This window comes from Streptomyces europaeiscabiei, assembly GCF_036346855.1.
GTDB lineage: Bacteria > Actinomycetota > Actinomycetes > Streptomycetales > Streptomycetaceae > Streptomyces > Streptomyces europaeiscabiei.
Window position 1 is genome coordinate 57672 of sequence record NZ_CP107841.1, and the last position, 115343, is coordinate 173014.

At 72.2% G+C, this 115343-nt stretch carries 92 protein-coding genes and 8 pseudogenes; 66 read left to right on the plus strand and 34 right to left on the minus strand.

Translation table 11 applies throughout. The annotated features are described in order from the left end of the window. Positions 1–18 precede the first annotated feature (18 nt). The 3 genes and pseudogenes from OG858_RS00280 to OG858_RS00290 form a co-directional block, all read right to left on the minus strand. The gene (locus tag OG858_RS00280; protein WP_327747628.1) at positions 19–588 is read right to left on the minus strand and encodes a TetR/AcrR family transcriptional regulator; all 570 of its coding nucleotides are present in this window, start codon (positions 586–588) and stop codon (positions 19–21) included. A gap of 233 nt (positions 589–821) precedes the next feature. Next, positions 822–1205, minus strand: a pseudogene (locus OG858_RS00285) (DUF3533 domain-containing protein); the annotation flags it as partial. 922 nt (positions 1206–2127) lie between these two features. Further along, entirely contained in the window at positions 2128–3888 is a 1761-nt protein-coding gene (locus OG858_RS00290) for a S8 family peptidase (protein ID WP_319067597.1), read from the minus strand. 288 nt (positions 3889–4176) lie between these two features. Here OG858_RS00290 and OG858_RS00295 point away from each other — a divergent pair, with 288 nt between their 5' ends. Next, the gene (locus tag OG858_RS00295; protein WP_328543742.1) at positions 4177–4329 is read left to right on the plus strand and encodes a hypothetical protein; all 153 of its coding nucleotides are present in this window, start codon (positions 4177–4179) and stop codon (positions 4327–4329) included. Between the two features lie 77 nt (positions 4330–4406). On the opposite strand, the gene OG858_RS00300 is transcribed toward OG858_RS00295, so the two are convergent. Beyond that, complete coding sequence (locus OG858_RS00300; RefSeq protein ID WP_086750760.1) at positions 4407–4856, minus strand: DUF2690 domain-containing protein; 450 nt, start codon at positions 4854–4856, stop codon at positions 4407–4409. A 266-nt stretch (positions 4857–5122) separates the two neighbouring features. Here OG858_RS00300 and OG858_RS00305 point away from each other — a divergent pair, with 266 nt between their 5' ends. From OG858_RS00305 to OG858_RS00320, 4 genes are all read left to right on the plus strand, one after another. Next, positions 5123–8251, plus strand: a complete 3129-nt coding sequence (locus tag OG858_RS00305) for an AfsR/SARP family transcriptional regulator (RefSeq protein WP_328543743.1) — start codon at positions 5123–5125, stop codon at positions 8249–8251. 751 nt (positions 8252–9002) lie between these two features. After that, complete coding sequence (locus tag OG858_RS00310) at positions 9003–10514, plus strand: FAD-binding oxidoreductase (RefSeq protein WP_086750765.1); 1512 nt, start codon at positions 9003–9005, stop codon at positions 10512–10514. A 104-nt stretch (positions 10515–10618) separates the two neighbouring features. Continuing rightward, a complete protein-coding gene (locus tag OG858_RS00315) occupies positions 10619–11860 on the plus strand; it encodes an acyl-CoA dehydrogenase family protein (protein WP_328543744.1) in 1242 nt (413 codons plus the stop codon). 300 nt (positions 11861–12160) lie between these two features. Further along, positions 12161–12832, plus strand: coding sequence for a ScbR family autoregulator-binding transcription factor (locus OG858_RS00320; RefSeq protein WP_086750762.1), 672 nt, complete (start codon positions 12161–12163; stop codon positions 12830–12832). Between the two features lie 36 nt (positions 12833–12868). On the opposite strand, the gene OG858_RS00325 is transcribed toward OG858_RS00320, so the two are convergent. Beyond that, the gene (locus tag OG858_RS00325; RefSeq protein WP_328543745.1) at positions 12869–14089 is read right to left on the minus strand and encodes an RNA-guided endonuclease InsQ/TnpB family protein; all 1221 of its coding nucleotides are present in this window, start codon (positions 14087–14089) and stop codon (positions 12869–12871) included. A 379-nt stretch (positions 14090–14468) separates the two neighbouring features. Continuing rightward, on the minus strand, positions 14469–15284 hold the full coding sequence (locus OG858_RS00330; RefSeq protein ID WP_328543746.1) for a shikimate kinase: 816 nt from the start codon (positions 15282–15284) through the stop codon (positions 14469–14471). A gap of 208 nt (positions 15285–15492) precedes the next feature. Here OG858_RS00330 and OG858_RS00335 point away from each other — a divergent pair, with 208 nt between their 5' ends. From OG858_RS00335 to OG858_RS00495, 33 genes are all read left to right on the plus strand, one after another. Then, positions 15493–17106, plus strand: a complete 1614-nt coding sequence (locus OG858_RS00335) for a class I adenylate-forming enzyme family protein (protein WP_327723087.1) — start codon at positions 15493–15495, stop codon at positions 17104–17106. After that, positions 17103–17483 (plus strand): AMP-binding enzyme, encoded by a 381-nt coding sequence (locus OG858_RS00340; RefSeq protein WP_327723088.1) that lies wholly within the window; start codon positions 17103–17105, stop codon positions 17481–17483. Before OG858_RS00335 ends, OG858_RS00340 begins: the two co-directional genes overlap by 4 nt. A 105-nt stretch (positions 17484–17588) precedes the next feature. Continuing rightward, positions 17589–17897 (plus strand): LysR family transcriptional regulator, encoded by a 309-nt coding sequence (locus OG858_RS00345; protein ID WP_327723089.1) that lies wholly within the window; start codon positions 17589–17591, stop codon positions 17895–17897. Positions 17898–18252: 355 nt separating this feature from the next. Continuing rightward, positions 18253–19791, plus strand: a complete 1539-nt coding sequence (locus OG858_RS00350; RefSeq protein ID WP_086753151.1) for an FAD/NAD(P)-binding protein — start codon at positions 18253–18255, stop codon at positions 19789–19791. A gap of 54 nt (positions 19792–19845) precedes the next feature. Beyond that, positions 19846–20697 carry a class II aldolase/adducin family protein gene (locus OG858_RS00355; RefSeq protein ID WP_086753149.1) on the plus strand — a complete coding sequence of 284 codons (852 nt, stop codon included), beginning with the start codon at positions 19846–19848 and terminating at the stop codon, positions 20695–20697. Then, on the plus strand, positions 20697–21863 hold the full coding sequence (locus OG858_RS00360) for a prephenate dehydrogenase (protein WP_086753159.1): 1167 nt from the start codon (positions 20697–20699) through the stop codon (positions 21861–21863). Before OG858_RS00355 ends, OG858_RS00360 begins: the two co-directional genes overlap by 1 nt. Before the next feature lie 232 nt (positions 21864–22095). Next, complete coding sequence (gene aroC, locus OG858_RS00365; RefSeq protein WP_319269941.1) at positions 22096–23280, plus strand: chorismate synthase; 1185 nt, start codon at positions 22096–22098, stop codon at positions 23278–23280. A gap of 8 nt (positions 23281–23288) precedes the next feature. Beyond that, positions 23289–24389 (plus strand): 3-dehydroquinate synthase family protein, encoded by a 1101-nt coding sequence (locus tag OG858_RS00370; RefSeq protein ID WP_319320678.1) that lies wholly within the window; start codon positions 23289–23291, stop codon positions 24387–24389. Beyond that, positions 24386–25726, plus strand: coding sequence for an IS701 family transposase (locus OG858_RS00375; RefSeq protein WP_328543747.1), 1341 nt, complete (start codon positions 24386–24388; stop codon positions 25724–25726). The genes OG858_RS00370 and OG858_RS00375 overlap by 4 nt, the downstream gene beginning before the upstream one ends. Continuing rightward, complete coding sequence (locus tag OG858_RS00380; RefSeq protein WP_328543748.1) at positions 25723–26013, plus strand: hypothetical protein; 291 nt, start codon at positions 25723–25725, stop codon at positions 26011–26013. Before OG858_RS00375 ends, OG858_RS00380 begins: the two co-directional genes overlap by 4 nt. Next, on the plus strand, positions 26010–27089 hold the full coding sequence (locus OG858_RS00385) for a transaldolase family protein (RefSeq protein ID WP_328543749.1): 1080 nt from the start codon (positions 26010–26012) through the stop codon (positions 27087–27089). The genes OG858_RS00380 and OG858_RS00385 overlap by 4 nt, the downstream gene beginning before the upstream one ends. Positions 27090–27369: 280 nt before the next feature. Beyond that, positions 27370–28236: a helix-turn-helix domain-containing protein gene (locus OG858_RS00390; protein ID WP_179201191.1), complete on the plus strand. Its 867-nt coding sequence runs from the start codon at positions 27370–27372 to the stop codon at positions 28234–28236. Then, positions 28233–29984, plus strand: a complete 1752-nt coding sequence (locus OG858_RS00395) for an AMP-binding protein (protein ID WP_328543750.1) — start codon at positions 28233–28235, stop codon at positions 29982–29984. Before OG858_RS00390 ends, OG858_RS00395 begins: the two co-directional genes overlap by 4 nt. After that, positions 29981–31975, plus strand: coding sequence for an AfsR/SARP family transcriptional regulator (locus OG858_RS00400; RefSeq protein WP_328543751.1), 1995 nt, complete (start codon positions 29981–29983; stop codon positions 31973–31975). The genes OG858_RS00395 and OG858_RS00400 overlap by 4 nt, the downstream gene beginning before the upstream one ends. Positions 31976–32139: 164 nt before the next feature. Further along, complete coding sequence (locus OG858_RS00405) at positions 32140–32358, plus strand: hypothetical protein (protein WP_086750110.1); 219 nt, start codon at positions 32140–32142, stop codon at positions 32356–32358. A gap of 594 nt (positions 32359–32952) precedes the next feature. Then, positions 32953–34191, plus strand: coding sequence for an IS701 family transposase (locus OG858_RS00410; protein ID WP_319067574.1), 1239 nt, complete (start codon positions 32953–32955; stop codon positions 34189–34191). A gap of 229 nt (positions 34192–34420) precedes the next feature. Next, the gene (locus OG858_RS00415; RefSeq protein WP_328543752.1) at positions 34421–36061 is read left to right on the plus strand and encodes a carboxylesterase/lipase family protein; all 1641 of its coding nucleotides are present in this window, start codon (positions 34421–34423) and stop codon (positions 36059–36061) included. A gap of 122 nt (positions 36062–36183) precedes the next feature. Further along, positions 36184–37353: a 3-deoxy-7-phosphoheptulonate synthase gene (locus tag OG858_RS00420; RefSeq protein WP_086750890.1), complete on the plus strand. Its 1170-nt coding sequence runs from the start codon at positions 36184–36186 to the stop codon at positions 37351–37353. Positions 37354–37406: 53 nt separating this feature from the next. Then, positions 37407–38177, plus strand: a complete 771-nt coding sequence (locus OG858_RS00425; RefSeq protein WP_086750892.1) for a 2,3-dihydro-2,3-dihydroxybenzoate dehydrogenase — start codon at positions 37407–37409, stop codon at positions 38175–38177. Between the two features lie 91 nt (positions 38178–38268). Further along, positions 38269–38892: an isochorismatase family protein gene (locus OG858_RS00430; protein WP_319268851.1), complete on the plus strand. Its 624-nt coding sequence runs from the start codon at positions 38269–38271 to the stop codon at positions 38890–38892. Continuing rightward, positions 38889–40805: an anthranilate synthase family protein gene (locus tag OG858_RS00435; protein WP_319268848.1), complete on the plus strand. Its 1917-nt coding sequence runs from the start codon at positions 38889–38891 to the stop codon at positions 40803–40805. Before OG858_RS00430 ends, OG858_RS00435 begins: the two co-directional genes overlap by 4 nt. A gap of 161 nt (positions 40806–40966) precedes the next feature. Continuing rightward, entirely contained in the window at positions 40967–42022 is a 1056-nt protein-coding gene (locus tag OG858_RS00440) for a 3-oxoacyl-ACP synthase III family protein (protein ID WP_319268846.1), read from the plus strand. A gap of 10 nt (positions 42023–42032) precedes the next feature. Then, on the plus strand, positions 42033–42833 hold the full coding sequence (locus OG858_RS00445) for an arylamine N-acetyltransferase family protein (protein ID WP_319268844.1): 801 nt from the start codon (positions 42033–42035) through the stop codon (positions 42831–42833). A 6-nt stretch (positions 42834–42839) separates the two neighbouring features. Next, on the plus strand, positions 42840–44441 hold the full coding sequence (locus tag OG858_RS00450; RefSeq protein ID WP_319268841.1) for an FAD-dependent oxidoreductase: 1602 nt from the start codon (positions 42840–42842) through the stop codon (positions 44439–44441). A gap of 56 nt (positions 44442–44497) precedes the next feature. Next, a complete protein-coding gene (locus OG858_RS00455; RefSeq protein ID WP_218779655.1) occupies positions 44498–44962 on the plus strand; it encodes an RrF2 family transcriptional regulator in 465 nt (154 codons plus the stop codon). Positions 44963–45054: 92 nt separating this feature from the next. Next, entirely contained in the window at positions 45055–46542 is a 1488-nt protein-coding gene (locus OG858_RS00460; RefSeq protein ID WP_086750884.1) for an MFS transporter, read from the plus strand. Between the two features lie 247 nt (positions 46543–46789). Beyond that, positions 46790–47914 carry an MFS transporter gene (locus OG858_RS00465; protein WP_179201270.1) on the plus strand — a complete coding sequence of 375 codons (1125 nt, stop codon included), beginning with the start codon at positions 46790–46792 and terminating at the stop codon, positions 47912–47914. A gap of 106 nt (positions 47915–48020) precedes the next feature. Next, positions 48021–48635, plus strand: a complete 615-nt coding sequence (locus tag OG858_RS00470) for an NAD(P)H-dependent oxidoreductase (RefSeq protein ID WP_319268833.1) — start codon at positions 48021–48023, stop codon at positions 48633–48635. A 34-nt stretch (positions 48636–48669) separates the two neighbouring features. After that, a complete protein-coding gene (locus OG858_RS00475; protein ID WP_037697753.1) occupies positions 48670–49053 on the plus strand; it encodes a YybH family protein in 384 nt (127 codons plus the stop codon). A 170-nt stretch (positions 49054–49223) separates the two neighbouring features. Next, positions 49224–49862: an NAD(P)H-dependent oxidoreductase gene (locus OG858_RS00480; RefSeq protein ID WP_086750881.1), complete on the plus strand. Its 639-nt coding sequence runs from the start codon at positions 49224–49226 to the stop codon at positions 49860–49862. A 227-nt stretch (positions 49863–50089) separates the two neighbouring features. Then, positions 50090–51763 (plus strand): class I adenylate-forming enzyme family protein, encoded by a 1674-nt coding sequence (locus tag OG858_RS00485; RefSeq protein ID WP_319268829.1) that lies wholly within the window; start codon positions 50090–50092, stop codon positions 51761–51763. Positions 51764–51805: 42 nt separating this feature from the next. Then, positions 51806–51970 carry a hypothetical protein gene (locus OG858_RS00490; protein WP_179201269.1) on the plus strand — a complete coding sequence of 55 codons (165 nt, stop codon included), beginning with the start codon at positions 51806–51808 and terminating at the stop codon, positions 51968–51970. Between the two features lie 154 nt (positions 51971–52124). Beyond that, complete coding sequence (locus OG858_RS00495) at positions 52125–52709, plus strand: NADPH-dependent FMN reductase (RefSeq protein ID WP_037697755.1); 585 nt, start codon at positions 52125–52127, stop codon at positions 52707–52709. A gap of 302 nt (positions 52710–53011) precedes the next feature. Here OG858_RS00495 and OG858_RS00500 read toward each other — a convergent pair whose 3' ends face one another. From OG858_RS00500 to OG858_RS00540, 9 genes are all read right to left on the minus strand, one after another. Further along, on the minus strand, positions 53012–54232 hold the full coding sequence (locus tag OG858_RS00500) for an FAD-dependent oxidoreductase (protein WP_319067565.1): 1221 nt from the start codon (positions 54230–54232) through the stop codon (positions 53012–53014). Continuing rightward, positions 54229–55659 carry an FAD-dependent oxidoreductase gene (locus OG858_RS00505; RefSeq protein WP_328543753.1) on the minus strand — a complete coding sequence of 477 codons (1431 nt, stop codon included), beginning with the start codon at positions 55657–55659 and terminating at the stop codon, positions 54229–54231. The genes OG858_RS00500 and OG858_RS00505 overlap by 4 nt, the downstream gene beginning before the upstream one ends. Beyond that, complete coding sequence (locus tag OG858_RS00510) at positions 55656–57791, minus strand: molybdopterin oxidoreductase family protein (RefSeq protein WP_327745708.1); 2136 nt, start codon at positions 57789–57791, stop codon at positions 55656–55658. The genes OG858_RS00505 and OG858_RS00510 overlap by 4 nt, the downstream gene beginning before the upstream one ends. Then, entirely contained in the window at positions 57781–59160 is a 1380-nt protein-coding gene (locus OG858_RS00515) for a nitrate/nitrite transporter (RefSeq protein ID WP_319067559.1), read from the minus strand. Before OG858_RS00515 ends, OG858_RS00510 begins: the two co-directional genes overlap by 11 nt. Before the next feature lie 79 nt (positions 59161–59239). Further along, complete coding sequence (gene pcaB / locus OG858_RS00520) at positions 59240–60637, minus strand: 3-carboxy-cis,cis-muconate cycloisomerase (protein ID WP_328543754.1); 1398 nt, start codon at positions 60635–60637, stop codon at positions 59240–59242. After that, entirely contained in the window at positions 60634–62610 is a 1977-nt protein-coding gene (locus OG858_RS00525; protein WP_319268819.1) for an FAD/NAD(P)-binding protein, read from the minus strand. Before OG858_RS00525 ends, pcaB begins: the two co-directional genes overlap by 4 nt. 143 nt (positions 62611–62753) lie before the next feature. After that, positions 62754–64322, minus strand: coding sequence for a class I adenylate-forming enzyme family protein (locus OG858_RS00530; RefSeq protein WP_319067556.1), 1569 nt, complete (start codon positions 64320–64322; stop codon positions 62754–62756). Positions 64323–64430: 108 nt separating this feature from the next. After that, positions 64431–64985: an SRPBCC family protein gene (locus tag OG858_RS00535; protein WP_086754350.1), complete on the minus strand. Its 555-nt coding sequence runs from the start codon at positions 64983–64985 to the stop codon at positions 64431–64433. A 372-nt stretch (positions 64986–65357) separates the two neighbouring features. After that, positions 65358–66335 carry an NADPH:quinone reductase gene (locus OG858_RS00540; RefSeq protein WP_319067555.1) on the minus strand — a complete coding sequence of 326 codons (978 nt, stop codon included), beginning with the start codon at positions 66333–66335 and terminating at the stop codon, positions 65358–65360. A gap of 486 nt (positions 66336–66821) precedes the next feature. Between OG858_RS00540 and OG858_RS00545 the strand changes: the two genes are divergently transcribed. Further along, positions 66822–66983: a hypothetical protein gene (locus OG858_RS00545; protein ID WP_327747636.1), complete on the plus strand. Its 162-nt coding sequence runs from the start codon at positions 66822–66824 to the stop codon at positions 66981–66983. 533 nt (positions 66984–67516) lie between these two features. Here OG858_RS00545 and OG858_RS00550 read toward each other — a convergent pair. Further along, positions 67517–68529 (minus strand): annotated as a pseudogene (locus tag OG858_RS00550) (IS110 family RNA-guided transposase); the annotation flags it as partial. A 54-nt stretch (positions 68530–68583) separates the two neighbouring features. Here OG858_RS00550 and OG858_RS00555 point away from each other — a divergent pair. The 3 genes from OG858_RS00555 to OG858_RS00565 are packed head-to-tail and all read left to right on the plus strand — an operon-like array spanning position 68584 to position 69831. Further along, the gene (locus OG858_RS00555) at positions 68584–68991 is read left to right on the plus strand and encodes a Mu transposase C-terminal domain-containing protein (RefSeq protein WP_328543755.1); all 408 of its coding nucleotides are present in this window, start codon (positions 68584–68586) and stop codon (positions 68989–68991) included. Further along, entirely contained in the window at positions 68988–69200 is a 213-nt protein-coding gene (locus OG858_RS00560; protein ID WP_328543756.1) for a hypothetical protein, read from the plus strand. The genes OG858_RS00555 and OG858_RS00560 overlap by 4 nt, the downstream gene beginning before the upstream one ends. Continuing rightward, a complete protein-coding gene (locus OG858_RS00565; RefSeq protein ID WP_328543757.1) occupies positions 69193–69831 on the plus strand; it encodes an ExeA family protein in 639 nt (212 codons plus the stop codon). Before OG858_RS00560 ends, OG858_RS00565 begins: the two co-directional genes overlap by 8 nt. Positions 69832–69894: 63 nt before the next feature. Here OG858_RS00565 and OG858_RS00570 read toward each other — a convergent pair whose 3' ends face one another. Further along, positions 69895–71025, minus strand: a complete 1131-nt coding sequence (locus OG858_RS00570) for an RNA-guided endonuclease InsQ/TnpB family protein (protein ID WP_328545254.1) — start codon at positions 71023–71025, stop codon at positions 69895–69897. 50 nt (positions 71026–71075) lie between these two features. On the opposite strand from OG858_RS00570, the gene tnpA reads away from it, so the two are divergent. The 3 genes from tnpA (at position 71076) to OG858_RS00585 (ending at position 72410) form a co-directional block, all read left to right on the plus strand. Next, complete coding sequence (tnpA, locus tag OG858_RS00575) at positions 71076–71504, plus strand: IS200/IS605 family transposase (RefSeq protein ID WP_086747703.1); 429 nt, start codon at positions 71076–71078, stop codon at positions 71502–71504. A gap of 94 nt (positions 71505–71598) precedes the next feature. Then, positions 71599–71796, plus strand: coding sequence for a hypothetical protein (locus tag OG858_RS00580; RefSeq protein WP_319270040.1), 198 nt, complete (start codon positions 71599–71601; stop codon positions 71794–71796). A gap of 98 nt (positions 71797–71894) precedes the next feature. Next, complete coding sequence (locus tag OG858_RS00585) at positions 71895–72410, plus strand: putative immunity protein (RefSeq protein WP_319270038.1); 516 nt, start codon at positions 71895–71897, stop codon at positions 72408–72410. A 143-nt stretch (positions 72411–72553) separates the two neighbouring features. Here OG858_RS00585 and OG858_RS00590 read toward each other — a convergent pair. The 5 genes and pseudogenes from OG858_RS00590 to OG858_RS00610 form a co-directional block, all read right to left on the minus strand. Then, a pseudogene (locus tag OG858_RS00590) lies at positions 72554–72730 on the minus strand (IS110 family transposase); the annotation flags it as partial. A gap of 407 nt (positions 72731–73137) precedes the next feature. Then, on the minus strand, positions 73138–74364 hold the full coding sequence (locus tag OG858_RS00595; protein WP_319067553.1) for an MFS transporter: 1227 nt from the start codon (positions 74362–74364) through the stop codon (positions 73138–73140). Continuing rightward, positions 74357–75652 carry an ATP-grasp domain-containing protein gene (locus OG858_RS00600; RefSeq protein WP_179201257.1) on the minus strand — a complete coding sequence of 432 codons (1296 nt, stop codon included), beginning with the start codon at positions 75650–75652 and terminating at the stop codon, positions 74357–74359. Before OG858_RS00600 ends, OG858_RS00595 begins: the two co-directional genes overlap by 8 nt. 14 nt (positions 75653–75666) lie before the next feature. Continuing rightward, entirely contained in the window at positions 75667–76245 is a 579-nt protein-coding gene (locus OG858_RS00605; protein WP_086750768.1) for an NADPH-dependent FMN reductase, read from the minus strand. Beyond that, positions 76209–80108, minus strand: coding sequence for an ATP-grasp domain-containing protein (locus tag OG858_RS00610; protein ID WP_328543758.1), 3900 nt, complete (start codon positions 80106–80108; stop codon positions 76209–76211). Before OG858_RS00610 ends, OG858_RS00605 begins: the two co-directional genes overlap by 37 nt. Before the next feature lie 488 nt (positions 80109–80596). Between OG858_RS00610 and OG858_RS00615 the strand changes: the two genes are divergently transcribed. The 7 genes from OG858_RS00615 to epsC all read left to right on the plus strand — a co-directional run bounded on the left by OG858_RS00615 (position 80597) and on the right by epsC (position 87702). Beyond that, positions 80597–82492 (plus strand): WD40 repeat domain-containing protein, encoded by a 1896-nt coding sequence (locus OG858_RS00615; protein ID WP_328543759.1) that lies wholly within the window; start codon positions 80597–80599, stop codon positions 82490–82492. Beyond that, positions 82489–83121, plus strand: a complete 633-nt coding sequence (gene ribA, locus OG858_RS00620; RefSeq protein WP_086751981.1) for a GTP cyclohydrolase II RibA — start codon at positions 82489–82491, stop codon at positions 83119–83121. Before OG858_RS00615 ends, ribA begins: the two co-directional genes overlap by 4 nt. After that, entirely contained in the window at positions 83118–84083 is a 966-nt protein-coding gene (locus tag OG858_RS00625; protein WP_319268869.1) for a formylglycine-generating enzyme family protein, read from the plus strand. Before ribA ends, OG858_RS00625 begins: the two co-directional genes overlap by 4 nt. A 203-nt stretch (positions 84084–84286) precedes the next feature. Next, positions 84287–85426: a pyridoxal-phosphate dependent enzyme gene (locus OG858_RS00630; protein ID WP_327742891.1), complete on the plus strand. Its 1140-nt coding sequence runs from the start codon at positions 84287–84289 to the stop codon at positions 85424–85426. After that, complete coding sequence (locus OG858_RS00635) at positions 85410–86108, plus strand: class I SAM-dependent methyltransferase (RefSeq protein WP_327723099.1); 699 nt, start codon at positions 85410–85412, stop codon at positions 86106–86108. The genes OG858_RS00630 and OG858_RS00635 overlap by 17 nt, the downstream gene beginning before the upstream one ends. Next, positions 86105–87049, plus strand: a complete 945-nt coding sequence (locus tag OG858_RS00640; protein WP_319268873.1) for an isopenicillin N synthase family dioxygenase — start codon at positions 86105–86107, stop codon at positions 87047–87049. Before OG858_RS00635 ends, OG858_RS00640 begins: the two co-directional genes overlap by 4 nt. Continuing rightward, entirely contained in the window at positions 87046–87702 is a 657-nt protein-coding gene (gene epsC, locus OG858_RS00645) for a serine O-acetyltransferase EpsC (RefSeq protein ID WP_319268876.1), read from the plus strand. The genes OG858_RS00640 and epsC overlap by 4 nt, the downstream gene beginning before the upstream one ends. An 802-nt stretch (positions 87703–88504) precedes the next feature. Here the strand turns inward: epsC and OG858_RS00650 are convergent. After that, complete coding sequence (locus OG858_RS00650; RefSeq protein WP_319068623.1) at positions 88505–89140, minus strand: ScbR family autoregulator-binding transcription factor; 636 nt, start codon at positions 89138–89140, stop codon at positions 88505–88507. Positions 89141–90150: 1010 nt separating this feature from the next. Between OG858_RS00650 and OG858_RS00655 the strand changes: the two genes are divergently transcribed. From OG858_RS00655 to OG858_RS00680, 6 genes and pseudogenes are all read left to right on the plus strand, one after another. Next, positions 90151–91158, plus strand: coding sequence for a ScbA/BarX family gamma-butyrolactone biosynthesis protein (locus tag OG858_RS00655; RefSeq protein WP_328543760.1), 1008 nt, complete (start codon positions 90151–90153; stop codon positions 91156–91158). A gap of 252 nt (positions 91159–91410) precedes the next feature. Continuing rightward, positions 91411–92094 (plus strand): ScbR family autoregulator-binding transcription factor, encoded by a 684-nt coding sequence (locus OG858_RS00660; protein ID WP_086754258.1) that lies wholly within the window; start codon positions 91411–91413, stop codon positions 92092–92094. A 381-nt stretch (positions 92095–92475) separates the two neighbouring features. Next, positions 92476–93240 (plus strand): SDR family oxidoreductase, encoded by a 765-nt coding sequence (locus OG858_RS00665; RefSeq protein ID WP_319068620.1) that lies wholly within the window; start codon positions 92476–92478, stop codon positions 93238–93240. Between the two features lie 560 nt (positions 93241–93800). Next, complete coding sequence (locus OG858_RS00670) at positions 93801–94895, plus strand: NAD-dependent epimerase/dehydratase family protein (protein WP_328545252.1); 1095 nt, start codon at positions 93801–93803, stop codon at positions 94893–94895. Between the two features lie 126 nt (positions 94896–95021). After that, the gene (locus OG858_RS00675; RefSeq protein WP_328545251.1) at positions 95022–96029 is read left to right on the plus strand and encodes a hypothetical protein; all 1008 of its coding nucleotides are present in this window, start codon (positions 95022–95024) and stop codon (positions 96027–96029) included. Between the two features lie 396 nt (positions 96030–96425). Next, a pseudogene (locus OG858_RS00680) lies at positions 96426–96663 on the plus strand (transposase); the annotation flags it as partial. 119 nt (positions 96664–96782) lie between these two features. Here the strand turns inward: OG858_RS00680 and OG858_RS00685 are convergent. Continuing rightward, entirely contained in the window at positions 96783–97670 is an 888-nt protein-coding gene (locus tag OG858_RS00685) for an SCO6745 family protein (protein ID WP_086746527.1), read from the minus strand. A 588-nt stretch (positions 97671–98258) separates the two neighbouring features. Between OG858_RS00685 and OG858_RS00690 the strand changes: the two genes are divergently transcribed. Next, complete coding sequence (locus OG858_RS00690; protein ID WP_179200783.1) at positions 98259–98474, plus strand: DUF6243 family protein; 216 nt, start codon at positions 98259–98261, stop codon at positions 98472–98474. Between the two features lie 486 nt (positions 98475–98960). Here the strand turns inward: OG858_RS00690 and OG858_RS00695 are convergent, their stop codons facing one another. After that, on the minus strand, positions 98961–99617 hold the full coding sequence (locus OG858_RS00695) for a replication-relaxation family protein (RefSeq protein ID WP_086746525.1): 657 nt from the start codon (positions 99615–99617) through the stop codon (positions 98961–98963). Between the two features lie 294 nt (positions 99618–99911). Between OG858_RS00695 and OG858_RS00700 the strand changes: the two genes are divergently transcribed. Further along, positions 99912–101429, plus strand: a complete 1518-nt coding sequence (locus tag OG858_RS00700) for a catalase (protein WP_086746524.1) — start codon at positions 99912–99914, stop codon at positions 101427–101429. Between the two features lie 255 nt (positions 101430–101684). Here OG858_RS00700 and OG858_RS00705 read toward each other — a convergent pair. The 4 genes and pseudogenes from OG858_RS00705 to OG858_RS00720 all read right to left on the minus strand — a co-directional run. Then, positions 101685–102020 (minus strand): annotated as a pseudogene (locus OG858_RS00705) (cation transporter); the annotation flags it as partial. Between the two features lie 5 nt (positions 102021–102025). After that, positions 102026–102207, minus strand: a pseudogene (locus tag OG858_RS00710) (GNAT family N-acetyltransferase); the annotation flags it as partial. A 54-nt stretch (positions 102208–102261) separates the two neighbouring features. Next, positions 102262–102789, minus strand: a complete 528-nt coding sequence (locus tag OG858_RS00715; RefSeq protein ID WP_319268897.1) for an aspartate carbamoyltransferase — start codon at positions 102787–102789, stop codon at positions 102262–102264. 112 nt (positions 102790–102901) lie between these two features. After that, positions 102902–104299, minus strand: a complete 1398-nt coding sequence (locus tag OG858_RS00720; protein ID WP_328545250.1) for an MFS transporter — start codon at positions 104297–104299, stop codon at positions 102902–102904. A 104-nt stretch (positions 104300–104403) separates the two neighbouring features. On the opposite strand from OG858_RS00720, the gene OG858_RS00725 reads away from it, so the two are divergent. Next, positions 104404–105021: a TetR/AcrR family transcriptional regulator gene (locus OG858_RS00725; protein ID WP_319268900.1), complete on the plus strand. Its 618-nt coding sequence runs from the start codon at positions 104404–104406 to the stop codon at positions 105019–105021. A 38-nt stretch (positions 105022–105059) separates the two neighbouring features. On the opposite strand, the gene OG858_RS00730 is transcribed toward OG858_RS00725, so the two are convergent. Beyond that, positions 105060–105191 carry a hypothetical protein gene (locus OG858_RS00730; RefSeq protein ID WP_328545249.1) on the minus strand — a complete coding sequence of 44 codons (132 nt, stop codon included), beginning with the start codon at positions 105189–105191 and terminating at the stop codon, positions 105060–105062. Between the two features lie 22 nt (positions 105192–105213). After that, complete coding sequence (locus OG858_RS00735; protein ID WP_086749537.1) at positions 105214–106467, minus strand: IS110 family RNA-guided transposase; 1254 nt, start codon at positions 106465–106467, stop codon at positions 105214–105216. Positions 106468–107007: 540 nt separating this feature from the next. Here OG858_RS00735 and OG858_RS00740 point away from each other — a divergent pair. Continuing rightward, positions 107008–107541: a hypothetical protein gene (locus OG858_RS00740; RefSeq protein ID WP_319318149.1), complete on the plus strand. Its 534-nt coding sequence runs from the start codon at positions 107008–107010 to the stop codon at positions 107539–107541. 56 nt (positions 107542–107597) lie between these two features. Here the strand turns inward: OG858_RS00740 and OG858_RS00745 are convergent, their stop codons facing one another. Both OG858_RS00745 and OG858_RS00750 read right to left on the minus strand, forming a co-directional pair. Beyond that, positions 107598–109241 (minus strand): ISL3 family transposase, encoded by a 1644-nt coding sequence (locus OG858_RS00745; RefSeq protein ID WP_328545248.1) that lies wholly within the window; start codon positions 109239–109241, stop codon positions 107598–107600. 162 nt (positions 109242–109403) lie between these two features. Further along, the gene (locus OG858_RS00750) at positions 109404–109670 is read right to left on the minus strand and encodes a hypothetical protein (RefSeq protein ID WP_143677086.1); all 267 of its coding nucleotides are present in this window, start codon (positions 109668–109670) and stop codon (positions 109404–109406) included. Between the two features lie 294 nt (positions 109671–109964). On the opposite strand from OG858_RS00750, the pseudogene OG858_RS00755 reads away from it, so the two are divergent. Then, positions 109965–110252 (plus strand): annotated as a pseudogene (locus OG858_RS00755) (LysR family transcriptional regulator); the annotation flags it as partial. A 114-nt stretch (positions 110253–110366) separates the two neighbouring features. On the opposite strand, the pseudogene OG858_RS48490 reads toward OG858_RS00755, so the two are convergent. Beyond that, positions 110367–112060, minus strand: a pseudogene (locus OG858_RS48490) (IS1634 family transposase). Between the two features lie 163 nt (positions 112061–112223). Here OG858_RS48490 and OG858_RS00770 point away from each other — a divergent pair. From OG858_RS00770 to OG858_RS00780, 3 genes are all read left to right on the plus strand, one after another. Beyond that, entirely contained in the window at positions 112224–112886 is a 663-nt protein-coding gene (locus OG858_RS00770) for a LysR substrate-binding domain-containing protein (protein WP_328545368.1), read from the plus strand. 449 nt (positions 112887–113335) lie between these two features. After that, on the plus strand, positions 113336–114442 hold the full coding sequence (locus OG858_RS00775) for an FAD-dependent monooxygenase (RefSeq protein WP_328545247.1): 1107 nt from the start codon (positions 113336–113338) through the stop codon (positions 114440–114442). Between the two features lie 167 nt (positions 114443–114609). After that, positions 114610–115242: a DedA family protein gene (locus OG858_RS00780; RefSeq protein WP_086754189.1), complete on the plus strand. Its 633-nt coding sequence runs from the start codon at positions 114610–114612 to the stop codon at positions 115240–115242. The last annotated feature ends 101 nt before the right edge of the window (positions 115243–115343 follow it).

Here is a 115343-nt window from a genome sequence, read left to right on the forward strand (position 1 = left end):
CGCGGGAAGGACGAGGCGTCAGCGCACGCCTGCCGTGTCGAGCAGGGTGACCACGGTGGGGGCGATGAGTCCCGTGATGGTGTCGGCTCCGATCCCCGCGCGGGCGCTGGCGCCGTCGAAGACCAGGATGAGCTGCCGGGCCAGCAGGTCGGGGTCGCTCGCGCCGCCCTGTTCTGCCTCGGCACGGAAGAAGGCCGTCAGTTTCGCCTTGATCTGGTGTGCCACCCGGCTCGCGGGGTGGGTCTGATCCTTGAGCTCGATCTGCACAGCCAGGTACCGGCAGCCCTGGAAGTCGGGCGCGCCCGACTGCGACTCCAGTTGCTCGAAGACGTGCAGGATCCGTTCGCGGGGGGTGCGGCCGTCGTCCGCCGGGGGCAGGAGAGCGGCCACGAAGGAGGCAGTGTGCTCCTTCAGACTTGCCGCCAGCAGGTCGTCCTTGCTCTCGAACAGCTGGTACATGGAGCGCTTCGACACTCCCGCCGCCTTGCACAGGGCCTCGACGCCGACGTTGACACCGTCTCGGTAGGTGAGCGTGGCCGCTGCCTCCAGCAGCCGCTCTCTGGAACTTGGCTTCACTTCGGTGGTCATATCGCGAGGGTAACTCGAATCGGACGAAATAAAAACCGATCAGTTTCCATGGGTGCCGGGAGCCGCCCCGCGCCGTGCGGGCACCTCGCGTCCACCCAGAGGCTCGGCGACGGCCCCGGGAGAAAGACCCTCGCCGAGCCCTGACGGTGCGCCCGCCCTCCGTCCCCACGGGCCACGCACACGGGGCCACTCCGCACCACAGCCCCGCCCCAAGTGATGCGGGAGCGGATGCGCTACACCGGGGCGGCGCTCTTCCCGGGCTCCGTCTCGACCGGGATGCGGTGCAGTCCCTTGCGGTCGTACCAGCCCAGCACGCCGAAGCCGAACAGTACGGCCGCCAGGAGGCCGGCGGCCATCATCACCCAGCCCCGGGTCGGGCCCGCGTCGCCCTGCGCGTCGAAGCAGAGGATCGAGCGGATGCCGCCGGTGATCTGCCGCAGTGGCTCGAACTCCGCGAGGAAGCGGAAGAAGCCGGGCAGCGCCTCGATCGGGGTGGTGGCCCCGGCCGTCGGCACCGCCATCCCGATGAAGACCAGCGTGACCACCAGCATGCCGGGCGTGCCGAACACGGCGAGGAGGGTGAGCGCGCCGATCCCGCAGACCGCGATGGCGCACAGACCAGCCCGGGCTCGGGGCGCGCATGCCTCGCACACCACCCCACCGTCGCGGCAAGGCCGCATGGGCATGCTCGCGCAACCACCCCGGCCGACGACGGCCGACGACGACGGCCGACGACGACGGTTGCCGCCGGCCGGGAGGTGCACGGCCTGCCGCCGACCGGAGCCGGAGGAGACTGCCATCGTGGCTCGCAGCACGGCGCCTTCCTGTTGTTCCGGCCGAGGGGCCCTGAGCACCGGCCCCATGAGGGCGGACACCTTCATCGGTTGACGGCCGACGAACGCGGAGCCGGTCCTGGGAGGCGCCGGGACCCCGGCAGACGTCCGCAGCCATGCCTGGCCGGGCAGGGCGAGCTGCTCCTCGTCGGCGAACCTCGCGAGCGCGGTCTCCAGGAGCCGCCGATCATGCGTCGCCTCCGGCAGCAGACACAGAGTCAGGTCACCCGGCACCGGTCTCGGCAGCAGGCTTTCGTACGGTCGGTCCTCTCCTCGATGCGCCCCATGGGCCGGATCGCAAGCAGCCCCAGGTGGCGAACGCCACGGGGCCTGGTCACAACGCCACGGGGCCAGGCCACCACGGCGATCGTCTCGATCTCCGGCCAGGCGTACGCGGTCTCCCGTGCGCCCCGGGTCAGGGTCGGCCCGGCCGGTCAGCGCGGACACCGCCCTGCAGCTCCTCAGGGACGCGCACGGTGAGCCGGACACCGTCCCCAGGCCGTCCGCGGCCTTCCCGGGAACGGTGTCCGGCATGGTGGGGCCCCGACCGCGGCGTGCACCGCCGCCGAGGCCCCCATGCCCTCTGCCGCCCAGCAGTTCGCAGCTCTGGCCGAACAGACCGCAGCCCGCCTTGTCCGCGGCCGCGGGCGGGGAGCTGTCGCCGGCGCAGTGCGTGCTGTACGCGGGCGTTGCCGGGCCCTGCGCGCTAGAAGGTCAGGTTCCAGGCGTCGATCTTGCCCGTGTCGGAGGCGGCGTTGTCGTTGACGCGCAGCTTCCAGGTGCCGTTCGCGACCTCCGAGGAGGCGTTCACGGTGTAGGTCTGGGCGATGTTGTCGGCGCCGGCGCCGGCGCGGTTGTGCAGCGTGTAGACGGTGCCGTCCGGCGCCACCAGGTCGACCTTCAGGTCACCGATGTAGGTGTGCTTGATGTCGACACCCACCTTGAGGGTGGCCGGTGCGTTGCCGGTCACGCCGGTGACGGCGATCGGGCTCTCGACGGTCGCGTTGTCGTTGACGGCGAAGTCCGCGAGGTTCTCGAAGTACTTGCCGGGCGGCGGGGTGGCCCCGACGGCCTTGAGGGCGTCGGTCTGTCCCTCGCCGAAGAACGCGTTGTCGGCCGTCGTGCCCGTGCAGCGGCTGTCCGAGGGGCAGGCGATGTCGTTGGCCTGGGCGGCCAGCTTGGCGCGGATCTGCGCCGGGGTGATGCCCGGGTCGGCGCTGGCGATGAGTGCCGCCACGCCGGCCACGTGCGGGGCGGCCATCGAGGTGCCGCTCTTGCTGCCGTAGCCGCCGCCGGGGACGGTGGAGTACACGCTGCTGCCCGGCGCCGCGATGTCGATGACGCCCTGCCCGTAGTTGGAGAACGAGGCCTTGGTGACGCCCGTGCCGTTGGCCGCGACCGTGACCACGCCCGGCAGCTCGGTCGGGATGTCGAGGCAGGCGTTGGTGATGGTGCGGGTGACCGGCGTCGAGTCGTTCGGGCTCGCGGAGTCGGTCGTCTTGTGGGCGAGGTCGTAGTTCTCGTTGCCCGCGGCGGCGACCTGGAGGGAGCCCTTGCTTTCGGCGTACTCCTGGGCGCGCTTGACGCCCTCGATGATGGCGGCCTGGTCGATGTTGTCCGGGCAGTTGAACTGCCACGGGTCCGTGTAGTAGCTGTTGTTGGTGACCTTGAAGCCGTGGTCACCGGCCCAGACGAAGCCGCAGATGGTGTTCTCGGCGAAGAAGAAGGCGTTGCCCGGCTCGGCGACCCGGACCGCGGCGATCGTCACCCCGGGGGCCACGCCGACGACGCCCTTGCCGTTCTTGGCCGCGGCGACGGTGCCCGCCACGTGGGTGCCGTGCGTGTCGACGTCCCGCCAGGCGCCGGCACGGGTGTCGGGCTTGCCGTAGGCGCAGGAGACCGAGTCGGCCGCGTTGAAGTTGGGCGCCAGGTCCTGGTGCCGGTCGTCCACACCGGTGTCCAGGATGCCGACCTTGACCGAGGCGGAGCCCGGGTTCACGGCCCAGGCCTGGTCGGCCTTGATCTGGCTCATGTCGGCCCGGACCGGTTCTCCGGCCGGGGTCGAGGCCTGAGCCGGATTGGCCGGGAGCGCCGGGTTGTAGGCGTCGGCCGGGACGTCCGAGGTGCGCGTGGCGCCGACCTGCTGCACGCCGGCGACGGCGCGCATGGTGGCGGCGAATCCGCTGGACGCCGAGTGGGCGACGATCACGCCGATGGCGTCGAAGTTCGAGAAGACGGTGCCGCCGCCTGCCGCGATCGCGGAGCGGACCGCCGAACTGTCACCGGGGGCGGTGATCACGAGGTAGGCACGCGTGCCGGCCACCCAGGTCGCGCTCTGGGAAGCCGGCACGGCGGCCGGAGCGTGGGCCTTGGCGGCCGGCGCGGTGGAGGGGGCGACGGGGAGCGTGCCCGCGAGGGCGCCCGGGGCGCCGAACGCGAGGGCGGTGCCGAGCGTGGCCGCCAGCACCAGCGTGCGTCTGGATCGGCTGGATATGTGGGGTATCAAGGCGTCCTCCGGAGACGGCCCGGCCGTGCTGAGGGCACCGGCCGGGCCGTACGAAACGAGTGGTGGATGCAAGATGTCAGACGGGTCCTCCTGTACGGAAGTACCTTTCCGTGCCGCGACGTTACGACGGTGCAGCGCGGTGCTGCGGGGAACGGGTGCGGCCGACGGCGGACGAGACGTGCGGCCCTTGGCCGCTCACCTCCGCGCCACCTGGGATGTCTGCCGGGCAAGCCGCACCGTGCGGCGACGATGGCGCTCCGGCAGTCCGGACATATGGGTGGCAGCCGCTGCGACATCGACGACCTTGCAAGCCGCTTCTTCGAGCCCGCCGACGCGCTGCTCCACGCCGACACTGTGGAACTGCCGCAATGCCAGCGGGACTTGTTCACCCTCGGCTCGTGACGGTCAGTCAGTACGACGGGGCAGGGCCCGCCGCGTGCGTCGCGGCGGGCCCTGCCCGGTACCGGGGTCGGTGCGTGTCAGTAGCTCGACGTGCGCCCCGTGTAGGTCCGCGCGCCGCTGTCCCACTCGCCCTTGGCGTACGAGGTCACGTTGACGTCGTTGACCATCCGGGTGTAGCAGCCCGTGGCGCCGCGCTGCACGGCGCAGGTGTACTCGCGCCCGTCGGAGTTGCGGTGGACGGTCACGAACGGGGTGAACTGGCCGTTCCCGTAGCTCGCGTCAGAGATGCGCGCCCACGCCGCCCGGCAGCTCGGGCTGTAGCGCAGCTCCACGTACGCCTGGCCTATCCGCACCCCGCCCACGGGGGACCTCGCGTCGTCCGCGCAGTAGACGTCGGGGTCCTTGCCCTCGCAGGACGCGCCGTAGCAGCCCGCGGCCGGGGCCGCATGAGCGGGGGCGGCGACGGCGGTGCCCGCCCCGGCCATCATCAGGACGGACGCGGCCGCGGCCCAGCGCCGAAGGTTCATGTTCTGTCTCCTCTTGGGGTGTTTCTGGGTCCAGGCCGACCCGGGCCCCTGCCGAACCCCGCACGACAGGGGACCCGGCGGCGGTGATGCGACGCCCCGTCAGGATGCTTTCCTGTGGGGCTGGTTCGTGCGGTGGAACGCCCGACGACCTGCGCCGTGAGGATCTACGGTGGACCTTGCGAAAACCTTGTGACGTCCGGCGCTGTGCCGACCGGTCACGGAGGTGGCGGATCGATCGGAGGACCAGTGGAAGCGCGGCGTCAACGGTGAGACTGCACTTGCTCGGCCCCCTGGAGCTGCGGGTCGGGGGGCGGGTGCGCGAGGTGGGGCAGCCGCGCCGGCGGGCTGTCCTCGCGGCGCTGGCGACCGACGCCGGGCGTCCCGTCCCCGTGGACACCCTGATCGACCGCGTGTGGGACGCCGATCCGCCGGACGGGGCCAGGTCGGTCCTGTACGCGCACATCAGCCGACTGCGACGGCTCCTGGAGGACGCCGCGGCGGCCGAGTCGGAGGGTGCCCCGCGGGACGGGGAGGGCGGAGCGCTCCGTATCGTCAGGGCCTCCGGTGGCTACGTCCTGGAAGCGGACGAGAACGCCGTCGACCTGCTGCTTTTCCGTGCGCTCGTCGCCCGGGGCCGGGTGTGCCCCACCGAGGCCGAGCGGGTGCGTGTGCTGGAGGAGGCGCTGCGGCTGTGGCGGGGTGCGCCGCTGCCGGAGCAGGCCGGGGCCTGGATCGAGCGCATGCGGACCGTGTGGACCGGCGAGCGGATCGAGGCGGCGCTCGCCTGGGCCGGGGCCCTCCTGCGCGAGGGGAGGCCGCAGGAGGTGCCCGCCCTGCTCCGCCCCCTGGCGGCCGAGCACCCCCTGTCGGAACCCTTGGCCGTCATGCTCGTCCGCGCCCTGGGCGAGGCCGGGCGGACGGCGGAGGCGGTGCACGCCTACACCGGGATCCGGCGGCAGCTGGCCGACGAACTCGGTGTACCTCCGGGACGTGAACTGCGGGCCATGTACGCGGAGTTGCTGAGCGAGAGCGACACCGGGCAGCCGTCCGCCGAACCGCGCCCCGCGCCCGCCCCGGCCGTCGCCGCCCCCGCGCCGATCCCGACCCAACTCCCCATGGACGTGCGTCCCTTCACCGGCCGTGACGAGCAACTCGCCGAACTGACAGAGCATCTGCTCGCCGGGGAGGACGTCCGCCGAACGGCGGCGGTGGCCGTCTCCGCCGTCTCCGGCACCGCGGGCGTCGGCAAGACCGCGCTGGCCGTCCACTGGGCGCACCGGATGCGGGACGCCTTTCCCGACGGGCAGCTCTACGTCGATCTGCGGGGCTACGACCCGGAGGAGCCGGTGTCCGCGGCCCAGGCGCTCGCCGGGTTCCTCACCGCGCTCGGGGTTTCCGGGCCGGAGATCCCGCTGCGGCTCGACGACCGGGCGGCGCGCTACCGGACGGCCGTCGACGGACGGCGGCTGCTCGTCCTCCTCGACAACGCGGCCTCCGCCGCCCAGGTCAGACCGCTGCTGCCGGGCGGCCCGGACTGCCGGGTGCTGATCACGAGCCGGGATGCGCTGGCGTCGCTGGTGTCGTTGCACGGAGCGCACCGGGTGGCCCTCGACGCGCTGTCCCCCGACGACGCGACGGCGCTGCTGCGCGCGCTGATCGGACCGCGCGTGGACGCCGAGCCGGCCGAGGCCGAGGCCATGGCAGAGCAGTGCGGGCGGCTGCCGCTGGCCCTGCGGGTGGCGGCCGAGCTGGTGCTGTCGCGTCCCGCCGAGCCCCTGGCCGGCCTGGTCGCCGAACTGCGGGACCGCCGACGACGGCTCGACCTGCTGGACGGCGACGGAGATCCGCGGGCCGCGGTGCGCACCGTGTTCTCCTGGTCCTACGACCGTCTCCCCGAGCTGCCCGCCAGACTGTTCCGGTTGCTGGGCCTGCATCCCGGTGCCGAGGTCGACGTCCACTCCGCCGCCGCCCTGGTCGGCGAGTCCGCAGACCGCGCCCGGCGTGCGCTCGACGTGCTGGCCGGCGCGCACCTGGTGCAGCGGACCGGTCCCGGCCGGCACGGCATGCACGACCTGCTGCGGGCCTACGCCGGGGAGCTGGCCGCCCGGCACGACCCGGCGCGGGACCGGGACGCCGCCGTGGCCCGGCTGCTGGACCATTGCCTGGCGGCGTCCGCGACGGCCATGGACCTGCTCTACCCGGCCGAACGGCATCTGCGCCCCGCCGTCGAGCTGCCGGCCGCCGGACTGCCGCCGCTGCGGACGGCCGAGGAGTGCCGCGCCTGGCTGGCCGCCGCCCAGCCGGCCCTGGTGGCGCTGTGCTCGCGGACCGAGGAGCCCGGCCCGTCCGGGCACACCGTGCGCCTTGCCACCACCCTCCACCGGCACTACGAGCGGTCCGGGCACTACGCCGACGCCCTGGCCGTCCACACCCACGCGCTGCGGGCGGCCCGCTCGGCCGGTGACGCCCGCGGCGAGGCCGACGTGCTGGTCTGTCTGGGGGCGGTACACCGGCGGCTCGGCGACTACGACAGCGCGCACCGGCACCACGACACCGCGCTCGCGCTGTGCCGGCGCGTCGGGTACCGGACCGGCGAGGCCCGGCATCTGACCAACGTCGGCGTGCTGCACGAACTGCGCGGGCAGTACCGGGAGGCCGCCGAGCACCACGAGCGGGCGGTCGGGCTGTTCCGCGCGGAGGGCGACGCGCACGGCGAGGCGGACGTGCTGAACAACCTGGGCATCGTGCACGAGTTGCTGGAGGACTACCAGGCGTCGATCGAGAAGTACCGCCGGGCACTGGAGCTCTACCGCTCGACGGGCCACCCGCTGGGCGAGGCCAGCGCGCTCGGCAACCTGGGCATCGTCGTGGCCCGGCTGGGCGACCACGCGGCCGCGGCCGGGTACTTCGAGCGCGCGCTGACCCTGTTCCGACGGCTCGGCAACACCGGCGGGGAAGGGCACGCGCTGTCCAACCTGGGCAACGCGCTGCACGGTCTCGGCCGGTACGACGAGGCGGCCGCGCACCAGCGCCGGGCCCTGGACCTCTTCCGCCGGACCGGGGAGCGCTACGGCGAGGCCGGCGCCCTCAACGGCCTGGGCGAGGCGCTGCACGGAACCGGACAGCACACCGAGGCCCTCGACGCGCACGCCTCGGCGCTGGAGGCGGCGTCGGGGATCGAGGAGCGGGAGGAACAGGCACGCGCCCACCTCGGCACGGCCCTGGTCCGGCAGGCGCTGCGGGACCCGGAGCGGGCCGCGCACCACCTCCGGGCGGCGCTGGCGCTGTACACGGCGCTCGACTCGCCCCGCGTCGACGAGGTGCGCACGGCGCTCCTGCTACTGGACACACCGGCCCGGACGGCCGAGGAGACCGGGGCGGAGGAGGAGGGCTGACGAAGGACCCCTGCCCAAGGGGCCAGAGAGGGCAACCAGCCGAACCCACCCACCCCAAACTGCCTTGCCGGCCCAGGGCATGACGTTCGGCCCGCGCATGGCTCACCCCGCCAGCACCCTGCAGCCGCCACATGGACCGCAACGGACCGCAACGGACCGCAACGGACCAGCCTCCCCTACTACAGGGAAGTCGCCGCGCCTGCGGAGACATACGACGCCCCGCCGCCCACGGGTGGGTACTACGGCCCCTCGGGCGGCCAAGGCGGGTACATCGGTCAGTCCTCCTACGGCGGGTACGGTGGTCAGTCCTCGGCCGATCCCGGCTACAGCGTGGTCGACGTGGTGCCCTGGTCCCGTTCCTGTGGACTGAGCGGGGGGGTGAGTCAGTTCGGCCGCGTGCCCTGAACGGTCCTGGGCGAGCTGGTCCCCGGTGTACTCGACCCCGGGTGGCGACACGCATCCTGTACGTGGCCCGGGCCCGGGAGGCCGGTTCCCTGCGCGACCTCCGGCGTGGTGCCCCTCCATGGCTCCGGCACGGAGGGTGAACCAGAACCGGGATTCAACCGCCGCCGGCATGACCGCCCACCCGGACGGCGCGGTCCCGAACGCGTGCGCGAAATCGTCAGAGCCCGTGCGCGATCGGGGGGAAGCCGTGGTGGGGCGGTTTCTAGCGTGGCGGTGGGTGCCTGTCGTGTTTGCGGAGCCGCCGTAGACCTCACCGCTTCATCCGCGAAGGAACCGAGGTGTGTCCATGACCGTTCGTTCCGTGACCGACCTTCAGCACGAGGTGTCCGCCGGTGTGGGCGTCGAGGCTGTGCTGGACAGGGCCGTACGAGTCGTGGGCGCCGACCGGGTCACGCGTCCCCGGGGCGTCAGCGGCGCGGAACCGGACTCCGTGCTGGGGCCGAACGCCGGGTTGTACCGGGCGCGGGACGTCTGCGGTGTGGTGCGTCCGCGTACGGCCGAGGAGGTGCGGCGGGTCGTCGAGCTGTTCGCGGACGGCAGGGCCCGCGCCCCTCTGCACGCTTTCAGCACCGGAGGCAACTGGGGCCTGGGCTCGCGTGAGCCCGCCGGGGACGGTGCGGTCGTGCTCGACCTGTCCGGCCTCGACCGGATCCGTGACATCGACGTGGCCGGGGGCTGGGCCGTTGTGGAGCCCGGGGTGAGCCAGGCCCGGCTCGCCGAACTCCTGCAGGGCACCGAGCGCATGGTGAACGTGACCGCCTCCTCCGCGCACACCAGTGTCGTCGGCAATGCCCTGGACCGTGGTGTGGGCCTGCGCCACCAGCGCACGGAGGATCTGACGGGCGTCGAGGTCGTTCTGCCGAGCGGTGAACTGATCCGGGTCGGCTGGTGGCCCGAACCCGGCCGCGCGACCCCGGTCCACGCCCACGGCCTCGGTCCCTCGCTGGTGCAGCTGTTCGTCCAGTCCGGTCTCGGGGTGGTCACCGCGGCCACGGTGCGGCTGCTGGCGAGGCCCGAGGCGCTGCGGGTGGTCCGGCTCAACTTCAGCCCCGACAAGGTGCGCTCCGCGACCGCCGAGGTGCGCCGCTGGGTGAGCCAGGGCCTGACCCGTGGCGTGGTGAAGATGTACAACGAGACCGCGGCCAGGGCCTACGCCGGCCCGGCCGGACAGTACCTGGTGCATGTGTGCGTCGACGGGACCCCGGAGGCGGTGGACGCGCTCACCGAAATCATCGTCACCGAGGCCGTCCGGTCCGCTCTGTTCAGCGCGGTGTCGGACACCGACGCCACCGACCCGGCCGCCGCGGGCCATGACGGCGCCGTACGGGTGGAGCGGGCCTACGCCGGTGACCCCGATCCGACGGACACCCTGTTCGAGGCCAAGACGGGCCGGCCCGCCGGCCGGCTCGACGAGGAGGGCGGCTTCCTGCTCTTCCTGCCACTGGTTCCCTTCACCGGCCCGGCACTTGAACGGGCGCACGAGCTGGTCGAGTGCGTGGGCAGGGAGAGCGGGATCCGCTGCGGCGTCACGCTCAACGCCCTCAACGCGGACGTCGTCGACTGTGTCGTGACGATGAGGTTCGCCCGTGACACCGAGCAGGCCGCACGCGCCCACCGGGCCCTGGACCGGCTCTATGAGCTCTTCACGGCCGAAGGGTTCCTCCCCTACCGCCTCGACATCGAGCACAGCGACTGGGCCGGCCGGCTGACCCCGGGCGTGGGGGCGCGGGCGTTCGCCCGGCGGCTGAAGGACGCCGTCGACCCCCACCGCGTCATCGCCGCCGGGCGCTACGCGTGATGAACACCGCGCACCGCCCGGGCGGCCCGTCGTACGGGCCGGGCCGGACCACAGGGGAGACACCCGAACCGCATGAGACCCGACGGACGCTGGGAGAGCAGCGCATGAGCCTGATGGACCTGCTGGACTCCGGCTGCGCAGCGCCGCAGGAAACTCCTGTCACCGCGGAGGACGTCCTGGCCCGGGCGCGGGCCCTCGCGCCGAGGCTGCGGGAGCGCTCCGAGGAGATGGAGAACATCCGGCGGTTGCCGTCCGATGTCGTCGAACTGCTGCGCGGGACCGGGGTCTTCCGTATGGCCGTGCCCAGGGCGTGGGGCGGTCCCGGACTTGATGCCGTCGAGCAGACGGAGGTCATCGAGGCCCTCGCCACGGGTGACGCCTCCGCCGCGTGGTGCGCGATGATCGGTATGGACACCCCGATCTACGCGGGCTTCCTCGGCGAGGACGTCGCGCGCCGGCTGCTGGCCGATCCCGATGCCGCCACCGCCGGTGCGATCATGCCGATGGGCCGTGCCGAGCGGGTGCCGGGCGGCTACCAGGTCACCGGGCAGTGGCATTTCGGCAGCGGCATCACCCACAGCACCTGGGTCGTCGGGGGTGTTCTCATCACGCGGAACGGCGAGTTGGAGCCCGGTCCGCCGGGCGCGCCGGGCAACTGGCGGATCATCGTGGCACCCGTGGAGGACTTCCTGGTCCAGGACACCTGGTACAGCACGGGTCTGGCAGCCTCCGGCAGCAGGGACTACCGCGCGGACGGCCTGTATGTGCCGCAGGAGTACACCTTCAGTTTCGCGGAGCCCCGCATCACCGGTGCGGCGGCCACCGCGGACGCGGTGCTGCGCAACATGCCCGGTGTGCCGCTGGGTGTGGCTCGCGCGGCGATCGACCACATCCGGCAGATGGCCGCCACCAGGATCGACCGTGCCACCGGGCTGCCGTGGTCGGACACCTACCGTGTCCAGACGGTCGTCGCCCGGGCCGAGATGGACCTGTCGGCCGCGCGGTACGCCGTCTACGGCAGCCTGCGCGAGCAGTGGGAGATCCTGGAGGCCGGTGATGTGCCGACCCGTGACGAGCAGGTCGCCACGGTGCTGGCCCGGTTGAACGCCTTCCGTACCGCCCGTTCGGTGGTGTCCGATCTGTTCGACCTGGCGGCCACCGCCGCTGTCTACCGGCCCTCCGTGCTGGACCGCTGGCTGCGCGACCTCAACACGATGTGCCAGCACGTGATCGCCCAGGAGCAGGTTCTGCAGTCCGCCGGTGCCCTGCTGCTGGGCGGCATCCCGCACAACGCCTACAGCGTGGGCGTCGTCCATGGGGGCACCGGCCGCCACCACGAAGGGTGAGCGCCCTGCTGGTGCTGTCCTGCCGCGGCGGGCAGTCGGCCGGCGGGGCGGGTTTCCGCTCCCGTCCCGGTGTCCTCGAGGTCCTGGCGCAGCCCGTCCGGCGTGGCGGGGCGGGAGTGTGTCCGGCCTGTTCCTGGGCGGGCGGGGAGTGCATGGCCGTAAGGAGGCTCTGGATGATCCCTCTTGCGGCGGATAAGGTACAGGCATGCGGGTTTGTTTTTGTGGTAGTGGGAGCGGGCTCGCCGTACGTCACAGGAAGGCCGTCCCGCCCCGGACGGCCGAGCACAGAGGGGAGGCCGCGTGGCACGGCAGGAGCGGGCGCTCAGGACACGACGAGCAATCTTGGATGCGGCCGGGGAGGTCTTCGCGGAACACGGCTACGCAGGGGCCACGATCCAGGATGTCTACAACCGGTGCGGGGTGACGAAGGGCGCCTTCTACTTCCACTTCACGTCCAAGGTGGAACTCGCCCAGGCCGTGCTGGACGAGCAGGTGAGCGGCCAGATCCAGTATCTGGTCGTACCGCCCCGCGAGCGCACGGTGCAGCTGCAGGAGGCCATGGACATCGGCCTGCTGGTGGCTCACCGGCTGACCTTCGACCGGATGCTGCAGGGCAGCATCCGGCTCGCGGTGGACCAGGTGCACGAGATCAACCGCCGGGTCCCATACCAGGCGTGGATCGAGGAGCACCTGAGGATCCTCACCGAGGCCGAGCGGCTGGGCGAACTGCTGCCGGACGTCGAGGTGAACGACGCCGCGCAGATGATCGTCGGCGCGTTCGGCGGGGTCCAGCTGATGTCGGAGGTGATGAACGACCGCAGTGATCTGGAGGAACGGATCGCGGTGCTCTACAGCGCCGTCGCCCGCTCGATCGCGACGCCTGAGACGCTGGCGCGGCTCGACACCTCCTGCGGCCGCGGCAAGCGGCTGATGGAACGCGTCCTGGAGCTGGAGGCGCAGGCCGCCGGTTGAATCCTCCCCTCCCTTCCAGGGGAGGGGATTCCTGGCTCAGGCTGCCTCCTGGAGCAGCGCTCCAGGAGGTCTTCCGCCATCGGCACCAGCCGGGTTGAGACCAGCCCGGACGAGCATGACGCGTGCGGAGTTCTTGTCCCGTGGGGACACATTTCCGCACGCGGTGCAGGTGTAGGTGCGCTCACCCAGCGGCAGACGACGCTTGGCTCTCGCATCGCAGTGCGCGCAGTCCATCGTGGTGTGCGCGGGGTGGACGAGGCGGATGTCCCGCCCGTGCTTGCGGCCCATCTCGATCAGGGCGGCCTTGGTGGCGCCGATCGCGGCGTCGGCGGCCTTGCGAGCCATGGTGGTCCTGGCCAGGAACTTCGGGCGGAAGTCCTCGACCGCGATGGCGTCGTGGTCGCGGACCACCTTCTTGGCCCACTTACGGCCGGTGTCCGCACGCTGCCTGGCGACCTTCTTGTGCGCCTTCGCCCGCAGTTTCTTCGCCTCGCGGTAGCCCTTCGATCCGGGCTTGCCCTTCTCCGGCCTGCGGCGGGCCATCATCCGGTCGTACCGGGTCAGCTGCGCCTTCGCCTTCCTGCCGCGCCCGGCGTGGGGCAGGTCGTGCGCGTCGGACGTGGTGGTCGCGGTCTCCCTCACACCCCAGTCGACGCCGAGTGCGCGGCCGGTCTCCGGCAGGGGCTGGACCTGGGCGGGGACGACGAACGAGCCGTACCAGTGCCCGAGGCTGTCCTGGTACACGCGCACCGAGGACGGCTCCGCCGGCAGTTCCCGCGACCACACCACCGTCAGGACGATGCCGCCCGCCAGATGCAGCCGGCCGTCCTTCAGCCGGAACCCGCGCCGCGTGTAGTTGAGGGTCGGCAGCGCCTCGCGCATTTTCTTGTACGTGGGCATCCCGGCCCGGCGCGTCATGGGCAGGCGCTTGTCGATGTCCTTGTGTGCCTTGGCGCGGGAGCGGCCGAAGTCGCGGACGACCTGCTGCTGGACAACCGAGGAGCCCGCACGCAGCCACGGCGTACGGGCGCGGGCCTCGGTCAGCATCCGGTCGAGCTGAGCCGGACCGCACGTGGCCTTCCCGCCGGTGACCTTGTTGCGCAGGTGTACGGCCCTGGACTTGGCGACGCACTCGTTCCACACCCAGCGGCATCGGCCCCACTCCACCACCAGCGCGGTACGGGCGGCGCACGACACGCGCAGCCGGTACGTGTAACGGGCCTGCCCGGCCTCCGCAGCCGCCGCCACCTGCGCCATCTCGCCCCCTCACGCTCCCCGGCCGGGACACCGTGCCGCCCCGAACCCCGCGAAGGACCATACGTACGACAGCCGCACAAACGCACCCCGATCCCCCAGCCACCACCCCGACCAGCGACCGCAGGAACACACGTTCGCATCCACCTCGACGATGCCGACAGCGGCACGGGCGCTCCGCGCCCCGAACCTGACGCGGCGACGCTCCGCGTCGCGACACCCGGATGCGATCCCTCCCCGGCGTGAACGCCGGGGCCTCCTCGCAAGGAACAGGTGAACGGGTTTCGCCGCGGGATGCGCCGGCCGGCGGCGGGCGCCCGCGACCACGTCCGGCCCCGGCACTCACCGCGGAGACCGGGCGGCCGGCGTGCCCGGCCGGGTGTCAGGCGGCCGGATGGAGCCCGAGCGCGGCGAGTGCCGCCCGGGTGACCTGCGCGGCGCTCCTGCCCCGGACGCCCACCGTCACGCGGGCGACCTCGCGGTAGAGCGGTGCACGCCTCACGGCCAGCTCCCGCAGCCGGGCGGCGGCGTCGCCGTTCAGCAGAGGGCGCCCCGCGACGGCGCCCCCGCGGTCCAGCACCTCCTGGACGTCGGCGTCGACGTGGACCACCGGGCCGTTTCTGAGCAGCGTGCGCGTGGCCGGGTCGATGACGGCTCCCCCGCCCAGTGCCAGGACACCGTCGTGCTCGGCGAGTGCGGCGCGGACCGCGGCCCTTTCCAGTTCGCGGAAACGCCGTTCACCGGCGGAGGCGAAGATCTCCGCGACGGACCGTCCGGTGCGGTGCTCGATGTCGTCGTCGGTGTCGCGGAAAGCGACCCCGAGCCGGTCGGCCATCAGGCGCCCGACGGTCGACTTGCCCGCCCCGGGCAGCCCCACCAGTACCGCGACGGGCCTCACGCCGGCCTGCCCCCGTGCCCGCCGGGAGCGACGGGAGCCGGGCCCGTCGGCTGCTGCGGGCCCTGATCGGTCCGGGGCCGTGGCGGGCGGTTCGCCGACGTGTCCGGGCGCCCGGCGCAGGGGCGCGGTGCCGGCCTCGGGTGCGGTGGCGACGTCGGCGCGGGGGGCCGTGCGCGGACCGTGCGGGCCGCGCTCCTCGCCGTGGGGGCGCGGCGGACGGGCGCCCGTCGGCGGGTGGGGCCCCGCCGACGGGCGGGGCGCGGTGGCGTGGGGGTGGGGGGCGGGCCGGTCGTCCGACAAGGGGGGCCTCCGGGAGGGGAGCGGTGTGCCGACGCCGGGATTGTGCGGGGCCGCGGGTGCGTGACGGCAGTGCCACCTGACACAGCAGTGGCCTCTCATCACACTTTCCGATGCCACTTGAAAACCCGCATGCGGGTTTGTTTTTCTGGGGTCGGGCTCCGCGGGGGCCCGCGTTGAAGCAGGGGCTCACCCACCACGGAGAAGCCACATGATCAAGCTTGACGACATCCGCCGGCACGCGGCCGTCCGCCCGGACGCCGACGCCGTCGTGGACGGAGCGACGCGCCTGTCCTGGGCGCGGTTCGCCGACGCGGTGGACCGGTTCGCCGCGGGTCTGGTGACCGCACTGCCCGACGTCCGCCCGGTCCGCGCGGCCTTCCTCGCCGGCCCGCGCTGGGAGCTCACGGTCGCCATGGCGGCCTGCGCCACGCTCGGCATCCCCTGCACGGGGCTGGACCCGCAGCAGGAGCCGGACCGGCTCCTGGCAGAACTCGAACTGCTCGGCCCCTGCGCGGTGTTCGTCGCCCCCGAGTACCAGCCGCAGCTGGAGCGCTGCGCGTGGCCGGGCGCGGACAGGGCGCTGCGGGTCGTCCTGGACGGCGAGAGCGGCCTCCTGGCCGACCATGCGGCCCAGGCGCCGCGAACGCGGTCCGCCTTCCCGGTGCTGCTGGGAAGCGAACCGCTGCAGCAGCTTCCCGCCCCCCTGCACCGCGAGTGGCTCACCGTCGTGCCCGGCGGGCCCCGGCCGCGCGTCGCGGTGCGCGCCGCCGCGGCCGAGGCCCGCGCGCTGATCGACCTGGTCGAGGAGTTCGGGTTCGACGCGCACGACATCCATCTCGTGGCCGCGCCGCCGTGGCAGCCGCTGGCCCTGCAGCTGACGCGGACGCTGCTCGCGGTCGGCGCCACCGTGGTGCTGGGGGCCATGCGGGATCCCGCGGCCCTGGCCGCGCAGCTCACCTGCGAAGGCGTCACCACCGCGGTGCTGGACCCCGGGGTGCTCCTCGCGCTGCTCGCCCACCCGGCCTCCGACGCCCCGGCGCACCCCCCGCGGCTGCGCTGCGTGGTGACGCCCGGCACCCACCTGGGGCGCTGGACGCTCGACGCGGCCTGGGAGCGGCTCGGCCCGGTGCTGCACCTGGTCCACAGCACACCCGAGTCCGGCCTCGTCACGATCCTCACTCCGGAGGAGTCGCAGGTCACCCGGGCGCGCAGCGGCCGGGCGGGGCTCGGCACCACCGTCGTGGTGCTCGACGACACAGGCACCGTGCTGCCCGCCGGCCGACCGGGCCGTATCGCCGTGCACGGCCACCAGGTGATGGACGGTTACCTCGACGGCGAGGACGCCTTCGTCACCCTCGACACCGGCGGAGGGCAGCAGCGCTTCCTCGTGACCGACGACCTCGGCCTCCTCGACGAGCAGGGCCGGCTCGTCCTGACCGGCCGCGGTTCGGGCGTGACGGCGGTGGCCCGCGACGGCGCCATGGACGCCGCGCTGTTCCGTCTGGAGTCGGACCTGCTGAACCTGCCCTGTCTGCGCGACACCGCCGTGGTGCGGGTCGATCTGCCCGCGCTGGGGGGCGAGGCCCTCGTCGTACCGTTCATCGCCGTCGCCGTCGGACGCGAGGTCACCGGCCATACGGCCCTGAGGACGGCCTGTGCCCGCCGGGTGCCGTCGATCCCGGCCCATGTGATCGCCGTCGACGCCATCCCCTACAGCCCGACCGGCCGGATCAGGACCGCCGAGCTGCTGGAGGCGGTGGTCCCCATCATCACCCTCAACCTCCAGCTGGAGCAGACCGTGCACCAGGAGATCTCCGCATGACCGCCACCCCGCACCTGCCCGACCTGTTCGAGGACGCCCAGGAGATGGATCCGGAGAGGGGGTTCTTCGCCCTGGAAGGGGAGCTGCTCGAACTGTCCTGCGTACGGGAGTGCGCCGTGGTCCTCACCGATCTGCCCGAACTGGGCAGTGCGGTCGTCGCGGCGTTCGTACCGCCGACGCCCCGCCAGGAGATCTCCGGACGCCGGGCCGTGCTCGCCGCCTGCCAGCGCAATCTGCCGGAGCTGTACGCGCATGCCGTGGCCGTGGACGAGGTGCCGCGCACCGCCCAGGGCGCCGTGCGCGGGAGTGAACTCCTGGACCGGGTGCTGCCCCAGATCGCCCGGGACCTGATGTCGCCGGCCGCCATGTCCGACTGACGTGCCCGGATCCGCCCGACGACGCACCCCAAAAAAAACGGGTTGGTTGGTATATTATTTGGGCGGCAACACGCCGTGCGTGTGTGAGAAAAAGGGGGCTGGTCCATGCAGTTGCAGCAGCTGCGCGCGTTCCGTGAGGTGGCGACCGAGTTGAGCATCACGCGGGCCGCCAGGAACCTCCACTACGCGCAGTCGACCGTGACCACACAGATCAAGAACCTCGAAGAAGCCGTGGGAGCCGAGCTGTTCGACCGCAGCAGGCGCCAGCTCTCCCTCACGGACGCAGGGTTACGGCTGCTGCCGCACGCCGAGCGCATCATCGACATAGCGGCGGCGGCCCGGCGCGAGATCGCCATGGTCACACGGCACGGCCACGGCCCGCGCCGTACCGCCGGCCCGCCCGCACTGCTGTGATCCGCGCGGGCAGGGGCACTGCCCGCCCCGCTGCCTGCACCGGCTCACCCGCCGCGGCCGGTCCCTTGTCAGGGGCCGGCCGTCTTCGTGCCGTTGCCGGGGCCGCCGGCACGGGTGAGGCACGCTCCCCGGCACCGCCGGGGCACAGGAGCGGGACGTCCCTCTCACCGGCGCGCGCGAGCGCGCACGTCCCGGCGTGATTCGGCAAGTCCCGGTGCGCGGCACGGCAAATGGACCGCCCGGTGCGTTCCTACAGTCGCTGTGCGTCGGACCGGCGCCGGGCACGTCCCGGCGTTCCGTGTTCGTCTCCCGCCACCGCAAGCGAGCCCTCCGCCAACCGATAGGTGACAGACACATGCCCTCTGGAATCTCGATCGGCGTCGTCGGCGGCGGTGCGGCCGCCGTCTGCCTGATCGACAACCTGGCCCGGAGCGAGGGCGACCCCGGCAGCCTCACCGTGTTCGAACCCTCGCCCCATCTGTGGCGCGGCCGCGCCTACCAGATCGACACCGAGATCCTGCGCGTGAACGCGACCCCCGACGACATGTCCGTACGGGCGGGCGACCCCGGGCACTTCGAGCGCTGGCTGCAGGCCCACGACCGCGTCACCGGCGTGGTCCGGGGCACCGACCGGCTGTCGGGAGCCCGCTTCGCGCCGCGCGCCGTCTACGGCGACTACCTGGAGGAGACCGCGTACGCGGCCCTGGGCCGGCTGCGGGGCAGGGGCTGGCGCGTCGACATCGTCGGCGAGGCCGTGAAGGCCGCCGGCCGAAGGCCCGGCCAGGTGCTCCTGGGCACCGGTCCGGGGCGGACGCGGGCCTTCGACTACGCGGTGCTGTGCGTCGGCGGCGACAGCCCCAAGGACGTCTACGGACTCACCGGCACGCCCGGCTTCATCGCAGAGCCCTACCCGCTCTCCGGCACGCTGGCGGAGCTCGGTGAGAACGACCACGTGGCCGTCATCGGCAGCGGCCTGACCGCCGTCGACATCGTCCTGTCGCTGGCCGCCCGGGGCCACCGGGGCCCCATCAGCCTGATGTCGCGGCGCGGCGTGCTGCCGGGCGTACGGCAGCGGCCCACCCCCCTCGAACTGCGCCACCTGACGCCGGTGCGGGTGAGGACCGCCGCCCGGGAACGGTCCCGGCTGACCATCGAGGACGTGGCCGCCGTACTGCGGGCGGAGTTCAGGGACGCCGGCGCGGATCTCGACGGCGTCATCGAGGAGATCATCCGCGTCGACCTGGAGGACCCGGTCGACCGGCTGCGCCGCCAGCTCGACGAGGTCGACTCGCCGCAGGTGGGCATGCGCATCCTGCAGCGCGCCGTGCCGGAGACCGGACCCGACGTATGGCCCCTGCTGCGCGAGGAGGACAAGGTCCGGGTCCTGCGCGCCCACTACCGCACCCTCATGAGCCTGTGCTGCCCCATGCCGCCCTCCAGCGCCACCGTCCTGCTCGGCCTGGTGGAGGCGGGCCGGCTGGAGATGTTCTCGGGCCTGCTCGACATCACCGCGGCCGACGGGAGCGGCTTCGACGTCCTGGCCGCCGACGGCACCGCCTTCCGCGCCGACAAGGTGATCAGCGCCGTCAACGCCTCCGAGGGGCGCATCCCCTGCGGTGCGCTGCCCCTGGTGACCTCACTGGTCAAGGCCCGCGCGGTCAGCCGCCACCCGCACGGCGGACTGCAGCTGGCCCGCGCCACCAGCCGGCTCACCAGCAACGGGCGGCCCGACCCGCGGCTGTACGGGCTCGGCAACATCGCCGCCGGAGCCCTGTTCTTCACCTTCGGCATCCCCTCCCTGGTCGACCGCAGCCAGGACATCGTCACCGCGATCCTCCAGCACTCGGCCACCGTCGACGCCGCCCGCAGCGAGGCCGAACCGGTCGCCGCCTGACGACGCGCCGGCACACCGCCCGCACCCAGCCACCCAGGAAGGACCGCCCGCGCAATGAGCCCGACCGCGACCGATCCTCGCCCCGCCTACCTGGCCGCCACCGCCACCCGGCTGCCGATTCCCGGCGAACCGCGCTTCGCCACGTACGAGGAGACCCGCCGCCACCGCAAGCAGCGGCTGGCCGCCGCCGTCAGGCTGTTCGGGAAGTACGGCTTCGCGGAAGGGATATCCGGCCACATCTCCGTACGCGACCCCGAACACCGAGACCGCTTCTGGGTCAATCCCTTCGGCGTCTCCTTCCGGCAGGTCCGCGTCGCCGACCTGATCTGCGTCGACGCCGCCGGTGACGTGGTGGCCGGCCACCACCCGGTCAACCCCAGCGCGTTCGTCATCCACTCACAGATCCACGAGCTGCACCCCGACGCCACCGCGGTCGCCCACGGCCACACCCCGCACTCCCGGGCGCTGGGCGCACTGGGCACGCTGCTCGAACCGATCGACCAGGAATCGGCGGCGTTCTACGGCCGCCAGGTGCTCTACAACCGCTACGACGGGCCTTGCGTGACACCGGCCCAGGGCCGTGACATCGCCGAGCGGCTCGGCGGCAACCGTGCCGTCCTGCTGCGCCACCACGGACTGATCACGGTGGGCGGTTCCCTGGACGAGGCCGTGCACTGGTTCCTGAGCTACGACAGCTGCGCCCAGGTGCAGCTCCTCGCCCGGGCCGCGGGCACCCCCCGCACCCTCACCCCCGAACAGGCCCTGGCCGCCCGTGAAGGCTTCGGGGACCAGGAGCTGGGCCGGTTCAGCTTCCAGCTGCTGTGGGACGAGATCGTCGCCGAGCAGCCCGACCTGCTCCAGGAGGAGCCGGGAGGCGCCGGCGCGCACGGCGGGGGCGCCGGATGATCCGCACCGCCGCGGTGGTGGGCACGGGAGTGATCGGCACCTCCATCGCGCTGGCTCTCACCCGGCACGGGGTGAGCGTGTATCTGAGCGACACCGACCGGTGCGCGGCACGCACCGCCGCGGCACTGGGCGCGGGGCTCGTCGGCACACCGCCCGCCCCGGCCGACATCGCGGTGCTGGCCGTTGCGCCGGGACGCCTGCGCCCCGTCCTCGCCGAGCAGTGCGCCCGCGGGCTCGCCCGCGGTTACACCGACGTCGCGAGCGTCAAGGCCGGGCCGGGACGAGAGGTGGCCGCCAGCGGCGTGGACCCGGCGGTGTTCATCGGCGGCCACCCCCTGGCCGAACGGGAACACTCCGGCCCGCTGGCCGCCCGCGCCGAGCTGTTCCAGGAGCGGCCCTGGGTGCTCAGCCCGTCCGCGCACACGGGCAGGGACACCCTCAACACGGCGCTGGAACTGGTGGCCCTGTGCGGCGCCACCCCCGTCCTCATGGACAGCGAGGCCCACGACCGGGCGGTCGCCGTCGTCTCCCACGCCCCGCACGTCGTCGCCGCGCTCGTCGCGGCCCGCCTGGAGCACCTGTCCGCCGACGCGGTGCGGCTGGCCGGCCGGAGCGTGCGCGAAGCCACCCGGACCGCCGACGGCGACACGCAGCTGTGGGGCGACATCCTGGAGAACAACGCTCCGGCGGTCGCGGACGTCCTGGACGAACTCGCCGAGGATCTCGCGGTCACCGTGGCGGCGCTGCGCGGCCTGGCCGCCGTCGACGCCGACGAACGCGCCCAGGGCACGACCCTGCTGGCCGACCTGCTCACCCGCGGGCTCGCCGGCCGCGACGCCATCGCGGGCACGCACGGCCCGCCCGAACGCGCCCGTGTCCCGGTCCGCGTCCTCATCGCGGACCGGCCGGGCGAGCTGGCCCGGCTGCTGGGCACCGCCTGCGAGTTCGGCATCACCGCCGAGGACCTGTCCGTCGACCACCCGCCGGGCAGGCCGGGCGGCCTGGTGGAACTGATGGTCGCGCCCGCCGCAGCGCAGGACATGGCGGGCCGGCTGGAGGACCGCGGCTGGCGCGTGCAGCGGGCGGCGGACCCGGCCGGCGTCCGCGCGCAGAGCCCGCCGCGCACCGCACGCCGTGGACCGGTCGGCGCCCGCACCGTCGCTTGACGCCCGCCCAGGCCGCCTGCCGCCCCCTCCCCCGAACCGCACGACACCCACAACACGCACGGCACGCACAACACACACGGCACGCACGGCCGTACCTCCGCGCACAGCCGTACCTCCGCGCGACGCACACGGCGCACACGGCGCGTACGTCCGTGCGACGCGCGTGCGTCCGCATCGCGGCCCGCGTCCCGCTCGCTCCCATCCGCCCGCGTACCAGAACGAAGGAAGTGCATTGCCAACTCTGCGATGGCTCACCGCCGGCGAGTCGCACGGGCCGGCCCTGACCGCCGTGCTCGAGGGACTGCCCGCGGATGTGCGGACCTCCACCGACGAGGTCGCCGACGCACTCGCCCGCCGACGCCTGGGACACGGGCGCGGTGCCCGTATGAAGTTCGAACGCGACGAGGTCGCCTTCGTCGGCGGGGTACGCCACGGCCGCACCCTCGGCAGCCCGGTCGCGGTCCGCGTGGGCAACACCGAATGGCCCAAGTGGCAGACGGTGATGGCCGCCGACCCGGTGAGCGCCGACGCCCTCTCCCGCCAGGCCCGCGGCGCCCCCCTCACCCGTCCCCGCCCCGGCCATGCCGATCTGGCCGGTATGCAGAAGTACGGGTTCGACGACGCCCGGCCGGTGCTGGAGCGGGCCAGCGCCCGCGAGACGGCCGCCCGCGTGGCGCTGGGCGCCCTCGCCCAGGCCTTCCTGGGGCAGGCCTACGGAGTCGAACTCGTCAGCCACGTCGTGGCGCTCGGCGGCCGGCACTCGCCCTCACCGGTACTGCCCGGCCCGCAGGACACCGGCCGGCTCGACGCCGACCCCGTACGCTGCTTCGACTCCGCGGCATCGGCCGCCATGGTCGCCGAGGTGGACCGGGCGCACCGGGCCGGGGACACGCTCGGCGGCATCGTCGAGGTCCTGGTGTTCGGGCTTCCGCCTGGCCTGGGATCGCATGTGCACTGGGACCGCCGGCTGGACGCGCGCCTGGCCGGTGCCCTCATGGGCATCCCGGCCATCAAGGGCGTCGAACTCGGTGAGGGCTTCGCGCTCGCCGGTGTCCCGGGCTCGCGCGCGCACGACGAGATCGTGCCCGGCGAGGGTGGCCTGCGCCGGGCCAGCGCCCGTTCCGGCGGCGTCGAGGGCGGTATCTCGACGGGCGAGCCGCTGCGGGTGCGCGCCGCCATGAAACCCATCGCCACCGTGCCCAGGGCGCTGGCCACCGTGGACGTGGCCACCGGTGACACCGCCGTGGCCCACCACCAGCGTTCCGACGTCTGCGCGGTACCGGCCGCCGCCGTGGTCGCGCAGGCGGTGACCGCGCTGGTCGTCGCGGACGCCGCGCTGGAGAAGTTCGGCGGCGACAGCGTGGCGGAGACCTCCCGCAACCACCGCACCTACCTGAGCCACCTGGCGATCAAGTGAGGCAGACCATGACTTTCTCCATGCAACCGGACACCGCCCCGACGACCCTGCAGGCGACCGGCGGGGCACCGTACCCCGTCGTCGTCGGCACCGGCCTGCACGAGCACGTCGGGCCGCTGCTCGGCGACAGCGCGACGCGGGTGGCGCTCATACATCCGCCGGCGCTGGCCGCCGCCGCCCGGCGCATCGCCGGCGACCTCGAACGGCACGGCCGTCAGGTGCTGGAGCTGGTGGTACCGCCCGGCGAGTCCGCCAAGGACGCCGGTGTGCTGGTGTATCTGTGGTCCCGGCTCGCCGAAGTGGGCTTCACCCGCGGCGACGCGGTCGTGGCCGTCGGCGGCGGCGCCACCACCGACCTCGCCGGTTTCCTCGCCGCCACCTGGCAACAGGGGCTGCGTCTGGTGCTGGTGCCCTCCACCCTGCTGGGCATGGTCGGTGCCTCGGTCTCAGGCAGGGGCTCCCTCAACGTCCCCCAGGGCAAGAACCTGGTCGGCGCCCTGCACCGGCCGGCCGGCGTCGTGTGCGACCTGGACCTGCTCGCCACGCTGCCGCTGCCCGAGTACGTCGGCGGCCTCGCCGAGGTGGTCAAGGCGGGGCTGATCGCCGATCCCGCGCTCCTGGACCTGATCGAGGCGGACCCGCGGGCGGCGGCCGATCCCGCGGGCGGGCGCACCGCGGAGCTGGTCGAGGGCGCCGTGCGGGCCAAGAGCGCCCTGCTGGGCACCGACCCGCTCGCCGAGGGCCCGCGGGAGTTCCTCGACTACGGCCACACCCTGGGCCACGCCGTCGAGCACGCGGAGGGCTACCGCATCAGGCACGGCCACGCGGTGTCCATCGGCATGGTGTACGCCGCCGAACTCGCCCACGCGGCGGGACGGCTGGACGCACCGCACGTGCTGCGCCACCGCACCGTCCTTGAGTCGCTGGGACTGCCCACCTCCTACCCGCGGCACGCCTGGGAGCGGCTGCGTGCCTCGCTCGGAGCGGACGGCACCGCCCGCGGCGGAAGGCTCAGGTTCGTCGTCCTGGACGCGCCGGGCCGTCCCGGGCTGCTGCAGGGCCCCGATCCCGAACTGCTGCAGGCGGCGTGGGCCCGGGTGGGCGGATGAGCGCTCCCGCCGCGCGGAGCACCCTGGCGGCGCCCCCGTTCCCGGCGGGGGCCCCCGGCATCGCCGCCCCGGGCACCGTCATGGACCGGGCCGCCCGCTCCCCCGGTCCCCCCGCACCGGACCCGGCCGCCGTACCCCGGCCCGCCGTACCCGGCCCCGCCGCCCGGGCGGCCCCCGACCGGGTCGCCGACCTGTCCCACCGGGTGCTGTGGTCCATGCCGCGCCGCGACCAGCGGCGCAGCGGCGAGCTGTACGTGCGGGGGCTGCTGCGGGCCACGGGACGCAAGACCATCCGCAACATCGCCTCCCACACCGGGGTGCCGGCCGACATCCAGCGGCTGCACCACCTCGTGACCGCCTCGACGTGGCGGTGGAGTCCGGTGCGCGGCGCTCTCGCCCATCACATGGGCGACCTGCTGAACCCCGTCGCCTGGGTCCTGCACACCGCGACCACGCCGCGCGCGGGCCCGGGCGGCGTGGGCGTCGACGCCCACTGCGCGGACCCGCGCACCGGACGGCCCGTCAACGCGCGGCGGTCCGTGGGACTGTGGGCGGCCACCGAGTGGGGCGGCTACCCGGTCGACTGGCACCTCGGGCTCAGCGCACGCTGGGCCGAGGACGCCGTGCTGCGCGAGCGGGCCGGTATCCCCGAGGACGCCCGTGTCCTGGACGCGGCCGCCGCCGGTGTCGACCTGGCGATGGCATCCGCCCGTACGGCGGGGCCGCCGTGCCGTCCGGTCGTCCTGGACGCCCGGACGGCCGAGGCGGGCCCGCTCGCCGCCCGGCTCGGCGCGGGCGGCGTGCCCTATCTGCTGCGCGTCAGTGCCTCGCAGCTGCTGACGCCCCTCGCCCCCGACGGCCCGGAAGGCGGGCTCGTGGTCACCGCGCGGCAGCTGGCGGGCGCGGTGCCCCCGCGCCGCTGGAGCCGTGTGTGCGCGTGGGGGCCGGGGGCGGGGCCCCGTGAGGTGGCCCGGGTGGCGTGCCGGGCCGCCGGCGTGCCGTCCCGGTCCCGGCAGCGGCAGACGCTGCTGGTGCAGAGGGACCCCCGCGGCCCGGCGGACGGCGGGTACTGGCTCACCGATCTGGGCCATCTGTCCGACGGTGCGCTGCTGCGGCTGGCCGCCGCACCCGCACGGCTGGCCCGGGACATGGACGTGACGGGCCGCCAGGTCGGCCTGTACGACTTCGAGGGCCGTACCTTCGCCGGCTGGCACCGCCACATGACGCTCGCCTCGGTGGCCCACGCCACCGTTGTCCTGCTGCGCGCCCGGGGCCGCAGCGAGCCCCGGCCGCGGGCGGTCGAGGGTGCCGGCACCCGTCCGAGGAGGCAGCCGTGACCGCGGCGCTCACCGAGTACGACGACTTCTTCCGGTTCCTGCCGCCCGCGCGGCCCGGACCGGTCCGGCGCGGCGCCGGCCGCCGTTACGCGGAGGGGGCACGGGCCCTTGCGGGCGGGGCCGTGGGCATCGCGCGGTCGGGTGCCGGTGCCGGCTCCATCCGCCGGCGGCCGCACGGGCCGGCGGGGCCGCCACCCGCCCCGGCCGTCCGGGCCGTCCGGGCCGTCCGGGCCGTCCGGGGCGTTCGGGGCGGCTGCGGGCGCGCGGTGTACGGAGGCCCGCGATGAGCGCCGCGCCGCTGTGCGCGCCACTGGGCGCCCTGGCCGGCCCCACCCCCACCCCCACCCCCGGTGCGGGCGCCGGTGTGGAGAACGGACCGCTTGGTCCGTTCCTGCACGTGCATCATCCGGGCGGCCCGGAGACGGAGGGCACACCCGTGCCGTATCCGGCCTACCGTCTTCATCTGGAGGACCTGGCCCGGCGCCGCCGCGGGGCCGGTGAGGCGCTGGGCGAACTGGTCGTCCACGGCGCGCGTTCGGCCGCCGACCGGCTGCGCGAGCGCCGACAGGCCGTGGGGGGTCCGGGCGGTCATGTGTGCGCCGCCGTCCCCGTGTCGCTGGCCCACGATCCGCTCGCCGTCCTGGCGGGGGCGCGGGCCCTGCACCGCGCCGTGGGCCGGCCGAACCTGATGATCACCGTCCCGGCCACCGCGCGGGGGCTTCAGGCGATCACCGGGTGTCTGTCCGAGGGCATCGGGGTGCACGCCGTCTGCGTCGTCTCCGTCGAGCGGTACGCCCGTGTCGTCGACGCCTTCCTGACCGGGCTCGAAGGGGCGGCGCGGGCCGGGCTCGACCTCGGCGCGGTGCCGACGGCGCTCTCGCTGGCGGTCGCCGGACTGGACTCGGCAGCCGGTGCTCCCGGCGGCGCGCCGGGCGGCGCACCGGCGGGTGGGCCGGTGCCCGGCGGGGCGCGTGCGCGCTCGGCGGGCACCGGCCGCCTGGTGCGGGGCGCTCTGGCGGCCGCCACCGTGGACACGGCCCTGCGTATCCGTGAGCAGGTCCTGGAGGGAACGCGCTGGCGGGCGCTGGCGGAGCAGGGGGCCCGGCCGTATCCGCTGCGGTGGGACGGCACGACGCAGCCGGGCGTCCGGCCGGCCGGCGACGGCGCCCGGGCCTGGCGCGTGCTGGGCGCGCCGGCGGAGCAGGGCATCTGCTACCGGGAGCTGACCGCGAAGGCGGAGGCGGCCGCGCTGGCCGCCTCCGCCCGGCGCCAGCGGCACACGGCGCAGCTCGTCGGGGCAGCCCTGCGCGCCGCCGCCCCGCCCGCAGCGGACGGGGGGAGCACCGCCGCCGCCCCGGGGTGAACGCCCCGCCGGGCCGTCGCGCAAGCGCGACGCCCGTCCGCCGCCGCCCCGGTGCGCCGTGCCCGCGGCGGACCACGTCGCATCGAATCCTCCGATGCAACTGGGATACCGGCATGCGGGTATGTTTACATGGTGGGGCGACGGACCGCCGCCCGACGGCCGACTCCGTCCCGACGCATGGATGGAGGTTGATGCGGTGTTACGCCTCGACGAACCGAAGCCGGTGCGCGCCGTCCTTCCCGCGTCCGGCAAAGGCCCCTCGAGTGCCGGACGCGGGGGCGTGCAGATCGTCAGGGAACACGACGAACCGCTCGACGGGACGATGCGGACCCACCAGTTCGGCGAGGTGCGGGTGTCCCTGGTCAAGGGCGGCCCCGGGGAACTGGTGCGTCCGGCCCGGCAGATCGACCCGCAGGCCGCGGGCTTCCTGCGGGTGTGCCGGCCGCTGACCGGATCCCTCTGGGTGGTCCAGGACGGCCGGCACGCAGCGGTGCGCGCCCCCCAGCTCCTCTGCTACGACAGCACCCGCCCCTACAAGGTGGTCATGCCCGAGAACTACCGGCTGGTGGACGTGATGGTCACCCACCGCCTGGTGGGGCTGACCGCGGCGGAGGCCGGACGCCTGACGGCCCGCTGCTGGTCGGGCGCCGAGGGGCTGGCCGCCCTGCTGTCCTCCCTGCTGGAAGGGCTCGGCCGGCACGGCCGGGAGGTGCAGACCGCGGTCGACCTGCTCGGCGGCAGCGTCGTCGGGCTGACCGCGGCACTGTTCGCCGAACGCATGCGCGAGGTCGCCGACGACCCGCAGATCGCCCGGCAGACGCTGATGCTGCACATCCAGGCCTACGTCCGCCGGCAGCTGGCGGAACCCGGCCTCAGCCCGGTGACCATCGCCCGGGAGCACAACGTCTCCCTGCGCTACCTCCAGAAGGTCTTCCAGGAGTACGGCCTCAGCCCGGCCCGCTGGATACGCGACGAACGGCTGGCCCGCTGCCGGGCCGAACTCGCCGACCCCGCCCTGGACCACCTGCCCGTCGCACTGATCGGGGAGCGGGCCGGGCTGTACGGGGCGTCCCACTTCAGCCGGCTCTTCCGCGACCGCTACGGCACCACGCCCCGGGACTACCGCAGGGAGCGTGACACCCGATGACCTCCTTCGGTGTCTCACTGCTGGACGGCGGACCCGCCCCCCGCCCGGAGTACGCCACGCTCACCACGGCGCTCACGCGGGCCGCGGCCGCCTCCGGCGCCCAGGGCCTGTGCTTCGTCCACACCGACGGCGGCGAGACACGGTGGAGCTACGCCCGGCTGCTCGACGAGGCCGGCCGGCTGGTGGCCGGGATGCGGGCGGCGGGAGTGACGCCCGGGGACCGGGTCCTCGTGCACGTCGCCCACCAGCCGGACCTGCTGGCCACCTTCTGGGCCTGCGTCCTGGGCGGCTTCGTCCCCCTGCCCGTGGGCACGGGCGCCACACCCGCCGCCCGGACCGCCGCCCCCGGCCTGCTGGACGCGGTGTGGAACCGCTACGGCAGGCCGTACACCGTCACCGGACCGGACCAGCACCTCGCCGCGCGCACCCGCGCACACCCCGGCTGGGCCAGGTCCTGGCTGGGCCACCCCCACCAGCTGCGCGCCACACACCCCGACCACCGCCGGCACCCGTCCCGCCCGGACGACCTCGCCGTCCTGCTGCTCACCTCCGGCTCCACCAGCACGCCCAAGGCCGTGATGCTCACCCACCGCAACATCCTCAGCCGCAGCGCCGCGACGGCCCGCGCCAACGGGCTCGGTGCCACGACCCGCAGCGTCAACTGGATGCCGCTCGACCATGCCGGCGGGCTGCTGCTGTTCCATGTGCGCGACGTGTTCCTCGGGGCGCACCAGGTGCACGCCCGCCCCGAACGCGTCCTCGCCGACCCGCTGCGCTGGCTCGCCCTCGCCGCCCGGCACCGGGCCTGCACCACATGGGCTCCCAACTTCGCCCTGTCCCTGGTCAACGACCAGGCGCACCGGCTGGCCGGCGAGGACTGGGACCTGAGGCGGCTGCGGTACCTCATGAACGGCGGGGAGGCCGTGCACGCCTCGGTGGTACGGCGTTTCATGGAGCTGCTCGCCCCCTTCGGCCTGCCGCCGGACGCGATGTTCCCCGGCTGGGGCATGTCCGAGACGGCGGCGGGCGTCGTCGACTGCCGGCTGTCCGACCTGGACCCCGGGCACGCGCGCTACGTCCCGGCCGGCCGGCCCCAGCCCGGCACCGCGGTGCGCTGCGTCGACGAGCAGGACGAGCCCGTCCCGGCGGGCACCCCGGGCCACCTCCAGGTGAGCGGCCCCTCGGTCACCCCCGGCTACCTCGACGACATCGAGCACACGCGCCGCGCCTTCACCGCCGACGGCTGGTTCCGCACCGGGGACCTGGCCTTCGTCCAGGACGGCGTCCTCACCGTCACCGGCCGGGCCGACGACCTGATCGAACGCGCCGGTGTGCGCTGCCACAGCCACGAGATCGAGGCCGCGGTGGAGGAACTGGACTTCGTCGCGCCGGCCCACACGGTGGCCTGCCCGGTCACCGGCCCCGAGGGAGAGGAACTCGCCGTCTTCTACCACCCGCGGCCCGGCACCGGGCCCGAGCGGGCCGCTGCCCTGATCCGCGCACAGGTCGCGGACCGGCTCGGTCTGCACATCGGCCAGGTCGTGCCGGTGCGCGCCCAGGACGTCCCCAGGACCGGCATCGGAAAGCTCCGCCGCTCCCGCATGCGGCACTGGTACGAGACACGCCACGCAGGCCCCGCCGGCGGCGGGCCCACACCGCGGCCGAACAGCAACCACTTCGATCCGCGCACCGCGCCCGTCACCCGTGACGCCCGCGGTGCGCAGCCCGTGATGGGAAGGACACCATGAACGACTCCGTACCGGCCGACACGGACGGCGGTGCGCTGCGGATAGGGGTGCTCGGGCCGCTGGAGGTCCGCGCCCAGGGCGAGGACCGTACGCCCACCGCGCCCATGGCCCGGCGCGCGCTGGCCGTGCTGCTGCTGAGCGCCAACCGTCTGGTGTCGACCTCGGCCCTGATCGGGGAACTGTGGGAGTCCGACCCGCCGCGCCTGGCCCGCAAGACCGTCCAGACGTACGTGTACCAGATCCGCAAGGCCCTCAAGTGCCCCGCGGATCCCAGCGACCGGGTGCGCACCGGCCCCGGCGGCTACCGCATCGACCTGCGGCCGGGGGAACTGGACCTGTGGGAGTTCGAGCACGGCGTCATGCGCGCGCGCACCGCGCTGAGCGAGGGTGACCCCCGTGCCTCGGCGCACCTGCTGCGCCAGGCTCTCGGGCTGTGGCGGGGTGAACCGTTCGCCGGACTGGACGCCGGACCGCTCCTGGCGGCGCAGATCGCGCAGATCGCCGACTCACGGCTCGGCGCGCTGGAGCTGCGCATCACGGCCGACCTGCAACTGGGCCGCCACCGCGCTGTGGTGGGGGAACTGCACCAGCTCATCGCGGACCATCCCTTCCACGAGGAGTTCGCCGCCCAGCTCATGCTCGCCGCCCACCGGTCCGGGCAGCGCGCCACGGCGCTGGAGGCGTTCGCCCGGCTGCGCCGCCGGCTCGTCGACGAACTCGGCATCGAGCCCTCGGAGCGGCTGCAGCGGCTGCAGCAGGACGTTCTCAACGAGACACTGCCGCAGCCGGCCGCCGCCGTGACGGGCCCGGGCCCGCTGCCGGCCCAGGACGCGGCGGGCGCCCCGCCCTTTGGCAGTGCCGCCGCGCCGGCGCCGGCGGCGGTGCCCGTCGGCGGGCGGCTGCCGCTGGACACCCCGGACTTCACCGGACGCGTCGCGGAACTGGCGCAGCTCTCCTCGCTCGCCGGCCCGGACGCGGGCGCCGGGGACACGACCGGCGGGGAGTGCTCCGGGGGGCCTCGGGTGGTGGTGGTCCTGGGCGCGGCCGGTGTGGGCAAGAGTGCCCTCGCCGTGCGCGCCGCACACCGTATGGCCGACCGGTTCCCCGACGGTGCGCTCCACGCCCGGCTGCACGACGGCGCGGACCGCCCCAGACGGGCGGACGCCGTCCTGCATGCCCTGCTGCGGGACTGCGGAATGGATCCGGCCACGCTGCCCGACAACGCCGACGACCTGGCGGGCATGTTCCGGTCCTTCAGTGCCGAGCGGTCGCTCCTGGTCCTGCTGGACGACGCGGCCGGCACCGACCAGGTGCTCCCGCTGCTGCCGGCGGACGGGGGCAGCCTGGCGCTGGTGACCTCCCGGGTCCGCCTGCCCGGTCTGCCCGGCGCCCGGTCGATGGCCCTGGGGGCGCTGTCGGCCGACGACGCCGCCGCGTTCTTCACCAGGGTGGCCGGGGCGGAACGCGTCGGTGCCGGTGACGTCCTGGGGGAAGTCACGCACCTGATGGGCAACTTCCCGCTCTCCCTGCGTGCCGTGGGCGAGAAGTTCGCGGCGCGCCCGATGTGGACGCTTGGCGACCTCGCCCTGGGGCTGGTGGACGAGGGCCGCCTGGCGGCGGAACTGCACGACGAGGCCTGCGATGTGCTGGCCCGGGCGGCCGGGGCGATCGCCCGGCTGCCCGGCTCCCTGCGGCGGGCGCTGGCGCTGCTGGCGGCGGCCGGAGCGGCCCCCTTCGACATGGCACGGGCCAGACAGCTCCTGGGCGGCAGTTCCTGGGACGGCGACTCCCTGGTGGGCCAACTCCTCGACCATCACGTGGTGGTCAGGGCGGAGCAGTCCGGTTCTGCGGCTCTCGCCTTCCGGGTGCCGGATCTGATCCGGCTGTCCCTGCCGTCCGCCGACAACGCCGAACTGCGCGTTCTGCCCGGCGGCGACCGCGGCGGCCTGGGGAACCGTTCCGTCTCCGGGGTGCTGACCGCGGCGGGCTGACGGAATCGGCCCGGGGTCCGGCGCGTGCCGGCCGGCCAGCACCTTGGACATGACTTCACCCGGCCTGGATCGCCCGGGCCGACGCTGGCCGTGGCGGCCGGACCGACGGGCCGTCACGGGCGTGGTCCCGCCTCGTGCGGCGGGATTCGAGTGAGGAGACGGTTATGCGTTTCGAGGACGAGGTTCCACCGCCCCGCTGGCTGATGGTGCCCGCGGGACTGGAGGTCGAGCTCACCCCCGCCGGCCCCGGCAGGCGTGTCCGGTGCGGCGATCCGTCCTCGCCGGGGCGCTCCTCGGCGGGGCACCGGCAGCCGGACGGGGAGCGCCCCGGGCAGCACCGGGAGTCCTGCTGCCACTGCGGCGCTGTCCGGCCGGCCGCGTAGCCGGGGCGGCGGAGGAACCGGCTGTGCCCGGCGGGGTGTTGACGGCGTCGCAGCAGTGGCCCGGTGTCCCTGGGGCGCTGCCTCGCCGGCCGGTCGCGGCGGCGCCGTCCCCTCGGACGGACGGGACGGGCGCGACGGGCGGGACAGTTGGTGCCCGGGCGGCGCGGCGACATGCGCGGCGATGCCGGGGCGGGGGCACAGGCGGGCGGGGCCTCGGCCGGGTGCGGCCGGTCGGGCGGCCGGTCGGGCCCGTACGGCCGGCGGGGCCCGGCCGGCGCCCCGTACGCCCCGCCCGCCCGTCCCGCCCGGGCGTGTTCCGGCTCTCCTCCCCCGCACCGCCCGGCCGCAGGACCTGCCCGCCCCATGCCTTCGCCTGCGTCCCGCCCGGCCGCCGTCAGGTCCTCGCAGAGCCCGCCGAAACCCCGTTGGCCTGCGCGTTTCCCCGGCCTTGGTCCCCCCTTGGACGCCTGATCAGAGGCTGCCTCAGCAGGCAGTCGGGACCACACCGTACGGCTGCCGCAGGCGCAACCGCACAGACGCGGGTCGCGGCCGGACCAACGGGGCCCGGTCGACCGAGTGGCGAGGTGGGATGGGATGCAGACCAGGCTGCAGCACAGGAGCACCACGGACGGGGAGCTGTCCTACCCGGCGCGGGAAGCGACCCGGGACAGCGTGCTGCGGGAGCTGAGCGCGGTGCTCTTCGGGTCCCTGCCGCGCAGCGACCAGCGGCGCAGGGGCATGGAGTACGTGCAGGGTCTGCTCGGTGTCGAGGGACGCAAGTCGATCCGGAACATCTCCTCGCTGTTCGGCGGGGAGGCGGCCGAGCAGAGCCTGCACCACTTCATCAGCGGCTCCACCTGGGACTGGGGCCCGGTCCGCCGCGCCCTGGCCCGGCATCTGGAGGAGGTCTCCCCCGCCCGCGCCTATGTGCTGCAGCCGATGGTGATACCCAAGGCCGGCGACAGTTCGGTGGGGGTCGACCGCCGCTTCTGCCCGCGCCGCGGCCAGATCATGAACGCCCAGCAGGCCGTGGGCGTGTGGGCGGTCTCCGAGGAGCACAGCAGCCCGGTCAACTGGCGTCTGCACCTGCCCGACACCTGGCTGGACGACAAGACCCGGCGCCGGCAGGCGGCGATCCCGGAGACGGTGCTGCCGGAGTCCATGGACCAGTGCTGCGTTCAGGCCTACCTCGGCATCACCCGGGACTGGGGCCTGCCGGTGCGCCCCGCGCTGATGGACGCCCGCCAGTCCGACGTGGCGGGCACGGTGCGCGGGCTGCAGGACGCGGGTGCGCCGATGCTGTTACGGGTCAGCGCCAACCTGCGGCTGGCCGCCGCCGACGCGGGGCTGCCCCGTACGGCCGCCGGCACGGAGATGACGGCGCATCAGCTCATGCTGATGGCCCGGCCGCTGCGCCAGCCGGTCATCCAGCGCCGGCCCGGCCCGGGCGGTCGCACCGTGCACGCGGGACTGACCGCGACGGTGCGCGTGCGGCTTCCGCGCCGCACCGCCCGCCGCCCTTCCTGGTGCCGTGACCTGGTGCTGTTCGGCGTCGGCGACAACGGCGGGCGCTGGCCGGCCGAACTGTGGCTGACCAACATCACCGACCTGCACCCCTCCCAGCTCCTGCGGCTGAGCAAGCTGCCCCAGCGGGTGAACCAGGACTTCGCGCAGATCGCCGAACGGGTGGGCATAAAGGACTATTCCGGCCGCTCCTTCAGTGGCTGGCACCGGCACGCCACCCTGGCCTCGGCCGCCCACGCCGTCGCGGTGCTGTCCGGCACGGTCGAGCCGCAGACCGAGGCCGCGGAGGTGACGCAGGCATCCGCGTAGTCATGCACGCGGGCCTGCGCGTGAGCATGGAGAACGGCGCAGTGTACGGACGAGGGTCCGCTCTGTCAGCCGTCCTTTCACCCCCTGTGTCAGCTCGGCGGCCACCCGGCCCGCCGAGCTGACGGACTGCGCAGGGCAGCTGACGGATTGTCCGAACGTCCTTTGGCGAGTTCTGAACCCCCGGCACACGATCTGCGGACAGCCCGTCCCAGTGCCCGAGGAGTTCACCATGACCGTCCAGCCGCAGGCCGCCGACGGGCGGACAAAGGCGAACGCCGTCGCAACCGACGGCCCTCGTCCCCGCGCCGCGAGCGGGTCCCGCGTCGTCGTGCGCACGACGGCCGGGCCGGTGGCCGGCGAACGCACCGGCCGTGTCGCCGCCTTCCGCGGCATCCCCTACGCCAGGCCGCCGCTGGGCGAACTGCGTTTCGCCTCCCCGCGGCCGCCCGTGCCCTGGCGCGAGGTGCGCGACGCCGTGCGTTTCGCCGACGTCTCCTTCCAGAGCTCCATACCCAGCCGGCCCGTGCCGCCCTGCAGCGAGGACTCGCTGTACGCCAACGTGTGGACGCCCCGCACCCGCGGCAGCAGGCCCGTGATGGTGTACATCCACGGCGGCGGCTGGCAGGCCGGGGCAGGCAGCATGCCCGCCTACGACGGGGCCCGGCTGGCCGCCCGCGCGGACATGGTCGTGGTCACCTTCAACTACCGGCTCGGCGTCCTGGGGTTCGGTCTGCACGAGGACCTCACCGATCCGCTGACCGGCGACTTCGCCAACTGGGGCCTGCAGGACCAGCAGGCGCTGCTGCGCTGGGTGCACGCCAACGCGGCCGCCTTCGGCGGCGACCCGGACAACATCACCGTGTGCGGTACCTCCGCGGGCGGCGCCAGCGCCTGGCAGCTCGCCCTGCTGCCCGGCCTGCGCGGCCTGATCCGGCGCATCGTGTCGATCAGCCCCAGCCATGTCACGCCGCCCGCGACCGCGCTCACCCCCGAGGACTCCCGGACCGTCTACCGGGCCGTCGCCCGCCGGCTGGGCACCACCGTCGCCGGCCTGCGCGAGGTGCCGGCCGGCGCGCTCGCCGCGGCCTGGGAGGAGATCTTCGCGCCGCGCCCCGAGGACCGGATCGTCACCAGCGGACGCTGGTACCGCGGGCCGGTCGTCGACGGGCGCACCATGGCCGGGCCCGACCACGCGCTGCCGGCCCCCGACGTGCCCGTGCTGTCGGTCCACACCAGCACCGAGGGCTCCTTCTACACCGGACCCGCCTCCCCCCAGCCCCTGCCCGCGCCGCGGGACGCCGTCGCCCTGCGACGGGCCGTGCGCGATGTGCTGCGGCTCGTGCGGCCGGAGGCGGGCGACGACCTCGCCGACGCCTGCACCCTCGCCTACCGGGACGCCGCACGGGACGCCGCCCTGCCCGGCGATCCGCTGTCGCTGTGGACGGAGATCTGGGGCGACGCGCTGTTCCGGCACCAGATCGTCCGGTCCGCCGAGCGCCATGCCCGTGCGGGCAACAGCCCCCTGTACGCCATGGAGTTCGCCCACCCGGCGCCGGCGCCGCACTTCGGCACCCCGCACGAGGCGACCTCACCGTTCCTGTTCGGCACCCACCGGCTCCCGCAGTTCGCGCCCGTCGCCGGCGCGGGCCCCGTGGAGAGGCTGCTGTCGGACATCCTCATCGACGCCGTGGCGGCCTTCGCCCGTACCTCCGTGCCCGACACCCCCAACACCTGCGGCTGGCCGCCGTTCACCCCCGACGCGCCCAGCACCCTGGTCCTGGGCGGTCCTCGCATCGCCGAGGTCACGCACACCCCCAAGCTCGCCCAGCTCGGGTTCTGGGACGCGGTGGGCTGGACGCCCCGTTTCTGAACCCGGCCGCCCCGTGCCGCCCCGGCCGGGCCCTTCGACCTTCTCCCCGATCGTCCGTACACCGCGGCAGCCGTGCCGTGTCTTTTTTCCCCACCGTCCGTATTCCCTGTCTGGAGACATCCGTGGACTATCCACTGCTCGACCTCGAATGGAAGATCGCCCCTCAGCAGCCGGTCTGGGACGACCCGGCGCAGGTGAGCCGGGTCCGGTCGGACCTGGCAAGCCGGCCCGCGCTGGTGCGCGCGGACGACGTGCGTGCCCTGCGCGGCCACCTGGCCCGGGTGGCGGCCGGCGAGGCCCTGGTGGTGCAGGCCGGGGACTGCGCCGAGGACCCCGACGAATGCACCGCCGAGCATGTCGCGCGCAAGGCGGCCGTGCTCGACCTGCTGGCCGGGGCGCTGCGGCTGGTCACCGGCAAGCCGGTGATCCGGGTGGGCCGTATCGCGGGACAGTTCGGCAAGCCGCGCTCGAAACCGACCGAGCTGATCGGCGGCGTCGAACTGCCCGTCTACCGCGGCCACATGGTCAACAACCCCGAGCCCACCCCCGAAGGACGCCGCCCCGATCCGCTGCGCCTGCTGACCGGGTACATGGCGGCCGACGAGATCATGCACCACCTGAACTGGCACCGTGCCCGCGGCACGGACCTCATCGACCCCGCTGTCTGGACCAGCCATGAGGCCCTGCTCCTCGACTACGAAGTGCCCCTGCTGCGGCACGAGACCGACGGACTCGTGCTGTCCTCGACGCACTGGCCGTGGATCGGAGAGCGCACCCGCCAGCCCGAGGGCGCGCACGTCGCCCTGCTCACCGGCGTGGTCAACCCGGTGGCCTGCAAGGTCGGCCCGAGCATCACCCCGGAGGAACTGCTGGATCTGTGCCGGCGTCTGGACCCGCGGCGCGAGCCGGGACGGCTCACCCTCATCGCCCGCATGGGCGCCGACGCGGTGGCCGACGCCCTGCCCCCGCTGGTCGAGGCCGTACGCAGGGCGGGCCACCCGGTGATCTGGCTGACCGACCCGCTGCACGGCAACACCGTCACCACCCCGCAAGGGTTCAAGACCCGCTACGTGGAGGCGGCCGAACGCGAGGTCGTCGCCTTCCACCACGCGGTGACCGCGGGCGGCGGCATCGCCGGCGGCCTGCACCTGGAGACGACGCCGGACGCGGTCATGGAGTGCGTCAGCGACGCGCGGGCCGCCGGCCTCGTCGGTGACGCCTACCAGAGCCTGTGCGACCCGCGGCTCAACGTCAGCCAGGGCATCTCCGTGGTGTCCGCCTGGCAGTCGTGACCGGCCACACCGAACAGCCCCTGCCCGCACGGCATGTGAAGGAGAGGCACGACATGGAGAACAGACTGGCGCTGGTCACCGGAGCCGCCGGCGGCATCGGCGCGGCCGTCGCCCGTGTCCTGGGTGAACAGGGCACCGCGGTGGCCGCGGTCGACCGCGATGCCGCCCAGCTCGGCGAGATGATCGAGAAACTGGGCGCGGACGGGCTGCCGGTGGCACCGTTCCCGGCGGACGTGACCGACAGCCGGGCGGTGGACGAGGCCGTCGCCGAGATCGAAGCGCGCCTGGGCCCCATCGACTTCCTCGTCAACGCGGCAGGGGTGCTGCGCCTGGGCGAGGTGTCCACCTTCAGCGACGACGACTGGAACAGCACCTTCGCCGTCAACACCACGGGCGTCTTCCATCTCTCGCGCGCCGTCGTCGCCCGTATGGTGCCGCGCGGCCGCGGGGCGGTGGTCACCGTCGCCTCCAACGCCGCCGCCACCCCCCGGACCGGAATGGCGGCGTACGCCGCCTCCAAGGCGGCGGCGGAGATGTTCACCAAGAGCCTGGGCCTGGAGGTGGCCCGGCACGGCATCCGCTGCAACATCGTCGCCCCCGGCTCCACCGACACCCCGATGCTGAGCTCCATGTGGCAGGACGAAGCCGGTCCGCGCGCCACCGTCGCCGGGAACCTCGACGCCTTCCGCGTCGGCATCCCGCTGGGCAAGCTCGCCCAGCCGGGCGACGTCGCGCGCGCCGTGGCCTTCCTCCTGTCCGACCAGGCCTCCCACATCACCCTGCACACCCTGACCGTCGACGGCGGCGCGGCGCTCGGCGCCTAGCCCCGTGCCGGAAGCACGGTTGTGTCGCCGCCGGCCGCGCCTGACGCGGCGGCGGGCGGCACACACCGCGGAGAAAGGAACCGAGACCACCATGGCCGGACTTCCGACCATCGAGTCGTACCCCCTGCCCTCCTCGTCACAGCTGCCGGCGAACACCGCACCGTGGAGCGTGGACCCGGCGCGCGCGGTGCTCCTCGTCCACGACATGCAGCGCTACTTCCTCGAGCCGTTCCCCGAGCCGCTGCGCAGCCGGCTCGTGGCGAACGCGGCCCAGCTGCGCGAGCAGTGCGCCCGGCTCGGCATCCCCGTCGCCTACACCGCCCAGCCCGGCGGCATGAGCGCCCACCAGCGGGGCCTGCTCAAGGACTTCTGGGGCCCGGGCATGCGTCCCGCCCCGGCCGACCGTGCCGTGGTCGACGCCCTGGCCCCCCGCCAGGGGGACTGGCTGGTGACCAAGTGGCGCTACAGCGCCTTCCACCACACCGACCTGCTCACCCGGATGCGTTTCCACCAGCGTGACCAGCTCCTGGTCTGCGGGGTCTACGCCCACGTCGGCGTGCTCATCACGGCCGTGGAGGCGTTCAGCCACGACATCGAGACGTTCGTGATCGCCGACGCCGTCGCCGACTTCACCGAGAGCCAGCACCGGATGGCCCTGGAGTACGCGGCCGCGCGCTGCGCGGTCGTCACCACCGCCAAGGAGGCCCTGTCATGACCGGCGACCGCCCCCAGGGGCCGCCCAACGGCACGCTGCTCGACGAGATCCTCGGCGCCGAGCCCGGCCCGTTCGCCCTGCTGCACCGGCCCGAGGCGAACGGCCCCCAGCTGGTCGACATCCTCGTCGGCGAGGTGTCGCACCCCCGGACCCTGTCCGACATCCCGCTGCCCGAGCCCGGGAGCGCGGACGGTCCCCGCCACGACGTGCTCGCCCTCGTGCCCTACCGGCAGATCACCGAGCGGGGTTTCACCGCCCACGACGACGGCACCCCCCTGGTGGCCCTCAGCGTCACCCGGCAGGAGAGCGCCGCCCTGGGCACCGTTCTCGCCCGGCTGCCCGAGGAGAACATCCGTACCTCCGGCGCCCGCTTCGACGTGGACGACGACGCCTACGCCGAGACCGTCCGCCGCATCATCGCCGACGAGATCGGCACCGGCGAGGGCGCGAACTTCGTCATCAAGCGGACCTTCACCCTCGACATCGGCGAGTACTCCCCGCGCAGCGCCCTGACCCTCTTCAAGCGGCTTCTGGAGCGCGAGAAGGGCGCGTACTGGACGTTCGTCGTGCACACCGGCACCCGCACCCTGGTCGGTGCCACACCCGAGCGGCACATCAGCGTGCAGGACGGCACGGCCGTGATGAACCCGATCTCCGGCACCTACCGCTACCCGGCCTCCGGCCCCACCCTGCCCGAGGTGATGGACTTCCTCGCCGACCGCAAGGAGACCGACGAGCTGTACATGGTGGTGGACGAGGAACTGAAGATGATGGCCCGGATCTGCCCGGACGGCGGCCGGGTCAGCGGCCCCTTCCTCAAGGAGATGGCCCGGCTCGCCCATACCGAGTACTTCATCGAAGGACGCACCGCCATCGACCCGCGTCAGGTGCTGCGCGAGACGATGTTCGCGCCGACGGTCACCGGTTCCCCGCTTCAGAGCGCCTGCCGGGTCATCGGCCGCTACGAGCACAGCGGCCGCGGCTACTACAGCGGCGTGGCCGCCCTGATGGGCCGCGACGCGGCGGGCGGCTTCGCCCTGGACTCCGCGATCTGCATCCGCACCGCCGACATCGACGCGGCCGGGCAGGTGCGTATCGGTGTCGGAGCCACGCTGGTACGCCACTCCGATCCGCTGTCGGAGGTGGCCGAGACCCGGGCCAAGGCCGCCGGGCTGCTCGCCGCGCTGGAAGGCCACGGCCCGACCCGGTTCGCCGCCCATCCCGAGGTGCGCAGGGCGCTGGAGCAGCGCAACGAGACCATCGCCGGGTTCTGGCTCGCGGGCGGCCCGCCCGCCGCCGAACGGCCGCTGCCGCCCGGGCTGAAGGTCCTCGTGGTGGACGCGGAGGACACCTTCACCTCGATGATCGGGCACCAGCTGCACTCCCTGGGGCTGCAGGTGACGGTGAAACGGTTCGACGAGCCCTACCGGCTCGCCGGCCACGACCTGGTGGTGATGGGCCCGGGCCCCGGCGACCCGGGCGATCTCTCCCACCCCAAGATCGCCCATCTGGACCGCACGATCACCACACTGCTCCAGGAGCAGCGGCCGTTCCTGGCGATCTGCCTGAGCCACCAGGTGCTCAGCCGCCGCCTCGGCCTGGACCTGCGGCGCAGAGCCGTCCCCAACCAGGGTGTCCAGCGTGACATCGACCTGTTCGGCCGGCGCGAACGGGTCGGCTTCTACAACACGTTCGCGGCCGTGAGCTGCGAGGACAAGACGGAGACGGACGCGGCCGGGGTCGTGGAGATCGCCCGGGACACGAGCAGTCTGGAGGTCCACGCGCTGCGCGGCACGCGGTTCGCGTCGATGCAGTTCCATCCGGAGTCCGTCCTGACCCAGAACGGCGTCGGGATCACCGGCGACCTCGTGCACGGTCTCCTGGCCGGCTCCCGCCTGGCCGTGGCCGACTGACCACCGCTGTCGGCGGCCGGCCGGCGTCGAGCGCCGGCCGGCCGCCATCTGACGTACTCCCCGGCGACCTGACGGGTTCTCCGGCCGGGCTTTGCCCCCGACCGGACGCCCTGGGGACCATCTGCTGCGGGAGGACCGAACTCTCAACCGAAGGGTCACACATGATCACCACGGGTACGGCTCGCTCAACCCGCAGGCCCGCCGGCATCGCGATCCTGGGCACGGGTTCCTGTCTGCCCTCCCATGCGGTCGGCAACGACGAGGTCGCCGCCGCCGCCGGAGTCACCGACGAATGGATCCACCGCAAGACCGGGATACGCAACAGGCGCCGGGCCAAACCGGACGAGGCGACGTCCGACCTGGCCGTCGCCGCGGGCCGGGCCGCGCTGGAGGCCGCCGGCATCACCGCCGCGGACCTCTCCCTGATCATCGTGGCGACCTCGACGCCCGACTCGCCGCAGCCGCCCACCGCCTGCGTGGTGGCCGACGGCCTCGGCGCGGGCCACGGGCCCGCCGCCTTCGACGTCAACGCCGTCTGCAGCGGCTTCGTCTTCGCACTGAACACGGCCGCGCACATCCTCGCGGGCTCCGACTCCCCCTACGCGCTGGTCATCGGCGCGGACATCTACTCCCGCATCCTGGACCCCGCCGACCGGCGCACCGCCATCCTCTTCGGGGACGGAGCCGGAGCGGTGGTGCTGGGCCCGGCCCGGCCCGCCCGCGGCCTGCTGGCCGGACAGCTGGCGGGGTTCGGCGCCGAACGCGACCTGATCGAGGTGCCGGCCGGAGGAAGCCGCCTGCCGGCGACGCCCGAGACCCTCGCCCAGGGCCTGCACTACTTCACCATGAACGGGCGCGGTGTGCGCGAGTTCGTCGACGCCACGGTCGCCCCGGCCATCGGCGCCTTCGTGACCGGCGCGGGCTTCTCCGTCGAAGACATCGACCACTTCGTTCCGCACCAGGCCAACGGGCGCATGCTCGAGGACCTTTCGGCCTCGCTCGGCGTCCCGGCCGGCCGCACACGGCTCAGCTACGAGGACTTCGGCAACACCGGATCCGCCTCGGTCCCCGTCACCCTCGACCTCGCGGCCCGCTCGGGACGGCTGAGCGACGGAAACCTCATTCTGCTGGCCGGCTTCGGCGGCGGCATGGCCATGGGCCTGTCACTGCTGCGCTGGCAGCGCAACCACCCCTCACACAGCACCCCGCACGTCTAAGGAGACGGTGATGCCGGACAACATCATGGACGACTACCTGCGCCGGATCGAAGCGGACCGGCCGCACCGCGCGGACCTGGCAGGACTCCGCCATCTGATGGAGCGTCATATCCTGTCGGTCCCCTTCGAGAACCTCGACTACCACCTCGGGGAGGACATCTTCATGGACGAACGCGTCCTGGAGAAGATCGTCCGCAAGAACCGGGGCGGCGGCTGCTACGAGGTCAACCCCGCCCTGGCGTTCCTGCTGACGTCCCTCGGCTACGAGCTCGACATCCTGCCGGGCTGGGTGCACCGCCCCGACGGGCTCGGCCCCTTCCTGGGCCACCTGGCGCTGCGCGTCAGGGCCGACGGCCAGGACTGGCTGGTCGACGTCGGCTTCGGCCGCAACAGCCGCTTCCCGCTGAACCTGGCCTCCCGCGAGGTGCAGCACGACCCGCACGGCGACTACCAGCTGCACGACGCGGGCGACGGCGTCGTCGACGTGTACCTCGGCGGCAAGCCCCTCTACCGGGTCGCGGACCGGCCGGTGCAGATCGCCGACTTCGCCCCGACCCTGTGGTGGTACCGCACCTCGCCCGACTCCTCGTTCCTGCAGGGCCTGTTCTGCTCCATCCGCACCCCCGACGGCCTGGTCACGCTCAAGGGCAACGCCCAGGTCAGCATGGTCGCGGGCGAGGAGCGCTCCAAGCACACCCTCGGAAGCGAGAGCGAGGCACTCCAGGCCTACGAGAAGTACTTCGGCATCCACCTGGACCGGCTGCCCGACCGGCCCGCCGGAGGCGTCACCGCCGGCGTGCGGACGGACTGAAGAGCGATGAGCGAGATCACCACCACCGGGCCGCCCGACATCGACGTACTCGTCGTCGGCGGCGGACCCACCGGCCTGCTGACGGCCGTGGAACTGCTGCGCCGCGGCATACGGGTGCGGGTCATCGACCGTGCCCGGGCCGCGTCGACGACACCGAAGGCACTGTCGGTGTGGCCCCGCGCCCTGGACATCCTTGAGGACGCCGGGCTCGGCGACGCCGTCCACCGCGAGTCCCTGCGCATCAACCGGCTCAGTTACTTCTCCGACCGCAAGCCGCTCGCCTCCTTCCCCCTGGACGAGGACACCGCCTGCCGGGTGCTGCCGCAGCACGTGACCGAGCGTCTGCTCGCCGAGCGTCTGGCCGAACTCGGCGGCAAGGTGGAGCGCGGGGTGCGGCTGCTGGCCCTGGAAGGGGTGGACTTCTCCGGCGACCTCGCCGCCACCGACGGTGTCACGGCCGTCGTGGAGCTGGCCGACGGCAGCGTCGGCCGCATCCGGGCGCCCTACGTCATCGGCGCCGACGGGGCCGGCAGCGCGGTCCGCGGCCAGCTCGGCGTCGGGTTTTCGGGCAGTACCTACGAGATGGCGTTCGCGCTCGTCGACGCGCGGACCGAGGGCGACCTGCCACGGGACGAGTGCCTGTTCTACCAGGCGGCCGGCGGTGCCCTGGTCGTGGTGCCGATGCCCGGCGGCATCCACCGCTTCCTGTCCGTCATGCCCAAGGGCCGGCGTGAGGTCTCCCTGGAGCTGATGCAGGAGATCCTCGACGAGCGGGGGCCGCGCGGGGTACGGCTGACCGAGGCGGTGTGGCAGGCCGTCTTCCGCGTGCACGCCCGTCACGCGTCCGACTTCAGCGTCGGGCGCGTCTTCCTGGCCGGCGACGCCGCGCACGTGCACAGCCCGGCCGGCGGCCAGGGCATGAACAACGGCCTGCAGGACGCCCAGAACCTCGCCTGGAAACTGGCCGCCGTCATCCGCGGCGCCTCGCCGGCCTGTCTGCTCGCCAGTTACGGCACGGAACGCTCCGAGGCCACCCGCCAGATCGTGCGCGACACCGACCTGCAGACCCGCGCCTGGGTGGCCCGCAGCCCGGCCAAGGTGCTCGCCCGGGACACCGCCTTCAAACTCCTCGACCGCAGCGGCGTGGTGTCGCGGTACTACACGCCGGTGATGGCCGGCCGGCGTCTGGCCTACCCGCCGGTGCGTGCCACCCAGCGGCCCTCCGGGCCGGCCGGCTGCCGGGTCCTGGGGCGGATCCCGGGCGGCCTGCAGGAGGGCGCGGTCTTCCCGCGGCGGGCGGCCCTCGCCCACAACATCAGCGGCCCCGGCACCGATCCCCACGGCTGGACCCTGGTCCTCGCCCCGCCCTCGGACACCTGGCGCACCGAGGCCGGGCATGCCGCCGCCCGCTACGGACGGCTGCTGCGCACGGTGGTGCTGCGCCGCCCGGAGAGCGCCCTGGCCACCGGCTGCCGCCGTGCGGGCTACTGGCTGGTGCGGCCGGACGGGCACATCGCGGCGCACGGCCACGAGGCGGACCTCGGCCGTCTGGAGACGGAGCTGAAAGCGTCCCTGACGGCCCGGCCGGCCGCCCCGGACGCGACCTGACATTAAAAGAAGTGTGGCCTTCACCGCGGACATCGCCGATGCGTAATGTCCAGGACATGAAGCTGAGAGAGGGCGTGGAATGGGCGGTGCACTGCTGCATCAGCCTGTCCTGGCTCTCTCCTGACAAGGTGGTGCCGGCGGCCGGACCGGCAGCGTTCCACGCTCTGCCGCCGGCCTACCTGAACAAGCAGATGAACGCACTGGGACGAGCCGGCATCGTCTCGTCCCGCTCCGGCCCCCGTGGCGGTTGCCGTCTCGGCCGGAAGCCGGACGACATCAGCCTGATGGACGTGGCCACGGCCATCGACGGTGCGGCACAAGCCTTTTCGTGCACGCAAATCCGTCACCACGGCCCGGCCGGCCGGCGCGCCCCCTGCACCGTGGCCCAGGCCTTCGCCGGCGCGGAACCGGCCTGGCGGCACCGGCCCGCGGGCCGGACGATCGCCGAGCCGGCCGACACCGTGCGACGGGCCGACCCCGCAGCACCGCACCACGTACGCAACTGGTTCGACCAGGACTGAGTGCACCCCCCGCACCACGCGCCGGGCTGTTCGTTCCCGGTGCGGCGCCCCGCGCGCCCCTCTTTTTCCGACCCGTAGTGAAAGGCACAGTCATGCCGTCTTCGGCCACAGGCGCCGCCCTCGAGGCACCGCGCCGGCGCCCCGGACTCCTCCTGGCGCTGCTGGCGTTCGCCCAGCTGATCATCTCCATCGACTACAACATCGTGTATGTCGCGCTCCCCGAGATCGGTGACGCTCTCGGTTTCACCTCCCAGACCCTGCAGTGGGTGATCAGCGCCTACGCGGTCGCCTTCGGCGGGTTCCTGCTGCTCGGCGGCCGGGCCTGCGACCTGTGGGGGCCGCGCCGTATCTTCGTCCTGGGGCTGGCGCTGTACGGGGTGTCCTCGCTGGCCGGCGGCCTGGCCACCGAGCCTGCCGTGCTGATGGCGGCCCGGGCGGTGCAGGGCATCGGCGGCGCGTTCCTCTTCCCCGCGACGCTGACGCTGGTGTCCACCAGGTTCGCCGAGGGCAAGGAGCGCAACCGCGCCTTCGCCGTGTGGGGCACGGCCGGCGGTTCCGGCATGATCCTGGGCTCGCTGCTGGGCGGTGTGCTGACCGAGGCGTTCGGCTGGGAGTCCGTCTTCTACGTCAACGTTCCCCTCGCCGTCATCGCCATCCTGTTCGCCTTCCCGCTGATCTCCCGCGACACCCTGAGCAGTTCGGGCCGCTCCTTCGACCTGGCCGGCGCGCTCACCGCCACCGTCGGTACCACCTCCGTCGTCTTCGCCCTGGTGCAGGGCCCGGAGTCGGGCTGGGGCTCGCCGGTCATCGTCGGCGCGCTCGTCCTGGGCGCCGCGCTGCTGGCGGCGTTCTTCGTCATCGAGAAGAACAGCAAGGACCCGCTGATGCCGCTGCGGCTGTTCGGCAACCGGAACCTGAGCACCGGCGCGGCGGTCACCTTCTTCTACATGGCGACGTTCGGCTCCCTGCTGTACTTCCTGACCGTCTACTTCCAGGGCGTGCACGGCTACAACGCGCTGGAGACGGGGCTGGCGTTCCTGGTCCCCATGGTCGCCATCTCCATCGGCGCGCAGACCGCCGGCCGTCTGGCCACGAAGTTCGGTCTGCGCGCCATCATGATCGCCAGCCTGCTGGTGGGCCTGGCCGGCACGGTGATCGTCGGTCTGACGCTGGCGACCGACGGCTCCTACGTCTCCCTGATCCCCGGCATGGTCGTCCTGGGCCTGGGCCAGGGCGCCGGCTACACCCTGATGTTCGGCGCCGCCACGGTCGGTGTGGACCCGATGGAGCAGGGCATCGCCTCCGGTATGGCCTCCACCACGCAGCAGATCGGTGGTGCGGTCGGTCTCGCCGTCCTCGTCGCCGTCGCCAACTCCGGTCTGGAGGGTCTGCAGGGCGAGGCGCTGCGCGCGGCCACCAACGACGGCCTGCGCACCGCGGTGTTCATCGCCGCGGTCGGTATCGCACTGACCGCGCTGATCTCCCTGGGCCTGCAGAAGCCGGCCAAGAAGGGGCGGGCCGTGGCCGGGGGTTCGGCCACGGCCGCCGCGAGTGAGGAGCCGCAGACCGCTCAGGTCTGACCCGCATCTCCGGCGCACCCCACCGGGTGCGCCGGCTGCCGGCCCCTCGCACTGTTTCGTTCCCCCGCGGGTGCGGGGGTTCGGCATTTCCGCGGACGGATTCAACGCCGGCCATGGGGGACTTGACGCATAGCGGGCCGTTCGATTGCCGGGGCCGCGGCCTCCCCCGCAGGATCGGTGTATGTCGAAATTATCGGTTGCCGAAGTGCCTTCGGCGACGTCACGGACAGCCCCGTTCGCCGCGACCGTGACGACCGTGTCCCTCATGGGCGTGCTCGTGGTCGGACAGATGTACGTCACCATTCCGCTCATGCCCGAACTCGCCGCCGCCTGGGGTGTGCGGACACAGTCGGCGGCGCTGTCGACCACGGCGTTCGCGTTCGCCCACGCGGCGGGTTCGCTCATCAGCGGCCCGCTGGCCACCCGCTGGGGGCGGCGTACCGTCATGGTCACCAGCGTCCTGGCCATGGCCGTGGTCACGGCCCTGCTGCCGCTGGTGACGTCACTGGGCACCGGAGTCGCCCTGCGCGCCCTGCAGGGGCTGTTCGCGGGCTCGTTCATCCCCATGTCGTACGCGTATCTGCACGCCCGCATGGCCCCGCACCGGGTCGCCCTGGCCCTGACCGTGGTCTCCGCCTGTATGGGCGCCACCGTGGTGATCGGGCAGGCCGAGGCCCAGCTGGTGGCGTCGCTGTTCGGCTGGACGTGGGTGTTCTGGGGGACCGTGCCGCTGCTGCTGGTCGGTGCCGCCGTCTCCTGGCGGGTGCTGCTGCCCCAGGAGCGCAGGGACGCCGGCCGGGCGGACCCGGCCGCACGCTCCGGGCTGCGGGCCGTCCTGGGCGGGCGGATGGTCACGCTGTACCTGGTCATCATGGTCGGCGCGGCGAGCCTCACGGCCGCCTACACCGGTGTCCAGCTGCACGGCCCCGCCGGCATGGCGGACGACGGCCCGGCCCTGCTGGCGCTGCGCGCCAGCGCCCTGCCTGCGCTGCTGGCCGCCGTGCTGCTCGCCCCGGCCCTGAGCCGGTTCTCCGCGGCGCGCCGCGCGGGCGGGGCGCTGGTGGTCACCACCGCCGCGATGCTGGCCGCGGTGGGGGGCGCGGACAGTGCCCTGGCCCTGGGCGCCGCCCTGTTCGCGTTCATGGCGGGGTTCTCCACGCTCGGTCCGGCGCTCATCCAGAGTGTCGGCGCCCGGGCCGGGGCCGCGCAGACCACCGCGATCGCGGTGTACGGCTTCACCCTCAACGTCGGGGCCGGCGCCGGCGCCCAGCTCGCCGTCGGCTTCTCGGACTTCTCCTCGCTGGCGCTGTTCCTGGCCGCGGCTCTGGCGGTCGCCACCGCCGGTGTCCTGCGCGCCGCGCGGGCGACCTGACGCACTCGCGGGCGCTTCGTTGCCGCCGTGCCGGGCGGTCGGCCACGATGCCGGACGTCCCCGCACTCCAAGCCGGTTCACCGGCTACGCCCAGGGAGCCACCCATATGACCAACGTCGCCGTCATCTACTACTCGTCCACCGGTTCCACCCACCGGCTCGCGCGGGCCGCGGCCGACGCCGCCGCCGAACAGGGCGCCGAGGTACGGCTGCGCCGGGTGGCGGAGACCGCCGCCACGGGGCGGCCCGGCTCCGACGAGCACGCGGCCGACGCCCTGGAGATAGCCGAGGCGTGCGTGGCGGACCTGGAGTGGGCCGACGCCATCCTGCTCGGCACGCCCGTCCACTTCGGGCTCGCCGCGCCGCAGCTGATGCAGTTCATCAACACCTCCTCGTCGCTGTCGATCCACGGCGGTCTGCTGGACAAGGCCGTCTCCGCCTTCGCCTCCGGCTCCGCCGAGCACGGCGGGCAGGTGACGGCGATCCTCGCGCTGCACAACGCCATCTGCCACTGGGGATCGGTCATCGTCGCCACCGGCTCCGCCGATCCGGTGCTGTACGAGAAGAACAACGGCAACCCGTACGGCGCGAGCACCGTGGCGGGCAACCGCATCGGTTTCATCCACGACGAGAACGTCGGTGCCATCGCCTACCAGACCCGCCGCACCATCCATGTCGCGGCGGCCCTGAAGGCCGCCGCACCTGTCCGGGCCGCCGCCTGAAGGACCATCTGACCAGAACGCTTGAGGAGAAAACATGGCAGTCAGCGACCCGGCCACGCTGCCCCAGACCTTCGTCGAGGCCTTCAACGCCAAGGACCTCGCCGCCATCGACCGTCTCTTCGAACCCGGGGCGGTGCGTGTGCTGCGACCGGGCGTGGTGGTGAGCGGTGACGGCCGCCGGCAGGCGACCAGCAGTTTCCTGGCCCTGGGTGTGCCGATCGAGATCAGTCTGCGGCACACCTATGTGTACGACGACACCGCGCTGCTGATCGGTGACTTCGTCATCGACGGCGCCGGCCCGGACGGCGAGCGGGTGCACATCGAGGGCACCGCCACCGATGTCGCCCGCCGCGGGCCGGACGGACTGTGGCGCTACATCATCGACAACCCGCCCGGTGTGGAGGCCGGTGGCGCCTGAGCCGCGCCCCGCGGGGCCAGAGAAAGGCGGCTTTCGCCGTCACGGGCCGGTACCTGACGGACTATGGGAACGAGGTCGCTGCCCGGCCGGGCCCGGCGACACGATGGGGCGTGCACCGGCAGCCGGAAGGACGGCGCGGGCACCGAATCCGATGAGGGAGCAGTACGTCCATGACCAATGTCGCCATCGTCTATTACTCGGCCACCGGGAACATCCACAAGCTGGCTGTCGCCGCTGCCGAGGCGGCGGAGAAGGCGGGTGCCGAGGTGCGGCTGCGCCGGGTCGCGGAGATCACCGGTGAGCCGCTCGCGCCCAACTACAAGGAATGGAGCCAGGCGAACACCGAGCACGTCGCCGCCAGCCGGGACGTCGCGGTGGCCGAGATCGACGACCTGGACTGGGCCGACGCCGTCGTCTGGGGCACTCCGGGCCGCTACGGCCTGCTCGCCGGCCCGCTCAAGCACTTCATCGACCAGACCTTCGAACTGCACGCCCGGCGCGGGCTGATGAACAAGGCGATGTCCGCGTTCACCTCCACGGGCACCCAGCACGGCGGCCAGGAGTCCACCCTGCTGTCGCTGAGCAACGTCTTCTACCACTGGGGGGCCGTGATCGTGCCGCCCGGCGTGACCGACGACATCCTGCTCGCACCGAGCAACGGCAACCCCTACGGGGTCAGCGCCACGTCGGGCCTGCAGGCCATTCCCGGTCACCTCGCGCAGAACGTCACCGACGACAACCTCGCCGCCGTCGGCTACCAGACCGTACGCACCATGAAGGTGGCCGAGGCGCTCAGGCAGTCGCTGTAGGAGGACTGCCCGAAAGGCGCCGGGGAGGCCGGATCCGTGCACCGCACGGATCCGGCCCCTTTCTCTTTTCTCCCCGGCTTCTCCCCGGCTTCTCCGGTATTGATTCAGCGCACGTTCGCGAGATGACGCATTAAGCGGCTTTTTCTGTTCCGTGGCCCTCTGGTGTGCGAGGTTTTCGGGGGGAGTTCTTATTTTCCGTGTTCCGGTTCACCAGAGGAAGAGTCCTTATGTTCAAGGTTCCGAAGAGCAAGAAGTTCCTCTACCTCGGGGTCGTCTCCGAGCGCGCTGCCCAGAAGTTCGGCACCACTCCGATCTCACTCGACCACGACCTTGAGGCCTTCCCCTCGGCGGGACAGAAACTGACCGTCGCGGAGTTCGCCGGGCATGTGGCCGAGACGGCCAACCGGTTGTGGGCCGCCGGTGTGCGGCCCAGCGAGCACGTGGCCGTGTACAAGACGTCGAACTTCGACATCACCGTGCTGGCCTGCGGTGCGGCCCGGATCGGTGCGGTGCCGGTCATGCTCTCCCCGCACCTGGACGGGGAGAGCATCGGCAAGCTGCTCGAACGCCTGGAGCGGCCCACGGTGCTGACCGACGAGGCGAAGCTGACCGGTGCGCTGGCCGGCCTGCCGCTGGCCGAGCTGACCGCGCGGGTCGTCACCACCACCGGCTCCCACCCCGGTGCCGTCTCCTTCGCCTCTCTGGCGGGCGCCCCCGAGCGCCGTCCGGTGCTGCTCGGCCCCGACCAGCCGGCGCTGATGACCCACACGTCGGGGACGACCGGCATTCCCAAGCTGGTGGTGCACTCGGCGCGTTCGCTGGGTGCCCGCGGCAACTGGCAGGACAAGGTCGTCTCCTTCATCCGCAAGCGGGAGACCGTGGCGATGCATGTGTCGTACGTGCATTCGCGGATGTACCTGGGCCTGGCCGTGCTGCAGATGCGCGGGATGCCGATGGTGTTCATGAACGACGCCAGCCCGGCGCACGTGGCCGACATGCTGGTCAGGCATCGTCCCGGTGTCCTGGAGACGCACCCCAACTCGTTCCTGGAGTGGGAGGAGATGCTGGACGACCCGCGCCGGCCGGTCTCCAACGTCAAGTACTTCAACAGCACCTTCGACGCGATCCACCCGAGCACGATGCACAAGTTCCTGCACGCCTCGGACCGGCGCAGCCCGGTGTTCCTCCAGGTGTACGGGCAGAGCGAGTGCGGCCCGCTGGCCGCCCGCACCTACCGGCGCCGCAACGCGCTGAAGGCGGACGGCCGCTGCCAGGGCTACCCCACGCCCGGCATGACCAAGTACCGGCTGGTGTCCCGGGGCGGCACTCCCTCCAAGGAGAGCCCCGGCTACATCGACGTGGCCACCGCGGGGCGGGCGCTGACGTACTACGGCGAGCAGGAGCGCTTCGACCAGCAGGTCATCGGCGAGTGGTGGCGCGGCGGCGATGTCGGCTACCGCACCCGGTGGGGCTGTCTGCACCTGCTCGACCGCGAGGTCGACGTCATCGAGGGGATCGAGTCGACCCTGGAGGTCGAGGACGCGGTGCTGCACCGGCTGGAGGAGCTGACCGAGCTCGTGGTCGTGCCGGGCCCCGACAAGCGCCCCGTGCCGGTGGTGTGCACCCGCGGCGACGTGCCGCTGGACCTCGGGCGCTGGCAGGCGGCCGTCGCCGACCAGCCCGCCCTGGGCGCACCCGTGCAGCGTCGCCTCGCGGACCTGCCGCGCACCGCCACCGCGAAGATCCGGCGGCTGGAACTGGCCCGGCAGCTCGCCGAGACCCTCACGGCCCGCGCCGCCGACGCGGGCGAGGAGGGCTCCGCCACGACCGGGCAGGCGGCCGCGGCCGCGGAGGGTGAGGACGGCCGGGTGCCGGCCCGCTCCGAGACCGCAGCCTGCTGACCGGCCCGGCCGAGAAGCCGGCGAAGGGAAGGGAGAACACCGGTGACAGCGCATCAGGTGTGGCAGGAGACGACGCGGAACGCCCGGGGCTGCCCGGCGCCCGCGGACCCGGGCTTCCTGGAGGTGTGGGCGAGGTGCGCCCCGATCCGCCTGGCCGGGTACGAGGACGACCTGGCCGAACCGCACATACTGCAGGGCGTCGACTGACGCCGACCGACCGTGAGCTGCCGGGTGGCGCCCCCTTCCGGGGCGGAGCCGGCAGCTCAGGCGTGTCCCATCGGTTTCTTCGATATCACTTGGAAACCCGCATGCGGGTTTGTTCTTCTGTGGGGAGAGGACTGACCGTAGTGAAAGGGCTGACATGCCTAGTGACCGCATCCGCGTGGCCGTGATCCTGTCGAGCGTGCGCAAGGGCCGTTTCGGCCCCACGATCGCGAACTGGTTCGTCGGCACCGCCGACCAGCGCGACGACATCGAGGTCGATCTGGTCGACCTGGCGGACTTCCCACTGCCCACCGCGCTGAGCGCCGAGCCGGAGCCGGAGGTCGCCGAGCTGCTCGCCGCGTTCTCGGCCCGGCTGTCGGCGGCGGACGGCTTCGTCGTGGTGACACCGGAGTACAACCACAGCTTCCCGGCCTCCCTGAAGGCCGCCCTGGACTGGACCCAGCACGAGTGGCACGCCAAGCCGGTCGGTTTCGTCGGCTACGGCGGCCTCGCCGGCGGTCTGCGGGCCGTCCAGCAGCTGCGTCACATCGTCAACGAGCTGCACGCGGTCCCCGTCCGCGACGCCGTCAGCTTCCACGGGCCGTGGGGCCAGTTCGACACCGACGGCAACCTCATCGAGCCGGCCGACGCCGAGGCGGCCGCCAAGGTCCTGTGGGACAAGCTGAGCTGGTGGGCCCTGGCCACCAAGGAGGCCAGGGCGCGCCTGCCCTACGACAGCTGACCTGTCCGCCGCACCCGGCAACCCCGGGCAGCTCCCCCGCCTCCGCCCCCTCACCCTGCGGCCGAGGCCCCGCGGCGGGCCGGCCGGGCCGGCACAGACCCCCTCCCGGGCCGCGAGCGGCGCCCACCCCCTGCGCCGCTCGCCGAAGACCCTGCCGAGCCGTCCGGCACCACTCGCGCCCGGACGGCCCGGCAGGGTCGCAGCCGTTGTTCGCTGATGCGTGTTCAAAGGCGCTGCGGTGGGCGGGACAAGAGCTGGGACGGCCGGCGCCGTCCCGTGTGCCTCGGCCGTGGTGCCGGCCTTCAGCGGCGGGCGGGCGGCGCGGCCAGCAGGTCGTCGGGGCAGGCCGGCAGCGGCCGGCCGAGCAGGGCGCGCAGTTCCGGGTAGGTGCGGGTGTCTCCGGCGAGGACCCCGCCCAGGACCGTGCGGCCGTCGGCGTCCAGGACCACCTTGGCGTAGGTGCCGGCCCGCCGGTCCTCGCGCACGTACTCCATCGCCCCGTGCGAGCGGGCGTGGGCGTCGCCGAAACCGGCCACCTCCACGCCCAGGAGCTTCAGGCTCGCGGAGGTGTCGGCGCCGGTGAACGCCTCGCCCGGCACGCCGAGGAGCTGGCGGGCGACGGTCTCGGCCATCCGGAAGCCGGGGGCGGCCAGGCCGTGGCAGCGGCCCTCGACGGCCGCGCACTCGCCGATCGCCCAGATGCGTTCGTCGGCGGTGCGGCACCACGTGTCCACCAGGAAGCCGCCGCGCTCGCCGCGCACGAGCCCGGGGGCGTCGACCTCGTCGCGGGGGCGTACCCCGGCGGCGAAGACGACGAGCGCGGTGTCCAAGGCGGTGCCGTCGTCCAGCTCGACGCGCTCCGCGCGGCCGTCCGCGCCGGTGCCGACCGCGTGGACGGCGGTCGAGCAGTGCACGCGCACGCCGAGCCGGGCGATCGCCGCGGCCAGGACCCGGCCGCCGCCCTCGTCGATCTGCTGGGCCATCAGCCACGGGGCGAACTCCACCACATGGGGCCGCATGCCCAGCAGCCGCAGGCCGCCCGCGGCCTCCAGTCCCAGCAGGCCGCCGCCGACCACCACGGCCGGGCGGCCGGGCACCGCGGCCGCGCGGATCGCCTCGACGTCCTGCACCGTCCGGTAGACGAAGCATCCTGGCGCCTGGTGTCCGGCGACCGGGGGCACGAAGGGCCGGGACCCGGTGGCCAGGACCAGTGCGTCGTATCCGAACCCGGTTCCGTCCGCGCAGGTCACCCTTCTGCTGCGGCGGTCCACGGCGGTCACCTTCGTGTTCAGGTGCAGCCGCAGGCGGCGGTCGTCCAGGACGCCGGGGCCGGCCAGCGCGAGATCGTCGGCGCGGGCGCCGTCCAGGAGGGTGGACAGCGCCACCCGGTCGTAGGCGGGCCGCGGTTCCTCGGCCAGGACGACGATGCGCCACCGGCCGTGCCGGTCGCCGGCCAGCATTTCCTCGACCAGGCGGTGGCCGGCCATTCCGTGGCCGGCCACGACCAGCGTGCGCGTGGTCACGGTGTTCCTCCTTCTGCGGTGTCCACCGCTGTGCGGGTGCCTGCGGGCCCTGCGCCGGCGGCGGCGAGTGTCGTGCACAGCCGGCGTACGACCGAGGTGCAGCCGCCGCACCCCGTCGTGGCCCGGGTCGCCCGGGCCAGTGCCCGGCTGTCGTGCGCCCCGCCTGCCCAGGCGGCCTTCAGCCTGCGGAAGGTGACGTTGTTGCAGTGGCAGGCCACCGCGTCGTCCGCCGTGGCGTCGGTGTCCGCGTATTCGACGTCGGCGCCGCTCAGCAACGCCAGCAGGTCGGCGGGCACCGGCGCGTCACGGGCGTACAGGCCGCTGACCGCGGTGACCGCGGCGGCCGGGCCGACGACGACGCCCGTGTGGATACGGCCGTTGCGCAGCGTCAGGCGGGCGTAGCGGCCCCGGGCCGCATCCAGCAGGGAGACGGCCGTGTCCGTGTCCCGCTCGGGTGCCTGCGGGGCGAGCGAGACGATGTCCAGGCCCGATACCCGCGGGCGCAGCAGGTGGCGCGCGGGTGTGTAGGCGGTGCCGGTGCCGGTGAGGATCCGGGCGAGTGCCTCGGCCTGGTCCCATGCCTGGATGAGGGTCGTGCCGGTGATGTCCGTGTGCTGGGCGCAGTCCCCCATCGCGTGGATGTGCGGATCGTCGGTGCGCAGCTGCGCGTCGACGACGATCCCGTCGCGTACCGCGAGATCGGCGGCCCGGGCCAGTGCGGTCTCCGGCTGCGTGCCGGTGCACAGCAGCAGGGTGCCGGCCGCCAGTATTTGTCCGTCGTCCAGGACCAGTTTGCCCGGTGCGTACTCCTCGGCCCGCCGGCCCAGGTGGAGGGTGACGCCCCGGCTGCGGGCCCACTGCGCCAGCGCGTGGGAGGCCGGGCCGTCCAGCTGGCGCTGCATCAGCCGGCCGGAGCGCTGGAGGAGTGTCACCTCCTTGCCGGCGGCGCGCAGGGCCAGGGCGGATTCGACACCGAGGACTCCCCCGCCGAGGACGACGACCGGCCCGGGGGGCAGGGGGTGGCTGTCGGCGGCGGTGCGCAGGGTGCGTGCTCCCTCGGCGAGCCGTCCGCGGGCGGTCATCAGGCCGGGGACGTCCGGGATCCGCGGCCGGGCGCCGGTGGCCAGGACGAGGATGTCGTAGGGCAGTTCGCGGCCGTCCTTGAGGTGCACGGTGCGCCGGGCGCGGTCGATCCTTGCGGCCCGTGCGCCGGTGAGCGCGCGCACGGGCGCGGGCAGTGCGGGCAGCGCCAGCCTCTCCGCGCTCAGTGTGCCGTCCAGGACCGAGCCGAGCAGGGCCCGGTTGTAGGCGGGCCGGGGTTCGGCGCCGATGACGGTCACCGCGTCCCGGTGGCCGAGCGCGTGCAGGCGGTGGGCCAGGCGGTGGGCGGCGGGGCCGCCGCCGACGATGACGACGCCGCCGCTCATGTCTGCTCCCCGGCCGGTGTGACGCGTACGGCGCTGACCTTGAACTCGGGCATCCGGCTGCGGGGGTCCAGTGCGTCGCCGGTGAGCAGGTTGGCGCGGGCCGCGCCCGGATAGTGGAACGGCACGAAGACGGTGTCCCTGCGCACGGTGGAGGTCAGGCGGACCCTGACCCGGGCGGTGCCGTAGGCGGAGGCGACGTCGGCGAGCTGTCCGTCGGCCAGTCGGTGGTGGCGGGCGGTGTCCGGGTGTATCTCGGCGACCGCCTCCGGTGCCGCGGCGAGAAGGTCGGGGACCCGGCGGGTCTGCGCGCCCGACTGGTAGTGGGCCAGCACTCTGCCGGTCGTCGCGTACAGGGGGAACCGGCCGTCGGGTGTCTGTGCGGGCGGGCGGTGGTCCACGGCCGTGAACCGGGCGCGTCCGTCGGGGTGCGCGAAGCGGTCCAGGAACGGTCTCGGTGTGCCGGGATGGTCCTGGCCGCCGGTGGCGGGGCAGGGCCAGTGCAGTGCCTCGCCGGCGTCCAGGCGTTCGTAGCTGATGCCCGAGTAGTCCGCGCGGCTGCCCGCCGTGGCGCGGCGCAGTTCCTCGAAGACCTCCCGGGGGCGGGTGGGAAAGCGGTGGGCGGGCTGGCCGAGGCGGACGGCGAGTTGGTGCAGGACCTGAAGGTCGGTGCGGGTGCCGGGCGGCGGGCTCAGGTGGGCGCGCCGGCGCAGGACGCGGCCCTCCAGGCTGGTCAGGGTGCCTTCCTCCTCGGCCCACTGGGCGACGGGGAGTACCACGTCGGCGAGCGCGGCCGTCTCCGAGGGCACGAAGTCGGCCACGACCAGCAGGTCCAGGGCGCTCAGCCGGCCGGTGATGCGGGCGGCCCGGGGTGCGGAGACGACCGGGTTGGAGCCGAACACCAGCAGTGCCTTCGGCCCGTCGGGGGTGGCCAGGGCGTCGAGGAGTTCGTAGGCGCTGCGGCCCGGCCCGGGCAGGGTGCTGGCGTCCACGCCCCACACGCGGGCCACGTGGGCGCGGTCGGCGGGGTCGGTGAGCGAGCGGCAGCCGGGCAGCTGGTCGGCTTTCTGGCCCATCTCGCGGCCGCCCTGCCCGTTGCCCTGCCCGGTCAGGGTTCCGAAACCGCTGCCTTCGCGGCCGGGCAGGCCCAGCGCGAGCGCCAGGTTGATGAACGCCGCGACGGTGTCGGATCCCTTGCTGTGCTGTTCCGCTCCCCGTCCCGTCAGCAGATGGGCCCGCCGGGCCGCGGCGAGCATCCGCACCGCCGTGCGCTGGTCGTGGGCGGGTACCCCGGTGACCTGTTCGACGCGCTCGGGCCACCAGGCGACGCAGCTGGCCCAGACCTCCTCGAAGCCGGTGGTGCGGGTTTCGATGTACGGGAGGTCGATGAGGTTCTCGGTGACCGCCAGGTGCAGCAGGCCGAGGGCCAGGGCGAGGTCGGTGCCGGGGGCCGGCTGCAGGTGCAGCGCCGCCTGCTGGGCGGTACGGGTGCGGCGGGGGTCGATGACGACGAGGTCGGCGCGCTGCAGGTGGCGCATGAGCGGCGGCATCGTCTCGGCCGGGTTGGCGCCGGCCAGCAGCACCACATCGGCGTCGGCCAGGTCGGTCACCGGGAAGGGCAGGCCGCGGTCGAGGCCGAACGCCTCGCCGGCCGCCGCGGCCGCCGACGACATGCAAAACCGCCCGTTGTAGTCGATCTGGGCGGTGCCCAGGGCCAGGCGCGCGAACTTGCCGAGGGTGTAGGCCTTCTCGTTGGTCAGCCCGCCGCCGCCGAACACCGCGACGCCGTCGGCGCCGTGCGTTGCGCGGATCGCCGTGAGCTTCTCGGCCACCAGGTCGAGCGCGTCGTCCCAGCTCGCGGGGGCGAGTTCACCGTCCCTGCCGCGCACCAGGGGGGTGCGCAGCCGGTCGGGGGCGCCGAGCACGGTGGCGGCCGTCCACCCCTTCTGGCACAGGCCGCCCTGGTTGACGGGGAAGTCGGGCGAGGGCGTCACGGTGACGCCGCCTTGTTCGCCCGAGAGCACCGTGGAGCACTGCAGGGCGCAGTACGGGCAGTGTGTCGTGCTCTGGCGGGGTGCCGCCCGCGTCGTGGGCGGCGGTGCGGTGCGGGCGGGTGCCGTGGGGTCAGCGGACATGGGAGGCCTGCGCTTTCCGGGCGGGGGGCTGTGCGCCGCTGTCGCGGTCGCTGCGCAGGTACACCGTCCGGATCAGGGCCGCGCACAGCCCGTAGTAGAGGAGGAAGGTGTAGAAGGCGGCCTCGCCGCCGCCCAGTTGGCCGTAGGCGGTGCGGAAGGCCAGGTTGATGGCGACGCCGCCGAGCGCGCCGGCCGCTCCGGCGATGCCGAGGACCGCGCCGGACAGGCGGCGTGACCGGGCGAAGGCCGCGGCGGCGTCGTGGCCGGAGGTGACGGCGGCCTCGGCCTGCCGGGCGAAGACCACCGGGATCATCTTGTACGTGGAGCCGTTGCCGATGCCGCTGACCACGAACAGGGCCGTGAACCCGGTCACGAACAGGGGGAAGGATCCGCTGCGGGTGGCCAGCAGCAGCACGCCGATGCCGGCGGCCATGCCGGCGAACGACCACAGGGTGACCCTCGCTCCGCCCCACCGGTCGGCGATCCGGCCGCCGAGGGGGCGGGCCACCGAGCCCAGGAGCGGCCCGAGGAAGGTGAAGGAGGCGGCCTGCAGGGGGGTGGAGCCGAACTGGCTCTGCAGGACCAGGCCGAAGGCGAACCCGAAACCGATGAAGGAGCCGAAGGTTCCGATGTACAGCAGGGATATCCACCAGGTGTGGCTGCTGGCGGCGGCCTCGCGCTGGGCGCCGGGCGGGGTGCGCACCACCGCGACGTTGTCCATGCGCAGTGCGGCCAGCACCGACACCAGCGCGATCAGCGGCAGGTAGCAGGCGGCGACGTAGGCGGGGTGGGTGTCGCCGGCGACGGAGATGACCAGCAGGCCCAGGAGCTGGACGGCGGCGACGCCCAGGTTGCCGCCGCCCGCGTTGACTCCCAGCGCCCAGCCCTGGTGGCGCTGGGGGTAGAAGGCGGTGATGTTGGTCATCGAGGAGGCGAAGTTGCCGCCGCCCGCCCCGGCGCTCGCGCCGATGAGCAGGAACACCCACAGTTCGGTGCCGGGCCGCTGGACGAAGTGGACGGTCAGCAGGGTGGGCACGAGCAGCAGCAGGGAGGCGAACACGGTCCAGTTGCGGCCGCCGAAGCGGGTCACCGCGTAGCTGTAGGGGAGCCTGAGCAGTGCGCCCGCCAGGGTGGGCACCACCACCATCAGGAATTTCTCGTCGGGGGCGAAGTCCAGCCCGATCTTCGGCGACATGAACAGCACGAGCACCGACCACATGCTCCACACGGAGAAGCCGATGTGCTCGGACAGTACCGACAGCACCAGGTTGCGGCGGGCCACGCGTCGCCCGCCGCGCTCCCACTGCTCCTCGTCCTCGGGGTCCCAGTTCTCGATCCACCGCCCTCGGGCGGATGGTGCGCTGGTCATCTTTTCCTCGGCTCTCTTCGGGTCGGGGCGGTGCGGCCCGGTGGTGGGGTCCTGCCGGGCCGCGGCGCAAGGAAGGGGGTCAGGGCCGCAGCGCGCGGTCCACCAGGGCGGCGGCGGCCCCGGTGTAGTGGGCGGGGTCGCACAGGTGGGCGAGTTCGCCCTTGAGGCGGGCGGGGAGTTGGGGCAGGGCGGCGAGTACCTCCGCCAGCGGCCGTCCGTCGGCCAGGGCCTGCTGCGCGGCCTGGGTCAGCACGGTCTGGGCCCGGTCCCTGCCGAGCAGGGGGGTGAGGTGGGCGGCGACGCGTTCGGAGACGATCCGGCTGCCCGTCATGTCCAGGTTGGCGCGCATCCGTTCGGGGCTGGCCTGCAGGCCCTCGGTGAGTTCGACGGCCGTGTGGGCCGCTCCGCCGGTCAGCCGCAGGCATTCGCGCAGCAGCTGCCATTCCGCGTGCCAGGCGCCCGCGGAGCGCTCGTCCTCGGACACCAGGCACTGGGTCAGGGCCGCGGAGAGGGCCGGCACCTGCAGGGCGGCGCTGCGCACCAGGGTGGCCAGCACGGGGTTGCGTTTGTGCGGCATCGCCGAGGAGGCGCCGCGGCCGGCGGGGCCGGGTTCGCTGACCTCGCCGACCTCGGTGCGCACCAGTGACTGCACGTCCACGGCGATCTTGCCGAGCGCGCCGGTGGTGAAGGCCAGCGCGGACGCCAGGTCGGCGACGGGTGTGCGCAGGGCGTGCCAGGGCAGTTCCGGCCGGGCGAGGTGTGTCTGGGCCGCGTAGGCGTCGGTGAGGAGGTCCAGGTAGGTCTCCGCATCGGGGGTCGGGCCGTCGCCGACGGCGGCGTACTCCAGGTAGCCGGCCAGGGTGCCGGCCGCCCCGCCCAGGGAGACGGGCAGCCCGCCCTCCTGCACGCGGGCCAGCCGTGCCTCGGCGTGCAGGACCAGTTGCCGCCAGCCCGCCGCCCGCAGGCCGAATGTCGTCGGGACGGCGTGCAGGGCGAGGGTGCGGCTGACGGCGAGGGTGTCGCGGTGCCGGGCGGCCAGATGGGCCAGTGCCCGGGCCGTTCGCCCGAGGTCGGCGCGGATGATCTTCAGGGCGCGGTCGGCGACCAGCATGGCGCCGGTGTCCAGGATGTCCTGGCTGGTGGAGCCCCGGTGCACGTATTGCGCGGCTGCCGGGTCCTTCTCGGCCACCACCGCGGTGAACGCCTGCACCAGGCCGATCACCGGGTTGGCCGTCTCGCGGGCGGCGAGCGCCAGGGCGCGCAGGTCGAGCCGGTCGGCGCGGGCCAGTTCGGTGATGGTCTCGGCGGCGTGCGCGGGCAGGGTGCCCAGCAAGGCCTGGGCGCGTGCCAGGGCGGCCTCGGCGTCCAGCATGGCCTGGAGCCAGGCCCGGTCGCAGGTGGCCTCCTCGACGGGGGTGCCGGCCCGGACCGGGGACAGCAGCCCGGCGTCGGTGTCCTCCTCCCGGCCCGGGGTCACACGATCACCCCGGACAGGTCGCTGTCGGCCTCCATGGGCCGTACGCCGTCGGGGACCCGGGCGGCCGGCGGCAGGGCGAGGACCGCGCGGGCGATCGCGTCGGAGTCGCCGAGGGTGACGGAGTCGACGCCCGGCCGGATGCCGGCGGCGGTCACCCAGTGCACCGACTCGGTGGGAACCCCGTAGGCGAAGCGCCGGGGGTGGGGGCGGCCGCGGCCGTCGAGGAGGCGGTAGGGGCGTTCGGTGACGGCGAGGCCGCCGGTCTCGTACGCCGGGCCGCCGGTGGCCGCGATGCGGTAGGGGGTGGCCTGGTCGGTGTCGAGGAGGTGCTTGAGCAGGGGGTCCTCGGTGCGGCGCAGGTCCGGCTCGGGCAGGCGGGCCTCGATGAGCGCGGTGGCCCGCACCGGCTCGCCCGGTACCGCGGTGGAGCGGGCGCAGTACACCTGGGCGGTGGTGTCGATGCGGACCTGTGTGCCCGGGCCGGTCACGCTCAGCACACCGGCCTCGATCAGCGCGATCATCTCCTCGATGCGGGAGGCGGGCGGGCCGATCGAGAGGAACGCGTTCAGCGGTGTGTACCAGCCCTCCAGGTCGTCGCGGTGCGAGCCGCCCTCCAGGCCGCCGTGGTCGACCGCGAGGCGGATCTCGTTGCGCAGGTCGCGCAGCACGTCCAGGGCGGCCTTGAGCGGTCCGCTGACGTTGCCCCGGCGGGATTCGGCGACGTCGGCCCGCAGGTGGTCCAGGAGCCAGCCGGTGAAGTCCTCGCGGCCGGTGAAGACACGCTCGCCGTAGGGGCGCGACAGACGCTCCCAGTTCCAGCGTTCCTGGCCGGCGATGTCGTAGGAGTCGAGCAGTGCGCTGCGCTCGCCGTCGGTGTCGGTGGCGAGGAACTGCTCCGTGAACTCCTCGCGCAGCTCGGTGCGGCCCTGCGCGCTCAGCAGGGTGGCGTAGTAGACGCTCTCCACCTCGCGGGAGATCAGCGGCCACAGGTCCTCGCCGAAGGTGACGGGCACTCCGGCGGCGGAACGTTCGCGCAGCATCGCGATGTACGCGGGGGTGAGGAGCCTGGGGAAGTAGCGGCCGGTGGCGCCCTTCTCGTTCTCGCCGCGCGCGTGGTAGGGCACCCCGCGGCGGGAGAAGGCGAACAGTTTGGGTTCGCTGCCCGAGCGGCGGTAGACCAGGCGGCCGTCCTCGCGCACGAAGCGCCCGCCGCGGCCCAGGGTGAACAGGGCCATGTGGTCGAAGAAGTTCAGGCCGAGGCCGCGCAGCAGGACGTGCTGTCCGGGCTGGATGTTGCTGAGATCCAGGTCGGCGGGGTTGGCCGGGGTGATGTAGGTGAGGTGGTGGATGCGCGCCAGGCTGGCGGTGCGTGCCTCGCGTGCCGACAGCCGGGCCGAGACGTGGCCCTGGGCCATCACGACGGCGTCGAGTTCGTTGAGGCGGATGCCGTTCTCCAGCCGGATGCCCTGCGGTCCGCCGGGCACGCCGTGGGTGTCGGCCGCGGCGACGGCGCGCGAGCGGTGTACCCGGATCTCGACGTGGGCGGGTGCGCCCGCGACGATGCGTTCGAAGCAGTCCCGCAGGTAGCGGCCGTAGAAGGCGCGGGTGGGATAGGAGTCGGGGCCCAGGCGTGCCGCTTCGGCCAGGGCGCCGGCCGAGGTGTCGGCCACCTCGCCGAGCAGCGCCAGGCTGCGGGCCCACTCGTACAGGCTGGGGCCGGGCTCGATGGGGCCGTTGATGCGGGCGCTGTCGTCGGTGAAGACGGTGATCTGTGAGGCCACGGTGTTCATCAGCAGGTGCTGGGACTGCTCGGTGCGCCACACCGCTCCGGCGCCGGGTGCCGAGGGGTCGATGACGTGGACGGTGACCGCGTCGTGGGAGGGGGTGCCGCGTTCGTTGGCCAGCAGTCGTTCGAGGACCGACAGGCCTCGGGGACCGGCACCGATGACACAGACCTCGAGGGTGCTGCTCATGGGACGACTCCGTTTCTGGGCAGGGACGGCCGGCGGCCGGGGAGGGCCGGGCGCCGGCCGCGGGCAGGGAAGCGGGATGCCGGGGGCCTTGAAAGGGTGCGGGCCGTCGGGGGCCCCGGGGGGCGGGGGCGTTCGGGCAGGTGCTAGCCGCCGGTGCCTGCCGCCAGCAGGCGGGCCAGCTCCAGGCGCTTGATCTTGGTGGTGGCGGTCTGCGGGAGGTCCTGAAGCCGCCACTGGACCGGATCGGCGAGGGCCGGCAGGTCCACCACGGCGCTCTTCCAGGACAGTTCGTCCAGCGGCGCGTCGTTGCGGGTGCACACCACCGGCACGGCGCGCTGGTCGGGGCCGGGGATGATGATGACCTCGATGAGTTCGGGCAGCCGGGTGAAGAGCTTGTCCTCGATCTCCAGGGTGGACTGCACGCCGGGGATCTCGTCGACCTCGCGGTCCAGCAGGTGCAGGCAGCCGAACCTGGTGCGGTAGCCGACGTCGCCCATGCGCCACCAGCCGTCGTTGACCTGCTGCTGCCAGCGCTGGTGCTCGCCCAGGTAGGTGACGATCCGCCCGTCGCTCCTGACCTCGATGAAGCCGGGGTTGTCCTTGGAGACCGGGGCGCCGTTGCGGCTGACGACGCGTACCCCGGTCATCCCCGGGAACGGGACGCCGACGCAGCGGCCGTTGAAGTCGGCGCCGTCCTTGAGGGAGTAGGTGCGTGCCGCGATCGGGCCGACCTCGCTCTGCCCGTAGGCCTGGGCGAAGCGCCGTCCCTTGCGGCGGGAGGCCTTGAGCAGGGTGTTGACGGTGCGCGGGTGGATGGCGTCGAAGGTGCTGGAGAAGTACTTCACGTTCGCCAGCGGCCCGCGGGGGTCCTCGGCCAGTTCCTCCCAGCGCAGGAAGGTGTTGGGGTGGGCCTCGATGAAGCCGGGCGGGATCCTGGTGAACAGCTCCCCCACGGTCTGCGGGTCGTCGTCCTTGAGGATGATGAGCGGGTGGCCCTGGAGGATCGAGATGGGCATCGCCGTGAACATCCGTGAGTGCACGAACGACACGTGGATCGCGACGGGTTCGCTGCGGCGCACCGTGGTGGCCACGACGGTGGCCTGCGGGCGGTAGCGGGACTGGAAGCTCATGGCGGTGTGCACGGCCAGCTTCGGTGTGCCGGTGGTGCCGGAGGTGTGGGTGATGAGGGTGGGGTGGTCGATCGGCATGGCCACCGCGGGCACGCGTTCGGCGCCGGCCAGCGAGGCGAAGGAGGTGGCCTGCTCGTGCTCGCCGGAGGCGAGCAGCACGGTGCGGGACAGGCCGAAGACCTCGGCGGGCAGGTCGTGCTCGAGCTTGTCCTGGTCGGTGACGAGGAAGGGCCGGCCCACGCGGCGCAGGAGTTCGGCGACCGTGGCGCCGTCGAGCTTGGGCGACAGCAGGACCGGGATGGCGCCGGTGCGGGCGATGGCGCAGGCGAGCAGGGAGATGTCGAAGCCGTCGCTCTTGTGCACCACGACGTGGTCGCCCGGGCGCACCTTGACCGACCACAGCCGGGAGGCGAAGTCGTCCACCAGGTCGGCCAGTTCGGTCAGTGTCGCGCGCCGGCCGAGGTCCGGGGCGATGTCCAGGTCGTGGTCGAGTATCACGAAATTCGCCGGATGCCGTGCCGCCGCTCGGTCGAACAGCGTGCCCAGCCGAATTCCCTTGCTTCCTATTCGTTGGAGAAACATGTAACCGATCTCTCGTCCCTGGCTGCGGATTCCTGAAGGGGGTGCTGCGTTTCGTTTCGGAGCTGACGGTTCTTCGCCGGCGGGTGACAACCGCGCCGTGCGTGTGCGTCAGTTCTTCTCGATGACGTCCTTGATACGGGCCAGCGTGTCGTCGAGGTCGCGGGCGAGCTTGGCGGTCCACTCGTCGACGAACCGCTTGCGGGCGTCCTCGTCGAGGCCGGCGACGATCTTGTGGATTCCGGCGGTGGCCCTGCCCATCCGGAAGTGGTGGACGAGCCAGGAGGTGCCCTGGCCGGCGTCCTCGACGTCGAAGCCCCAGATCGACTCCTGGTCCTCGCGGGCGTGGGTGAGCATCATCCAGCGGAAGGTCCGGCCGGGCTCGGCGGCCACCACGCGGGACTCGGTGTACCAGGTGCCGCGTACCAGCGGCGCCCAGCCGACCACGTCCTCGCTGCGCAGGTTCTCGCCGCGGAAGACCGAGCCGACGGCCGACGGCTCGCCCTGGATCCACTGGCCGCCCATGCACTCCGGGCTCCACTCCTTGCTGCGGGCCAGATCGCTGACGACGGAGTAGATCTCGGCCGCACTCGCCGATATACGAATGCGGGCGTCGAGTTCGAAGAGGGGGGATTGGTTGATGACGCTTTCACTGGTGACTGTCATGGCGGCAATCCTGCCGATGGCCGAGGAATGTGAGCAATGAAGCGGTCCGGGGTCCGTCAGGTTTCCTAGGTGACGTCCGCACGGAATTTCCTCATGTGACGTCCGGGCGGGTTTCCCTCTTGTGACGTCCGCGGGGTTTCCCTCATGTGACGTCCGGGCGGGCGAAGCCGGCCTGCGGAGAATTGTTGTGCGGTGTCTTTCTTCGGCGGGGGCGGGGGGTGAATGCTTCCGCGCATCGCAGTGGTGCGGGCCCCGTCCGGCGGTTCGCGCGGCCCGGGGGGGTGCCGCCGCCCGGCGGTCTTCGGCCGCGTACCGCGCAGCACCGGGTGGCGTGCAGCCCACGGCAGCCGGCCTGGCCGTGCGCCGGGGTCTTCAGCCGCGTACCCGCAGTACCAGTTTGCCGTGCACCTTCCCCTCGTCCAGACGGCGGTGGGCCCGGGCCGCCTCCGTCAGTTCCAGCACCTCGCTGGCGCGCGGGCGCAGCCGGCCCGCCGCCAGCAGGGTGTTGATGCCGCGTGCGGCGTCGGCGAGCTGGGCGGTGTCCGCGTGGGAGATGGCGAAACCGCGCACGGAGCGGTCCATCAGGTACAGCGGTCCCACGGGCAGTACCGGGCGGGTGCGCAGTCCCGCCATCACCACGATCCGGCCCCGGCTCGCCAGCAGGTCCACCGCGGTGTCGAGGTCGTTGCGGCCCGAGGTGTCGAGGTACAGGTCCACGCCGTGCGGTGCGGCGGCCCGGATCCGGGCGGCGACGTCGCCCGTGCGGTAGTCGATGACGTGCTCGGCGCCCAGGGAGCGCACGTATTCCTCGTCGTGCCCGGAGGCGACGGCGATCACCCGGGCTCCGGCCCGGGCGGCCATCACGACCAGGGCGCTGCCCACGTTGCCGCCCGCGCCCAGCACGGCGACGCTCTCGCCGGCGCGCAGGTTCCCGTGCGTGAACAGGGCCAGGTGGGCGGTCGCGGCCGGGTGGGCCAGCGCCACCGCGTCGACCGCGTCCACCCCTGCGGGCAGGTGGTAGAGCCGGTCCGCGGGCACCACCGCCTGTTCGGCGGCGGCCCCCTGACGGCCGTCGTGGCCCAGGCTGTTGCACCAGACCGCGTCGCCGGTGCGGAACCCCGTGGCGCCGGGGCCGGCGGCGGCCACCGTCCCCACCAGGTCGCGGCCGATGACGAAGGGGAACTCGAGCGGGGTGCGCCAGGCACCCGAACGCACGAAGGTGTCCACGTGGTTGACGGCGCTCACCTCGACGTCGACGAGTACGTCGTGGGGGCCGGGGGCGGGCGGCGGCAGCTCGCCGTGACGGATGACGTCCGGGGAGCCGAGTCGGGTTATGTAGGCGGCACGCATGGTCGTGGAGTCTGGCACCGCGCCGGCGCCGTGGCGGGGGTGAGCCGCCATCGCGGGGCGCGGTCCGTCAGGTCGGGCCGGCGGTGTGTCAACTCGGGGCGCCGGTATGTCAACTCGGGCCCGCCCAGGGGCCCGGGCCACCCCGACCAGCGATGACAGGCACACGCGTTCGCATCCACCTCGACGATGCCGACAGCGGCACGGGCGCTCCGCGCCCTGAACCGGATACGGCGACGCTCCGCGTCGCGACACCCGGATGCGATCCCTCCCCGGCGTGAACGCCGGGCCTCCTCACAAGAAACAGGTGAGGTGAACGCCGGTCCGCTCGCGGCCTTTTGGCCGAGCCCGGCTGCGGCTCGGCCGGGGTCCGGGCACGCCTTGGCCGGCCCTTGGCCGATCCTCGGCCGTCCGTGCCGAGGGTGGGCCCGGCGTGCCCCGCCGGCACGAGCAGCACCATGATGACGACCGGGCGAAAAGAGCACTTCCATGACCGACACCGCCGTCCCCGCGCGCGGGCAGGACTCTTGCGCGGCCGGCCCCTGCACGGCCCTGGCGCACGGCCTGGACACCGGGGCGTGGACGCCCGGCCCGCTGGAGCGCCGGATCGCCCGGATGCTGCTCGTGGCCTGTGCCGGGACAGCGAACTGACCGCCGAGCGCATCCGGTCCGCCCTGTGGGAGGGCGCTGTCGCTCTTCCCCATGCCGGTGAGGGGCGCCTCGCGGCCCTGCTCGCGCATCTGCACACCGTGGCGGGCACCGGGCACGGGCCCCGCGCCGCGAGGACGACGGCCCAAGCCCGCGCGGTGCTGGAGCGCGTCGCGGGCGAGGAAGGGGAAAGGGGGGCCGGTGCGGGTGGCGGACGCCCGGCAGAGGTACGGGCGATGAGGTGACCTGCCTGCGCCGCACGGCCCTGGGCACCCGTTGCGCACCGCCAGGGCCCGGGCCGGGCCGTCGGGGAGGTGTGGCCGAGGAGACGGGCCCGGCACCGGAGCCGACCGGCTGCGCCTGCCAGGACACCTGCGGGCCACGCACTGCGCGTCGTGCGCCAAGAGGGCATCGGCTCAGGCGATCGTGCCCCCGGGGCCCGGTCCTGGACCGGCCGCGCCCGCGGCGGCGGCCCGCGCCGCTGCGCGCCCGTGGGGGGGTGCTTCTATCTGTTCGGTCAAGGTCTGTGGGCTTGGTCAGGCTGTTTGTTCGTGCCCGGGCTGGTAGAGGGTGCGGTGCTTGAGCATGGCGTGCAGGACGTCGACGAGGCGGCGGGTGAGGCAGATGAGGGCTGCGTTGTGGCGCTTGTTTTCCGCGCGCTTCCTGTCGTAGTAGGCCCGCGATTCGGGGCTGCTCAGCAAGGCGAACGAGGCCAGGAACAGGGCCCGTTTGAGGATCTTGTTGCCGCCGCGGGGTGGTCCTTCGCCCCGGATGGAGGTCCCGGAACGGCGGGTGGTGGGGGTCAGTCCCGCGTAGGAGGCCAGGTGGGCGGCGGTGGGGAGCGCGCTGGCGTCGCCGACCTCGGCCAGGACGCGGGCACCGGTCCTGACCGCGACCCCGGGCATGGAGGTCAGGACCTTCGCGAGAGGGTGGGCATCCAGCAGTGCGGCGACCCGCATCTTGAGGAGGTCCCGGCGCCTGAGGAGAACCGCCAGGGCCTCGGCCAGGCCGGAGATGATCTCCCCTGCCGATGCCGTGCCGGGGACCTGCACCGTCTGCTCGGCCAGGGCGGTGGTGATCTGGCCGGCCAGCGTGCGGGCACTGCGCATGCGCGGGGCGGCCTGGAGCATGACCTGCGTGATCTGCTCGGTGCCGGCCTGGGCCAGCTGGGCCGGGGAGCCGAAGGTCTGCAGCAGGGCCAGGACGGCCGGGTGCCGCAGGCGGCATCCGAGGACGCGTTCGAGGGCGGGGTGGATGGAGGTGAGCAGTCCGCGCAGCCTGTTGGAGGTGCGGGTGGCGTCCTGGGCGAGGTCGTCGTCGTGGCCCAGGACCATGGTCAGTTCGGCCCGCACGCTCTCGTCGGCCTCGATGGAGTGCAGCAGGTGGGGCAGGGTGCGGGCGGCGTCGGCGATGACGTAGGCATCGCGGGCGTCGGTCTTGCGGTGCCGGGGTGCAGATCGGCCAGCCGGCGCATCGACAGGCCTGGCAGGTAGGCGACTTCGCATCCACAGTCGCGGGCGACGGTGACCGCCAGGGTGCCGATGGAGGCCGCTGTTCAACGACACTCAAGATGCCTACGTGGGCGGTGAGTTGAGGGCATGCTGTGCGCGCCGACCTGGCGGAGGCTTTCCGCTGGTCCGAGCACCGCCGGGTCGCCAAGACCGCAACGGTCTCGCTGCACGGAAACCGCTACCAGGTCGAACCCGAGCTGGTCGGCCACAAGGTCGAGCTGGTCTTCGACCCCTTCGACCTGACCTTCCTACGGGTCCGCCTTGACGGCAACGACGCCGGCACCGCGAGACCGTTCCAGATCGAACGGCACTCCCACCTCAAGGCCCGCCCCGAAGTGCCCGCCGAGGAAGAACCCGCGCGGGTGACCACCGGCATCGACTACCTCCACCTGGTCGACACCGCGCACTCCAACCACCTCGGCCAGAAGATCAACTACGCGGCACTGGCCGACCCGCCCGCCGAGGCCGTCGACCTGACCGGCCAGGACTTAAGGCCATGACCAGGCCCGGCACCGGCGACTGGGCCGTGGTCCTGGCCGAACTGCACGCCTTCTTCGAAACCTGCGGCGAGGAAGTGGACGACGCACTCGCCGCCCGCTTCGGCTTCCCCGCCGCCGTCGACTGGATCAGCGCCGGCCTGGAGCTGGTCACCGAACACCTCCAGCAGCAGCCCTCGCCCGCGAACTCCCGGAAGGATCAACATGATTGAGAAGCTGCAGGCCCACTACGGGTTCGAGCGCATGCCCTTCGGCCGCAACCTGGCGCCCGGCATGCTGCACCGGCACGAGTCCCACAACCAGGCCGTCGCCCGCATCACCTGGTGCATCGCCGAACGCTCCATCGGCGTGGTCACCGGCGAGGTCGGCGCCGCCAAGACCGTCTCGGTCCGCACCTGCCTGGACGCCCTCGACCCGTCGAAATACAGCGTCATCTACATACCGAACCCGATGATCGGGGTCCGCGGCATCCACGAGCAGATCGTGCACGCCTTTGGACAGACCCCCGCCCACCTCGGCTCGCGGCTGACCGTCCAGACCGGCAGGGCCCTGCTGTCCGAACGGGAAGAACGCGGACGCACTCCCGTCCTCGTCGTCGACGAGGCCCACCTGATGTCCTACGAACAGCTGGAATCCATCCGGATGCTGACGAATCAGGGCATGGACCAGGACTCTCCGCCGTCCTGCCTGCTGGTCGGCCAGCCCACCCTCCGACGCACCATGAAGCTCGCCGTCCTGGCCGCCCTCGAACAGCGGACCGCTCTGCGTTACACGATGCCGGGCATGACCTCGAAGGAGACGACCAGCTACGTCGCCCACCACGTCAACTTGACTCGGCCCTGAAGGACCGGGCTTGGAGGTAGTGCCCAGCTGGCTGCTGGGGTGGACTCCTCCGTCCAGACACCCCTATGGGGTGGCAGGGACGCGTGACTCACGCCCCGCATTCCACACGCTCTCGCCACGGGTGGCGATGTTGTGGGATGCGTTCCGGTCGGCGTGGGCAACGACCCCGCACCTCCGGCAGATGAAGAGCCCCTGGTCGACACGGTTTCGCTTGTCGACGTGGCCGCACTCGGCGCACGTCTGCGACGTGTACGCGGGATCGACGAAGACCAGGGGCACCCCGGCCCGCTTGGCCTTGTAGACGATGAAGTCTGCGAGCTGGGCGAAGGCCCAGGAGTGGAGTGCGACCCGTTGGGGCTTGCGGAGCCGTACCCGGTTGCGGATGCCCTTGAGTTCTTCGAGGGACAGGCCGCGTCCGGTGCGTTCAGCCTCGGTCACGATCGTCTTGGAGATGATGTGGTTCTGGTTGGCGGCGTGCCGCGCTTCTTTGCGGGCACGGGCCTTGAGCCGCCGCTTGGCGGACTTGGTGCGCTTCTTCTGGAGCTTGGCGCGCAGGGCAAGCTGTCGCTTGCGGTACCGGTTGAGTCTCCGCCCCGTGGCGAGGTAGCCGGTGGAGGCGGTGGCGATGTTCTCGATGCCGAGGTCCACGCCGATGAAGCCGTCCGGCTCGTAACTCTCGGCCTCGGGCACGTCACAGGTGGCGACGAGGTAGAACACGCCGTCGCGCTGGATCAGGTCGGATTCGCCCTGCCGGTGCGCCTGGAGCGTCTTGAGCGCGTCGGCGGAGCAGGCGAAGCGGATGTTCCTGACTCGGCCGTCCACGGTCCAGACGGACACGGTCCGCTGGTCGTGCTGCCAGCTCAGACACCGGTCGTCATACGGCTGTGCGGCTTCGGGGCGAAAGGTGACCGGCTTGGACTCAGCCCTGCGGCGGCGCTTCGAGCCCTCCTTGCCGAGGTTCCCGGCACGGATGTTGGCCTTGAGCGTGGTGTACGAGTCGCGCACCTTCTTGATGACGTGTTGCGCGGCCTGCGCTCCCAGCCCACGGGCCTTGAGTTCGGCGTAGGTGTGCTTGCGCAGCTCGTACTCACGCGGCACACCGCGCTCGAACGCCACCTGTGACACCCAGTTCGCGGCATCGTTGACCGTGCGCAGGGTGCGCTCAAGCGCGGATGCCTGCACGGCGTCCGGCATGAGTTTGACCTGCGTCACGATCTTCACGAGAGTGATCGTAGCATTGATCTATGTCACCACGCTGGGAGCCAAACCCCGATATCCGCAGGGGCCGTAGCGTCGTCTGCACCCTGCATGCGCACTTGGTCTTCACCCCCAAGTACCGGCGCGGACCGTTCACCGACGAGATCCTTCGGCGCTGCGAAGAGGTCATGCGCGACGTGTGCACCGACTTCGGCGCGGAGCTGCGGGAGTTCAACGGCGAACGCGATCACGTCCACCTGCTCGTGCATTACCCGCCCAAGGTCGCCATCTCCCGGCTCGTCGGCTCCCTCAAGGGCGTCTCCGCCCGGCGCCTGCGGCAGGAGTTCCCCGGCCACATCCGCAAGTACCTGTGGGGTGAGCACTTCTGGTCGCCGTCCTACTTCGCCGCCTCATGCGGGGGCGCCCCGCTCGCCGTCATCAAGGAGTACATCGAGAACCAGAAACGTCCCGACTGAGGCCAACAGTGCAGACCCTGCACCCGTGCACGTCAGAGCAGTGTTAAGAAGCGCTTCCTCCCGGGCGTGAACGCCCGGGGTTCCGCGCTAGATCATGCTGAAGATCGCCGGCCGCCCGGACCAGTTGTTCACCGAGGACGCGCTGACCTTGATCCACACAACCTCGCGCGGCTTTCCGAGAGCGGTCAACATCCTGTCCCTGCAGGCCCTGGTCGCCGCGTTCACCACCGGCAAGAACCTCGTCGACGAGGCCGCCGCCCGCGCCTCCGTGAGCGAGGTGGTCGGCGACTGACAACTCGTCGGATCTGGCCGGGAGATGGCAGCCGGGCTTGCGGACCGACCACCGGGTTTGCAGGCTTCGCTCCATACCAGCAGGAAGGAATGCCAACCATGATCCTCCCGAAGGTCAGGGACCCTCGCTTCGTGACGATCCGCCGCGGTGGCACCCTCACCGATTCGGATCACCATTTCCTCGCCCTCTGGGCGGCAGCCTGCGCGGAGCACGTCCTTGGCCTCTTCGAGTCGGTTCAGTCTGAGGACCCACGGCCGCGCCAGGCGATCGAGCATGCCCGAGCCTGGGTGCGCGGCGAGGTCAAGATGATGCAGGCCCGCGCGGCGGGCGGCCATGCAATGGGCGCGGCTCGAGACCTGCGTGGCGCAGCACGGCATGCCGCTTACGCCGCCGGCCAGGCCGCAGTCGTCGCACACGTCGCCGCGCATGAACTCGGTGCGGCTGCCTATGCGATCAAGGCGGCACGCGCTGCCGCGCCAAAAGACGAGAGTGAGGCCGCAGGGCGACTCGAGTGCCAGTGGCAGCGCGACCAGCTCCCGGAAACGATTCGCGAGCTCGTACTTGACGACCAGCGCTTGCGCAACGACATCTGCTGGTCGGTGTTTGACTGCTGAGGCTGATCCACCGGCACCTTGCCGAAGAAAACGACACCTCACCGACAACAGCCCCGCCGGAACACCAACCGGCGGGGCGTCGCCATCAGAGTTCGTCGGCATCGTGAACGCCGCCCTCGTCGGCATTTTCAACGCCGGGCAACAGCCGGCTGGTCGACCACGACCAGGACCTTCCCCTTGCGCCCCAGTCGGGTGAACAGCTCCCGCAGCTGGGGCTCGCCGTTGGGCAGCGGCTTGTCGAAGGCAGTGCGGCCGTCGGCCAGCAGGGCCGTGCCGTGGTGGGTGGACTTGCCCACGTCCAGGGCGCAGAACACGTCGATCGAGGAGAAGTTGTTGCTGGTCACCGGGTTTCCCTCCCCGGAGTCACTACCGGTGGCCCGCTCGGGCACCGGAGATCGGCAGCCACATTACGCAGCCCTGCCTGTCGGCGGACACGCTTCCATCAGCGACCTTCCGGTGCCGCCAGGACCGGCGACAGCACCCCCCGGATCATCAAGGACAGGGGCAACGAGTCATACCGGCCCTGGAGGCCACGAGCCCGAACCGGGCTCTACGAGGAAGGCAATGGGCGGCGTCGGAGCCGGGCACGTGCCCGGCGGACGGCACACCCGTGGAGCGGGCACAACCTTCGGGCCGGTACCCGCCCCGGTGCGGGCCCGGGCACATGCGATCCGGCTGCGGGGCCGGCCGGTGCCGAAGCCGGTGTACGGCCGGTCCTGGCGTACCGTCAGGCGGGGGCCGCGGCCGGTGTCTTGTGCTCGTGCACGGCGGCCGGCCCCGGTACGCGCAGGGCGATCAGTCCCAGGGCGGTGAAGAACACCGCCCAGCCGGCCCAGCCCTGCCAGGACCAGCCGACGGTGGTGCTGATCAGCAGCGGCCCGACCACCGTGGTCATGGCGAAGCCCAGGTTGAACACGGCGAGATGGCTGGTGGTCTGCTCGCGTGGGATGTGCAGCAGCGCCGCTCCCGTGGTGCCCGCGATGATCAGCAGTTCGCCCAGCGACAGCAGCACCGCGGCCACGACGACGACCGCGACGTCCCCTTGCCCGCCGCCCAGCATCGTCAGCGGCACCACGAGAGCGCCGAGCCCCGACAGCAGTCCGCCGCGCAGCATCAGCACCCGTGCCCGCTCCAGCCGCTCCGAGCCCCGGCTCAGCCGCACCTGGAGCACGACGACGAGCACCGTGTTCAGCAGCTGGATCACCGTCACGCTCCAGGAGGGGGCCTGGGTCTGCTGCACGATCCACAGCGGGACGCCGATGCCCAGCAGCAGTGCCGACAGGGTGAACGCCCCGTACAGGGCGGTGATGCCCAGGAAGGCGCGGTTGCGCAGGATCCGCGCCCGTCCGCCCTGTCCGCCCGCCGGGGTGGCCGCCACGGCGTCGAAGCCCCGGCATATCGCGGCACAGCACAGGAACAGCAGGGCCGAGGCCGCCATCGCCGCCCGGTAGGCCCCTGCCTGGTCGGCGGCGATCGCGGCGCCCGCGGGCAGCGCGCCGGCGGCCATCCCGGCGTTGCGCAGCGTGCGCAGCCGGGCCAGCGCGCCGACGGCCGCGGCGTTGGGGACGCGGCTGATCAGTCCGGACTCGATGAGCGGGCCGATGCCGCGGCTGAGGAGTCCGGCCACCGCCGCGGCGCCCAGCGCCTGGGTGAAGGAGCCGACCATGGCCAGGGCGAGGAAGGCCGCGCAGCGGATCAGGAACAGCACGCACAGCACGCCGCGGATGCCGTAGCGCTCCGCGGCCCGGGCGATGGGCATGGCGCCCAGCAGCGAGGTCACTCCCGACACGCCCAGGACCACGCCGATCTGCTGGTTGGACAGGGCGGCCGCCTTGTCCAGGAAGAGCACCGACAGCGACAGGTACGTGCCCAGGCCGACCGCGTCGCACAGACCGACGGCGTAGAAGCGGCGGGCCGAGGACGTGGCGGGCGGGGCGGCGGGGCGGTCAGTCACGGTCGGCTCCTGTCGTGGCGCCGTAGCCGGGTACCAGCCGGATGCCCAGGGCGCGTTCCACGCGTGCCGTGGTGGCCCGGGCCGCGGACACGTCGGGGGCGTCGACCATGAAGCTGGCCAGGTGCAGGGTGCGTTGCCGGCTCACCCGCTGGCCGGGGGTGAAGCGGGGGGAGAGGTAGACGAGTTCGGGGAAGTCCCGCAGCACCTCCTCGACGGGCCTCTGCGCGGCCACCCGCCACAGGCCGGCCGGGATGGGCAGGAACCGCAGCAGTGCCACCCGGGTGAAGTCGGGCAGCCCGGTCGGTGGCAGGCCGAGTGCGCTGCGGCCGATCTGGGCGGCGTAGTCGTAGCCGGCCGCCACCTCGAACATGGTGGGCAGCGGGCCTCCGGCGCGGGCGTTGACCTCGATGACCCGGGGGCCATCGGCGCTCAGGGCGATCTCGGTGTGCACGGCGCCGCAGGTCAGTCCGATCGCCCGGATGGCCTGGTCGGCGACGTCGACGACGGCTTTCACGCTCGCCGCGTCCAGCCGGGTGGGCAGGACGACGCCCTCTTCGGCGTAGCCGTGTTCCAGGGGCAGCCGGTCGGAGACGGCGAGGTGGTGGGTGACGCCGGCGGCGAGCAGGGACTCCACGCTGCAGTAGGCCGCGTATCCGCTGTCGCCGTCGGCCTCCAGCGCCATCCGCTCCTCCAGCAGATAGGAGTCGTCGGACTGCAGGAAGGCTGTTTTCTCGGCGCGTGCCACGGTGAAGGCGTGGATCAGTTCCGAGTAGGTGGACACCAGGCGCACGCACTGGCTGCCCGCGCCCAGTGACGGTTTGAACACCCCGGGCAGTCCGACGCGTGCGGCGGCCGCGGCGAGGTCCCGGTCGCTGGTGATGACCTCGAAGCCGGGTGAAGGCACCCCGTGCTCGGCGAAGACCAGGCGCTGGCGTGCCTTGGACTGGGCGACGCTCACCGCCTGGGGGGTGTTGCCGGGCAGGCCCAGCCTGCCGGCGATCTCGGCCTGGGGGCGCAGCAGCAGTTCGGAGTAGGTCACCACGCCGTTAAGCGGCAGCCGGGCGTGCAGCGCGGCGGCCGCCTCGACGGCCGCGTCCAGGTCGGCTGCGTCCAGGAACTCGCCGTGCAGGCCGCGGCGTTCCCAGTCGGCGCGTACCTCCTTGGAGGGCTGCCAGGCGGTCACGTACACGACGCTGACGGTGTCGCTGAGGGTGGCCAGGGAGTCGAGGGCCTCGTCGGGGGCGTGGCCGCCTATCCCGGCGAGGAGCAGAAGGTGGGGGGAAGCCATGATGACGGGGCCTTTCATCCGGGGAAGGGCGAGGAAGAGGAAGGGGTGCGGAAGGACAGCAGTTCCGCGACGAGGTCGTCGAGTCTGAGGTGGAGGAAGTCCAGTGCCGCCCCGGGTGTCAGGTCGGCGGCGGTGGTGGCGATGTGGGTGGGTGCGGCCCATCCGCTGAGCGCGCGCACGACCGTGCGCATTTGGTCGCAGGCGGTGCCGGCGCCGCGTGGTCCGCCGCCGGCGGCGATCAGGCCGACCGGCCGGCCGCTGAGCGCGTCGCCGGTGAGGTGGTCCAGGGCGTTCTTGAGCAGTGCGCTGTAGGAACCGTGGTAGACGGGGGTGGCCAGCAGGGCGCCGCCGGCGCGGGCGATGCGGGCGCGCAGCAGCGCGGTCTGGCTGCCGGCGGGCGGGTCGTCGTAGTCGGCCAGTGCGTGCGGCCGGGGGAACTCCACGGCCAGGTCGATGAGTTCGAAGGGGTGGCCGGCGCGGGCGATGCGCTCGCCGGCCTTGAGCAGGACCTCGCGGGTCACCGAGTCCTTGGCGGCGCTGCCGAGCAGGGCGAGGATCATGGCCGGCCCGGGGCGGCGGGGGCCGGTGCGCACACGATGTGTATGTCGTGCTCGGCGCGGTGCAGCAGCCGGGACACCTCGGTGTGCGAGTCGTGGGCGAAGACGTGGGTGCTGATGCCGGTGCCGGAGAACTGTGAGGCGGGGAGGGTGTCTCCGACGCGGGCGTTGACGGAGCGGAAGTAGGCGTGCGGGGCCACCGCGGAGTCGTCGTACTCCAGGAGTTTCCCGCCGCCGCTGTAGTGCACGGTCCAGCCGGCGTGGGCGGCCACGGGGTCCCGGCGGCGGTGGCGGGGGTCCAGCCCTGCGTCGGCGAGGAGTTTGGCGTGGTCGAGGTCGATGCCGGTGGTGGCGCGGAAGGCCTGGGCGACTCCGGCGCCGCCGGGCCGGGCGGCCACCTCGCAGAACGTCAGGTGTTCACCGGTGACGAACGCTTCCAGGTGCAGCACGCCCGAGTCCATCTGCCAGGCGTGCAGGACCTGGTTGAGGAGGTGTGCGGCCGCCGTGCGCAGCGCCGGGTCGGCCACCGTGGCCGACGACAGCGGCAGGCCGTGCCTAAGTGCCATGGTGTCGCGCTCGTAGAGGGAGACGTCCCACACCGGTTCGCCGTCGTGCACGGCCGCGTCGATGTGGCACAGGGGGGCGTCGACGAACTCCTCGCACAGGTGGGTGCCGGGGGTGAACTGCGTGTCCAGCCAGGCCTGGAGGCCGGGCCAGGAGGCGAGGACGGTCACGCCCCGGGAGCCGGACGCGGCCCGCGGTTTGAGGACGATCTTCCCGTGGCGGTCGAACATCTCGGTGATGTCCTGGGCCGTGTGGGCGAGCAGCCCGTCGGCGCAGCGGATGCGGTGGCTGCGGGCGATGCGTTTCATGACGGCCTTGTCCACCCAGCGCGCTACCTCGTGGGGTCCTTCGCCGGCCGTGCCGAGCAGGGCGCGCAGCCGGGCGGCCGGCTGGAGCAGCCGCTCGGACAGGGCGGCCACCCGGTGCACCGGGTGGCCGGCGTCGAGGGTGCGGGCGAGGTGGCCGAGCATGAGGTCGTCGCTCAGGTCGGTGCGCGCCGCGAGGTCGGCGGGGTGGGGGCCGGGCGTGGAGGACAGCACGCTCAGCCGGAAGCGGTCCGCGGGCAGTACCGGTGTTTTGTCGTCGAGGGTCCAGGTGGCGGCGCCGATCCGGTCCAGCAGGAGCACATGGGTGCGTTCCTGTGCTGTGGTGCGCCAGACCAGCGAGTGCTCCAGTTTCCGTGCCGTCCTGCGTGCCTGCTCGCGGCCGGCCGCGACCACGGTGTGGCGCAGCCACACGGTGGGCCGGGGGTCCTGGTGGACGTGGCCGGCGCGGGTGAACACCTGGGCCCGGAACAGGCCGGGGAAGGTCTGCAGCTGTTCTTCGGTGGTGGCCTCCAGGACCCGGAAGCGGCCGCCGGGCGTGGTCACCGCGCGCTGCAGGGCGACGGCGGGGCGGCTGCGGGCGCGCGGGGCGCGGCCGAGGGCCGACTCCGCGACGGCGGTGACCAGGCCGCGGGTGTGGACGGCGTCGTAGAGGTCGATGGTCGCGGCGTCCAGGCCGGGCAGCAGGACGGGTTCCGGCCGGCCGGGGCCCGGACGGGCCGTGTCCCGGGTGAGGACGCAGCGCACCACGCCTTCGATGTGTGCGGCGCGCACGGCGTGCACGGCGCGGTCGGTCAGTTCGTCGCGGGACGGCCCGTCCAGGCCGGAGGGGCACAGGCGGGTGCCGGGTTCCTCGTCGATGACGGCCAGGGCCCGTACCTCGCCGCGGTAGGCGGCCACCACGACCGTGTGTCCGGGCGTGGCGGCGGCGGGGGGCCGGGCGGCGGGGGCTCCGTCGCGCAACTGCCGTGCGGCGGGGGCGGCGGAGAAGGTCAGCATGGCGCGCACCGGCTCGGCGGCGTGGATGCGGCGGGCGGCGGCGCGGATGTCCGGGCCGGTGGAGGCGGTGTGCCACTGGCCACGGCACTGGTGTTGCCAGCGCGTTCGTGCCCGGCGTTCGCCGTCGGGCCCCGAGGTCCAGATCACGCTGACCCGGGCCGTCACCGCTCCCAGGGCGGCCATGATCCGGTCGGCGGGATCCTCGGCGCCGAGCAGCACCAGCACATGCTCGCCGCACGGCACGTCGTGCGGGGCGTCGTGCGGCACGTCGTGCGGGGCGTCGTGCGGGGTGTGACCGGACGGCTCGCCGGCTTGGCGTGGTGGGCGGCCCGTTCGCAGGTCCCCTGCTGCAGGCGGGCGGCCCGTCGGGGAGTTCTCCGGTATCGGCGGGCGGCCTGTCGGGGACTCCCCCGGCACCGGCAGGCAGCCCGTCGGGGACTCCCCTGCTGCTGGCAGGTGATCCGGTCGGGACTCCCCCGGCACCGGCAGGTGGTGCGTCCGGGAGTCTCCCGGCACCAGCAGGCGGCCCGTCGGGGACTCCCCCGGCACCAGCAGGCAGCCCGTCGGGGACTCCCCTGCTGCTGGCAGGTGATCCGGTCGGGACTCCCCCGGCACCGGCAGGTGGTGCGTCCGGGAGTCTCCCGGCACCAGCAGGCGGCCCGTCGGGGACTCCCCCGGCACCAGCAGGCAGCCCGTCGGGGACTCCCTCGGCACCGGCAGGCGGTCCGGTCGGGAGTTCTGAGGTTTCGGGCCGGCGGGGAGGGCGTCGGCCGTCCTGGTCGTGCCCGGCACCGGGTGCAGTTCCAGTGACTTCAGGATGCGCCGGGCGGCCTGGGCGGCATGGCGGGCGGCCTCGTCGCCGGTGCGGCCACGGGCCAGTACGTAGCCGATCCGGTCGTGGTTGGTGCGCAGTGCGGCCACCCGGTCGCCGGTGCCGGCCGTGACGTGGGACTCGATCACCTCGTCGGTGAGCACGTCCTGCGGTTTCGCTCCCCGCACCACGGCGTCCACGGGAGAGAAGAGGTGGTGCAGGGCGACGACGGTCTCCTTCGGCGCGGCTTCGCGCACCGGGTCGCCGACGGCGAGGGCCACCAGGTCGGCGGTGAGTGAACGTTTGAGCGCCAGCGACATCTGACGGGCCACCACATGCCCGGCCACCCGGCCGTTGATCTCGATGAGTTCCGGACCGGTCGGTGTGAGCAGCAGTTCGGCGTGGACGGCCGAGGAGCGGACACCGATCGCCCGCACGGCGTCGAGGACGAAGGCGCGCGCGGCTGCCTCCTGTTCGATACGGGCCGGGAAGTGGCCGCCGAGCTCCGCCGTCTGGCCGGGCGGTGCCGGCAGCCGTTCGGCGAACCCGAGCAGCACGGTGCGCTGGTCCTGCACCAGCAGTTCGGCGCTGACGTGCCGGCCCACCGCGTACTCCTCGATGAGCGCGCGCGGTGGTGTGCCGTCGGGGCCGGCCGGCACGCCGAGCACCTCGGCCAGCGCGTGGGCCGCCTGCGCCCGGCTCCAGGCGATGCTCACTCCCACCGACCATCCGCCCGCGGTCGGTTTGACCACCACGGGCAGCCCGATCTCGTCGACGGCCGCAAGTCCCTGGGATGCGGTGGCGGCCACCCGCCAGGCGAGCGAGCCGATGCCGCGCTCGGTGAGCCGCGCGCGGACGGCCGCCTTGTCGCTCAGGATCCGGGCCGCCGACAGCGATTCGTGGGGCAGTCCCAGGTCGCGGGCCAGTGCGGCGGCAGCCGGCAGATGCACCTCGTCCCGGCAGATCACCCCGTCCGGCGCAAGGGGGCCGAGCCGGCCGCGCAGCCGGTCCGCGAGGACGCCTCTCGCCAGGTGCGGAACCTCGACGATGCGTGCCGCCCGCGCGGACAGTTCGAACCCCGGATTCTTTCGATGGGCATCGAGCGTCTCGGTGACGAAACTGACCTCGATGCCCGAGTCGGCCATCTCCGCGATCATGTCGAATCCACGGACGGATGCCGTCTCCACCAGAACAATGTGCACGCCGCTCAGCTCCCCGGCCGGTCCCTGCATTCGGGCAAGCGTCCGCCCGTCGCGGCGAATGCCTCAACCGCGTCCGGCGGAATCGGTCAGGTAGCGCACCGGTCAGGTGGCGCACCGGTCAGGTGGCGCACCGGTCAGGTGGCGCACCGGTCAGGTGGCGCACGGGGCAGGTGGCGCACCGGCCGGGCGGGTGTCGGCCGGGCGCCTTCTGCCAGGCAGGTGCCGCATCGTCAAGTCAGCGGCCGGCAATGGTCGAAGTTGCCGGATTGTGTGCCGGCCGCTGGCCGTTCGGCGGGCCGCCCGCCTAATTTCGGCGTTCGGCGGACGAATGCGAAGCGCAGCGCCGGGCGGCGGGAAAGTCCAGGAATTCCGGGGCGTCAGGAGCGCCCTGGAAGCTGTGGATCGGGGTGGACTTCCACCGCATGTTCAAAAATACGGAAGAAATTCAAGATCCCATATTCGAGAACACGAGGAAAAGGACGAGAGGCGTGCGACCCATTGATCTTCCGGCCTGCGGACCGGGCCATGGTGCTCCGCTCACCCATGTGGGCTTCAGGCCTGACGGACAGCGGCTGGCCAGCTGTTCGTACGACGGCACGGTCATCGTCTGGGACACCGGCGACCCGTCCCGTCCCGCTGTGCTGGCACGGCTGCGCCACCGCCGTCTGGTCAACGCCTGTGCCTGGAACCCGGTCGACGGCGAGGTGCTGGCCACCGCGTCCGCGGACAAGACGGTGGCCGTGTGGCGGGTGGGCGAGGAGGGCGGGGCGGTGCTGCAGACCGTCCTGGCCCGGCACACCGACGACATCAACTCGGTGGCCTGGCTGCCGGACGGCAAGCGGCTGATCTGTGTGTCCGAGGACGGGCGCGCCACGTTGTGGTCGGCCGCCGACGGGGCGTTCCTGTGTGAGGTCGGCTCGCACGAGGCGCACTGCATGATGGTGTCGGTCAGCGCGCAGGGACTTGTTGCCACGGTCGGCGAGGACGGTCTGGTCGCCGTCAGTGATCCGGACGGCCGCGGCGCGCCCGTCACCCGCCGCTACGGCTCCTCCATCGAGGGCTGTGCGTGGTCCCACTCGGGCCGGCTGCTGGCGGTGGCCCGCGACGACGGCGCCGTCGACCTGCTCACCGCCGGCCTGGAGGTGGTCCGCACCGTCGCGGTGTCCACGTCCGCGGCGCGCTCGGTGGCCTGGTCCGAGGACGACTCCTCCTTCGTGGTGGGCGCCTACGACGGGGCTCTGCACTGCTTCGACGTGGCCGGCAGGCGTCTGCACCGCATCGAGGACCGGCGGGTGTGGCCGCGCTCGGTCAGCGCCGCCCGGGGTGTGGTGGCGGCCGGCAGTTTCTGGAACGGCCCGCATCTGTACGATTTCGCGACGGGCGCGGAGGTCTTTGCTCCGGCCGGGGCCACGCACGGGCCCAACGCGCTGGCCCGGCTGGGCGGCGACCTGCTGATCGGCACCGACTCCGGTCTCGTCGTCGCCGTCGCCCTCGAGGCCGGGGGCACCGATTGCGGCCCCGTCCGCCTGGTCGACTTCGGTCTCAGTCCGGTGCTGTCCCTCGCCGTCCATGACGGGGTGCTCTTCGCCGGCACCTACTGCGGGCACGTCCTGCGCCACGACGGCCGTGCCGTCACCTCCAGCGCGCAGCTCGGTGCTCCCGTGCCTTCCCTTGCCGTCCACGACGGCCACCTCGTCGCCGGCACCTACAACGGGGAGTTCCTCCTCATCGCCCCGGACACGCTCGGCGTGGTGGAGCGGGTCGAGGCCCACGGCGGGTCGGTGAAGTCGCTGGCCGCCGTCCCCGGCGGTTTCCTGTCGGCGGCCACCGACCGCACCGTCGAGGCCGGCGGGGTGCACGGGCGCAGCAGGCTGTGGGAGCACGGCAACCTCGTCAACGCGGTCGCCGTGCTGGGCGCCGGGGTCGCCGCGAGCGCTTCGCGCGACCACACCGTCAAGGCCGGCCGGATCGCCCGCCTGCCCGACGGCACCTGGCGTGCGCAGTGCGTGCAGACCCTGCTGGGCCCCGACGAGTCCGTCAAGTGCGTGGCCCTCATGGGCAGCGCCGAGCGGCCCGTGGTGCTCGCGGGTTCCTACGACTTCGGCCTGTACGCCTGGCAGGTCGACTTCGACGAGGCGGCGGCCACCCTGGCCTCTGGCCGTGTGGTGGACCACTTCGCCCAGGGTGTGTCGTGCATGCTCCGCCTCGACGACGACACCGTCGCCGTCGCGGGCTGGGACGGCCGCGTCCTCCTCGTCGGCGTCGACAGCGCCGGCCTGCCCGTCGTCGAGCGCTCGCTGCACCTGGGCGAGTTGCTGACCTCCCCGACCCGACCGACCGCGGCCGCACCGGTGGGCCGCACGGTGGAAAGCAGGGCCGCATGAACACCCTCGTCACACTGCCCGCTGCCGCCCGGGTCCGCGCCCGGGTCCCCATCACCCTGGACCGTGCGCGGGGCCGCCGGGCGGAACTGGTCACCTTCCACCAGCTGCCCGACGCCGCGGAGCACATCGCCTGCGTCGTGCCCTACGCACCGCAGTCCGTGCCGCTGGTGCGGCTGCACAGCGAGTGCCTGACCGGTGACGTGTTCGGCTCGGCGCGCTGCGACTGCGGACCGCAGCTCGACGAGGCGCTGGCCGCCCTGGCCGACACCGGCGGCGTCGTGCTCTACCTGCGCCAGGAAGGCCGCGGCATCGGCCTGTACAACAAGCTCGACACCTATGTCCTGCAGGACCAGGACATCGACACCTTCCGCGCCAACCGTCTCATCGGACGCGGCGAGGACGAGCGGGACTACCGGGCCGCCGCCGCGATGCTGCGGGCGCTGGGCCTGACCCGTATCCGGCTGCTGACCAACAACCCCGACAAGGTCGCCCAGTTGCGCGCCCTGGGCATCGCTGTGGACGCGGTCGTGGCCACCACCGTTCATCTCACCCCCGACAACGCCGCCTATCTGGCCGCCAAGGCCGGCAGCGGCCACACCCTGGCGCTGCTCGAGGAGGCGAGCGCATGAACCTCAAGGACGTCGCCTCCTGCGCGCACTTCGCCGAGCAGGCGGACCTCGCCGACCCCGCCCTGGTCCATCCCTCGCCCGGCGCCCTACCCGTCCTGGCCGACCGGCCGGGGCTGGCGAGGGCGGTGGAGGACCCGTCGCTGGCGCTGGCCGAACGGCTGGCCGCCGGGGGCATGCTGGCCCTGCTGGGCGACCCGCGCATCACCCCCGTCCCGGCGGTGTGCCCCGTGGCGGCCGCAGCAGTCCGTATCGGGCTGCCGGCCGAGGAGGTCGAATACGTCACCCGGTACTGGGCGCACCGCGGTGTGCAGGAGTCGTGGATCGCCAAGGAGAGCCCCGAACACACCGTGCGGATCAGTGATTTCTTCATCGCCCGCTACCCGGTGACCAACGGCGAGTGGCGTGCGTTCCTGGCCGACACCGGCCTCACCGAGCGTCCCACCACCTGGTATCTGGGCGCCTATCCCTGGGACCGCTCCAACCATCCCGTCGCCGGGATCCGCGCCGAGCACGCCGACGCGTACGCGCGGTGGCTGTCCAAGCGCACCGGCCACCCGTGGCGGCTGCCCACCGAGGCGGAATGGGAGTACGCGGCCAAGGGCCCCGACAACCGCCCCTACCCGTGGCAGGGCGGCTTCGATCCGGATGCCTGCAACACCCGCGAGACGGGGGTGCACACCACCACGCCCGTCGGCGCGTTCCCGGCCGGGGCCGCCGCGTGCGGCGCCCTGGACATGGGAGGCAACGTGGAGGAGTTCACCGCCGACGACTACGCGCCCTACCCCGGCGGCGAGGCGGTGGCCGATCACCTGGTGGAGTCGATGGGCAGCTACCGCATCGCCCGCGGCGGCGGCTTCGCCCGGTTCGGCGACCTCACCCGCACCCGCCGCCGGCACGGCCCCTTCCCCGGGCCCCTGTACCCGGTGGGGTTCCGGCTGGCCAGCAGCGAGCGCCCGTCATGAGCGCACCGACGACCACCCCACCGCCGGCAGCCGCACCGGTGACCACCCCACCGATGACAGCCGCACCGCCGGCAGCCGCACCCGTGACCACCCCACCGATGACCGCCGCACCGCCGGCAGCCGCACCGCCGGCAGCCGCACCCGTGACCACCCCACCGCCGGCAGCCGCACCGCCGGCAGCCGCACCCGTGACCACCCCACCGATGACCGCCGCACCGCCGGCAGCCGCACCGCCGGCAGCCGCACCCGTGACCACCCCACCGCCGGCAGCCGCACCCGTGGCGGGGGTGCCGGTGGCGGGGGTGCCGGTGGGCTACCGGTACATCGGGCGGGCGCTGCGGGCCCGGTGTCCCGACCGCGCCGCGCTGGAAGCGCCGTTCGCGCCGCTGGAGCGCCGGGCCCACCTGCTGCTGCCCCGCCTGGCCTCGATCCGGTCCGCCCTGGGCGCCACGCCGCTGGTGGCGGTGCCCAGCCGGGGCGGGCGGGGCACGGTGTGGCTGAAGGCGGAGGCCGCCAACCTCACCGGCACCGTCAAGGCCCGTACCGCCTACGCGCTGCTGTGCGCGGCTGTTGCCCGGGCCGGCACCCCCGCGGTCCGCCTCGCCGAGTACTCCGGCGGCTCCCTGGCCCTGGCCCTGGCCGAGATGTGCGCGCTGCTCGGCCTCGATGTGCACCTGGCCGTGCCGTACGGCTCGCCCGAGCGCCTGACGGGCGCCCTGCGCCGGTACGGCGCACAGGTCACCCACGCGCCCCGGGGCACAGGATTCCTCGGAGCGATGGACGAGGCGGCGCGCATCGCCGAACGCGAGGAACGCCACCTGCTGCTGCAGCACTGCGCGCCCGAAGCGGTCGCCGTGCACCGCGAACAGACCGGCGCCGAGATCGTCGCCCGGCTCGCCCGGGAAGGGATACGGCCCGCCGTGCTGGCGGCCTCGGTGGGTTCCGCCGGCACTCTCGTCGGCACGGCACAGGCGTTGCGTTGGCGCTGGCCGGGCTGCCGCGCCCTGGCCGTGTTCCCCGCCGAGGCCCCCTACGGCGACAGCCGCGCACCGGACGGCACCCGCCGTATGAGCGGCACCGGGGGCCTGGGGCACGGCCTGCGGCAGCCGCTGCTGGCCCCCTACGAGGACGGCTTCGCCTTCGCCGGCGTCTCCTACCCGCAGGCGCTCAAGGCCATGGGCCTGCTGCGCCGCACCCAGCAGATCGCCGTCTGCAGCAGCGCGGCGGGCGCCTGGCTCAGCGCGTCCCGCGTCATCGACGAGGACCTGCGCGGCGGGCACGCCGTGGCCGTCGCCGCAGGCCGGGGAACCACGGAGGAATGGGACCATGCCGCAGGCCACTGAGACACCGCGCGGCTACGCCGCCTACCGCCGCACCGTCGCCGGCTCCTTCAGCCACTGGTACCGCCGCCGGCGCGACTCCTGGACCGGCGCCGGCACCAGCGACGCGATCACCCGCTTCGCCGCGGAACAGGCACCGGCCGTCACCGGCCGCCGCCCGAAGGTCCTGGACGTCGGCTGCGGCCGCGGCCGGCAGATCACGGCCCTGACCGAACACCTGGACGCCGACAGCACCGGCCTGGACCTGCTGGACGTCTGGGACGCACCTCCGCCCGCCCGGGGCCTGGTCCGTTTCTGCCAGGGCGACTTCCTGGACTTCACCGGCGCCCGGTTGGACCTCGTGGTGGACAACGGCTGTCTGCACCACCAGCGGCGCGCCGACTGGCAGGCCTGGGCCGCCCACGGCGCCGGCCTGCTGCGCACCGGCGGAGTCCTCGTCGTCAGCGTATTCCTCAGCCCCGACGGCACCGTCACCGAACTGCCCCTGGACGACGGCCGGCTCAACTGGTGGCTGACCGAAGAGGCCGTCACCGGCCTGTACACCGGCGCCGGGCTCACCCCGAAAGGCCGCCTGGTGATCGACCGTGACTTCTCCTACCGGGGCCACCGGCTGGCCTACCTGGCGCTGGCATTCCGCAAAGACCGGCAACCGGCCCCGTCCCGATGTGAAGGGGACCCGACATGATCAAGGAAATCGACCTGGGACGGCCCCAGGGCCGCCTCCACCTGCGCGGCGCACTGCACGACGGGGTCTTCCTCGTCCGCAACACCGTCGCGGAGTCCCTGCTGGACGAGGCGTACGGATTCCTGTCCGCCTTCTTCGCCCTGACGCCCGAGCAGAAGAGGACCTGCCGGGTGCCGGGCAGCAACGGCCAGTCCGGCTACACCCCGCCGCTGGCCGAACACGCCGAGAAAGGCCCGGTGGCGGACTTCAAGGAGCTCTTCCACTGGGGGGCCGCGCTGCCCGCCGGGCACCCGCTGCGCGTGCGCTACCCCGCCCGCTACCCCGACCCCTACTTCCCCGACCACCTGGTGCCCGGCATCGGCTCGGCACTGCGTGAACTGCACACCCGCATGCTGCGCTTCCAGCACGAGGTGGTGGAAGCCCTGGCCGGCGCGCTGGGCGTCCACCCCGACTACTTCAGCGACATGCTGCAGGACGGCCCCGCCGTCAACCGGGCCGCCTGGTACCCGCCGATGCAGCAGGCCCCCTCCCAGCAGCATGTGTGGGCGGCGCAGCACCAGGACTTCGACCTGATCACCACACTGCCCCGGGCCAGCGCGGCAGGCCTGCAGGTGCAGCTCGACGGTGAGTGGCTGGCCGTCCAGGCACCACCGGGGTATGCCGTCGTCAACGTGGGCATGGTCCTGGAACGGCTCACCGGCGGGCTGGCGCGCGCCGCCGTGCACCGGGTGGTGGCCCCGCCCGGTGCACGCCAGGGCCGCCTGTCCATCGTGCAGTTCTGCCACCCCGCACCCTGGACCGCCCTCACCCCGCTGCGGCTGCCGGGCACCGAGGACAGCCCGCAGCGGTTCGCCACCCTCACCGCGGACGAGCTGTTCCAGCGCACCATGTACCGGATCGGGCGGCTGGGCCCGGCGGGCGCCGCGGCGCCCGCCCGATGAGCCGCTCCGCCTCCCGGATCACCCCCACACTGCTGGAGCTGATCAGGGAGGACCTGCAGGCGGTCCTCGAGCGCGACCCGTCCTGCCCGGGCCGGGGCCAGGCGCTGCTGCACGCCGGCTGGCAGGGCCTGGCCCTGCACCGCCTCGCACACCGCCTCCACCGGCACGGACACCGCTTCAGCGCCGCGGCCCTGACCCGGCTGGCACGCCTGCTGACCGGCATGGAGATCCACGCCGGAGCGTGTATCGGCCGGCGCGCGTTCATCGACCACGGATTCGGCGTCGTCATCGGCGAAACAGCCGTCGTCGGTGACGACGTGACGCTGTATCACGGCGTCACGCTCGGTTCCAGGGGCTGGCTGCACGACAGCGGCCCCGGCCGGCGCCGTCACCCGGTCATCGGCGACCGGGTGATGATCGGCACCGGCGCGTCCGTCCTGGGACCGGTCACCGTCGGCGACGACTGCCGGATCACCGCCCACGGCCTCGTCCTGCGCACCCTGCCGGCCCCCACCACCCACAACCCCACCCACAACCCCGCCCTCAGCCCCACCCTCAGCCCCGCGCCACACTGCACGCACCACCGGCCACCGCACACCGGCGGCCCGGCCCCAGGACACCCGGCCCCCGAACCCGCCGCAGAAGAACGGTGAACCGGACCGCACACAACACCGCCACCCCCACCCGCCTCCAACCACGTCCCACCGACGCCGAGGACGAGAGTGCGGGCAGATCCCAGGGCCCGGCCGAAGGCACGGCCAGGGCCCGGCCGAAGCCGCGGCCGAAGGCGCGGCCCAGGGGACCGACGCCGAGGGGGGGTGGGATGGGGGCGGTGCCGGCTCCGACAGCGGGGGTCGGGGCGATGCCGGGCGGGGGCGGGGTGCTGTGCGAGGGGGCCTTCCCGGAGGCCGGTGACCCGGTGGACGGAACCATTTCTGAGACGGGGACGGTCCCGGGCGCCGCGCCCCGGTTTCCCGGCGACCCATCAGATCAACGGCCCGCCGGGCCGCCGACGTCCGGGCACCCCACGGCGCCATGAGCACCGCACGCACGCCCCGCCAGGCCCGCCTCCGCCGGACAGGCCACAGCATGCACTCCAGACGCCCGCCGGCACTCCGGGAAACGGCAGCCCTCAGCAATCCGCGCAGCCGCACGCACGCCCCGCCAGGCCCGCCTCCGCCGGACAGGCCACAGCATGCACTCCAGCCGCCCGCCGGCACTCCGGGAAACGGCAGCCCTCAGCAATCCGCGCACCCATGCACACCGCACGCCCCGCCAGGCCCGCCTCCGCCGGACAGGCCACAGCATGCACTCCAGCCGCCCGCCGGCACTCCGGGAAACGGCAGCCCTCAGCAATCCGCGCAGCCGCACGCACGCCCCGCCAGGCCCGCCTCCGCCGGACAGGCCACAGCATGCACTCCAGCCGCCCGCCGGCACTCCGGGAAGCGGCAGCCCTCAGTGATCCCGCGCGGCCGTGGCGCCGTGTCCTTCCGCGGTGAGCCGTCCGAGCGCCGACGCGGAGGCGAGCCGTGGCAGCAGCAGCTGCCAGAACCGGGTGAGGGTCCGGCACGAGAGCCATACGGGATCCTGCGCCCCCAGCACCTCCAGGCCCGTGGTCGCCGCCACGAGGGTGATCACCGCGTCCTCCGGCGTCATCGTCTCGTGCAGGGCCCCTTCCGCGTCGGCGCGCCGGAGCGTTTTCTCGACCCACTGACGCCACTGGTGCCTCAGATCCCGCTTCGCCACGTAGACGTGATCGCCGCTCAGCTCGAACCCGGTCCGCAGGACCACATCGTCATGGAGCCCGCGCGCCAGGTCGTGAGTGGCGTCCACCAGCAGCTGCAGGGCACTGCCCGCCGCCTCTTCCTCCCGCAGGGTGATCCGGCCGAGCCGGTGCGCGGCCGCGTCCTCGACCGCGCCCGCCAGGGCGGCCTTGGTGGCGAAGTGGAAGTGCAGCGCCCCGTTGCTCACACCGGCCTGACGGCTGATCACGGTGAGCGAGGCCACGCTGAAACCGTCCCGGTCGAAGACGACCGCGGCAGACTTGATCAGTGCCTCGCGCGTGCGCAGCGCGCGTTCCTGTTTGACCATCGAGGTGCTCCGTCATTGCGAAGGGTTGTTCGTTCTCGGCAGGCGGACCGACCGGCGTGCGCGGCAGGGTGAGGGAGCCGGCGAGGACCCCAACCGGGTCCCGGCCACGGGCCGATGACAGGAACAACAACGCCACGGGCCACGGCACAGACACGGCACACACGTCCGCCCCCCGGCCCGGACCGGGCCGGCGGCGGACGTCCGTGCCGGCACACCCGGGTGCGCCGGACACGTGGCCGCGCCGAGCACGTGAATGCACCCCCGCGCATGGATGCACCCCCGCGTGTGAATGCCCCCCCGTGTGGGTGCACCCCCGCGTGTGTGGGTGCACCCCCCGTGCGGGTGCAGGCCGGGGGGATCCGGCTGCGCCGGATCCCGGGCGTCCGTCGTTGCCATGCCAGGCCCCCTCCTGGAAGAAGGCCGGGGAGGTCCCGTCTCAGGCCCATGAAACACCACCATAACAAACCGCACACGCGGTCTCTGTATGGCCGGTGAAAGAGGTCCGGGAGGCGCCCGGCCACGCCGGCGGCATCCGGCGCCGCGCGGGCTGCCGTCCGCGCGGCGCCGGATGCCGCGATCTTCCCGCCCTCCCCCGCCCCCTCCCCCGCCGCCCCCGCACGCGGCTCCCGCACGCCGGGCGGGCGGGCGCCGCGGGCGGGGGCAGGCCGTCCCCCCGGGGCCCGCCCGCTCACCACCACCCGCCCTCCGCACCGCGCTCACGAGGGCGTTCGAGGCCTGCCGCCCCGGGGCGGACCGGCGGGCACAGCCTCCCTGCACCCACGGAAGGCACGCACGCCCCACCGCCCGGAACCGGGTGATATCCGCAGGTCGGACAGCACTCCCCGGGCGGAGCGAGGACCGGTGGCGGATCTGGAGCAGCCTGCTCCGCATCCCGCCCCGGCGGACTGCGCGATACCGCTAGAAATTAAACCGGTTGGTATGTATCTTCTTGCTTGCTCGAGGGACCACCACTCATCAGTGCACGCCATGGCGGCTCAAGGGGATCAGACATGTCTGCGATCACGTTCCGCACAGAACGCGCGATACCCAGCACTTCGCCCACCGCTTCGGACACCCCGGCACCGGCCGGGACCGGCGTCATGCGCTACCCGTCCCTGACCACCACGGTCCCCAAGGAGTTCGTCCACCGCGCCAGCGTCGCCGAGGTCATGCTCACCGACTGGGAACGCACCGGGCAGGCCCGCTTCACGGTGAGCGCCCAGTGGCCCCGCGGGCACAGCTTCTTCACCCCCCTCGAAGGCTGCCACGACCCGCTCATCGCGGCCGAGACCGTCCGCCAGGCCGGCGCACTCCTGGCACATGCCGAATTCGGTGTCCCGCTCGGCCACCACTTCCTGATGTGGGACCTCGCCGTCGACGTGCGCCCCGAACACCTCCTCGTCGGCGGCGCGCCCGCCTCCCTGGAACTGGACATCAGCTGCCCGCAGATCAAGCGGCGCGGCCGCAGCCTGGCAGGCCTGCGCTACGAGGCCGCGATCCGGCGCGACGGCCGGCCCGTCGCCACCGCCGGCGCCTCCTTCTCCTGCATGTCCCCGGCCGTCTACCGCCGCGTGCGCGCCCACCGCCCGCCCGCCGGCGAGTGCGCCAGACCCCTGCTCACCGCCCCGGTCGCACCGCAGAGCGTCGGACGGATGTCCCCCATGGACGTCGTGCTCTCCCCCCTCACCGAAAAACACCGCTGGCAGCTGAGGGTCGACAGCCGCCACCCCGTGCTCTTCGACCACCCGGTCGACCACGTGCCCGGCATGGTGCTCATGGAGGCCGCCCGCCAGGCCACGGCCACCGTCCTGGGCCGCCCCTTCGTCCCCCAGTCCCTCACCGCCAGCTTCCAGCGCTACGCCGAACTCGACACACCCTGCATCATCGAGGCACACCCCGCCCCCGCCACCTCCCCCGGCCCCGGCCCCGGCCCCGGCAGGTCCGTACTGGTCAGCGGCCACCAGGACGGCCAGAGCGTGTTCCGGTGCACGGTGACCGCAGCACCGCCCACCCCCTGAGACACGGGCCACCCCAGGCCTCCCGCCCGTCAGCGGCACACCGCACCCCTCCGGCCCCCCGCAGACACACCCCACGGGACCGCCCCCTCCCACGGCCACCGGCGCGGCCCCACCCGCCCGGCCCGGACACCACCTGCCCCCACCCGGCAGCAACGGACCGGCCACCCCCGGCCACCTCACGGTAATATACAAACTGGGCGGTTTTTTTGAAGAGCTGGAACGCGTGCCAGCCGCACGACACATGGAGGCCGTATGGCCAAGCAGGACCGAGCCATCCGCACACGCCGGACCATTCTCCTGGCAGCAGCCAAAGTCTTCGAGGACCACGGATACCAGGCCGCGACCATCTCCCAGATCCTCACCACAGCCGGAGTGACCAAAGGAGCCCTGTACTTCCACTTCAGGTCCAAAGAGGAACTGGCACTGGGCGTCCTCGACGCACAGGACAGCCAGTTCACCGTCCCCCACCGGCCCGGCAAACTCCAGGAACTCGTAGACGTCGTCATGCTGCACTCCCACCGGCTGCAGACCGACCCCATGGTCCGCGCCAGCGTGCGCCTGGCCATGGACCAGATGGCCACCGGCCTGGACCGCACCGGCCCCTTCCTGCGCTGGAGCTCCCTCGTACGGGAACTCCTGGAAAAAGCCCAGACCCAGGGCGAACTCCTGCCCCACGTCGAACCCGCCCGGACCGCAGACGTGATCGTCGGCTCCTTCGCCGGCATCCAATCCATGTCCCAGGCCATCAGCGACTACCAAGACCTCATGACACGCGCCAGCGAACTCCTACGCCACCTCCTGCCCAGCCTCGCCCAACCCTCCACCATCGCCTCACTCCACCTCTCCACCACCCGCGGAGCAACCGTCTACCACGAAGCCACCCGACTCCTCAAAGAACAACCCACACAACAACACGAAACAACACCCACCAACTAACACCACAACAACCACCAACCCCCACAACACCACAACCACCAACCCAACAAGGAACAGAGCAACTTCCCACCAGCCCAAGGAAGAACAGAGCAACTCCCCACCAGCCCAAGGAAGAACAGAGCAACTCCCCACCAGCCCGCGCGAAACCGTGACCGCCACCCAAAGAAAAGCCCGGAACCAACCACACCGACACACGGCCGGCACCCCCACGCACAACCAGGCCACCGCCACCCCCACCACCCAGCGGTGACCGCCCGGACCGCGGGCACAGCCGGACCGCCACACCGTCCGCGCCCGCGCCCGCGCCGTGAACACCCACGAGCATGCGCCACCGCACATCCGACGCTGTCCGACCGTCAAAAAACAGGGGGAAACCGGGGCATGGGAACACTGACCGGGAAGACGGCACTGGTCACCGGAGCCAGCCGCGGGATCGGCCGGGCCATCGCCCGCCGGCTGGCCCGCGAAGGAGCCCTGACCGCCGTGCACTACGGCAGCAACGAACAAGCCGCACAGCACACCCTGAAACTCATCACCCAGGACGGCGGACAGGCCTTCGCCGTCCACGCCGAACTCGGCGTGCCCGGCGACATCGAAACCCTCTACACCCACATGGAAGACACCCTCGCCAGACAGCACAAAGGACCCGAACTAGACATCCTCGTCAACAACGCGGCCATCAGCGGATCCGCCCGCATCCACGACGTCACCCCCGAACTCTTCGACCGCCTCTTCGCCGTCAACACCAGATCCCCCCTCTTCCTCGTCCAACGAGGCCTGAAAAACCTCCGCGACGGCGGCCGCATCATCAACATCTCCTCCGCAGCCACCCGCATCGCCTACCCCGAATCCCTCATCTACTCCATGACCAAAGGAGCCCTCAACACCCTCACCCTCGCCCTCGCCAAAGAACTCGGCCCCCGCAACATCACCGTCAACACCATCAACCCCGGATACATCGAAACCGACATGAACAAACACAAACGACAAACCCCCCAAACCGCCGCCCACCTCGCCACCCACTCCACCCACAACCGCATCGGCCAACCCGACGACATCGCCGACATCACCGCCTTCCTCGCCTCCGACGCATCCCGCTGGATCACCGGCCAACACCTCGACGCCAGCGGCGGCACCCACCTCTAACACAGCCGCAGCCGCAGCCGCCCATCAGCCACCACCCGGCCAGCCACAGACCACAACCGCGGACCAGAAACCGCCACCACGGACCAAGGCCCAGGCCGCGCCCCCCAACCCGAGGCAGAGACTCGGGCCGCGGCCGGAGGACAGAAGCCGCACACCAGGACCACGACCGGTAGCAGGGGCCGTGGCCAGGGCTCGGGCCGGGCGCTCCCCGGCCCGAGACAGAAGCTGCGGGCTGCGACCGCAGGACGAGGCTGCGGCCAAGAGGCAGGACCCGCACACCGGAACCGCGGCCAAAGAGCAGAGGCTGCACGCTCCCGGGGCAGGGCAGGGAGCCCGGGGCGGGAGGCCGAAGGCACCTCGCACCCCCACACCACGCGCTCCCCCAACGCGGCCGCAGGTCCCGCCCCGTCGGCTGCGACCGGGACCGGGACCAGGGCCGCAGGCTGCCTGCCCCGGGCCGCAGCCTGGGGCGGAGGCCAGGTGCTCCCGGGCCAGTGGGCCGGGGGCACCGCGCACGCCACAAGACCGGCACGGCCCGCACCCCGACAAGGAGCCCCGCCATGCACACTCCAGCCGCAGCCGCAGCCAGCAGCACGCCGCCCACCACGAGCACCGACACCGGCACCGTCCTCCTCGTGGGCGGCACCGGCTTCATCGGACGCGCCGTACTCAAAGCACTCACCCGCCACCACCGGGCACAGGGCACCGCGCCCAGCCTTCGCGTGCTCTCCCGAAGAACACCCCCCACCCCCGCGGCGCAGCATGTGACCGGCGACCTCACCGACCCGCCCAGCCTGCACGGCGTCTGCTCCGGGATCACCACAGTGATCCACACCGCCAGCTACGTGGGCAGCGATGCGCAAAAATGCCACGCCATCAACCACACCGGCACCCAGGCCCTGCTGACCGAAGCCGCCCGCCACGCAGTCACACGCTTCATCTACGTCAGCACCGCCTCCGTCTACGGCACCGGCCCCCACCGCGGCTCCCACGAAGGACAGCTGCAGCCCGCACCCCTCTCACCCGCCAGCACAACCCGTCTGCACGCCGAAGAAGCCGTACGCGCCGCAGGCGGCACCGTCCTGCGCCCCCACCTCGTCTACGGCACCGGAGACCACTGGTTCATCCCCACCCTCGCCCGCATCCTCCGCCACATACCCACCTGGCCCGACACACCACCCCCCAAAACCTCCGCCATCGCAGTCCAGGACCTCGCCCGCATCATCACCGCACTCACATACCAACCCCCACCCCACAGCGGCGGCGGCAGTCGCGCTCACGGCAGCACCTACCACGTGGCCTACCCCCGCCCCCTGCGCATGGACCACCTCCACACACGCCTGCGAACCCTGCTGCACCTGCCCCCCGCCCGCCCCACCCCCATCACCGAACACCGCGCGCTGGTACGAGAACACCTACCAGAACTCACCGACCACCAATACGCCCTCCTCACCGAAGACCACTACTACGACACCAGCCGCATCTGGCACCACACACGACTCCACCCCGGCCCCGGCTTCGACACACGCTTCACCGCCAGCACCGCCTGGTACGCACACCACCTCAACCACCACACCCGAGCAACACCACCACACACCTTTGTCCCGTCGGCATCGGCCCGATCAAGAACCACCGACCCACACCACCCCCGGTGACAGACATCGACACCGAGGCCGAGGACCCGCCACCGGCGGGAACGGCCGGTGCCGGCCGAAATCCCGTTGCCTGTCAGCCGTCTCCCTGGTGGGATGCAGGGGTTTCGACGGCGAGGAGGGAAGGGCTTGGCCCTGTTCGGATGTGCGGGCTGCGGTGCGGTACTGACTGCGCCGGTGTCACGGGTGGCACTGCCGATCCACCTGAGCGACACCCACTGGGAGACACTGCACCCGCCGCTCCTGGAGGCGGGGACCTACGCCATCGACCCCGAGCCGTACGGGCCACCCTGGCGGCCGTGGGAGGAGATCGGAGCGCAGCAGGCGGCGGCACGGGGCATCTTCGCTCCGTTCAGCCATCTGCCCGACGGGCCCTCGGACACCGTCCTGCTCGCACCCGGCGACATGCGCGCCACCGGACTGATCACCGAACGGACCGAGGGCTACTGCATGGGGATCAACGGCAGCGGCGGACCGAACCTCGCCTGCCTGGACTGCGGGCTGCCGGTCGGATCCCGGATCGACGACTGCGGGCAGTGGCAGGCCGTCAGGCTCCTCCCCCACACAGTGGTGCGGCTGCCCGGCCCGCCGGAGCGGCCCGTCATGGACTGGGCGGAGCTACCGGCCGACGGCGCACTGCGGCACAGACTGAGCGAGTACCGGGACATCCCGGCCGGCGTAGCCCTCGCCCATGTAGTGGCAGCCGCCGAGGGCCGGCCGGTCGACGCGGCGCCCGGTGCGGTCGCCGAACTCCTCGGCCCGGCCCTCGCCGTGCTTCTGCCCACGGGGGAACACGCGAAGCGGCTGGCCCTGGCCGGACCGGGGTTCGGCGAGCCGGCCGCCGATCTGGTGCTGGTGCCGGTCCACCCGCAGACCGGCCAGACATGGCAGCCGAACAGCGGCGCCGTGCCCGTGCCTGTCGAGGCCACCCTCTGGGCCGAGCTGGCCTTCCCACCTCACCGCACGCGGCTGCCGGCGGCCGGCCGGCTGCCAGCAGGCGTGGAGCGGGACGATCCGCTGCCGCCACACCCCCAGTCACGGTTCCGGCCCTCCCGCGACGCGTTCCGGCACACACTCGCACGGATCCCCGCCGTCCGGGAACCATGGCTGCAGGCGATCCACGCCCGCGGGTACTGACCGTCACAGGCCGCATCGGAGTCAGACATTGGCCGACGCGGGCAGTCCTTCCGCTCCACAGACGAAACGCCCAACTGTCAGGGCGTCAGCAGGATCGATCACGACGCTCCGTCTACGAGCAGGAAATCCTTCACTTTCTCGGCCTGATCGCCGAAGCCGAAACTGAAGGGCTCCGAATCAGTCTCGTCGAAGCCGAATCCCAGACCACCCAGATCGCCTCCCCGACCTCCGGCAAGCCGGTCCGCTTGGGAACGCCATCCCCGCGACCGGCCTCATCGTGACCGCCGCGGTCACCGAAGAAGGATGCCAGGACAGCCGCGTTGGCCGCCCACTGAACGCAGAAGGGTCTCGTCCTGCACGGCACCGGCTGCCTCCACATACGAGCACAACACCGCTCGCAGCGGAAACGCTGACGCGCTCGAGCCCTGGATCACCCAGGTCCGGGCTGCCGATCTGCCGGATCTGCACGCCTTCACCCGGGGGTTGGGCGCGACCGCGACGCTGTGATCGCCGCGTTCACTCTCCCCACAGCAACGGACCCACCGAGGGTGCCAACACCAAGACCAAACTGATAGCGCGGCAGATACACAGCAGAGCAGGCTTCGCCCTCCTCCGCCACCGCAATTTCCTCGGACCAACGCCACCCCTCCGTCACCACCGAATATCAGACAGAGCCATCAAATTGACACACCCGACCCCGGTCAGGATCCGGAAGGTTTTCAGCCGTCCAGAAAGCCCTGCCTCGCTCTTCTCTCATGTGCTCTCTTCGCCAAGGCGGTCGGCTGCCCACGGCAGGAGCTCCTTGGCCAGCGCAAGGCTGAACGGCCTCACCAGCGAACGAAGTTCGGCGCAGGCGGCAGGACCGAGAGTGATGTACGGCAGGGCGGCAAGCCTGTCGGTGGTGTGCTCGATCTCCGCCCTGCGTCGCGCACCGTCCTCAGTCAACGCCAGGTGAGGTCCGTCGACGAGCCATCCACGCTCACGCAGGTTCTGCACGGCCTGTCCCCACTGCTCCGGCGTCCATGCCCGCGAGGCGCGCAGCACCTCTGCATCGATGTCGCCTGTGGCTGCGTGCGTGACAAGAGACTCGAGCCCACTCAGGCCGGCAGCCAGTAGTACCGCCACGTGACCGTCGCCCCGGAACTCCCGCAGCAGAGTCTGCGCCTGCCAGAGCACGAGGTGGGGTGCACTCGGCCACGGCAGTGCGGCGTGCGCGGCGAAGAGAGGGCGGCCGTGTGGATGGCGCACAGTCACTTCAGCCGCAGTACGGGCCAATTCCGCCGCGCGGGCCAGCTCCGGTGAGGAGACGTCCGCGCCGAGAATGCGGCAAAGCGTGGTATCGATCCCGGTGAGCCGGGCGGCGGCGAACTGCTGGGGCGTGGCGACTTCCCATGCCGCGGGAATGGCTCGGCGCACCAGTTGGGGATTGAAGTTGTAGAACGTGGCGATGACCAGATCCGCCGGAGCGGCGCCGAGCGCGGCGGAGCGGGACGCGAAGTACCCCGTCCTGGCATCCACGCCCAACTCGGCGTACTGCCCTGCGGCTTCGGGCGAGAAGTAGACAGCCCCGTGGTAGGGCTCAAGAGTTCTCCAGGTCTGGCGTGCAAGGACCAGGCCGTCGCGGTCCGTGTTCTGCTTCATGATGGGCTCTCCGTCCTGTGGCGGATAAGACGTTGCTGTTCATCGAGCACACGACGGTACGTGGAACCACACCATGCCGTACCATCCGGTCGGTACGCTATCGGAGAGCGGCTCCCGCAACTACTGCCCTGCGACCAGTTATGGGTTCCATCTGGTGCTACAAACGCCTTGTCCGCCTCACCACATAGGACACGGCCATAGGGCTCCTTTGGACATGAGGGTTGTCGCCGGCTTCCGACTGGCATCTCCGTACACTACGAACCGCGTCCTGGCCGTCTTTGACCCCCTGCAACTCCACCGCCTGGAGCCGGCGTTGCTGCACCACTGCTCGCTGGCCCAGGAGCAGGCGGCGAACTCACCCGTCCGTCCACGGGACGCCCTTGCTCTGACGCTGGGTGATTTGCGCAGCCTGCCCTGGCCCCCCAGGGCCTGCCGCGGAACGGAACCGGGTAACGTCTCTGTCATGTTCTTCCAGAGGCCGATTTACGAGTGAGAGCGTGATGGGCCCCTACTGACGTCCTTCGTTGTCGGCGCCCATCCCCCACCGATGAATCCGTAGATCACTTCACATCACTACCGGGAGAACCCGTGACCGTGAGCAAGAACATCAACAACCCCGTGGGCATGGGCGGTGGCCAGCGCAAGAAGCTGTCCCGCGCCGAACGGCAGAACAACGGTCCGCACCGCAACCTCGACCGCCAGGGTGCAGCCGACCAGAAGGCGGAGCTGGTGCGCAAGATGCGCGAGAAGACAGGTGCAGCTGAGGGCGCCGGGCAGGCGGGCGACGACACCGCACAGAGCTGACGTACCGCCGCCGCAGGGCGGCACCGCACGGGGCAGGGTCCGGACCGCGACGCGCGGTCCGGACCCTGCTGCCGTATCGGGGCTCTGCTCCCGTACCGGGTGCCGCCAATCGCGCTCAGCTCTCGGCCGACCACCCGCGTCACAACTGACCACCCGGGGTAGCCGCAGTTTCGGCAGCCCCATCGCCGCCACCACCCCGAGCTGCACCAGCAACTCAGCACGTTACCCGTGCCCATGCCCGGGCGACACCGCAGCCCAGGGGCCGCACCGCGCCAGAGGAAGTGGACGCGGCCGCAGGACAACTGGTGGACACCTCGGCGAGACGACCACAAACCCGCTGGTCAGAACAGCTCCGGTGGACAGCCTGACGCGGAACCCACACCCGCGCAGCCGTCAGGCTCGTCGGCGGAACAGGCTGCGGAACAACGCCCCCCACGGCTGGTGTGTGAGGGAGCGTCGTCACTGCGGCCGGCCTGCCCTGCCCCTTCAGCGGCCTACGGGCTCGGCGTAGCGGTCGCGGCGCCGGTCCGGGGCGTCGACGCCGATCTCGTACCGGGGCTCGGGGCGCTTCAGCCGGCGCAGGTTGTTCACCCACACCGCGATGGCGATGCCGTACACGTCGGCGGTGAGCGCCTGGCGGCGGTTGTCGAGCAGGTGCTTCTCTGTGTCCACCAGGACGACGTGCAGCCGCGGGAAGCGTTCGGAGCGGGTGTAGCGGTGGCGCTGCCAGAAGGGGAGCGTGCGGCCGTTGGTGCCGTGGGCTCCCTCCCAGACGCGGTGCCCGGCGCAGCGCTCGTAGTCCGAGACCTCCTTGGCGAGGCGGGCCCGGGACATGGTGCCGTTGTCAAGCTCGAAGAGGCGCACCTCGCTGGTCTTGGTCGGCACGGCAAGCACGGCGTCGGTGTTGAGGCTCGGGCCGGTCTCCTTGATGGCGTGGTTCACCTCCACCTGCCAGTCGGTCAGATGCTCACGGCCGCTTGCGAGGACCGTGTCGGTGTAGGCGAGGATCGTGCCCGTCACCGCGACGCCGTGCGGTCCGAACCCGGCCTGAACCGCCTTCGCGCCGGTGCCGGCCTTCAGGCGGGGCGGCAGCTCGTTCCCGTCGGCCAGAGCCTTCTGTGGGCGGCCGGCATCCGCACCCATCCGGGCGAGGAGGAATGCGGGTGCGGGATCCTTCGGCCTCGTCAGGCAAGCCGATCAGTACCCGGACCGCATGATGGTGCCGACATGCCGACATGCCGTGCGTTGCCCCGGTTCGTCGAGCGGGGTGAGGTCGACAGTGAGACGGACGTAGTTCTCGGAACAACCGCACGTTGGTCGGGAAAGCGATGTTTGTGGCGGCCGATGAAGGTCACCTGGCCTGCACGGGACCGAAAGGCTCTGGGCGCGGGCAGCGTGCCCGGTACGCCGCCGCTCCGTACGACGAAGGGCAGATTCATGACGGAGACTCCACCTGTCACCACGACCGATTCCGGCGCCCCGGTCGAGAGCGACGAGCATTCGCTCACCGTGGGGCCTGCCGGTCCGATCCTGCTGCAGGACGCGTATCTGATCGAGCAGATGGCTCAGTTCAACCGGGAGCGGATCCCCGAGCGCCAGCCGCACGCCAAGGGAAGCGGCGCTTTCGGCCACTTCGAGGTGACCCACGATGTCAGCGCGTACACCAGGGCGGCCGTCTTCCAGCCGGGAGCCCGCACCGACCTGGTCGTCCGCTTCTCGACCGTCGCGGGTGAGCGCGGCAGCCCGGACACCTGGCGCGACCCACGCGGCTTCGCGGTGAAGTTCTACACCAGCGAAGGCAACTACGACATGGTCGGCAACAACACGCCGGTGTTCTTCGTGAAGGACCCGATGAAGTTCCAGCACTTCATCCGCTCCCAGAAGCGCCGCGCCGACAACAACCTTCGCGACCACGACATGCAGTGGGACTTCTGGACGCTCTCTCCCGAGTCCGCCCACCAGGTCACCTGGCTGATGGGTGACCGCGGCATCCCGCGGACCTGGCGCCACATGAACGGCTACACCTCCCACACCTACATGTGGATCAACGCCGCCGGCGAGCGGTTCTGGGTGAAGTACCACTTCAAGACCGACCAGGGCATCGAGTGCTTCACCCAGCACGAGGCGGACCAGATGGCGGCCGCCGACACCGATTACCACACGCGTGATCTGTTCGAGCACATCCGCGACGGCGAATTCCCCAGCTGGACCCTGCACGTGCAGGTGATGCCGTACGAGGAGGCCGCGAGCTACCGCTTCAACCCCTTCGACCTCACCAAGGTGTGGCCGCACGGCGACTACCCGCTGATCCCGGTCGGCCGTATGACCCTCGACCGCAATCCCACCGACAACCACGCGGAGATCGAGCAGGCGGCCTTCCAGCCCAACAATCTCGTCCCCGGCATCGGCCCCAGCCCGGACCGCATGCTGCTGGCCCGGCTGTTCGCCTACGCGGACGCGCACCGCCACCGGATCGGCGGCAACTACCAGCAGCTTCCGGTGAACGCCCCGGTCGTGGACGTCCACACCTACTCCAAGGACGGGGCGATGGCGTACCGGAAGACCGCCGACCCGGTGTACGCCCCCAACTCCAAGGGCGGCCCCGCAGCCGACCCCGCGCACTACTCCCCGCCCAGTTGGCAGGCCGACGGCGCCATCACCCGTGCGGCCTACGTCAGTCATCCCGAGGACGACGACTGGGGCCAGCCCGGCACACTGGTGCGCGAGGTCATGGACGACGCCGCGCGCGACCGTCTGGTCGACAACGTCGTCGGCCATCTCCTCAACGGCGTCTCGGAACCCGTCCTCAAGCGGGCCTTCGAGTACTGGTCGAACATCGACAAGTCCATCGGCGACCGCATCGCCCAGGGCGTGCGCGCCAAAGCGGGCGACAAGGATCCGAAAGCCGCCGAACAGGGTAATCCCGCCCGGCGCAGCATGCAGGAAAAAGCCTGACCGCCTGACGGATCGGCCCCCTACGGTGGGCTTCCGCCTCCCGGCACCGCCGGCGCGGAGGTCCACCGATCCATGCGCAGCCGATCAACTCGCTGGAAGGCACGTGCCTGCACCGGCCAGGCAAACATGCTCGCGCCAACGGGGTGCTCTGCATGAGCGGTTCGTGCACCGGTTCAACCGGGAGGAGCCACGTCAGTCGAGGTCGGCCTACATGGCGGGCCCGATCGCTCCGCTGGAGCGGCCTCCGCTCGCGTGAACCCGTGACTCCGCTCCACTTTCGCCACATGCAGCGGTGCGCCGCTGGGCGGCGGACAGGAACGGCATCACCGCCAGCGAGAGGGCGGCGAGGACGATGCCGGGAAGGGAGCGTTCGGCCTCGCCTGTTCCGGTCAGGGCACGGACGGCGTCGAGCAGGAAGAACGACACCGAGGTGATCCGCAGAGCGGCCTTCTCACGGGCTTCGCGCACGGCGTGCTCACGGGCGGAGAACTGCCAGGCGACCGCGGCGGCGGAGGAGACCTCGATGGCGGAGTCCAGGCCGAAGCCGATCAGGGCGGTGGAGGAGGCGAGGGTGCCGACGGTGAGAGCGACGGCTGTCGGCCCATGTCGATGGGCTCTCCCTCGTGGTGGAGGACCACGCCGTGCCAGGTGTTGGACAGGGCGAGCGCCACCGCTTCTGGGGCCTTGCCCGAGAGGCCGGCATCGGTGCGCAGGCGGCGGACCACTGCACGGAAGGCACGCTCTCGCTCAACTCGTACAGGTCGTTCAAGCTGTCCACTTCCGATCGTGCGACGTGCGCGGTGATGGGCCTGGCTCGTTCTCGGCTCGTTGGTCAGTGACCGGTTTCGGCGTGGTCGCCGTGGTCGCTGAGCTGTGCTTCGAACCAGTCGTGCAGGGCGTCCACCAGCGCGGGCTCTTCGGTGGTGTAGGTGAGGGAGGCCCCCTCGGGCCGTTCCCGGTAGCGGACTTCGATGCGCTTGTAGCCCTTCTCCAGTTTTGCAAGGCCCGGCATCCTGTCGCCGTGAATCTGTGCGGGATCGCCGAAGTCGCCCTTGCCGAACGCCTTGGCCTCCTGCTGGAGGTGGGTGCGTATGAGGCCGATCTGTCTGGAGTCGTCGGGCTGGTCGGCGACGACGTCCTGAATGCCGCCCGTCACGGTGGGGGTGAAGTGGTGGGTGGTCGCTTCGAGGTCGAAGGGCATCACGGTCCGGCCGCGTTCGGCGACCGTTTCTTGCCGGTCGGTTTGGCTCTTGTCACCCTCTTGCTGCGTACCACCGATCCAGAAGGTGACGCCCAGTGCCGCGCCGACACTTGCCGCGGTGATGCCAGCTGTCAGCAACCGACGCTCGCGGTGATTCATCCAGTGCCTCCGTGAGCCTGTCGAGGGCGTGCAGTACGCCGGCTCCGTTGTGGGTGGGATCGCTGTGATGCGGTGACCAACAGGGCGATCGGGCTGGTCAATCGGCTTGGGCTTACTGGTGCTTGGCGGGGATCAGCCACAGGGCGATGACGGTGGAGACCGCGGCCACGCCCGTGGCGACGAGAAACGCGTCGTCGAAGCCGGAGGCCGTCTGGGTGCCGGAGCGGGCGACGATGCTCGTGGCGGCGGCGCTGGAGACGGCAGCGGCGCCGGCCGATGCGCCGAACTCGTGGAAGGTGCTGACGATGCCCGACGTCACCCCGGCCTCGTGAGGGGCCACGGTGGCGAGCGCGGTGGCGGAGGCGACGACGAACAAGGCGCCCAGGCCCGCCGCTGCGACGCTCACGCCGGTGACCATCGCGGTGGTTCCGGACCGGAGCACCGGAACGAGGAACCCGGCGGCCGCGACAGACAGGGCGACCACAGCCAGCAGCCGTGCCCCCAGACGGCCGATCACGCGGCCGGCGGCTGCGGCGGCGACCACGGTCAGCAGTGCCACCGGCAGGAACAGCACGCCGGTCATCAAAGCACCGTGGCCCTGGCGGTTCTGGAGGTAGAAGGAGCCGAGGAAGAAGGCCCCCACCATCAGCGCCGTGGTGACAGCGATCACGAAGGTGCCCGCCACCACCGGGCGCCGGCCCAGCAGACGCAGATCCATCAGCGGTGCCACGACCCGGCGCTGCCAGAGGGCGAACACCGCGTAGGCGGCTGCCGCCGCGGCGACCAGGGCAACGGTGACGTTGTTCAGCCAGCCGTGGTCACCGGCACGGATCAGGGCGTAGATGAGGGCACCGGTCGCGGCGGCGACCAGAGCAGCGCCGGGTACGTCAAGGGAACCGGTGCCCGCACGGGGCAGGCCGGGAAGGATCCGGGCGAGCGAGACAAGGACGATCAGGCCGACGGGGACGTTGACGAAGAAGACCCAGGCCCAGCCCGGACCTGCCGTGATCAGCCCGCCCAGCAGCACGCCGAGTGCGGCACCCCCGCCGCCGAGTGCCGACCAGATGCCCAGCGCGCGGTTGCGCTCGTCGCCGTCGAACAGCCGCACCACCACGGACAGAGCGGCGGGCGAGAGCATCGCGGCGCCCGTCCCCTGGGCGATCCGGGCGGCGAGCAGCAGCGGGGCGCCGGTGGCGAGTCCGGCGGCCAGCGACGCGGCGGTGAACACGGCGAGCCCGGCCAGGACGACCCGCTTGGGACCGAACAGGTCCGCGGCCCGGCCGCCGAGCAGCATCAGACTCCCGAACGTGAGGGCGTATCCGCTGACCACCCAGGTCAGTGCCGCGCGGTCCAGGTGCAGTTCCACGCCCATGTCGGGGAGTGCGATCGCGACGACGGTGATGTCGAGGATCAGCATCAGCTGTGCCAGTCCCAGCAGTCCCAGGGCAGTCCAGCGCAGCGGATGCGGTGCATCCGGTGCGCGTGTGGTGGTGGTTTCCGTGTCGCTCATGACGCTCACCCCTCGTCGTTAAGTCGTACAGGTGTGTTCACGTTATACGCCCCGGGGGTATAAGCCAAACAGCGCTGTACGACTTACTGGGGTACTGTGGGCGCATGGGCAGCAAGAACTCCACGGCCACCAAGCGCGCTGACGCCCTGCGCAGCATCGAGGCGATCGTGCGGGCCGCGGCCGAATGCCTCGGACGCAATCCCGAGGCGAGCATGAGCGAGATCGCCCGGGCTGCGGGTGTGGGCCGGGTGACGCTGTACGCGCACTTCACCTCCCGCGCAGAGGTCGTCGACGCGGCGATGAGCCGCGCCATCGACCGGGGCAACGAGGTACTGGACAGGGTCGACCTGACCGGTGACCCCCTACTCGCCCTGGCCCGGTACATCGAGGCCGGCTGGCACCTGGTCGACGAGGCCCGGGCGCTGCTCGCCGCCGCGCAACGGGAGCTCTCCGCCGGACGCATCCGCGAACTGCACGCCGGACCCGCCGCCCGGGTCGAGGCGCTGGTCGCCCGCGGCCGAGCCGAGGGCACCTTCCGTACGGACCTGTCGATCGCCTGGATGGTCAATGTCCTGCACGCGGTCATGCACAGCGCGGCGGAGGAGATCCGCGCCGGCCGCCTCACCTCCGACCGCGCCGCCGACCACATCACGGCCACGGTGCTGGCCGCCTTCACGTCCCCGGGAACACCGGTACCCGAGACCGGCGGGGCCCGCCCGTAATTCGAAGCGAAGATCTGCGAACTCCGAGCAGTACCAAATCAGTTCGCCGCCACGGTGATCTCTTCGAGAGATGGCAGCCAGGCGGTGAAGGGCATCGTCTGGTGCGGGGGGAGGTCGCCGCGCAGGCGTACGAAGCGAACCGGGTGGTGGTTGCGCCTCCTCTCTGACACGAAAATAGAGGCTTCGTGCCGGTCAGGTCGCCTCGATGGGTTCGAAGCGGATGGTCAGGCCGAGGCGGTTGGCTTCCTTGGTCATGCGGCGCATCGCGCGTTCGGGGTCGCGGCGGGTGAAGTAGTCGGCTCCCAGGTCGTGGTAGTCGGTCTTGTCGTGCAGGACGTGCCAGATCGCGATGGCGAGCTTGTGCATGACCGCGACCAGGGCCCGTAGGCTGCCGCGGCGCGAAGCGATGCGCCGGTAGTACGTGCTGAGATAGGTGTCCTTGCTGCGGCTCACGGCCATTGCGGCGACGCCGAGTATGCGCTTGAGGCTGCTGTTGCCCGACCGGGTACGGCCGGACTTGTTGACGCCGGCGGATTCGTTCATTCCTGGGCAGACCCCGATCCAGGAGGCGAGGTGTCCGGCGGTGGCGAACTGGGCCATGTCGCCGCCGGTCTCGGCGATGATGATCTGGGCGGCGGCGCGGCCGATGCCGGGGATGGTGTCGAGGCGGTCCACGTCCTGGTCCCTGCTCAGACGGGCCAGGAGCGCGGCGATGCGGGCGTCGAGATGCTCGACCACCGCGGTCAGGTGGTCGAGCTCGTCGAGGTAGTGGCGGCACATAAAGGCGTGGTGCTCGGTGAAGGTGCCCTCCAGCGCCTCGGTCAGGGCCGGGATCTTGCTGCGGGCCCGGCGCACGGCGAGGTCGGCCAGCGTCCCCGGGTCGCGCTCCCCCTGGATCAAGGCGTTGATGATGGCTCGTCCGGTGGCCCCGGTGATGTCGCTGATCACTGAGGACAGCTTCATCCCGGTGTCCTCCAGTTCCTTCTCCAGCCGCTGGGCCTCCCGGCCCCGGGCCGTGATCACCTCGGTGCGACACCGCGTCAGATCACGCAGCTCGCGAATCTCGCGCCGGGGCACGAACGAGCCCATCACCATCCCCGACGCGCCGGCCCGGGCCAGGAAGGCCGCGTCGCTTGGGTCGCTCTTGCGGCCCCGGATGCCCTTGAGGTGGGCGGGGTTGACCAGCATGAGGTTCAGCTGCGGCTGCAGCGTGTAGTAGAGGTGCCGCCAGTAGTCCGAGGTGGCCTCCAGGACCACCACCTCCACCCGGCGCTCGAGCAGCCACGCCAGCAGCCGCCGGATCTCGGCCGCGGTGGTCTCGAACCGCTCCGTCTCCAGCGACCAGGTCCCCGCCCGGGACGCGGCCGGGGTGCGCACACAGGCCACCAGGAACCGCTTGCCCAGGTCCAGCCCCGCCGCCCGTAGATAGATGACTTCGTCCTTCACGTCCTGCCTGGCCACCGCGGTATCCCTCCCACGCGCACCGATCGGACGGGTGCCCGGAGGGATCCGGGAAGTCGCTGAGTCTGACACGCGCGCTCCGGGCCGAAGCCGTGGCGCAAACCGAAGTCCGCTAGCAGATCCCCATCGCCATCCTGTCGGGCGAACTCACCGGCATCAAAGAGTCATCGGCTTACCGGGCACCCGACCCCATTTTCCCTCCACCGAGGAGGCCAGCGCAGCGGCCTGGCGAACCTGTCGGGTGGGGAGCCGAAGATCGGCCTGACTGACCAGACTCTCGCGGAACTCGCTGTTGTCGCGTAGCAGCGCGGCGCCGACACGTGCGGCTGGCGGAACCTCGAACGAGGCGAAGATTTCCCCCTCCTGGCTTCGTGACCGAGAGCGGGGTTCTGGCACAGATCTTGGGGAGCGGTCGCGGAGTGTCACCGGAGCAACAGCATGAGGTGGGTTGGCCCGCAGGGCGGTTTGCCGGGACAGTCTAAATTTCCAGGCGCTCTCGCGCGCCGTGCTGGCATCGTATGAACCATGGCAGCGATAGACGACACATCCGAACCTGACAGCCCTGTCCGCAGCGCCTATCCGCCCTTGGTGGAGGCAGCGTGGCTGTATCAGGCGGATCAGGTGTGTCCGGAAGACCTGCCGATGACCGCTGCCCAGGCACTCGCAATGGGAATGGACACGCCGACCCTGTGCGAGCTCGCTGGCCTGCCGCGTCATGCGGACCCCCGGGACATCCGCGACACATTCGAGCAGGCTCTCGAAGAATTGGGGATCATTCTGCCCGATCACCACCTGGCCCGGCGATACGCGCTGCGCAGGCTGGCCACGCGATTCACCGCAGGGGAGGTGGATCTCGCCGAGTTGGCATCGGACGAGTGGTCGGAGATGGAGGTCGAGACCGCTGAGGAGCAAGCATTCGTGGCGCTACTCCCGCCATGCGCGTGCTGCATCGAGTACACGCTGGGGCTCGACGAGGCGGCATGGGAAGCGCAACTGCAGGTCGCGGCCTGCGCCTTGGTCTCGCATCCCACTGTCGGGCCTGTCGGGCCGCGCTTCTGACGAGTGGGGTCGGAAGGCGTTTCTGGCGCAACATCTGGGGTCGCGATCGCGGAGGTTCACTGAAGCAGGATCATCTTGCGGAGGAGTTCGAATCCGGCGTGCCCATAGAGCTGCCGCTTGATCTTCTTGATGCGATTGACGGCGCTCTCGATGCTGCCGGAGTTCCAGTCGAGAGTGAGCCCGGCAGTCACGGCGTCGAGGTCTCGGGGCAAGTGGAGTGCGAAGCCCGTGAGACCGGGCAGCCGGCTAGCGTCGACTGCGTCGATCCAGGTGGGGAGTGTGGAGCCGAGGCGGTCGGTGAGTATCTCGCCAAAATCACGGACGTGTCCGGCCGCCTTGTCCAGTTCGGGGCAGCGGGCCAGGACCTTCTTCAGGCTGGCCCGGTCTTCCTCGGTCAGGGTCGCGGGGTGACGGGTGAGCCAGCCGGTCACCTGCCGCACCGACGGCGCCCGCGGCGACGCAGCAGGCGGAGCCCCGCGCAAGGTGGCGATGTGCGCGCGGACCATGGCGTAGGTGACGGGAGCGTGCTCGGCAACCAGCTCGCCGTGCAGTCGGGTGGCGCTGGTGCATCCCTCAGCGAATCGCCGCTCCAGGTAGGGTTTGTAGGGGTCCAGCCTGCTGGACCGGGGCCGGTTCTCGCGGATGGTGTCCTGCCAGCGTGCGGCGTTCGCGTACCGGAGCACGGTGTTGAGACCCCAGCCCAGGTGCCGGGCGATCGCCCGACGCGAGTGGCCCTGGGCAAGCAGCTCGTGGACCAGAGTATGTGCTGCCTTCTTGCGCTCGGCCCGCCGACCGACGGGCTTCGAGTCGTCCTGCGGTCGGCCCGAAGCCCCTCCGGTGGCCTCCGGCAACACGCCGCCGGGCGAAGGGTTGCGCAGGCAGTCGCGATGGGCGGCGACGCAAGTCTCCACGGCTCGGCCGAGGCCCTGCCACAGATGGAACCGGTCAGCGACCTGTAGAGCTTCCGGAGCACCGCGCCGGGCACCCTCGGCGTACGCACCCGCCCGGTCCCGGCAGATGATCTCCACGCCAGGGTGGCGGATCAGCCAGGCGGCCAATGGCCCGGCTTCACGGGTCGGGAGCACATCGACCACTCGATGGTCTTCAACGCTGGTCAAGACGGTGGAATAGGTCTGACCGCGACGGATCGCGAAATCGTCCACACCCAGCACACGCGGCGTACTGAGCCGCGGATCGGGCAATGCCATGACCCTGCGTAACAAAGTCATCCGTCCCGCGCCGAAGCCCAGCTGGGCCGCCAGCCGGGCGCCGGCCCGCCCGGCCAGCGCGAGCCCCACTCGCTCCAGGGCGTGGTTGAGCCGCGTGGTGAACCGTGCGTGCGGGGCGGCCAGCTGCGAGAACGGCTCGGCGAATGTCCGGCGCGGGCAGCCCGCCGCCCCGCAGATGAAGCGCCGGACCGTCAGCCGGATCACAAAGCCCTGCTCAGCGACCGGAAGGTCCTTCAGCCTGCGCTGGTACCGGTCGTGGACTCGGTCCGCAAAGCGGTCGCAGTCCGGACACGCCGCCCCGGCCGCGCGGCCTCTCGCCACAACCTCGACCGTGCCGAACGCGGCCGTAACCGCCTCGACGTCCACCTCGTCGATCCCGTCGAACCACAGCGAGTCCCAGAACGGTGCATCGGTCTGCATGACCAGCACCATCACCGTCCACAACCGACCGCAGCAGCGATCGGCCACCATCTGATGGAGCGTCAATTCCGATCGTCGCACGACAAGGCGTACGTGGTCTCACGCAACCCTGTCTCCTCGCCATCGAACATCGAGGTAACGCTCTGCGACGACTCCCCAAAATCTGTGCCAGAACCCAGAACTCACTGACAAAGCCACCCTCCCTCATGACGCTCAGGAAATTACAGGGCGCGGCCGCCGCGCCGCCTGTTGCGGGCAAGCCCGGCTGAATGCGCACGGTCGTTCCTTCTGGCCTCGCTCACGTTCTTCGGCGGCGCCGCCCGGGCTCGGATCGCCGGCGGCATGGGCGCGCAGGGCGGCCACGCCGAGCAGTTCCGCCTCCAACAGTTGGAGGGCCTCGTCGCGTACGGACTCCAGGGCGATGCCGCTGTGCTCCACCACCTCGGCGCGCGGGGTGACCTGCTCGGTGACGGTCGGCAACGGCGGGCGCGGGAGTGGTCTCCGTGATGTCCTCGGGCATAGCGAACGACTGCTCGCCGCTGGACATTCCCCACGTCGCCGCCTGGCACATCCTCCACGACCTCATGCCCTACCTCGTCGGCCCCGATCACTTCACCAACCGCCTCGGCAAGGAACGCCAGACCCGACGCCCTGATCGCCCAACTCGCGGCCCTCCGCACGGACGTCACCATCGCCTCACGCGAACAGACCGTGTGGACCGCGCCGACGCGCATCACCGCAGGTGGTTTTCAAGTGAGCCCTAAAATTCGCCCCATGCAACTGGACCTGAATCTCTTGGCGGTGCTGGATGCCCTCCTCGAGGAGGGCAGCGTGACAGGGGCGGCGGAGCGGTTACGCCTCTCCGCTCCGGCCACGAGCCGCAGCCTCGGCCGGATCCGCCGGCTCACCGGGGACCAGATCCTGGTCCGCACAGGCCGAACAATGACACCGACGCCTTATGCCCTGGAAATTCGTGACGCCGTGCACTACCTCGTCGAACAGTCGCGCGCGATCCTCGAACCCAGGCGCACGCTGGATCTCGGTACTCTGCAGAGAGCTTTCCCTGACTTCCGCAGTTGGCAGGCATGCGAGAGTGTCGAATCGGTGGTCTGAGCTGCGGAAACGCCAAGGATGCGAACGGGTGGGCGTGTGCCCACGTGGTCCTGTTCTGGCTGGTCAGGACGGGTCTGCGGCGGTAATCCTGGGTGGCGGCTTGATGCCGCAGTCGCGGTAGAGGGCGGCCTGCTCGGGGGTGAGCGGGGTGGTCTGGGTCAGTTGTCCGGCGTCGCCGGTGAGCGTGACCTCGTGGACGCGGCCGAGCTGGGTGCTGATCCGGTTCCAGGTCTGGCCGGTGCGGCGCTCGGCAACGCGGATCAGCAGCAGCGCGAGCCAGCACAGCAGCACGTGCGCGCGGATCCGGTGTTCGAGGCGGTGGAAGACCGGCCGCAGCTCCAGCACCGTTTTCAGATCGCGGAATCCGCGTTCGGCTTCCAGGAGAGCCTTGTACCCGACCGCGATCTCCTCGGCACTCAGGTGCGGGTCGGAGCTGGTCAGCAGGTACTTGCCGTCCAAGCGTTCCTCGGCCTTGACCTTGGTGCGGTCGATGGCGAGGCGCCCGTTCTTCGAAGTCCTCAACCACCGTTTCAAGGTGGGGTGTTCGATGAGCGCGCACTCGGCGCGCAGATGGGCGGCCTCTGCCTTCTCCCGTGCTTTCGCGGTGGTGGCGCGTTTGGCGTCGCGTTCGCGCTGGGTGCGGATCCGCTCGAGTTCGGCCTCGATCCGCCTGATGGCGTCCTCGCGGTGGTGCCGGTCGCGTTCTTCCTGGGCTGGGTTGTGGCAGATGACGAAGCGTCGGCCCGGGGCCTGGTCGAGCTTGACCTCCTTGACACGCAGGTTGTCGCGGACCTGCTGGTAGCGGCCCGGGCGAGCGCGGCTTCGGCCAGGTCGCTGCCGTCGCGCATGCGCATCCCGGCGATGTAGTGGCCGCCGGCGCGGGTGAGGTAGGCGAGGTTGTCCGCGCTGGAGAAGCCGCGGTCGACCACGGTGATCACGCGTCCGAGCTTCCAGTCACGCATGTCGTCCTTGACCTGAGGCAAGATCGCCTGGTCGCTGGTCCCGCCGGGCCATACCCAGCAGCGGACCGGGACGCCTTCCTTGGTGACGGCCAGTCCGATGGTGATCTGGGGCAGGTCGTCGCGGTGGTCCTTGCTCTTGCCGTAGGCGCGGAACGGCGCCTCGCCCCCGTCTTCCGCGTCGCGCTCGAAGTAGGTGTTGGTGGTGTCGAAGAACAGCAGGTCGACCTCGAGGTTGAGCAGGTTGGCGACCGCGAAGAACACCGCCTCCTGTACCTCGGCCTGGGCGTCGGATTCCACCAGCAGGTCCATCGCCCGGTAGGCATGGTCCTCGTCCATCGTCTCCAGGCCCGGTATCGCCGCGTCGCGGCCGGCCCACTCGGCGGCCGAGAGTTTGGAGGCCGGGGCGATGGCGCGGTTGGCGACCAGTGCGAACAGCACCCGCTCCACGTCCGTGCGGAACCGGCGTGCGCCGAGGATCTTCGCGAGCGCGCTATCGATCTCCAGATGCCGCCACAAGCCCTCGAGTAGCCAGACAGCCCCGAACGGGCGCGAACCGGTCACCTCCAGGCCGCCACCGGCCGCCGGAGCTGCCGCATCGGCACCGTCCTCGCCCAGGTAGCGGTTGATCGAGGCCACCAGGCGGCGCAGGCCGTCGGTGTCGAGCCGGTCCTCGCGGCCGAAGTTGTGCAGCACCTCGGCCTGCGTGGTCCCGTCCACCCGCCGGTTGTGGGCCAGTTGCACGTAGCGGACCGTCGTGCCGTTCTTGTTCTTCCGCTGAGTGGTCCGCAAGTACATGCCCACAGCATGAACGATCACGGCAGGGAGAGCAATGCTTGATCACATAGACGTGTGCCCACGCATTTCCGGAGCGGCGCACGCCTCGCGGCACCGTGACCTGCGCGGACACCGCTCGACAGGCCCGTTCGTGCCCACGAACTGCGGAACTTAGGCTTTCACCATCCGCGGAAACGACGCCCTCACAACGGCGATCGCTCCCCGTCTCCTCTCCGCGACACGGCAAGCCGGGCCTGACCTGTCCGTACGGATGCTGGCGGAAGCCGACATCGACACCAACGATTTGCGGCACGGCAGGGTCGACCTGGAGATCAGCTCGACCATGCCGGTCCTGCCGGAGATCAACCATGAAACGCTCGGTGACGACCGGCTCGTGGTCGCGTTCCACCCGGACCACCCGTACGCAGGTACCCCGTTGACCGCTGAACGCTTCGCTGCCGCTGACCACGTCATTGTGTCCCGTCGCGGCCGTACCGAGGATCCGATCGACCTTGCCCTCGAAAACCTCTGCCTGCGGCGCAGAGTTGTTGCATCCGCCCCCACCAGCACTGCGGCACTGCACATCGTCAGCCAGAGCGAGCTGCTCGTCGTAGTGCCTGAGCAGATCTGCCGACCAACGCTCGACGCTTGCGGACTCCGCACCAGCACACCACCGTTCGGCCTCGCACCCGTGCCGGTGATCCTGGCCTGGCACCAGCGTTACGACAACGACAAGGCCCACGCGTGGCTCCGCGCTCAGGTACGTGACTCTTTCGCGGCCTTTCTCGGGCACCGGTCCACAACGGGCACCGACGCCGACACAGCGAGGCGACCGACGTCGGAATAGCGGCGCGGCGCCAGACACTCCTGGCGGCCAGGCCTGAGGCGGCACACCGCTGCCTACGCAAACGGCGCGGAGACACTCGCCCGCCACACGTCGGTGCGGCACAGGCGCGGCCGCAGCTCTGGAACAACGGCTGCTCAAGCCCTTCGGGCAGGGCCGTCGTCAGTGCGCTGTCACGGACAAGCAGCGTGCCGCGTGCCAGCGCCCACCACGAGTCAAATGCATGCGAGTAAATCCCTCATTGACTAAATTGCATTTGAAGCAGGCGACGACTGCTCATAGGGTCAAGACGTGCCTCTGAGCCGTATCTCGCTGATGAAATAGGCGTCTGCCTACCGCATCGGCACTCACTGACGAACCGGCAACTGAACTTCCGTCATGAGCCTTCAGCACACCGCCGGTCTCGACGGCGACTCCGGCACCCCTGTCCGTCACGCGAAGGAGTAAAGACGTTGTCCACGAAATACACGGTGATCGTCGGCGCCGGCCTGGTAGGACTCACAACCGCGGCCTCCCTCAAACTCATCGGCCACGAGGTCATCGTGCTGGAACAGGCGCCACGGATTCGAGCCGTCGGCGCCGGCATCGGCTTGTGGGCCAACGCAATGCGAGAGTTCGACCACCTAGGCATCGGACCAGCACTCCGCGACATGGGCACAGAACAGAACACGTGGTTCTTCAACCCTGCCGGCAATTCGATCCGCGCTCCTGGTTACACTGACAGCGATCACCAGTTCCTGCTCGTGCCGCGCCCCGAGTTGAACAACCTCTTGGCCGACACCATAGGTCGCGACCGAATTCGACTCGACGCCCACGTGACCGGATATTCCGAGACTGAATCAGACGTCGTCGTGCACCTCGCCAACGGCGAGTCACTGCGCACGGATCTATTGATCGGCTCGGACGGTGTCCACTCGAACGTACGCAAGCAGCTGGTACCGGGGAGCGACGCCATCACGCATTCCGGCCACTACGCCTGGCGCGCGATCGTGCCGACGGGCAACCAAGACTCAGAGGCCACCGTGCTCACCGTCGGCCGCCGCCGAACGCGCGGCGGGTACGCGAAGATTGCTCGTGATCGGACCGTGTGGATGGTCAACCAGTTCGATGCCGGACCGCTGACCGGAAACAAGCGCGAACGGGCACTGGAACGCGCACAGAATCTGGCCGAGGCAGGATGGAACGACGACCTCCTGTCCATGATCGCCGAAACGCCGGAGGAATCCATCCTGGAGAACCAGGTGAGGCTGGTCCCGGAACTGCCCCATTGGACCAGCGCGCGCGTCGCCCTGATCGGCGACGCCGCACACGGACTGTCCCCCCACATCGCTTCCGGCGGCACTCTCGGCATCGAAGATGTCGGCGTCCTGTGCAGCAGCCTGACAGCCGATGCCGACCTGGGAAAGGCGCTCACTGCCTACGAGCACGCCCGCAGCGCCCGCTTCGACACGGTACGCGAGCACTCCGCTGCCATCGAACATGCCGGCGACGCAGCCGAATTCGCGCAACGCTACGCCGCGTTCAGCCGCTGGATGCTCACCACGGCACCCGCCACCTGACATTGGCCGACGGGACAACCTGCTCACTGCCCAGGCCGGCCGCCGCACCCAACCGAATCCTGGGCCAAAACCCTTGAAGACCGACCATCCGCCACCCCTCGAGCACCTCCAGAATTAGGGAATCACTCGTGAAGTTCCGTACCCATACGACAGATGGCGTGTATTAGATGCCGGACTGGATAGACCTCACGGAGTCTCTGCTGGCGTCACCCGCGCTCTACGCCGTACTCATTGCGGTATCCTTACTCGACTCCTTCCTCCCATTGATCCCGAGTGAACCCGTCGTGATCCTCGCAGGAATCGCCGCTGCAACTGGGCAAACGAACATTATGCTTGTCATCGCCGCTACGACGGTCGGCGCCTTTCTCGGCGACCTCGTTCCCTACTCCATCGGCCAGTTGATGGGGGAACGCATACTCAGGCGCCTGCCAGTTGGCACAAAGCGCCGGACGGCGTATGACTGGTTCAAGCGCGAACTCGAATTACGCGGCGGTTTTGTACTCGTCTCCACGCGATTCATTCCGGTCGGACGCTATCTCGCCACAGGAACCGCAGGGGTGGTGAGATACCCGCTGCGCAGGTTCATGCTGTACGTTGCGATTTCCACGTCCACCTGGAGTGCCTACACCGCACTGTCGGGATACCTCGGTGGAATCTTCTTCCAGGAGAATACACTCCTCGCTATCGCCGTCGGCGTCGGGCTCGCGTTCGCGGTAACCGGTGCGGTGGAGCTCTCACGTTATATTCGGCATCGCAGGAAGCCTGCCAAGTCAGATGATGTCGTTGCCGGATATCGCTGATGCGTGACTTCCCTACCGGAAACACCGGATCGCACAGCGGGGAAGTTCCGTCCCACAGACCAGGATTTCGCCCCCGCGCAGCGGCCGGAACCGAACAGCGA

What these genes read in the sequence shown, in the direction of transcription:
- OG858_RS00740 (WP_319318149.1), top strand. Translation starts at nt 107,008, where the DNA reads ATGGCAGCGATAGACGACACATCCGAACCTGACAGCCCTGTCCGCAGC.
- OG858_RS00630 (WP_327742891.1), top strand. Translation starts at nt 84,287, where the DNA reads ATGACCGCCGCACCGCCGGCAGCCGCACCGCCGGCAGCCGCACCCGTG.
- OG858_RS00450 (WP_319268841.1), top strand. Translation starts at nt 42,840, where the DNA reads ATGAGCGAGATCACCACCACCGGGCCGCCCGACATCGACGTACTCGTC.
- OG858_RS00410 (WP_319067574.1), top strand. Translation starts at nt 32,953, where the DNA reads ATGCAGACCAGGCTGCAGCACAGGAGCACCACGGACGGGGAGCTGTCC.
- OG858_RS00670 (WP_328545252.1), top strand. Translation starts at nt 93,801, where the DNA reads ATGCACACTCCAGCCGCAGCCGCAGCCAGCAGCACGCCGCCCACCACG.
- epsC (WP_319268876.1), top strand. Translation starts at nt 87,046, where the DNA reads ATGAGCCGCTCCGCCTCCCGGATCACCCCCACACTGCTGGAGCTGATC.
- OG858_RS00635 (WP_327723099.1), top strand. Translation starts at nt 85,410, where the DNA reads ATGCCGCAGGCCACTGAGACACCGCGCGGCTACGCCGCCTACCGCCGC.
- OG858_RS00300 (WP_086750760.1), bottom strand. Translation starts at nt 4,856, where the DNA reads ATGAACCTTCGGCGCTGGGCCGCGGCCGCGTCCGTCCTGATGATGGCC.
- OG858_RS00475 (WP_037697753.1), top strand. Translation starts at nt 48,670, where the DNA reads ATGGCAGTCAGCGACCCGGCCACGCTGCCCCAGACCTTCGTCGAGGCC.
- OG858_RS00480 (WP_086750881.1), top strand. Translation starts at nt 49,224, where the DNA reads ATGACCAATGTCGCCATCGTCTATTACTCGGCCACCGGGAACATCCAC.
- OG858_RS00600 (WP_179201257.1), bottom strand. Translation starts at nt 75,652, where the DNA reads ATGGCTTCCCCCCACCTTCTGCTCCTCGCCGGGATAGGCGGCCACGCC.
- OG858_RS00565 (WP_328543757.1), top strand. Translation starts at nt 69,193, where the DNA reads ATGATTGAGAAGCTGCAGGCCCACTACGGGTTCGAGCGCATGCCCTTC.
- OG858_RS00455 (WP_218779655.1), top strand. Translation starts at nt 44,498, where the DNA reads ATGAAGCTGAGAGAGGGCGTGGAATGGGCGGTGCACTGCTGCATCAGC.
- OG858_RS00515 (WP_319067559.1), bottom strand. Translation starts at nt 59,160, where the DNA reads ATGACCAGCGCACCATCCGCCCGAGGGCGGTGGATCGAGAACTGGGAC.
- OG858_RS00440 (WP_319268846.1), top strand. Translation starts at nt 40,967, where the DNA reads ATGATCACCACGGGTACGGCTCGCTCAACCCGCAGGCCCGCCGGCATC.
- OG858_RS00495 (WP_037697755.1), top strand. Translation starts at nt 52,125, where the DNA reads ATGCCTAGTGACCGCATCCGCGTGGCCGTGATCCTGTCGAGCGTGCGC.
- OG858_RS00650 (WP_319068623.1), bottom strand. Translation starts at nt 89,140, where the DNA reads ATGGTCAAACAGGAACGCGCGCTGCGCACGCGCGAGGCACTGATCAAG.
- OG858_RS00370 (WP_319320678.1), top strand. Translation starts at nt 23,289, where the DNA reads ATGACTTTCTCCATGCAACCGGACACCGCCCCGACGACCCTGCAGGCG.
- OG858_RS00640 (WP_319268873.1), top strand. Translation starts at nt 86,105, where the DNA reads ATGATCAAGGAAATCGACCTGGGACGGCCCCAGGGCCGCCTCCACCTG.
- OG858_RS00395 (WP_328543750.1), top strand. Translation starts at nt 28,233, where the DNA reads ATGACCTCCTTCGGTGTCTCACTGCTGGACGGCGGACCCGCCCCCCGC.
- OG858_RS00715 (WP_319268897.1), bottom strand. Translation starts at nt 102,789, where the DNA reads ATGAATCACCGCGAGCGTCGGTTGCTGACAGCTGGCATCACCGCGGCA.
- OG858_RS00315 (WP_328543744.1), top strand. Translation starts at nt 10,619, where the DNA reads ATGAGCCTGATGGACCTGCTGGACTCCGGCTGCGCAGCGCCGCAGGAA.
- OG858_RS00335 (WP_327723087.1), top strand. Translation starts at nt 15,493, where the DNA reads ATGATCAAGCTTGACGACATCCGCCGGCACGCGGCCGTCCGCCCGGAC.
- OG858_RS00510 (WP_327745708.1), bottom strand. Translation starts at nt 57,791, where the DNA reads ATGTCCGCTGACCCCACGGCACCCGCCCGCACCGCACCGCCGCCCACG.
- OG858_RS00535 (WP_086754350.1), bottom strand. Translation starts at nt 64,985, where the DNA reads ATGACAGTCACCAGTGAAAGCGTCATCAACCAATCCCCCCTCTTCGAA.
- OG858_RS00295 (WP_328543742.1), top strand. Translation starts at nt 4,177, where the DNA reads ATGGCGCTCCGGCAGTCCGGACATATGGGTGGCAGCCGCTGCGACATC.
- OG858_RS00340 (WP_327723088.1), top strand. Translation starts at nt 17,103, where the DNA reads ATGACCGCCACCCCGCACCTGCCCGACCTGTTCGAGGACGCCCAGGAG.
- OG858_RS00580 (WP_319270040.1), top strand. Translation starts at nt 71,599, where the DNA reads ATGCTGAAGATCGCCGGCCGCCCGGACCAGTTGTTCACCGAGGACGCG.
- OG858_RS00375 (WP_328543747.1), top strand. Translation starts at nt 24,386, where the DNA reads ATGAGCGCTCCCGCCGCGCGGAGCACCCTGGCGGCGCCCCCGTTCCCG.
- OG858_RS00540 (WP_319067555.1), bottom strand. Translation starts at nt 66,335, where the DNA reads ATGCGTGCCGCCTACATAACCCGACTCGGCTCCCCGGACGTCATCCGT.
- OG858_RS00310 (WP_086750765.1), top strand. Translation starts at nt 9,003, where the DNA reads ATGACCGTTCGTTCCGTGACCGACCTTCAGCACGAGGTGTCCGCCGGT.
- OG858_RS00780 (WP_086754189.1), top strand. Translation starts at nt 114,610, where the DNA reads ATGCCGGACTGGATAGACCTCACGGAGTCTCTGCTGGCGTCACCCGCG.
- OG858_RS00625 (WP_319268869.1), top strand. Translation starts at nt 83,118, where the DNA reads ATGAACCTCAAGGACGTCGCCTCCTGCGCGCACTTCGCCGAGCAGGCG.
- OG858_RS00545 (WP_327747636.1), top strand. Translation starts at nt 66,822, where the DNA reads ATGACCGACACCGCCGTCCCCGCGCGCGGGCAGGACTCTTGCGCGGCC.
- OG858_RS00350 (WP_086753151.1), top strand. Translation starts at nt 18,253, where the DNA reads ATGCCCTCTGGAATCTCGATCGGCGTCGTCGGCGGCGGTGCGGCCGCC.
- OG858_RS00655 (WP_328543760.1), top strand. Translation starts at nt 90,151, where the DNA reads ATGTCTGCGATCACGTTCCGCACAGAACGCGCGATACCCAGCACTTCG.
- OG858_RS00445 (WP_319268844.1), top strand. Translation starts at nt 42,033, where the DNA reads ATGCCGGACAACATCATGGACGACTACCTGCGCCGGATCGAAGCGGAC.
- OG858_RS00570 (WP_328545254.1), bottom strand. Translation starts at nt 71,025, where the DNA reads ATGCCGGACGCCGTGCAGGCATCCGCGCTTGAGCGCACCCTGCGCACG.
- OG858_RS00695 (WP_086746525.1), bottom strand. Translation starts at nt 99,617, where the DNA reads ATGGGTGCGGATGCCGGCCGCCCACAGAAGGCTCTGGCCGACGGGAAC.
- OG858_RS00470 (WP_319268833.1), top strand. Translation starts at nt 48,021, where the DNA reads ATGACCAACGTCGCCGTCATCTACTACTCGTCCACCGGTTCCACCCAC.
- OG858_RS00560 (WP_328543756.1), top strand. Translation starts at nt 68,988, where the DNA reads ATGACCAGGCCCGGCACCGGCGACTGGGCCGTGGTCCTGGCCGAACTG.
- OG858_RS00405 (WP_086750110.1), top strand. Translation starts at nt 32,140, where the DNA reads ATGCGTTTCGAGGACGAGGTTCCACCGCCCCGCTGGCTGATGGTGCCC.
- OG858_RS00325 (WP_328543745.1), bottom strand. Translation starts at nt 14,089, where the DNA reads ATGGCGCAGGTGGCGGCGGCTGCGGAGGCCGGGCAGGCCCGTTACACG.
- OG858_RS00415 (WP_328543752.1), top strand. Translation starts at nt 34,421, where the DNA reads ATGACCGTCCAGCCGCAGGCCGCCGACGGGCGGACAAAGGCGAACGCC.
- tnpA (WP_086747703.1), top strand. Translation starts at nt 71,076, where the DNA reads ATGTCACCACGCTGGGAGCCAAACCCCGATATCCGCAGGGGCCGTAGC.
- OG858_RS00485 (WP_319268829.1), top strand. Translation starts at nt 50,090, where the DNA reads ATGTTCAAGGTTCCGAAGAGCAAGAAGTTCCTCTACCTCGGGGTCGTC.
- OG858_RS00430 (WP_319268851.1), top strand. Translation starts at nt 38,269, where the DNA reads ATGGCCGGACTTCCGACCATCGAGTCGTACCCCCTGCCCTCCTCGTCA.
- OG858_RS00435 (WP_319268848.1), top strand. Translation starts at nt 38,889, where the DNA reads ATGACCGGCGACCGCCCCCAGGGGCCGCCCAACGGCACGCTGCTCGAC.
- OG858_RS00660 (WP_086754258.1), top strand. Translation starts at nt 91,411, where the DNA reads ATGGCCAAGCAGGACCGAGCCATCCGCACACGCCGGACCATTCTCCTG.
- OG858_RS00745 (WP_328545248.1), bottom strand. Translation starts at nt 109,241, where the DNA reads ATGGTGGCCGATCGCTGCTGCGGTCGGTTGTGGACGGTGATGGTGCTG.
- OG858_RS00505 (WP_328543753.1), bottom strand. Translation starts at nt 55,659, where the DNA reads ATGAGCGGCGGCGTCGTCATCGTCGGCGGCGGCCCCGCCGCCCACCGC.
- OG858_RS00720 (WP_328545250.1), bottom strand. Translation starts at nt 104,299, where the DNA reads ATGAGCGACACGGAAACCACCACCACACGCGCACCGGATGCACCGCAT.
- OG858_RS00525 (WP_319268819.1), bottom strand. Translation starts at nt 62,610, where the DNA reads ATGAGCAGCACCCTCGAGGTCTGTGTCATCGGTGCCGGTCCCCGAGGC.
- OG858_RS00685 (WP_086746527.1), bottom strand. Translation starts at nt 97,670, where the DNA reads ATGAAGCAGAACACGGACCGCGACGGCCTGGTCCTTGCACGCCAGACC.
- OG858_RS00700 (WP_086746524.1), top strand. Translation starts at nt 99,912, where the DNA reads ATGACGGAGACTCCACCTGTCACCACGACCGATTCCGGCGCCCCGGTC.
- OG858_RS00345 (WP_327723089.1), top strand. Translation starts at nt 17,589, where the DNA reads ATGCAGTTGCAGCAGCTGCGCGCGTTCCGTGAGGTGGCGACCGAGTTG.
- OG858_RS00665 (WP_319068620.1), top strand. Translation starts at nt 92,476, where the DNA reads ATGGGAACACTGACCGGGAAGACGGCACTGGTCACCGGAGCCAGCCGC.
- OG858_RS00355 (WP_086753149.1), top strand. Translation starts at nt 19,846, where the DNA reads ATGAGCCCGACCGCGACCGATCCTCGCCCCGCCTACCTGGCCGCCACC.
- OG858_RS00725 (WP_319268900.1), top strand. Translation starts at nt 104,404, where the DNA reads ATGGGCAGCAAGAACTCCACGGCCACCAAGCGCGCTGACGCCCTGCGC.
- OG858_RS00425 (WP_086750892.1), top strand. Translation starts at nt 37,407, where the DNA reads ATGGAGAACAGACTGGCGCTGGTCACCGGAGCCGCCGGCGGCATCGGC.
- OG858_RS00530 (WP_319067556.1), bottom strand. Translation starts at nt 64,322, where the DNA reads ATGTTTCTCCAACGAATAGGAAGCAAGGGAATTCGGCTGGGCACGCTG.
- OG858_RS00585 (WP_319270038.1), top strand. Translation starts at nt 71,895, where the DNA reads ATGATCCTCCCGAAGGTCAGGGACCCTCGCTTCGTGACGATCCGCCGC.
- OG858_RS00400 (WP_328543751.1), top strand. Translation starts at nt 29,981, where the DNA reads ATGAACGACTCCGTACCGGCCGACACGGACGGCGGTGCGCTGCGGATA.
- OG858_RS00460 (WP_086750884.1), top strand. Translation starts at nt 45,055, where the DNA reads ATGCCGTCTTCGGCCACAGGCGCCGCCCTCGAGGCACCGCGCCGGCGC.
- OG858_RS00385 (WP_328543749.1), top strand. Translation starts at nt 26,010, where the DNA reads ATGAGCGCCGCGCCGCTGTGCGCGCCACTGGGCGCCCTGGCCGGCCCC.
- ribA (WP_086751981.1), top strand. Translation starts at nt 82,489, where the DNA reads ATGAACACCCTCGTCACACTGCCCGCTGCCGCCCGGGTCCGCGCCCGG.
- OG858_RS00280 (WP_327747628.1), bottom strand. Translation starts at nt 588, where the DNA reads ATGACCACCGAAGTGAAGCCAAGTTCCAGAGAGCGGCTGCTGGAGGCA.